A 113,732-nucleotide genomic window follows, 5' to 3' on the forward strand; every position below is an offset into this window, starting at 1 on the left:
TTGGCGGTCTCGACGCCGCTGCCGTCCGCCTTCACGCGGATCTTCACGTTGTAGTCGACGACCCGCTTCACGGGCACCAGGACCTTCATGACGTTTGCTCCTCTTCCTTCGGGCGTTTTCTTGTGTTTCGGATCAGGTGGGGATCAGGCGACGGCGGTCAAAGGCTGGCCGCGCCACGCGGCGACGGAGTCCGGCATCGGCGGCGAATCGCAGGCGGCGCCCACGGCGGCCAGCACCTCCGACGGCGGGATCACGCGCCCCCGCGCCACGAAGGCGCCCTGCACCACCGCCAGCGCGGCGGTGCCGGAATCGGTCTCCATGCGATGCTCGATGAAGATGTACTTGTCGTCCCAGCACAACACGCGGCTGACCAGGGTGAAGCGCTGGAACGGTTTCAGCGACCGGCGGAAGCGGATGTTGGCCGCGCCCAGCACCGGCTGCCAGCGGTTGCGCAGGATGGCGCGCCCCAGCCCGACCCGGACCATCAGATCGGTGCGTCCCAGATCCATCAGGCTGAAATAGCGGGCGTTGGTCATGTGCAGGTTGACGTCGAGGTCGGTCGGCCAGACCCGGAAGCGCAGCGAGCCTGAGTCGAGGAACCCGATCCGGCGCCCGCGCCACGCGGCAACCACGGCCATCACCGTGACGGCGATCAGGCGGAAGATCAGGTTCATGACGGTTTCCCTTCCAGCGGTCGGGCCGACGCCGGCCCGGTTCAGGACTCCTTGGCGGCCTTGCGTTGCGCCAGGAGGGTGGTGACCTGGTCCTCGATCTCTTTCAGCTCGCCGACGGTGGCTTCCAGGTCCTCGCGCTGCTGCGCCAGATCCTTGAGCCGCGTCTGAACCCGCTTCAGCAGGTTCTTCTGCTGCTCCACCCCGCCGTCGACGTTGTAGAGGTCGAGATACTCGCGGATTTCCGCCAGCGAGAAGCCCAACCGCTTGCCGCGCAGGATCAGCTTCAGCCGGGCGCGGTCGCGCTTGGTGTAGACACGGTTGTTGCCGACGCGGTTGGGCGCCAGCAGCCCCTTGACCTCGTAGAAGCGAAGCGCGCGCGGGGTGATTCCCAGCTCTTCCGCCAGTTGGTTCACCGTGTAGAGCTGTTCCATCCCCGTCATGACCTTATTGTTCGCGCGTCCGCTATCCGGCCCGTCGTTCCTAACACAGGCGTCGCGGCGTGATAAGGCTTCCCTTTACGTCCCGGTCAACACCCTGACTTGGCGTCAGGTCTCTGCCTTCGGGGCAGCCGCCGCCTCGGCGATCAGCTCCTTCTTGGACAGCTTGCCGACGGCGGTCTTGGGCAGCTCGTCGCGGAACTCCACGGCGGTCGGCATCTCGATGCGGGAGATCTTGTCGCGCAGGAAGTCCTTCAACTGCTCCACCGTCATCACGGCGCCGGGCTTCAACTGGACGAAGGCCTTTGGCGTCTGTCCGCGATACTCGTCGTTCAGCCCGATGACGCAGACGGCCACCACGTCGGGGTGCTGGTAGATGGCCTCCTCGATCACGCGCGGGTAGACGTTGTAGCCGCTGCAGATGATGAGGTCCTTCAGGCGGTCGAGCAGGAAGACGTAGCCGTCCTCGTCCATCGTCCCGACGTCGCCGGTGAACAGGAAGCCGTCGACGATGGTCCGGTCGGTCTCCTCCGCGCGGCCCCAATAGCCGGCCATCACGTTCGGTCCGGAGATCGCCACCTGCCCCTTCTCGCCGATGCCCAGCACGCGGGACGGATCGTCCAGCCCGCGGATCTCGATGGCGATGCCCGGCAGCGGCAGGCCGATGGAGCCCTCCTTGTTGACGCCGGTCAGGGGATTGGCGGCGCAGACCGGCGAGGCCTCCGACAGCCCGTAGCCCTCGATCAGCACGCAGCCGGTCGCCTGCTCGAACTGGCGCTTCAGCTCCATCGGCAGCGGCGCCCCGCCCGAGATGCAGTAGCGGATCGAGGTCAGCGCGTAGCGCCCGACCTGCGGGTGGCCCAGCAGCGCCTTGTACATGGTCGGCACGCCGGGAACGAGGGTCGGCTTGCGCTTGGCGATGGTCTTGAGCACCTGCTCGGTCTCGAAGCGCGGCAGCATGACCAGCTCGGCCCCCGACGCCAGCCCCATGTTGAGGATCACGGTCATGGCGAAGACGTGGAAGAAGGGCAGCACCGCCAGCATCCGCTCGCCGCCCAGCGCCATGCCGGGGAACCACGCCGCCACCTGCCGGGCGTTGGACAGCAGGTTGTGGTGGGTCAGCATGGCGCCCTTGGGCACGCCGGTCGTACCGCCGGTGTATTGCAGCACCGCAACGTCGCGCAACGCGTCGATCCGCACCGGGCGCAAGGCGCCGTCGTTGGCCAGCAGCGCGTCGAAATCGACGTGCCGGGAATCCCAGGCGATCTCCGCCACCTCGCTGCGCTTGAGCACACGGAACAGCACGCTCTTGACCGCCGGCAGGATGGTCGGCATGCGGCAGACGACAACGGTCTTCAGCCGGGTCCGCTCCAGCATCGCGGCGACGCGCGGGTAGATCTGCTTGAGGTCGAGCGTGACCATGATCTCGGTCTGCGAGTCCTCGATCTGGTGTTCCAGTTCGCGCTCCACGTAGAGCGGATTGTAGTTCACCACCGTGCCGCCGGCCTTCAGCACGGCGTAATAGGCGATCACGTAGGTCGGCGAGTTCGGCAGGCACAGCCCCACCCGCACCCCCGGCCCGACGCCCATGTCCTGGAAGCCGCGCGCGGCGCGGTTCACCAGATCCAGCACTTCGGCGTAGCGGTAGCGCCGCCCCAGGAAATCCAGGCAGGGCCGCTCGGCGTAGCGCTTGGCCGCGTCCTCGAACAGCTGGTGCAGCGGGATCGGCGCGAAGCTCTGGTCCCAGGCGATGTCGGCGGGGTAATGGGCCAGCCAGGGACGGAGCGGGCTGGAATCGGGCAATATGGAGTCGGCTTGCGCAAGCGGTTCGGACATCGGTTTCGCTCCCCTTCGCGACGGACGGGCTCCCGGATCGTCGCCGCGTCGGTTCGCCCGCCGGCCGCCTGGAACCTTTTCGTTATGACGTTGACGTAAACGTAATGCTTGCTTACTGTCAAGAGCAGTCACACGGACTGTTCCAGGAGTAAGCTTTCATGGTCGACGACATCCTCCGCGAGATGCGCACCCGTTCCACCACACTGCGCAGCCTGAACGCCTCGGTGCGCTTCGTCCTGGGCAAGGACGGGCAGATCATCCGGGTGGACGCCCGCGCCAACCCGGTCAGCATCAGCCAGGACGACGCCGAATCCGACTGCACCATCCGGATCTCGCCGGAAAACCTGGTGAAGTTGATGGACGGACGCCTCAACCCGATGCTGGCCTTCACCATGGGCAAGCTGAAGGTGGAGGGCTCGATGGGCATCGCCATGAAGCTGGCCCAGCTTCTCGACGAGTAAAGCGCAACCGGCCGCAAGAGCCGCTCTTTTCCAAATCCGGGAGGAAACGACGATCATGACGCACACGCTTCGTGCCACGCTGGCGGCTGCCCTGCTGCTTGCTCCCCTCTCCACGGCCGTGGCGGCCGGGACCGCCCGCACCCTGACTTACCAGATCCTGATGGGCGAGGATCCCATCGGGACCGAGACGGTGACGGTGGAGCCGCAGGGCGACCGCACCAAGGTGACGGTCGCCGCGACCACGTGGGTCAAGGTGCTGTTCATCAACTTCCGCTACGACCACAAGCGCGAGGAGACGTGGAAGGGCGCGACGCTCGAATCCATGCGCGCCACCACCGACGACGACGGCACGCCGCACAGCCTGGACCTGCTGCGCAAGGGCAACGGGCTGACGCTGACCGCCGACGGCAAGGCCTCGGAACTGCCGGGCGACGCCCTGCCGCTGACCCTGTGGACGCCCGAGGTGCTGAAGCGCCCGAACCTGATCTCGGTGATCGACGGCGCGCCCTACAAGGTCGCGGCGCGGGCGGTGGGAACGGAGACCGTCGAGGCCGGCGGGCGGAAGACCGAGGCCAAGCACCACCGCATCGAGGGCGACGTGGAGCGCGACCTGTGGTTCGACGCCGAGGGCACGCTGCTGAAGACGCGCTTCAAACGCAGCGGCTATGATATCACCTACGTCCTGAAGTGAGTTTCCCCATGAGGACGTGATGCCCATCTTCGTGTTCCCCGACGATCCGATCTGGAACGAGGAGGCCGACGCCGTCGAATTCGTGGTCGAGGTCGGGGAGTACCGGGGCCGCGTCTTCGTCACGCGCCGGGTGATGCAGGGGCTTGTCGGCCACCGCCCCCTGCCGGACGAGGCGGTCCAGCAGGTCTGCATGAACCGCCAAGTCTTCGACCGGGCGGTGGAGAACCGCATTCTCGACCGCGCGCTCGACCCCGACGCCAACATCCACCTGACCGCCCGCGACATCGCGCGGGCGGCGGGACGGCGCGGGAAGTTTTCAGAGGGGTGAATTTGTACCAGCAGCTTCATGCCTGAACTGCCACTCCGTCATCGCGTGTAGCCCTTCTCCCCTTGCGGGAGAAGGGTTGGGATGAGGGGTGTTCCGCCGCAGGCGGAAAGAAACATGGAGATTCCCGGCCGGCTGACGCCGGCACCCCCTCACCCCAACCCCTCTCCCACAAGGGGAGAGGGGCTTACCCCAGCGCTCTCGCGTGGGCGACAATTCAAAGCTGCTGAGCTTACGCCACCCGCCCGTACCGCCCCCGCACGTACAGCAACGGTGCGCCGTCCTCGCGCGAGGCCAGCCGACGGACGCGCCCGACGACGATCACATGGTCGCCGCCGTCGAACAGATGCGCGCGGTCGCATTCCAGCGAGGCCACGCAGCCCGACAGGATCGGCACCCCGGTGTCCCAGGTCTCGACCGCGACGCCGGCCCAGCGCTCCTGAAGGTCGCGGCGGGAGAAACGCGCCGACAGATCCTCCTGGTCGTCCGCCAGGATGTTCACCGCGAAGGACGGGGCCGTGGTGAAGGCCTCGAACGACATCGCCGCGCGCCCCAGGCAGAACTGCACCAGCGGCGGGTCGAGCGACACCGACGAGAAGGAGTTCACCGTCACCCCCAGCGGCAGGCCGTCCGGCGCGATGGTGGTGACGACGGCGATGCCGGTGGCGAAGCAGCCCAGAGCGCTGCGGAAGGCGCGGGGATCGAGCGGTGAAGCGGTGGTCATGGCGGCCTTTGTATGGCTCGGCAAAGCGGCGAACCTCGGGAATTAACCCAGCGGAGCGGTGGGCGCAAGCGGTTCCCCACTTCGTCGGGAGGCTTTAAGACGATTTTAAGGAAGGTGAGGCAGTTTCCATCTGCGGCAAGTGGCCGCGCGCCGGACCGACATTCACGGGCATCATGAGCGCGAACGCAGGCGGCGAACGCCCCATCATCATCAAGAAGAAGAAGGGTGGGCACGGCGGCCATCACGGCGGCGCGTGGAAGGTGGCCTACGCCGATTTCGTGACGGCGATGATGGCGTTCTTCCTGCTGCTCTGGCTGCTGAACGTCACCACGTCCGACCAGCGCAAGGGCATCGCCGATTACTTCTCGCCCGTCTCGGTCAGCCGGGAGCAGTCGGGCTCCGGCGGCATGCTGGGCGGCAAGACCATCACTGTGCCCGGCGCGCAGGTCTCGGCCAGTTCGCCGATGTCGGCCGACGTGCCGGTGTCGGGTCCCCCCGGCTATTCGTCGCAGGAGACCGAGGACGCCGACGATCCGACGGAGGCCGCCGCCGGTCCCGGCACCGGCACCGGTCCGGGCCGCCAGGGCGAGACCGGCTCCGCCGCCGACCAGAAGAGCAACGAGTCGCGCGCCGACTACCAGAAGCGCATGGAGGCGATGGCCAAGCAGCTGGGCATTCCCGGCCAGAAGCCCGGCGAGAAGCTGTCCGACTTCGGCGAGCGCGTGAAGGAGGCCGGCGAGCATCTCCAGGACGCCCAGCAGGAAGCCAAGCAGTTCCAGCAGGCCGCCACCGAGATCCGCCAAGCCATCCAGTCGGTCCCGGAGTTGGAGCCGCTGGCCCAGAACCTGATGATCGACCAGACCCCGGAGGGTCTGCGCATCCAGATCGTCGATCAGGACCGCGTCTCGATGTTCCCCGGGGGTTCCGGCCAGATGTACCCGCAGACCCGCCAACTGGTGCAGCAGGTCGCCAAGGCGCTCGCCAAGCTGCCCAACAAGCTGTCGATCAGCGGCCACACCGACGGCACCCCCTTCCCCGCCGGCTCGGGCCGCGACAACTGGGATCTGTCGAGCGAGCGGGCCAACGCCACGCGCCGCGCGCTGATCGCCGGCGGCATCGAAGAGACCCGAATCCAGGACGTGGTCGGCAAGGCGGACCGCGATCCGCTCGCCCCCGACCAGCCCGGCAGCCCGCGCAACCGCCGCGTCAGCATGGTTTTGCTGCGCGAAATGCAGGCGCCGCCCTCGGCCGGCAGCGCTTCCGCTGGGGCCGTCGCCCCCGCTGCGACCAAAGCACCAACCCCGGCAGCACCAAAGCGCTAAAATCTTTCGCGGTACGCACCGAATTCTTGCTTTGTGGCCGCACCGCACAACAGAGCGCGTTGTTTGCCCCTGTTCAAAGCGCGCGGCGATGCGTCATACTTGGCGGGCAAAGCGATGCTGCCGGAACAATGCCGTCCGGCAGTCGATGAAATGGTCCGATACAAAGCGCGGGGGAGTCTGTGAGCGTACCCGAGGGCAAACCGTCAGACCTTTTGTCATCCTATGATCCCGGCCTGTATTTCGACGAGCTGTTCGGCAGCATGGACTTGCCGGCCGAACACACGGCGCTGATACGGCAAAGATTGTCGGGTCTCGATTTCGACGAATTGCGTCGCCGAGCGCAGGATGTGGAGCGGGAACTCTACAATCTCGGCATCACCTTCATCGTCTATTCCGAAAAGGACGCGGTGGACCGGATTCTTCCGTTCGACATCATCCCCCGCGTGATCTCCTCCAAGGAATGGGCGCATCTGGAGGCAGGAGTCACCCAGCGCGTCGCCGCGCTGAACCTGTTCCTTCACGACATCTATCACGATCAGAAGATCCTGAAGGACGGGATCATTCCGCGCGATCTGGTGGAGGGGAACCACAATTTCCGCCCGCAGATGATCGGGCTGGACGTCCCCTTCAACACCTACATCCACATCATGGGCACCGATCTGGTGCGCGACCGCCAGGGCGTCTTCCGGGTGCTGGAGGACAACGGCCGGGTTCCGTCCGGCGTGTCCTACGTGGTCGAGAACCGCCACATGATGCAGCGGGTCTTCCCCGACCTGCTGCAGGACATCGGCATCCGCCCGGTGGACAATTACGGCCACAAGCTGCTGGACGCGATGATGGAGATCGCGCCGCAGGGGGTGGACGATCCACAGGTCGCGCTGCTGTCGCCGGGAACCTACAACTCGGCCTATTTCGAGCACATCTTCCTGGCGCGCGAGATGGGCGTGCCGCTGGTCGAGGGCCGCGATCTGGTGGTGGAGAACGACCGCGTCTACATGAAGACGACCAACGGTCTGGCCCCGCTCCATTCGATCTACCGGCGGCTGGACGACGCCTTCCTCGACCCGCGCGCCTTCAACCCGGACAGCCTGCTGGGCGTGCCGGGCATCCTGGAAGCCTACCGCAAGGGCAACGTCGCGCTGGCCAACGCCATCGGCACCGGCGTGGCGGACGACAAGGCGGTCTACTGCTACGTCCCACGGATGATCAAATACTACCTCGACCAGGACCCGATCATCCCCAACGTCGACACCCGCATCTGCCGCGAGCCGGACGCGCTGCAATACACGCTGGACCACCTCAGCGAGCTGGTGGTCAAGCCGGTCGGCGAGGCCGGCGGCTACGGCATCACCATCGGGCCGCGCGCCAGCAAGGCCGAGTTGGAGGATTGCCGCGCCAAGCTGCTGGCCGATCCGTCCAACTACATCAGCCAGCCGGTGGTCGACCTGTCGGTCTGCCCGACCGTCACCGAGGACGGCATCGAGCCGCGCCACGTCGATCTCCGCCCCTTCGCCATCACCGGCAAGAGCACCTGGGTCCTGCCCGGCGGGCTGTCGCGCGTGGCGCTGAAGAAGGGAACGCTGATCGTCAACTCGTCCCAGGGCGGCGGCTCGAAGGACACCTGGGTTTTGGAAGGTGCGGCATGAACCTGCTCGCCCGCTACGCCGAGAGCATTTTCTGGATGGCCCGCTACATGGAGCGGGCCGAGAATCTCGCCCGCATCCTCGACGTGCACGAAAGCTTCTCCCGCGACACGCGCGGGGCGACGAACTGGTTCTCCATCGTCCAGCTGAACGCGGACGAGAAGGACTTCTTCAGCCGCCACGACCGCCCGACGGCCGAGGCGGTGATCCACTACTACATGTTCGACGCGCAGAACTCGAACTCGCTGCTGTCGATGCTGCGGATCGCCCGTGAGAACGCGCGCGCGCTGCGCCCCTGGATCTCGACCGAGATGTGGACGCAGATCAACGTGTTCCACAACAAGCTGCTGGAGATGTCGGTCAAGGACGTGGCGACGCAGAACCTGTCCAAGGTCTGCACCTGGATCAAGGAGGAGTGCCAGACCCACACCGGGATCACCGAGGGCACCTTCTACCGCGACCAAGGCTGGTATTTCTACCAGATGGGCAAGTACATCGAACGGGCGGACCAGACCACGCGCCTGCTCGACATCAAGTACCACACCCTGCTGCCCTCCCCGGCCGATGTCGGCTCGACGCTGGACGCCAGCCAATGGACGACGGTCCTGCGCTCGACCGCCGGCTACCACGCCTTCCGCCGCGTCTACCCGCGCGGCATGTCGCCGACCACGGTCGCCGGCTTCATGCTGTACAACGAGGGCTTCCCGCGCTCGGTCGTCATGTGCGTCCGCCAGATCGACGGCGTGCTGACCCGGATGCGCTCGCGCTACGAAATGCGCGGTGGCTCCAACGCGATGGAGCGGGTGGACGAGTTGCTGGCCGCCCTGCTGTCCCGCCCGATCGAGGCGGTGCTGCGCGACGGTCTGCACCAGTATCTCGACTGGGTCCAGTTGCAGCTCAGCGGAATCACCACCGAGATCGCCCAGGCGTTCTTCGGCGTGGACGCGCCGCTGGCTGTTCAGAGCCAGTCGCAGTAAGCTGACCCGGCGGGGGCTTCCGGCCCCCGCCCTTCCCTTCCGTTGTGACGAGGCATCGTCGGTCAGCATGTCGGTCATCCAGCCGCCGCAGCGCCCGTTGCAGCAATTCTTCCGGTCGGGGCCGATGCCCTGCCCCTACCTGCCGGGCCGGGTCGAGCGCAAGCTGTTCACCCGCTTGGTCGGTCCCTACGCGACCGAGGTGAACTCCACGTTGTCGCGCGCCGGTTTCCGGCGCAGCCACGACATCGTCTATCGTCCGGTCTGCCCGAACTGCCAAGCCTGCGTCCCGGTCCGCGTCCCGGTCGCCGAGTTCGTGCCCACCCGCTCGCAGAGGCGGGTGATCAAGCTGAACCAGGACGTCCGCCTTATCGAGCGCCCGGCCTACGCAACGTCGGAGCAATACCGGCTGTTCGCACAGTACCAGAATTCCCGCCATGGCGAATCCGACATGGCGCGGATGGCGATGGGCGACTTCGCCGCGATGGTGGACGAAGGCCGCGCCGACACCAACCTGCTGGAAGCCCGCGATTCGGAGAACCGGCTGATAGGCTGCATGCTGACCGACCGGCTGAGCGACGGGTTCTCCGCCGTCTACAGCTTCTACGACGCCAACCAGGAGCGCCGCAGCCTGGGCACCCACATGATCCTCGGCCTGATCGAACGGGCGCGGATGGCCGGAATGCCGCATGTCTATCTCGGCTACTGGATCGCCGGCAGCCGCAAGATGGCCTACAAGACACGCTTCCAGCCGCTGGAAGCGCTCGGTCCCGACGGCTGGCACCGACCGGTGATCGCGTCCGAAGACTAGCGCGTTTGCCCTCTCCCGAGACGGGAGAGGGCAACAAGTCACGCGGCCTTGATGCGGGCGAGGAAGTCCTCGACATCGTGCCGCAGGGTTTCCGCCTGACGCGACAACTCTCCGGCGGCCCCCAGAACCTGGGTGGCGGCGCTGCCCGCCTCGCTTGCCGCCTGGGTCACGTGGATGATGCTGCCCGACACCTCCTGAGTGCCGCACGCGGCCTGCTGGACGCTGCGGGAGATCTCGTTGGTCGCCGCGCTCTGCTCCTCGATGGCGGCGGCGATGCCGGTGGTGATGTCGTTGATGCTGCCGATGGTGTCGCCGATCCCGGCGATGGCTTGGACCACGCCGTTGGTGGTCTGCTGGATCGCACCGATCTGCGCGGCGATCTCGTCGGTGGCCTTTGCCGTCTGCCCCGCGAGACTCTTGACCTCGCTCGCCACCACGGCGAAGCCCTTGCCCGCCTCGCCCGCGCGCGCCGCCTCGATGGTGGCGTTGAGCGCCAGCAGATTCGTCTGGCTGGCGATGTCGGTGATCAGCCCGACCACCTCGCCGATCTTCTGGGCCGCTTCCGACAGGCTGCGCACCGCCTCGCTGGTCCGCGCCGCCTCGTTCACCGCCTTGCCGGCGATGTCGGCCGAACGCGTCACCTGACCGCCGATCTCGCGGATCGAACTGGCCATCTCCTCGGTCGCGGTGGCGACGGTCTGGACGTTGGCGCTGGTCTGCTCGGCGGCGGACGCCACGACCGTTGCCTGGGTGTTGGTCTGTTGGGCCATCGCCGACATGCTCTGCGCGGTCGCGTCCAACTCGGACGCCGCCGAGGACACGGTGCGCAGCGCGGCGGCGGCGGAGCTTTCGAAACCGGCAACCAGACGGTCGACGGCCTCGACCCGCCGCTGCTTGGCCTCGCGGTCGGCGGCCTGGAGCCCCACCAGCCGGTCGGCCTCGATCAGCCCATCCTTGAACACCTGGACCGCGCGGGCCATGGCGCCGATCTCGTCCCGGCGCTCCGTCCCGGTGACGGCGACGGACAGGTCATGACCGGCCAGTCCGCCCATGATTCCCGTCATCTCCTGGATCGGGCGCACCACCGTGGCGATCATCATCCAGCCGGCGGCGGCGCAGACCAGCACGACCAGCAGGATCGCCGCGGCGATCAGACCGGTGCTGGTCTTGTAGATGGCCTCACCCTGGTTGGCCGCCCGCACGCCTTCCCGCTGGTTGAAGTCCATCAACTCCTGCAAAATTCCTTTGGCCATGCGGAACTGCTCCCGCGAGGCTCCGCGATACACCCCGCCGGCAGCCTGGGTTTCGCCGGTGCGCGACAGGGGCTGAAGCTGTTCGTTGCTGATCGCCAGGTAGGTTTCCCAGCTCGCCACGAACTTGCGGTAGGTCTCGGTTTCCCAGCCGGGGGTCAGGATCGCCTCGTAAGCCTTGCGGCGCTCCGCGATGGTCTTGACGATCTCGGCAAGGCTGCGCTCCTCCATGTTGAGGTCGGCAGCCGAGGTCGCCATGACGTGGGCGCCCTCGATAACCCGATAGAAATCGAACGCCGTGTACAGACCCGCCACCACCGTGACCGACGGCAGCCAGTTGTCGCGGATTTCGGCCGCCTCGCCGTTCACCGCCGACAGGCGGCTGACCGAAAATCCGCCAAGGCCGATGGCGCACACCAGAACGATCGCAAAAGCCGCGATGGCTTTGACCTTCACCGACACGTTCGACAACCCGGACATTGCTCGCTCCTTTTCCGTCAGCCCACCGCGCACCATACCGCCACGACCCCTGGCCCCCACGATGGGGTCAACCCGGATTTCGCATATTGGCGCATGACCGTACCGGTCACCCGAAACAGAGCAAGCGGCGTGCCGGGTTTCCGCAAGCGGGCCGTCGATCGACTGCCTCATGAGTTATCAAGCGGTTCGCGCGGCTCCCCACGGGGCTCCAGCGTCCGGAAAAGCACCCGAGAACGGAGCATGGCTTCAACGGTTCCGAGGTTGCGTTGCAAATTGCGATCCTACCGACGGAAGACGCGAAGAAACACACTGGACAACACCGGCTGGCCATCGCCGAACTACGTGGTTCTACTTAGCCCCTTGGTATCGCTTGCAAGTCGCTGAGCCGAAAGGAATATTCCTGCGTGATCCTATCTTTTGGTGTAATCTCTTCCCACGCCGCGCCGTCCTTTTGAACCGGTGGCGAGGCAGAAACAAAAGCAAAAGGGGGCCAACGCGCCCCGTGCAACAGGGAGGTTTCTCCATTGAGAGTCCTGCTCAAGATAAGCGGGCTGATCGATGCCTTGAACAATGGCATCGGCAAACTCGTCTATTGGCTGGTGCTGGTCGCCGTCATCGTCAGCGCGGGCAACGCGGTCATCCGCTACAGCCTGCACATCAGTTCCAACGCCTGGCTGGAACTGCAGTGGTATCTGTTCTCGGCGGTGTTCCTGCTGTGCGCGGGCTACACGTTCCAGCGCAACGAACACATCCGCATCGACATCTTCCTCGGCCGCTTCTCCAAGCGCGTGCAGGCGGCGGTGGACATCTTCGGGATCGTGGTCTTCCTGTTCCCGATGTCGATCCTGATCATGGTGCTGTCCTGGCCCATGTTCCTGGACAGCTACATGACCCACGAGATGTCGAGCGACGCCGGCGGCCTGCTACGCTGGCCCGCCAAAATCCTGGTTCCGGCCGGCTTCTTCCTGCTGACCGTGCAAGGTGTGTCCGAATTGATCAAACGCATCGCGTATCTGGCCGGCCTCATCGACGAGCCGGGCGAAAAGATGCACGGCCACTCGTAAGGACCGGGAGCGACACACATGGTCGAGTTCTTTACCGCCAACATGGCGCCGATGATGTTCGGCGCCCTGGTGCTTTTCCTGTTGATGGGCTTCCCGGTCGCCTTCGCGCTGGCCGCCAACGGTCTGGTCTTCGGCCTGATCGGCATGGAACTGGGCTTGCTGACCCCGGCGTTGATGCAGGCGCTGCCGGAACGCGTGTTCGGCATCATGCGCAACGACACGCTGCTGGCCATCCCCTTCTTCACCTTCATGGGTCTGATCCTCGAACGCTCCGGCATGGCCGAGGATCTGCTCGACACCATCGGGCAACTGTTCGGCCCGATCCGCGGTGGTCTGGCCTACGCGGTCATCTTCGTCGGCGCGTTGCTGGCGGCGACGACGGGCGTGGTTGCGGCCTCGGTCATCTCGATGGGGCTGATCTCGCTGCCAATCATGCTGCGCTACGGCTACGACCGGCGGGTCGCCAGCGGCGTCATCGCCGCGTCCGGCACGCTGGCCCAGATCATCCCGCCCTCGCTGGTGCTGATCGTGCTGGCCGACCAGCTCGGCCGGTCGGTCGGCGACATGTACGCCGGCGCGCTGATCCCCGGCCTCGTCTTGACCGGCCTCTACGCCCTCTACATCTTCGGGACCAGCATCATCCGCCCGCAAGCCGTCCCGGCGCTCCCGCTGGAGGCCCGGACCCTGCACGGCATGAAGCTGTTCATCCGCGTGATCACCACGCTGGTGCCGCCGCTGGTTCTGATCTTCCTGGTGCTGGGCACGATCTTCGTCGGCATCGCCACCCCGACGGAGGGCGGCGCGATGGGCGCCGCCGGCGCCATCCTGCTGGCTCTCGCCAAGAAACAGCTGGGTTGGGGACTCCTGCGGCAGGCGATGGACTCGACGGCAAAGCTGTCGTCCTTCGTGGTGTTCATCCTGATCGGTTCGACCGTGTTCGGTCTCGTCTTCCGCGCGGTCAACGGCGATCTTTGGGTCGAGCATCTGCTGATCGGCCTGCCCGGCGGCCAACTCGGCTTCCTGATCGTCTGCAACATCCTGATCTTCGTTCTCGCCTTCTTCCTCGACTTCTTCGAGCTGGCCTTCATCATCGTGCCGCTGCTGGGGCCGGTGGCGGACAAGCTGGGCATCGACCTGATCTGGTTCGGCGTGCTGCTGGGCGTCAACATGCAGACCAGCTTCATGCACCCGCCCTTCGGCTTCGCGCTGTTCTTCCTGCGCAGCGTGGCGCCCAAGGTCGATTACACCGACAAGATCACCGGCAAGCTGATCGCCAAGGTCACGACCGGCCAGATCTACTGGGGCGCCGTGCCCTTCGTCATCATCCAGCTGATCATGGTGGCGCTGGTCATCGCCTTCCCCAGCCTGGTCGATGCCGGCTTGGACCATGGTCCGGCAATCGATCTGGACAAGGTGAAGATCGAGATTCCGTCCTTCGAGGACGATGCCGCCCCGCCCTTCCCCGGACAGAGCGACGATTCGAACAACGACATCATGAAGCAGTTCCAGCAGAAGTAACGCTTCGAGCGCGCAGCGAAAGGGGCCAGGACTTTCTGGCCCCTTTTTCGTGCGGAAACGGCATGGTGCTCCTGTTTCAAGCGGACACGCAAAAAAGGCCTCGCTGCTGCGAGGCCTTTTCTTTTTTGATCTGCCGAACCGTTTTTACTTCTTCGACGCCAACGGCGGGGCCGCGTAGACGAAGCGGTCGAAGCTGTATTCCGCGACGCGGAACCACAAATATTCGTCCTCGCGGAACTTCCGCCACGCCTCGTAGACCTTGCGGAACTTCTCGTTCCGGGCGGCTTCCTCCTCGTAGGTCTCGATGGCGGCCTGATAGCAGGCCTGCATCACCTCGTTCGGGAAGGGACGCAGTTGCGTGCCGGCGGCGACCAGACGCTTGAGCGCCAGCATGTTCTGGACGTCGTATTTTCCCTGCATGTCGAGCGTCGCCTCGGCGCAGGCCGCTTCCAGGGCTGCCCGGTACTGCTTGGGCAGCGTGTCGAGCTGGGCCTTGTTGACGATCAGCGAGACCTGAGGGCCACCTTCCCACCAGCCCGGATAGTAGTAATATTTGGCGACCTTGTGGAAGCCGAGCTTCTCGTCGTCGTAGGGACCGACGAACTCGGCGCTGTCGATGGTGCCCTTTTCCAGCGCGGGGTAGATGTCGCCGCCACCGATCTGCTGCGGGACGACGCCCAGCTTGGCCATGATCGTGCCGGCGTAGCCGCCGATGCGGAACTTCAGGCCCTTCAGATCATCGACGGTCTTGATCTCCTTGCGGAACCAGCCGCCCATCTGGGTGCCGGTGTTGCCCGCCGCGAACTGGACGATGTTGTAGCCGGCGAAGAACTCACGCATCAGTTCCATGCCGCCGCCATGGGTCATCCAGGCGTTCTGCTGGCGGGCGTTCAGGCCGAAGGGCATCGCCGCGTCGAAGGCGAAGGTCGGATCCTTGCCCACATAGTAATAGGAGACGGTGTGGCCACACTCGATGGTGTTGTCCTTCACCGCGTCGAGAACCTGAAGCGCCGGAACGATCTCCCCACCGGCGAAGACGCGGATCTGGAACTTCCCGTCGGTCAGATCGGCGACGCGCTTGGAGACGTACTCCGCGCCGCCGTAAATTGTGTCCAGGCTCTTGGGGAAGCTGGAGGCGCAGCGCCACTTGATTTCGGGGGTGCTTTGCGCGATGGCCGGGGCCGCCAGCGTGCTGGCGGCGACGCCCACACCGGCCGAGGTCAGGAAAGCGCGACGTTTCATGAAGAAGCTCCCTAGTTCATTTTCTGTTATGGGTGTTTTTTAAAAAGAAGCACGCCTGGACCCGCCCGCACTCCCCGGAACCGGGCGTGCGCGTCGGGACGAGCTTGGAAAGGGAAAGACGGTAGGAGCCTGCCGACGGGAGGCCCGAAACAGGGCGCATCGCGGTTTCCACGCGTCCCGGCAGCCGTGCCGTTTTCCTTCCTCCGTCCGGGTTCGTCACCGGCCTGCCGACCGATCCGTCCCAGCTTTCTTCCGCTGAACGAACTATGCAGGAATCCAACGGTCCGGATCAAGGCCCAAGAAGAATTGCGTGTATTATTTCAGAGGTTTATCGGCGCGGATGGAATCCCGCGCCGATAAACACGCCGCTCAGGTGAAACGGTTCTGCTTGGGGAAGCCGTTGGGCGGCATCTTGCCCACGCCGGCCCGGTTGTCGAGCCAGGGCGTCAGATCGGTGACGCGGAACACCCGCTCGCCCTGCCGCCAGCTCAAGCCCTCGGCAATGGCGAAGGTCTTCACGTCGGCGATGCTGCCGTCCTTGTATTTCTGGAGCTGGACGCCCTTGCCCCGCGTCATCACCGGCACCTGCGCCAACGGGAAGATCACCAGCTTGCGATTGTTGCCGATGATGGCGAGATGATCGCCAACGACCGGATGGCAGATGCGGGCGGCCTTGCCGTCTTCCAGGTTCAGCACCTGCTTGCCGCTGCGCGTCTGGGCAAGCACCTCGGCCTCCTCGACTTGGAAGCCGCGCCCGTCCTCGCCGGCGACCAGCAGCGTGCGGCCCGGCTGGTGGCGGAACAGGTCGACGATCTCGGCGTCGTTGCCGAGGTCGATCATCAGCCGCACCGGCTCGCCGAAGCCACGGCCGCGCGGCAGCTTGTCCACCGCCAGCGTGAAGAACTTGCCGTTGCTGGCGAAGACCAGCAACTTGTCCGTCGTCTCGCAGGGGATGACGAACCCTTTTGAATCGCCGTCCTTGTACTTCACGTCCTCGTGGTCGGCCTCGGCCAAGTGGCCGCGCACCGTGCGGATCCAGCCCTTGGCGGAGCAGATCACCGTCACCGGCTCGCGCTCCACCGTCGCCTCCAGCGGCACCTCGATCAGCGCCGGGGCGTCGGCCACGTCGGTGCGCCGCTTGCCGAGCGCGCCGCCGCCGAACTTCTTCTTGATCTCGGCCACGCCCTCGGCGATTCGCTTCCAGCGCAGGGCCTCGTCGCCCAGCAGTTCGGTCAGCCCGGCCTTCTCGGCGGTGAGCGCGTCGTGCTCGCCCTGGATCTCCATCTCCTCCAGCTTGCGCAGATTGCGCAGGCGCATGTTGAGGATGGCGTCGGCCTGCACCTCGGTCAGCGAGAAGGCGGCCATCAGGTCGCGCTTGGGCTCGTCCTCCTCACGGATGATGCGGATGACCTCGTCGAGGTTCAGATAGGCCGCCAGATAGCCGCCCAGCACCTCCAACCGGTGGTCGATCCGCGCCATCCGGTGGTTGGAGCGGCGGATCAGCACCTCGTGCCGGTGGTCGAGGAAGGCTTGCAGAACCTCGCGCAGGTTCAGCACGCGCGGGACATGGTCGCCGTCCAGCACGTTCATGTTCAACGCGAAGCGGATCTCCAGATCCGTCGCCTGGAACAGCGAGGCCATCAGGACCTCGGGATCGACGTTGCGGTTCTTCGGCACCAGGATCAGGCGGATGTCCTCGGCCGATTCGTCGCGCACGTCCTCCAGCAGGATCAGCTTCTTGTTGGTCAGCAGCTCGGCGATCTTCTCGATCAGCCGGGCCTTCTGCACCTGGTAGGGAATCTCGGTGACGACGACCTGCCAAGTCCCCTGCCCCAGCCGCTCCACCGACCAGCGGGCGCGCAGCCGGAACGAGCCGCGCCCGGTGCGGTAGGATTCGACGATGCTCGCCCGCGATTCGACCAGCAGGCCGCCGGTCGGGAAATCCGGGCCGGGCATGAAGGTGACCAGCGTGTCGATCGGCGCGTCGCGGTGCTTGATGAGGTGGCGCAGCGCGTCGCAGATTTCGCCGACGTTGTGCGGCGGGATGTTGGTCGCCATGCCGACGGCGATGCCGCTCGACCCGTTGGCGAGAAGATTGGGAAAGTTGGCCGGCAGCACCGCCGGCTCGTCGCCGTCGCCGTCGTAGGTCGGGCGAAGGTCGACGGCGTCCTCGTCGATGCCGTCCAGCAGGGCCTTGGCGACCTCGGTCAGGCGCGCCTCGGTGTAGCGCATGGCCGCCGCGCTGTCGCCGTCGATGTTGCCGAAATTGCCCTGCCCGTCGATCAGCGGGTAGCGCACGGCGAAGCTCTGCGCCAGCCGCACCAGCGCGTCGTAGACCGAGGTGTCGCCGTGCGGGTGGAACTTGCCGATCACGTCGCCGACGACGCGGGCCGATTTCTTCGGCGGCGTGGTCGGTTCCAGCCGGAGCTGGCTCATGGCGTAGAGAAGGCGGCGGTGCACCGGCTTCAGCCCGTCGCGCACGTCGGGCAGCGAGCGGGACATGATGGTGGACAGCGCGTAGCTGAGATACCGCTCGCCGAGCGCGTCGGCCAGCGGCTTCTCCAGAATGTCGAGGGCGGGATCTTGCGGTTTCATACGCCTTTTCTACCAGCTCTAGCGCGGGTGCGCTACCGCGTTCGCGTAACGTTCTCTCAATCGCTCGCGCGCGGGCGGCAGTGGGCCGTTGAGCAGATGGCGCTCCAGGAAATGGCCGGTCAGGCGCAGGCCGCTCTGGACCTCCGCCGGTCCGCCGCCGCCGCGCCCGGCCAGGAAATCGGGCAGCGGCAGCAACCGGTTCCGGTAGGGCTCCCCCACCGACGCGGTGACGGCGCGCCCGGTGCGCGGGCTGACATAGGCGAGGTAGTCATTGGCGCCGGACACGGCGCAGCGGTCGAGATCCAGCCCGAATCCAAGCTCGGCCAGCAGCCCGATCTCCCAGCGCACATAAGCCTCCGCCCAGGCCGGCGTGCCGAGCAGGCCGAACAGCGCCAGCAGACCGTCGAACAATCCTGGATGCGCTTGGTGTTCTGGCGTCGCTGCCTCCACCAGGGCGCAGGCGCTGGTCAGCGCGGCCAGCGACGCCGGATCGTCGAAGAAATCGGCGGCGTAGCCCTTCACCGCCTCCAGCGTGAAATGGCCGAGGTGCTCGGCCAGCCGCCCGCGCCAGCGCACGGCGACCAGCGTTCCCGGCTCCAGCGCGCCGCGCAGCCGGGGGGAGCGCCCGCCCATGACCATGCCGGCGTGCCGCCCATGCTCGCGGGTCAGCAACGTGGCGACGGCCGATCCCTCACCCTGCGGGCGGGACGACAGAAGGATGCCCTGATCGGACCATTCCATGAACAAAGCTCTATCAGGACGGCGAAAACCTCGCCAGAGGGCTTTTGCCGCAACACCGCGTCGCGGCGTGATGAATTCATACACCGCATCGTGTTCATTGTTCCTTCACCAAGCCGCCGCTAGGATGGCGCACATTGCAATCGACGGTGGACCGCCCCGCCGAACATCGGGGGCCGACGAGGGGGTCTTGGGCAACAGCATCGACCGATATCTCCTGGCGGAAAAGGCCGGCTCCGAGGGCGTTTGGGATTGGGATCTGCGCAGCGACACGCTGTACCTCTCCCCCCGCTTCAAGGATTTCCTCGGCCTCGCGCAGGGCGACGTGAACCGGCCCAACGACTGGCTGTCCCTGGTGCACGCCGAGGACGTCGATTGGTTGCACGCCTCCTTCGAAGCGCAGATGGTCGGCCTCTCCGTGCCGTTCCAGATCGAGCACCGGGTTCGCCGCGCCGATTCCGCGAGCGTCGGCGACGCGCGCTGGCGCTGGCTGGTCTGCCGGGGCATGGCAGTGATGGACGACCGGGGCGAACCGATCCGGCTGGTCGGCTCCGTCTCCGACATCACCGACCGCAAGATCGCCGAGCAGGAGCTGCGCAAAAGCGAGGAGCGCTACGCGTTGGCCGCCGCCGCCAGCAACGACGGCCTCTACGACTGGGACCTCGTCACCGACCGCGTCTATTACTCGCCGCGCTGGGCGTCGCTGCTGGGGCTTTCGGCCAGCGACCTGACCGACAGCCCGCAGGAGTGGCTGGGCCGAGTCCACCACGAAGACCATCCCACCCTGATCGACGCCTTGGCCGCGCTGAGCTGGCAAGACGCGGAAGGCTTCAAGCTCGAATACCGCATCCGCAACGCCGAGGGCGCCATCCGCTGGATGGCCTGCCGCGGCATCGCCGTGCTCGACCCCGCCGGGAAACCGATCCGGCTGGTCGGCAGCCAGGCCGACGTGACCGACCGCAAGACCGCCGAGCAGCGCCTGCGCCAGAGCGAGGAGCGCTACGCGCTCGCCGCCGCCGGGGCCGCCGACGGGCTGTGGGACTGGAACGTCGACAGCGGCGACGTCTATTACTCGCCGCGCTGGAAATCGATGCTCGGCTACGGCGAGCCGGAGATCTCCAGCACCATCGCCGAATGGTTCGACCGCGTCGTGGCAAGCGACCTGGACGGCCTGCGCACCGCCGTCAACCTGCACCTCACCGGCGAGCGCAACCACCTCCAGCACGAGTTCCGCATCCGCCGCGCCGACGGCGACGAATCCTGGATGCTGGTGCGCGGTCTGGCCGTGCGCAACGACAAGGGCTGCGCCGTCCGCATGGCCGGCTCGATGACCGACATCACCGCGCGCAAGAAGGCCGAACAGCAGTTGCTGTTCGACGCCTTCCACGACGCGATGACCGGCCTGCCCAACCGCACCCTGCTGCTCGACCGCATCGGTCAGGCGCTGGACCGCAACCGGCGGGCGGGCGGCGGACGACAATTCGCGACGATCCTGATCGACCTCGACCGCTTCAAGTCGATCAACGACGCGCTCGGCACCACCACCGGCGACCGCCTGCTGCGGATCATCGCCAAGCGGCTGGATAACACCCGGCGGGTCGGCGACACGCTGGCCCGGCTGTCGGCCGACGAGTTCGCCATTCTGCTGGACGACATCGGCGACGTCGGCGACGGGCTGGGCGCGGCCGAGCGCATGGCTCAGGCGATCTCCCGTCCGGTCACGCTGGACGGCCACGACATCGTGCTGACCGCCTCCATCGGCATCGCGTTGAGCGCCACCGGCTACGAGCACGCCGAGGACATGCTGCGCGACGCCAGCCTCGCCATGTACCGCGCCAAATCGGGCGGGCGGGCGCGGATCGACGTGTTCGACGGCAATCTGCGCCGGCAGGCGATGACCACCATGCGGACCGAGGCCGATCTCCGCGCCGCGCTGGAACTGGGGCAGCTCTGCCTCTACTACCAGCCCATCGTGTCGCTGCGCCACGGCGGCATCGCCGGGTTCGAGGCGCTGATGCGCTGGAACCATCCGGAGCGCGGCCTCGTCCCGCCCAACGACTTCATCCCGCTGGCCGAGGAGTCCGGCCTGATCGTGCCGATGGGCCGCTGGGCGTTGCAGGAGGCGACCCGGCAACTCGTGGCGTGGCAATTGCTGTTCCCCCGCCCGACCCCGCTGTTCATGAGCGTCAACGTCTCTTCCCGCCAGTTCCGCGACGACGATCTGGTGAGCGTGGTGCGCGACCTGCTGAACGAGACCGGCATCCCGCCGTCGAGCCTGAAGCTGGAACTGACCGAAAGCCTGCTGATGGAGAACCCGGCCAAATGCCGGGCGCTGATGCAGAGCATCCGCGACATGGACGTCCGGCTGTCGATCGACGATTTCGGGACCGGCTATTCCTCGCTGGCCTATCTGCACAGCTTCCCGGTCGACACGCTGAAGATCGACCGCACCTTCGTCCAGGCGGTCTCGACGGGCGAGGGCAACGCCGCCATCGTCCACGTCATCTCCACGCTGGCCACCATCCTGAACATGGACGCGGTGGCCGAGGGCGTCGAAACCGAACAGGAAGCCGAATACCTGCGCGACATCATGTGTCAATACGCGCAAGGTTATCACTTCGCCCGCCCGGCGCCGGCCGAAACCGTCGAGCGCCTGCTGGTGGCCGAAACCGAACGCGCGCTGGCCTCCTAGGCAACCCGCACTACCCAAGGAGTTTTCCCGCATGTCCGACCGCAGTTGCGGCGAATGCACCCTATGCTGCAAGCTGATGGGGGTGCCCGAACTGAAGAAGCCCTCCGCCAAATGGTGCGCGTCCTGCGACCAGGGCACGGGCTGCACGATCTATGAGGAACGTCCGCAATCCTGCCGGAACTTCCAGTGCTTCTGGCTGATGGACGAGAATTTCCCGGACGAGTTCCGCCCGGACCGCATCCACGCGCTGGCCGCCTTCAACGACGTGAAGAACAGCTGCGTCCTGCACGTCGATCCGGCCAAGCCGCGCGCCATGGGCAGCCCGGAAGTCCAGGCGCTGACCGACGCGCTGCTGAAGGTCTACGAGAAGGTGTTCTTCCTGTGCGGGAAGGAAAGCGCGATGATGCAGCGGTGACAACATCTCGGCCGCGAGACGAAAAGGGCCTCACGGGGAAGAGCTTCCCCGTGAGGCCTTCTTTTTTCCTTTACGACGCCCCGAAATCCAGCCCCCAGGCCGAATAGCGTTCGGGATCGTCGACCCAGCCCTCGCGCACCTTGACGAACAGGATCAGGTGGACGCGGCGTTCCAGCATCTTCTGCAACTCGCCGCGCGCCGACTGCCCCAGCGACTTGATGCGCTGGCCGCCCTTGCCCAGCACGATGGCCTTCTGGCTCTCCCGCTGCACGAAGATGACCTGCGAGATCTTCACCGACCCGTCGTCGAACTCCTCCCAGATCTCGGTCTCGACCGTGGCCGAGTAGGGAAGCTCCTGGTGAAGCTGGAGGAACAGCTTCTCGCGCGTGATCTCCGCCGCCAGCAGCCGCATCGGCATGTCGGAGATCTGGTCCTCCGGGAAATGCCACGGCCCCTCGGGCAGACGCTCGGCCAGAAAGGTCTTCAGATGGGCGACGCCGTCCGCGGTCTGGGCCGACACCATGAAGATGTCGGTGAACACGCCTTCCTGTTGGAATTTGTCGGCGATGCCCAGCAGCACGTCGCGCTTGACCAGATCGATCTTGTTCAGGATCAGGATGGCCTTGCGACCCTGCTCCTTCAGCCGGGCGACGATGCTCAGCGTGTCGTCGTCGATGCCGCGCCGCGACACGTCGTATAGAACGCCGATCACGTCGGCATCCTCCGCCCCCTGCCACGCCGCCGCGACCATGGCGCGATCCAGCCGGCGCTTGGGCTTGAAGATGCCCGGCGTGTCCACGAAGATCAGCTGGCTGTCGCCGGTGATGGTGATACCCAGCACGCGGGTCCGCGTCGTCTGCACCTTCGGGCTGACGATGGACACCTTGCTGCCGATCATCGCGTTCAGCAGCGTGGACTTCCCGGCGTTGGGCGCGCCGACCAGGGCCACGAAGCCGCAGCGCGGGTGCTCGGGCATGGCGCCCAGCGGCGGCAGCTCGATGGGAACCCCGACCACGGCGTCGTCCCCGTCCTCCTCGTCCTCGGACTCGTCGCCCTCGAACGGGCCGTCCTCGAAATCATCGTCTTCGAACGAATTGTCGATGTCGTCGCGACCGTCAGTCATCGACTTGCACTCCCACCTGGCTCAACAACGCGTTGGCCGCCTTCTTTTCCGCGATGCGCTTGGACGGTCCGGCTCCGGTGACCGGCTCCATCCCCTCGACGCGCACCGCAACCACGAACACCGGCTCATGCGCCGGGCCGCTGCGTTCGATCAATTCGTAGCTGGGGAGCGGCTTGCCGCGCCCCTGTGCCCATTCCTGCAACGCCGTCTTGGAATCGAGCGGCGGCGGCGACGCCTTCTCGATCGACTCCGCGAGCGCGCGGCGGACGAAGCGGGTCACCGCCTCCAGCCCACCATCCAGATAGAGGGCGCCCAGCACCGCCTCGCAGGCGTCGCCCAGGATGGTGCGGTTGGCGCGGCCGCCGCTCTGCACCTCGGAGGGCGACATCCGCAGATAGGCGCCCAGACCGATGGTGTCGGCGACGCGCCCCAGCGATTCGCGGCGGACCAGCGAGGCGTGACGCTTCGCCAAGGCCCCTTCCCGCTCGTTCGGGTAGCGCTCCAGCAGCCATTCTGCGACGACGAGACCGACGACGCGGTCGCCCAGGAACTCCAGGCGCTCGTAAGCGAGGCCCGGCCCGCCGGGCTTACGCGCGCCCCGCTCCAGCCCGGCGAGGCTGGGATGGGTCACCGCGTCCTGCAACAGGTCGAGGTTCACGAACGCATGGCCGAGCGCACGGGCGAGTTCCGCCACGTCGGCCGCGTCCTCCACGATCCTGTGACCGGCGTCCGCCTCGATTGCGGCAGGCGCCTCCTTGTCCAAACTCAATTACCGGACTCCGCTGAACAGGCGGCTGAACCGGAGATCGACCGGCCACCGCCACACCTCGAAGAAGCGTGTGCCTTCGTCGAGCGAGAAGAAAAGGAATTCGGCGCGACCCACCAGATTTTCCACCGGCACGAAGCCGACCTGCGCCGGCACGCGGCTGTCCAACGAGTTGTCGCGGTTGTCGCCCATCATGAACAGATGGTCGGCCGGCACCTTGTAGGCCGGGGTGTTGTCGAGCGGGCCGTTGTCCGACTCCTCGATGATGCGGTGGGTGCGGCCCTCCGGCAGCGTCTCGACGTACTGGGCGGTGCGCACGGTGCGGCCGAGACCGTCCTGCGCCACGTAATCCTCGATCCGTTCGCGCTTCACCGGTTGGCCGTTGATGTGCAGCACGCCGCCGATCATCTGGATGGTGTCGCCGGGCAGGCCGATCACGCGCTTGATGTAGTCGGTCTTGTTGTCGCGCGGCAGCTTGAACACCGCCACGTCGCCGCGCTCCGGCAGCCCGCCCAGGATGCGCCCCTCGAACAGCGGCAGGCCGAAGCCCACGGTGTGCTTGCTGTAGCCGTAGGAGAATTTCGAGACGAACAGGTAGTCGCCGATCAACAGCGTCGGGATCATCGACCCCGACGGGATGTTGAACGGCTCGAACGCGAAGGTGCGCACGCCGAAGGCGATGATCACGGCGTAAAGCACCGTCTTCACCGTCTCGGCGAAGCCGGACTCCTTCTTGGCGTCGGAAGCCGTCTGCTTCTGGAAGGTCATTCTGGTTTCGCCGTGTCGGTGGGAAGGGGCGCCGACCCGGCTTCGACGTCCGGTTCGGCGCTGATGATGACGAAGGCTTCCGCCATCGGGTATTCGTCGGTCAGGGTCACGTGGATGCGTGCGCGCATGCCAAGCGGTGTCATCGCCTGGAGCCGTTCCAGCGCGCCGCCGGTCAGCCGCATGGTCGGCTGGCCGGACGGCAAGTTGACCACGCCCATGTCGCGCCAGAACACCCCGTCGCGAAAGCCGGTGCCGAGCGCCTTCGAGCACGCCTCCTTGGCGGCGAAGCGCTTGGCGTAGCTCGACGCCCGCGCGCTGTGGCGCCCGGCCGACCCGGCGCGGCGCTCCGACTTGGCCTTCTCCACCTCGGTGAAGATGCGGTCGATGAAGCGCGCGCCGAAGCGTTCGAGCGATTGCTCGACGCGGCGGATGTCGATGAGGTCGTTGCCGATTCCCAGGATCATGCCGACGCCGATCATCGCCGGGCCGCGTTCATCGCCGCGCGCATGCGGGCGATGGCGTTGGTCAGGCCGACGAAGATCGCCTCGCCGATCAGAAAATGGCCGATGTTCAGCTCGACGATGGTGGGGATTGCGGCCACCGGCCCGACCGTGGCGTAGCTCAGGCCGTGGCCGGCGTGGCATTCCAGCCCGATGGCCTCGGCGTGGGCGGCGGCGCGGACAATGCGCTCCAGCTCGTGGGCGCGGGTCTCCGGGGTCTCGGCGTCGCAATAGGCGCCGGTGTGCAGTTCCACCACCGGGGCGCCCAGCGCCTTGGCGGCGTCGAGTTGCGCCGGCTCGGGGTCGATGAACAGCGACACGCGGATTCCGGCGGCGCCGAGCTCTCCGATCGGACGCGCCAATGAGCCGGCGTTGCCGATCGCGTCCAGCCCGCCCTCGGTCGTCACCTCGGTGCGCTTTTCGGGAACCAAGCAGGCGGCGTGCGGCTTGTGGCGCAGCGCGATGGCCAGCATCTCGTCCGTCGCCGCCATCTCGAAGTTGAGCGGACGGTCGATGCCGGCCATCAGCTTCTCGATGTCCCGGTCGGTGATGTGGCGCCGGTCCTCGCGCAGATGGGCGGTGATCCCGTCGGCACCGGCCTCGATGGCGAGCATCGCCGCGCGCAGCGGATCGGGGTTGGTGCCCCCGCGCGCGTTGCGGACGGTCGCCACATGGTCGATGTTCACGCCGAGGCGCAGGGTACGGGACATCAAAGCACTCCAAACGGCCGCCGGACCGATGCGGGGAAGCCGGGCGATTCCGTCTATATAGCGGTGCGGGGGCGTCGCGTCACGCCCGATGCGGAGCTTTCACCCATCGCATCCCCATCACCCGTTGGGAAGCGGGCGCGGGACCGGCCGATGCGGGGGCGTCAGCGCCCCCGCGCCCGCTCCACCGAATGGATGACGGGGGTCGCGCGCAAGGCCGCCATGATGTTGGTCAGGTGCTTGGCGTCCTTGACCTCGATATCGATCAGCAGCTCGAAGTAATCGGTGCTTCGGTTGGTGATCTTCTGGTGGATGATGTTCCCCTGGTTCTTGCCGATCACGGTGAACAGCGTGCCGAGCGAGCCCTGCTCGTTGCCGATCAGAACGGTGATGCGGCCGACATGCTCCTCGGGACTGTCCTGCCCGCTTTCCCAGGAGACGTCGATCCAGCGCTCCGGCGATTCGTGGAAGCTCTCCAGGGTCTCGCAGTCGATGGTGTGGATCGTCACGCCCTTGCCGGTGGTGACGATGCCGACGATGCGGTCGCCCGGCAGCGGGTGGCAGCAGCGGGCGTAATGCACCGCCATGCCGGGAATCAGCCCCCGGATCGGCAGCGGCGATTCCTTGCCGCGCGCCTTGGCCTTGGCCTTCGGGGTCTGGGCCGCCTTGTCGTCGAGCTCGCGCAGCGCCGTCTGGGCGGCCTGCGCCTTGTGGCCGGGGAAGACTCCGTGGAAGACCTCGCGCACCGAATGCAGGCCGGACCCGACTCCGGCCATCAGGTCGTCCACACTCGGCTGCTGGAAGATCTTGAGAACGTTCTCCAGCGCCTTTTCGGAGAACTCGTAGCCCTCCGCCTTGAACTGGCGCATCAGCATGCCGCGCCCGAGCTCGACGTACTGGGCGCGCTGCTGGGTGCGCAGGAACTTGCGGATCCGCGCCCGCGCCTTGCCGGTGACGACGAAGCGCTCCCAGCCCGGAACGGGGGTCTGCGCCTTGGAGGTGACGATGTCGACCTGGTCGCCGTTCTGCAACTGGGTGCGCAGCGGCAGCATGCGGCCGTTGATCTTGGCGCCGACGCAATGGTCGCCGACCTGCGAGTGGACCGCGTAGGCGAAATCCACCGGCGTGGCGCCGCGCGGCAGCGCGATCAGGTCGCCCTTCGGCGTGAAGCAGAAGACCTGGTCCTGGAACAGTTCCAGCTTGGTGTGTTCGAGGAACTCCTCTGGCTTCTGCGCGTGCTCCAGGATGTCGAGCAGTTCGCGCAGCCAGCGGTATTCACCGCCGGACGTGCGCGGCTGATGATCCTGCTTGTAAGCCCAGTGGGCGGCGACGCCCAACTCAGCGATCTCGTGCATGTCGCCGGTGCGGATCTGCACCTCGATCCGGTTGCGGCCGGGGCCGATGACACCGGTGTGCAGGCTGCGGTAGCCGTTGGGCTTGGGCGTCGAGATGTAGTCCTTGAAGCGCCCCGGCACGACCGGGTAATGCGCGTGGACGACGCCCAGCGCCTGATAGCATTCCGCCACCGTGCCGACGGTGATGCGGAAGGCCATGATGTCGGACAGCTGCTCGAAACTGACGTTCTTGCGCTGGAGCTTGCGCCAGATCGAATAGGCGGATTTCTCGCGGCCCGACACCGGAACGTCGGGCAGCCCCTCTTCCGCCAGCACGTCGCGCAGCTCGGTGATGATGGTCTGGACGCGGCTCTCGCCCTCGCTGCGCAAGCGGGCAAGCTGGGCCAGGATGCTGTCGCGGGCGTCGGGGTTCAGTTCGGCGAAGGCCAGATCGTCCAGTTCGTCCTTGATCTTGTGCATGCCGATGCGTTCGGCCAAGGGCGAGTAGATCTCGATGGTCTCGCGGGCGATGCGCTTGCGCTTTTCCGGCTTCTTCAGGTGGAAGAGCGTGCGCATGTTGTGGAGTCGGTCGGCCAGCTTCACCAGGAGGACGCGGATGTCCTCCGACATGGCGATGACCAGCTTGCGGAAGTTCTCCGCCTGCTTGGCCTGCTCGCTGTTCAGTTCCAGGCGGGACAGCTTGGTGACGCCATCGACCAGCCGGGCGATTTCCTTGCCGAACACCCGCTCGATGTCCTCGAGCGTGGCGACGGTGTCCTCGACGGTGTCGTGAAGCAGCGCCGTGGCGATGGTGCCGGCGTCCAGCTTCATCTGCGTGAGGATGCCGGCGACTTCCAGGGGGTGCAGGAAGTAGGGGTCGCCGGAAGCGCGGGTCTGCGACCCGTGCGCCTTCATCGAGAAGACGTAGGCGCGGTTCAGAAGATCCTCGTCGGCCGAGGGATCATACGCCTTGACGCGCTCGACAAGCTCGTATTGCCGGATCATGCGGCCCGACCCGACGCGCGCGGCGTCCTCTGGTGAGAATCGAAGGGGGGCCGAATGCCCCCCGTGCTGTCACAAGCCCGATGGTCGTTCAGAATCAGATGTCTCCGTCGCCATCCTCGGTCATGGAGAAACCGGCGCCCGGCTCGGCGTCCATATCGGCGGCGACGTCGTCCTCTTCGGTCAACTCCTCGCCGTCGCTCTCGCTCATGCCGTCCTCGTCGCCCAGCGAGTTGTTGCCGCGCGCCGCCCAATCGTTCTCGCCGGCCATCAGCTCGACGATCTCTTCCTCGGGCTCGTCCGGCTCGACGTGCTTCTGGTGGCCCTTGATCAGGGCGTTCTTCAAATAATCCAGCGACACCGTCTCGTCCGCGATCTCGCGGAGCGCCACGACCGGGTTCTTGTCGTTGTCGCGGTCGATCGACAGCGGAGCGCCGGACGCCACCTCACGGGCGCGCTGGGCGGCCATCATCACCAGCTCGAAACGGTTCGGAACCTTCAGGACGCAATCTTCAACGGTAACGCGGGCCATGCCAAGCAAACTCCGGATTCAAAGGAGGCCCTTGACTATATGGACGCGGCCCGATTGACGCAAGCGCGAACAGGACCTTTCGCAGCGCGATGCGCAGGGAAAACCCCAACCGAGCGTATAATAAGTAGTCCGCTCTTGTTTAACAGGCCCTCATGCCCTAATTTCAGAATTGGAACACGGGCCATTACGCATGTTCCAGTCATATGCATCAAGCTATCGTGGAAGGATTAAGGCATTGGATCGCAGCACGACTTTGCCGCGTGACGTCAGCAAATTGTTTTACAAGGAAGAGCGTCTCGCATTGTTCATCGATGGCGCCAACCTCTACGCCGCAGCACGATCCCTCGGGTTCGATATCGATTACAAACGGTTGCGCGACGGATTCGCCGGCGAAGGCCGGTTGATGAGGGCCTTCTATTACACCGCATTGGTTGAGGATCAGGAATACTCGCCGATCCGACCGCTGGTCGATTGGCTGGACTACAACGGCTACACCATGGTCACCAAGCCGACCAAGGAGTTCACCGACGCGTCCGGCCGCCGCAAGATCAAGGGCAACATGGACATCGAGCTGGCCATCGACGTGATGGAGATGGCCGACCATGTCGATCACATCCTGCTCTTCTCGGGCGACGGCGACTTCCGCCGGCTGGTCGAGGCGGTGCAGCGCAAGGGCGTGCGCGTCAGCGTCGTCAGCACCGTCCGCTCGCAGCCGCCGATGGTGGCTGACGAACTTCGTCGCCAAGCGGACAACTTCATCGAGCTGCAGGATCTGGCGCCCTTCATCGCCCGCCAGCACCATCACCGGGAGCCGAGCGGCGGCGGTTACCACGAGCATCCGGGCCAGCAGAGCGGCCCGACGCTGTACGACCCCGACGACCGGGGCTGAGCGTTCGAACCAACGAAGCGTGATGTGAAAAAAAGGGGGCGAGGTTCGCCCTCCTTTTTTATGCCCCGGCGCCGCGCCGGTTGTTCGCCATCCGGTCGGCGGTGGCGAGCGCGGCCAACAGGCTTACGGCGCTCGCTCTGCCGGTGCCCGCGATGTCCAGCGCCGTGCCGTGGTCCGGCGATGTGCGAACGAAGGGCAGCCCCAGCGTGATGTTCACGCCGCTGTCGAAATCGACCGTCTTCAGCGGGATCAGCGCCTGATCATGGTACATGCACAGCGCCGCGTCGAAGCCCGCGCGCGCCGCCGCGTGGAAGAGCGTGTCGGACGGGCGCGGCCCGAACGCGTCGATCCCCTCGGCGCGCAGCGCGGCGACGGCGGGTTCGATGATGTCGATCTCCTCGCGGCCCATCGCCCCGCCCTCCCCCGCGTGCGGATTCAGCGCGGCGACCGCCAAACGCGGGCGGGCGATGCCGAAATCGCGGGTCAGGGCCGCCGCCGTCACGCGCCCGGCGTGAACGATGGCGGCCGTCGTCAACCGATCAACCGCGTCGCGCAACGACACATGGATGGTCACCGGCACCACCCGAAGATCCGCCGCCGCCAGCATCATGATCGGCTCGTCCGCCAAACCGGCGAGGTGGGCCAGATACTCGGTGTGGCCGGGATGACGGAAACCGGCGGCATAGAGCGACGATTTCTGGATGGGGTTGGTGACGACCGCCGATGCCTCGCCGGCTTGCACCAGGGCGACCGCCCGGTCGATGCTGGCGATCACCGCCGCGCCGTTCGCCGGGTCGGGCCGACCGGCCACCACCGGCGCGGCGAGAGCCACCGGCAGGACCGGCAGCGCCTCATGGAACAGACCGGTCGCCTCGCCGGCCGAGGCCACGGCGCGCACCGGGACGTCCATGCCCAGCCGTGCCGCCAGCGCCGCCAGACGGTCCGGATCGTCGAGCAGGACGAAGGGGGCGACCCCGGCCTCGCGCCGCACCGCCCAAGCTTTCAGGATGATGTCCCCGCCGACGCCCGCCGGCTCGCCCATGGTGACGGCCAGCGGCGGACGGCTCGGCGGGGCGGCCATCAGGTCCGCACCTCGATGAAGGCGGAGCGCCGCAGATCGCGCAGGTAGCGGCGCGACAGCAGGTCGGCGCGCTCGCCGATCAGATCGCGCTCGACCTCCTCGCGGCCCGGCAGCTTGGCCTCCTTGACCGGGGTGGTCTGAGGTTGCGGCGGGGCGGCGGCGGGCTTGGGCTGGGCTTCCGGCGGCGGCTGGATCATCGGCACGTCGCGCTTGCAGACGATCAGGATCACGGCGGCGCCGGGGCTCATCAGAACCGGGCTGGCCTGCCCGAGCGGGATGCCGACGGCGAGCTGCTGCAGACCGGGCGGCAGATCCTTCACGCGCAGGGTGCCCATGTCGCCGGATTCCGGAATGCCCGTGGCCTTGGCCTTGGACTCGAAATCGGCGCAGCTCTTGATCGACTTGCGCAGCTTCTCGGCGCTGTCCTTCACCGCCTTCGCCTCTTCCTTGGAGGCGATGGGGATGATGATCTGCTTCATGTTGACCGACGCGCGGGCGATGTCGGGGCGCGGCTGCGGGCGCGGGGCGACCGGCTGCGGGGGCGGCATCACCACCTCGCCGCCGCTGCTGCCGAAGGCGCGCTGCCCGCGCACCAGCAGGATGTGGTAGCCGGTCGAGGTCCGCACCGGCGGCGACAGCTGCCCGGCGCGCATGGTCGCCAGCGCGCGGTCCACCTCGCCGGCCATCTCGCCGCTGCGCACCCAGCCGAGGTCGCCGCCGGAGGCGGCGCCCGCCGACTGCGAGAACTGGCGGGCCAGCGCCGCGAAGTTGCCGCCGCGCCGAACCTCGTCGACCAGACGGTCGGCGGTGCGGCGCACATCGTCGTCCTGTTCGGGACTGTCCACGGCCAGGAAGATCTCGGCGACCAGATACTCCGGCTTGCCGATGTTGGCCTTCAGCCGCTCCATCGCCGCGTCGATCTCCTCCTCGCCGATCACCACCTCCTGGCGGATGCGGCGCTGCATGACGCGCTGCCACGCCATCAGCGCGCGGACCTGCTCGTGCAGGGCGGAGATCGGAACCCCCTGATTCTTCAGCAGCGTTTCCAGCTGCGGACGGCCCATGCGGTTCTGTTCGGCGATGCGCTTGACCGACTCGTCGATCTCGGCCTGGGCGATGCTGATGCCCGACCGCTTAGCCTCCTGGAGCTGGAGCCGTTCGTCCACCAATTGGCGCAGCACCTGCGGGGCCAGCCGCTGGCGCGTCTCCTGACTTTCCTGGGTGCCGGTGTTGAGCAGGGCCAACCGGATGCGCGCGTTGACGTCGGAGATCGAGATGACGTCGTCGTTCACCACGGCGGCGATCCGTTCGGAATCGGGCGTGGCGGGCGCGCCGCCCTGCGCCTTCGCGACGGGCGGCTTGGTCGTCTGGGCCATGGCGGGAAGGGCCAGGACGGCACAGGCGGTCGCCACGGCAAAGGCCGAACGGACGGCTCGCAAACTCGGCATGGTGCTCAAGCTCCAAAAACAGGTTGCCCGTTAATACGGCCGGGTTAGGCCCTCTGTAAACGGAATCCTATGCCCCGTTTCCGGGGCGGAATTGTGGCGTCCGGTCCGGACGCCAGGAGGCCCCACCGGGCCAAGGCCGTTCAGCCGTCCTCCAGATGAAGGAGCGCCGCCGTGCCCAGCAGCAGGCTGATGCCCGCCGGGCTCCACGCCGCCATCAGGATCGGAATGGTTTCCGACATGCCGAAGGTGCGGACCACGTCGGTGGTGACGAACAGCACGAAGCCGGTCAGCACCCCGCCGGTCACCATCGCCATCGTGCCGCCGCGCCGGGGCATCCGCAGCGAGAAGGCGGCGGCGAACAGCACCATCGCCAGGAACAGGAAGGGCTGCGCCAGCAGGGACTGGTAGTGCAGCCGGTGCCGGACCGCCGGGAAGCCCGTGGTTTCCAGCGTGTGGATGAAGCGCGGCAGGTCCCAGAAGGAGATCGTCTCCGGCGGGGCGAAGCTCTCCTCGATGGTCGCCATGTCCAGCTCGGTGGGGATGGTGTAGGTCGCCAGCGGCTCCGGATCCTTCTTGGCCCGGTTCAGCACGGCGTCGTGCAGCTCCCACTTCTTGTCCTTCAGGACGGCGCCCGGCGCGTCGACCCGGCCCAGATAGGTCTGGTCGGCGTCGAACTGGAAGACGATGACGTTGGTCAGCTCGAAGGTCAGCGGGTTGACCAGTTCCGAATGGATGAAGAACTGATCCTTCTCGCTGGTCTGCCGCAGCCACAGCCCGGATCGCGAGATGTTCAGCGTGTTGGACTTCATCTTCAGGAAGCGGTCCTGAAGCTGGTCGTACTTGGCGATGAACACGGCGCCGACCGGGTTGATGACCGTCACCTTGACCACCCCGATGGCGGCCGCCGCGATCAGCACCGGCATCAGGAACTGCCACGCCGACACGCCGACCGCGCGCGCCACCACCAGCTCGGCGCTGCGGGTCAGGCGCCAGAAGGTGAACATGCCGGCGAACAGGATGACGAAGGGGAAGATCTGCTGACCGATCTCCGGCAACTTCAGCAGCGCCATCCGCAAGACCAGACCGAAGGTGACGTTCGGCTTGGTGCCCGCGCGGCGCAGCAACTCGACGACGTCGAGCAGCAGCACGATCGACAGCAGGATCACCATCAGCAGGCAGAACCACAGAATGAACTGGCGGCCGATGTAACGGGACAGCGTGGGCGAGGAATACATGCGATCCGGTCTCCGGAACCGTCCGGGCCTGGCCCATCGCGGTTTGTCCGGGCTGTGTACCGCCGTTGCGCCGGGATGACAACCTCGGCGCAACGGCGGAGTCTTCCGCGCCATCCCGCCTTTTCCATCTGGACTTCCCGCCCGCCTCATCCAAACTGAAGAGGGATGGATCACGATGGGGAGGGACGGCTGATGACGGACACCGCAATCACCATTCGGGAGGCGCAGGCCGCCGACGCCGACGGCATGGCCGCCGTGCACGTGCAGAGCTGGCGCTCGACCTACCCCGGCCTGATCCCGACCCCCTTCCTGGTCAACCTGTCGGAACCCGCCGCCGCCTCCCGCTGGCGCTCGGTCGCGGAAGCGCGCGGTCCGGGCCAGGGCGCCTTCGTCGCCGTGGACACCGGCGGCCTCGTGGCGCCGGCCGGCACCATCGTCGGGATCGCCTCCTACGGGGCGCGGCGCGCGACGGTGGACGGCTATGGCGGGGAGGTCCACGCGCTCTACCTGCTGGACGAAGCCAAGGGGCTGGGCGTCGGACGCCGGCTGATGGCGGCGATGGCCGAGCGGCTGATGGCCGACGGCGTGCGCTCCGCCGGGCTGTGGTGCCTGCGCGACAACCCGTCGCGCTGGTTCTACGAAAGGCTAGGGGGTAGCCGCGTCGCCGAGCGGCCGATCCGCTTCGCCGGGGCGCAATTGATGGAGATCGCCTATGGCTGGCGCGACCTGGCCCCGCTTGCACGCTTGTCGGCGGGACCGGAGGTGCGGTAGACACGGGACTTGAGTCCCCCGCATCAGGATTCGTCGATGTCGACCGCTGCCGCCTCTTCCGCTCACGCCCTGTCCAACGAGCGCGTCCTTATTCTCGATTTCGGGTCGCAGGTGACCCAGCTGATCGCGCGCCGGGTGCGCGAGAGCGGCGTCTACTGCGAAATCCACCCCTTCGGCATGAGCGAGGAGCGCATCCGCGCCTACGCGCCGAAGGCGGTAATCCTGTCCGGCAGCCCGGCCTCCGTCACCGAGGAGAACGGCCCGCGCGCTCCGCAGGCGGTCTTCGAACTGGGCGTTCCGGTTCTGGGCATCTGCTACGGCCAGCAGACCATGTGTCACCAGTTGGGCGGCGCCGTCTCCGGCTCCGACCACCGCGAGTTCGGCCGCGCCTTCATCGAGATCAAGGAGCCCTGCGCGCTCTTCGACGGTCTGTGGGATCTGGGCTCGCGCGAGCAGGTGTGGATGAGCCACGGCGACCGCGTCACGGCGATTCCCCCCGGCTTCCGCGCGGTGGCGGTCAGCGACGGCGCGCCCTTCGCCGTCATCGCCGACGACACCCGCCACTTCTACGGCGTGCAGTTCCACCCGGAGGTCGTCCACACCCCGCACGGCGCGCAGCTGCTGGCGAACTTCGTCCACGGCGTCGCCGGCATCAAGGGCGACTGGACGATGGCCGCGTTCAAGCAACAGGCCATCGAGAAGATCCGCGCCCAGGTCGGCAAGGGCAAGGTGATCTGCGGGTTGTCGGGTGGCGTCGATTCCTCGGTCGCGGCGGTGCTGATCCACGAGGCGATCGGCGACCAGCTGACCTGCATCTTCGTGGACACCGGCCTGATGCGGGCCGGCGAGGCGGACGAGGTCGTGACCCTGTTCCGCGACCACTACAACATTCCGCTGATCCACCGCGAGGCGTCGGACCTGTTCCTCGGCAAGCTGGCCGGGGTCAGCGACCCAGAGCAGAAGCGCAAGATCATCGGCGGCCTGTTCATCGAGGTCTTCGACGAGGAGAGCCACAAGATCGGTGGCGCCGAGTTCCTGGCCCAAGGCACCCTCTATCCCGACGTGATCGAGAGCGTCTCCTTCACCGGCGGCCCGTCGGTGACGATCAAGTCGCACCACAACGTCGGCGGCCTGCCCGACCGCATGAAGCTGAAGCTGGTCGAGCCGCTGCGCGAGCTGTTCAAGGACGAGGTCCGGGCGCTCGGCCGTGAGCTTGGCCTGCCCGCCGCCTTCATCGGCCGCCATCCCTTCCCCGGTCCGGGGCTGGCCATCCGCATCCCCGGCGATATCACCCCGGAAAAGCTGGAGATTCTGCGCAAGGCCGACACGGTCTATCTGGAGGAGATCCGCAACGCCGGCCTCTACGACGCCATCTGGCAGGCCTTCGCGGTGCTGCTGCCGGTGCGCACGGTGGGCGTGATGGGCGACGGCCGCACCTATGACCATGTGCTGGCGCTGCGCGCGGTGACCTCGACCGACGGCATGACCGCCGACTGGTTCCAGTTCCCGCACGAGTTCCTGGCGCGGGTGTCGAACCGCATCGTCAACGAGGTGCGCGGCGTCAACCGTGTGGTCTACGACATCACCAGCAAGCCGCCCGGCACGATCGAGTGGGAGTGATTCACGCCGCTTCGAGCGGTATCCGAAACCAGACTGAGAGACGCCGTAACTCACTGATAAAAAACTTTCCGCCATCACCTATCGATGGGCAGTGATCGTGTCTGACGATCCCCGCCCATATTGACGATCGCGAAAATCAAAAGCACCGTCAGGAACCGTGTCTCCTGACGGTGTTTTTTTGATGCAAGCCTTTGATTAAGCGCCGATTTTCCTGATACAAGTCTCTAAAAAAGCCGCCGGGCGGTACTTTTTGAGCGGCGGGATGGAACGCTGACCGATGCGGCGATCAAGGCACTAACGAGGCCTCCAGGAAATCTGGGGCGGTTCAGCTTATTTTTGCAGCCAACCTGTCCAGCCAAACCGGATCACCTCGGCTCAGACGCGCGTGAGGACATCCGCCAGCGTCAGCGCCATCAGGATCGTCAGCCAGAACAGCCCGGCTCCCGCCGCCAGCCGCACCAGTGGCTGCGACGCGCCCAGCCGCATGAAGACCGTCACGATCAGCGCCGCCTTGGCCGCCGCGATCCCCAGGCTGGCGGCGTTGCCCCACGCCCCCCAGGGCAGGAAGGACAGCCCGAAGGTGGCGCCCAGCAGCGCCAGCAGCAGGAGCCAAACCGTCAGAAGCCCCTTAAGTCTGCGATCCATTGTCGTGTCATCCCGGTACGAGGTAAAGGGCCGGGTAGAGGAACACCCAGACCAGATCGACGAAATGCCAATAGAGCCCGGCCGCCTCCACCGTACTCGGCTGGGGGCGGACCAGGGCCAACCCCGCCAGCAGAGCCACGCCGATGGTCAGATGCACGGCGTGCAGCGCCGTCGCGACGTAGTAGAGGTTGACGAACAGATCCGGCCCCGGCACCAGCCCCTTGGCGAAATCCGCGCGGTACTCCACCGCCTTCACCGCCAGGAAGGCCACCCCCAGCGCCGCCGCTCCCACCAGCGGAAGCCGGGCACGACCTGGCCCGGAACATGGTCCCGAACGCTCCACCGCCACGGCGACCAGCAGCGAACTGGTCAGCAAGATCGCCGTGTTGGCCGCCCCCAGCCCCTTGTCGAAGGGCGCGGCCCCGCTCCGCCCCAGCCGGGCGAGCGTGATGGCGAGAAGCAGCGCGCCGAACATCATGACCTCGGTGGACAGGAACAGCCACAGGCCCAGCTGGCCGGGCGATGCCGTCGTCCCCGGCCCGGCGCCGGTGCGGCCGGTCATGGCGGCGTGTCCTTGGTTTCGGCCGTCGCCTCGGGGGTGTAGGCCTCCCAGGTCACGGTCGGGATGCGATCAAAGTTGTGGGTGGGCGGCGGCGAGGGCACGCGCCATTCCAGCCCGGTGGCGCCCCATGGGTTGGGGCCGGCCCGTTGGCCCCAGCGCAGCGACCAGGGCAGATAGACCAGCGGCAGCAGATAGGCGAAGGCCAGCAGCCCGGCCCCGGCGGTGGACAGCAGGTGCCAGACCTGGAACTCCGCCGGATATTCGTGATAGCGGCGCGGCATGCCGAGCCAGCCCAGGATGTATTGCGGAAAGAAGGTCAGGTTGAAGCCGACGTAGAGGAGAAGGACGGACAGCTTCGCCAAGGCGTCGGGGTAGAGCCGCCCGGTGATCTTCGGCCACCAGAAATGCATGGCGCCGAGATAGGCGGTCACGGCGCCGCCGACCATGATATAGTGGAAATGCGCGACGACGAAGGTGGTGTCGTGGGCGTGGACGTCGAGGGCGAGGCTGGCCAGGATCAGCCCGGTCAACCCGCCGAACACGAACAGCCCGATGAAGCTCAGGCCGTAGAGCAGCGGCGCGGTGAACCGGATCTCGGCCCGGTAGAGCGTCGCCGCCCAGTTGTAGACCTTCACCGCCGAGGGAACCGCCACTAGGAAGCTGAGAAAGGAGAAGACGACGCTGGCGTACATCGACTGGCCGGACACGAACATGTGGTGCCCCCAGACGAGGAAGCCCAGCGCCGCGATGGCGAGCGAGGCGTAGGCGACGAAGCGGTAGCCGAACACCGCCCGCCCGGCGAAGGTGGAGATCAGCTCCGTCACCACCCCCATGGCCGGCAGCACCATGATGTAGACGGCGGGGTGGCTGTAGAACCAGAACAGGTGCTGGAACAGCAGCGGGTCGCCGCCCAGACGGGGGTCGAAAATTCCGACGCCGAAGCCGCGCTCGGCGACGATCAGGATCAGCGCCATCGCCAGCACCGGCGTCGCCAGCACCAGCAGGATCGAGGTGGCGTAATGCGACCAGACGAAGATCGGCAGGCGGAACCACGTCATCCCCGGCGCCCGCATCGTGTGGATGGTGACGATGAAATTCAATCCGGTCAGGATCGACGAGAAGCCGGCGGTGAACACCCCCGCCGCCGCCAGCAGGACATGCCCGTTGGCGAACTGCGTGCTGAGCGGAGTGTAGAAGGTCCAGCCGGTGTCCACCCCGCCCTTGACCAGCGTGACGATGGTGAACAGCCCCGCCAGCACATAGATGTACCAGGACAGCAGGTTGAGCCGGGGAAAGGCGAGGTCCCGCGCGCCGATCATCAGCGGGATCAGGAAATTGCCGAAGACGTTGGGGATCGACGGGATCAGGAAGAACCACACCATGACGATGCCGTGCATGGTGAAGGCGCGGTTGTAGGTCTCGGCGCTCAGCAGGTCCGGCCGCGGCGTCGCCAGTTCCAGCCGCACCAGCACGGCGCCGACGGCGCCCAGCGCGAAGAAGCCGGTGATGGCGATCAGGTAGAGGATGGCGACGCGCTTGTGGTCGGTGGTGGTCAGCCAGGACCGCAGCGTGTGCCCGGCGGCGGTGTAGGGGCGCGGGTCGAAGGCGGCGCGCGCGGCGCCCGTGCCGGTGCCCGGATCGGTGCTGGTTGCGGTCATGGCGTCGTTCCGGACGGGGGTTTCAGCGAGGCGATGTAGGCGACGAGGCGCATCAGGTCGGCCTCCTCCAGCTTGCCGGCGAAGGACGGCATCACCGGCTCGTAGCCTGCGACGACCTGGGCGACCGGATCGAGGATGCTGTCGCGGAGGTAGCGCTCGTCGGCGATCACGGTGCCGCCGTCCGCCAGCGGCTGCGGCAGCCGGTAGATGCCGCCCAGATCGGGCGCCCGCACGGCGGAGCCGCCGCCCCCACCGGCGCCGCCCCCTCCGGAGCTGCCATGGCAGCCCGAACAGCCGAGGCGGCGGAACAGCGCCGCCCCCTCCTGCGCCAGGGTCGGCTCGACGGCGCTGGTGGACAGCCAATCCGCGTAGCCGGTCGGCGGCAGCACCACCAGCTCGCCGCCCATGGTGGCGTGGTCGGTGCCGCAGAACTGGGTGCAGCGCAGCGCGTAGGTCCCCGGCCGGTCGGCCTGGAACCACAGCTCGGTCGTCCGGCCGGGCAGCACGTCCTGCTTCAGCCGCAGCTCGGGCAGGAACAGGCTGTGGATGACGTCCTGCGAGGTCATCCGCAGCCGCACCGGCTGCCCGGCCGGGACGTGCAGCGTGTCGATCTCGCTCTGCCCACCGGGGTGCTGCGCCTTCCACATCCATTGCTTGCCGACGACCGTGATGTCGAGCGTGCCCGGCGGCGGGGTGGAGCGGACGAAGAACAACTCCGCCGCCCAGAACCAGAAGCCCAGGCTCAGCAGGAAGGGGATCGCCATCCAGGCGGCTTCGATGCCGGCCTCGCGCTTGACCGGCCCGCCGCGCTCGGCCGGCGAACCGCGCCGGTACTTGACGGCGAACCACAGGATCGCGACGAACACCGGAACCGCCAGGCACAGCAGCAGGGCGCTGAAGCTGACGACCAGCAGGTCGATCCGGTCGGCGTAGAAGGAGGCCGCGCGGGGCCACAGCGGAATGCTCATGCGCGCCGCCTCCTTTCCCGCAGGAGCGCGCCGCCGACCCCCGCCGCCAGCAGCAGCGCCGCCCCGCCGCCGGCCCAGCGCAAGGCGCCGACGACCAGCCCGTCGTAGCGTCCCCGGACCGGGTCGTAATGGGCGCAGAGCAGCAGCAGGCGGTCGGTCAGCGTGCCGACCCTGCCCTCCCCCGCCTCGACCAGGGCCAGACGGAGGTCGCGCGGCTCGAACCCGGCGCCGCCGATCCAGCGCGACACCCGGCCGTCCGGCGTCAGCACGAACAGGCCGGCGGGGTGGACGAACTGCCCCAGCGTCTCCTCCCAGCGGTAGGGAAACCCCACCGCCTGCGCCACGGCGGCCGGATCGCCGCCGGTCAGCGTGTGGACCGCCGCCGGGTCGAGGCCGCGCGTGGCGGCGGCCGCGCGGACGGGAGCGGTGTCGGCGTCCCGCTCCGCCGGATCGAGGCCGACGACCGCCACGCGGTACGCCGCGCCGCCGCGCAAGCCGGTGTCGGCCAGCGCCGCGAAGGCGCCGTCGAGCGTCACGCCGCACAGGTTGGGGCAGCGGTAGGCGGCCAGCGCCAGCACGACCGGCGGCCCGCCGAGCAGCGCCGACAGTTGGAGCGGGGCGCCGCCCTCCTGGAACCACGCCCCGGCCGGCACCCGCGCGTCCTGCGGCACTTCGACCGCGAAGTCGGCGGGGATGGGCGGGGCGGCATCCACCGATCCGGCCAGGGCGAGCAGAATGGGCAGGGCAAGACAAGGAGCCGCCCTCATGGCCAGCCGTCCCGTGCCAGCAGGTCCATGGCGTCCTCGATGGGGATGCGGGCGAGGCCGGCCTTGCGGTCGACCCAGGCCAGCCGATGCAGCTCCGCGTCCTCCGCCGCGCGCAGGCGGGCGAGGTCGGCGGCCTCGTCGGTTTGCAGGCGGGGCTCCGGCGCCTCCAGCGTCTGCCGGGCCAGGGGGGAAGAGGCGGGACGGACGTCCCAGCGGTCCAACAGGCGGAGCGTCCCCCAGGACAGCAGCAGCACCGCCGCCACCACGCCCAGCAGAAGCGCGCCGATCCGCGCGATCCGTCCGGCGGGGACCTCCGCCGTCTCCGGCGCGGTATCGTCAGGCGCGGTATCAGGCGCGGCCATGACGCACCACCCTCCCCGGCACCGGGCCGCCCAGAACCATCCAGCCCAGCCCGAACGTGAACACGAACGCCAGCGGAAGCGCCGCCTTCCACATCTCCTGGAACGCCGGCAGCACCAGCCACGCGGTGTCGAGGGCGTGACCGGCCAGGATCAGTCCGGCCAGCGCGACCAGGGGCCGGCGCGCCGAGCGGACCGGCGGAAACAGCAGCGCCAGGAAGGGCAGCGCCGCCTGCGCCGCCACCGCACCAACGAGAAGCCAGAGCCACGGCCCCTCGCCGCGCAGGAGGTACCAGCCCGCGAGCGCCGGCCGATTCCCCGACCACGCCACCAGATACTGCATGAAGGCGAGGTAGGCCCACACCATCGCCAGGGCCAGCAGCAACGCCCCCAGCGCTCCCCGCGACCGCTCCGGAGCGTCCGGCGACGCCCGCAAGGCGGGAGGCAGCGCCGCCGCGCAGGCCGCCAGCAGGCCGCCACTCAGCAGCAGCAGACCGTAGGCGGCGGAGACGAATCCCGGCTCCAGCGACATCATCCAGTCGATGGCGGCCACCGTGGCGGAGAGGGCGAGCAGGATCAGCGCGAAGGCCACGGCGCCCCGGTTCCGGGGCCGCCCCACCGTGGCGAAACGCCCCAGCCCGGCCCACGCTCCCCACACCAGCACCGCCCGAGCCACGAACCAACCGGGCGCCAGCCAGCCGGACGGGCCGCCGCCCCGGACCCAGGGATAGAGCAGGGCCATGCCCGCCAGCACCGGCAGGAAGCCGAGCGCCAACCAGGGAAGAAGCCGCGTCAGCCGGGACAGGGCGTCGCGGAAGGCGGCGTTCCACCCGGTGGCGAACAGGCCGTCGATCAGCAGCAGGGCCAGCGCGCCGACCGCCGGCCAGACCCAGACCATCAGCGCCGCCAGCCACGCCGCCAGCGCCGCGCGCGGAGCCAGCAGGGCGCCGGCCAAGGCCGCCACCAGCAGCAGGGCCGGGCCGGTCCACCGCGCGGCGGTCATGGCACCGCCTCCAGCCGGGCGCGCGGGGCGTCGGGCAGCCGGGCCACGGCGACGCTCCGGCTGGTCTGCAAGGCGCGGATGTAGGCCAGGATGGCCCAGCGGTCGGCGGCGGCCACCCGGTCGCCGTAGCCGTACATGGCGCCGTAGCCGTCGGCGATGACGTCGAGGAAATGCCGGTCCGGCGCCGCGCGCAGCCGCTCGTCGAAGTAGCTGGGCGGGCTGGGGAAGCCGCGCTGGACGATCATCCCCCGGCCGGCCCCATCGGTGCCGTGGCAGGGAGAGCAGTAGATGTCGAAGCGCTCGCGCCCGCGCGCCAGCAGGGCCGCGCTCATCGGCGGCCGCGTGGCGAGGACGGCGCGTTCCGGCGCCTCGTCGCGGGCGACGCTGTGCTCGGGCGGCGGCTGCATGGCGCGCTCGTCCGGGAAGCCGGGGGCCGCGTCGTAGGGGCGGTGGTTGGGCTGCTCGACCATGCGCTGGTCGCAGGCGCCGAGCAGCAGCGCCAGGAGAAGGAACGGAGCCCTCATGCCGCCGGCACCTCGCTCACCCGCGCGGCCCCGCAGCCGGCCAGGAAGGCGGCGCAGCCCTCCGGATCGAACAGCGGGTCGGCCGCCTCGATGCACAAGAAGAAGCAGTCCACCTGGGCCAGGGCGAAGCGCGGCACCTCGAACACCGGGTGGTGCAGGCGCGGCAGCCCGTTCAGCGCCAGCATGCCGAGGGCGGCGGACAGGCAGGCGCCGAGTACCGACAGCTCGAAGGCGGGCAGCGCGAAGGCCGGCCACGCCGCCAGCGCCCGCCCGCCGATGTCGAGCCGGTAGCTTTCCACGTTGGCGTACCACTCCATGAACAGCCCGCCCCCGCCGCCGAGGGCGCCGCCCGCCAGCGCCAGCCACGCGACCGGGGCCGTGCGGGCACCGACCGCCTCCCCCAGCCCGTCGATGGGCATCGGGCTGTAGGCGTCGAAGCGGCGGTAGCCGGCGGCGCGCGCCCGGCGCGCGGCGGCCAGCAGGGCGTCGGCGTCGTCGAACTCCGCCATCAGGCCGTACAGGGTGTCGGTCATGCCGGCGGCGCTCCCCGGTCGGCGGCTCCGGCGTCGGCGGTCCGGTCGGCGGCGGTCCGGTCCTCGCGCAGCACCTCCTTGACCTCGGCGATGGGGATCGCCGGGAAGAAGCGGACGAACAGGCAGAAGGCGAACAGGAAGAAGCCGATCAGCCCGGCGAACAGCGTCCATTCCCAGACGCTGGGGGTGTATTCGCCCCAGGCGCTCGGCAGGTCGCTCTTGGACAGCGTGCCGGTCACCAGCATGAAGCGCTCGAACCACATGCCGACGACCACCGACGCCGCGACCGTCGCCAGCAGCGGCATCGACGCCCGCGCGCGCGGCCACCACAGCAGTTGCAGCGGCAGGAAGTTCAGCAACACCGCCGCCCAATAGCTGACCCGGTAATCGCCGGACAGCCGGTCGAGCAAGGTCCCGACCTCGAAGGGATCGCCGCCGTACCACGCCGAGAAGGCGTCCATCAGATAGCCGTAGCCGGTCATCAGCCCGGTGGCGAGCAGCCATTGCCCCAGCAGATCCATGTGGCGCGCCGTCACCAGATCGCCGAAGCCGAAGGCGGCGCGCAGGACGATGGCCAGCAGGATGACCACGGCGAAGCCGGAGAACACCGCGCCCAGCACGAAATAGGGCGGGAAGATCGTGTTGTTCCAGCCCGCCACCGGCCCGCCGGCGAACAGCATCGCCACGCCCGAATGCACCGACACCACCAGCGGCACGGCGATGGCCGCCAGCAGGACATAGGCCCGGCGCCAGCGCGCCCAATGCACCGCCGACCCGCGCCAGCCCAGCGCCAGCAGCCCGTAGAAGACCCGCCGGCCGGGTCCCCGGGTGGTGTCGCGCAGCGCCGCCATGTCGGGGATCATGCCGACGTACCAGAACACCAGCGACACCGTCAGATAGGTGGAGAAGGCGAACATGTCCCATTCCAGCGGGCTGCGGAACTGGGGCCAAAGATGCATCACGTTGGGATAGGGAAAGACCCAGTAGAAGTAGAAGGGACGCCCCAGATGCAGCAGCGGGTACAGGGCGGCGCAGCTCGCGGCGAACAGGGTCATCGCCTCGGCGAAGCGGTTCAGCGAGTTGCGCCAGGGCTGCCCGGTCACCAGCAGCACCGCCGAGATGAAGGTCCCGGCGTGGCCGATGCCGATCCACCAGACCGTGTTGACGATGGCGAGGCCCCAGTTGACCGGGATGTTGATACCCCAGATGCCGACCCCCTGATAAAACAGCCAGAACACCGACACCGCCAGCAGCGCCACCCCCGCCCCGCCGACCGCCAGCAGGGCGAGCCACGCGCGCGGCATTGGCGGGCGGCGGATCGGGGCCGTGATCTCCGCCGTCACCGAGCGGTCGGTCAGGCCGGGCGGCAAGGTGCGGTGCGGGGTCGAGGGCGTGTCGGCGCTCATCGCCTCAGCCCTCCCCGGCGCCGGGCCGGCGCTTGGCGAGGTAGGTGGTGCGCGGGCGGGTGCCGACCTCCTCCAGCAGGGCGTAGGCGCGGGGATCGCGGCGGGCCTGCGCGACGGCGCTGGCCGGGTCGTTCTTGTCGCCGAAGGCGATGGCCTGGGTCGGGCAGGCGGCCTGACAGGCCGTGGTCACGGCGAGAGCGGCCGGATCCCGCCCGTCGCGCTTGGCGTCCTGGCGGGCGCGGGCGATGCGCTGGATGCAGTAGTTGCACTTCTCCATCACGCCACGGGCGCGCACCGTGACCTCCGGGTTGTACTGCGCGGCGGTCAGCGGATCGCGCGGCTTGGCGTATTCGAAGAAATTGAAGCGCCGCACCTTGTAGGGGCAGTAGCTGGAGCAGGTCCGCGTGCCGATGCAGCGGTTGTAGACCTGTTCGTTGATGCCGTCGGGGCTGTGGACGGTGGCGTTGACCGGGCAGCCGATTTCGCAGGGCGCCTTCTCGCACTGCATGCAGGGGACCGGCAGGGCATGGATGGCCGGGTCCTCCGCCGGCCCCTCGTAGTAGGAATCGACGCGCAGCCAGTGCATGACCCGGCCCATCTCGGCCTGTTCGCGCCCGACCGGCGGCGTGTTGTTCTCGGCCTGGCAGGCGGTGACGCAGGCGTTGCAGCCGATGCACAAATCGGTGTCGATGGCCATCGCCCAGGCGTTGGCGGGGGCGATGCCGGGGGACGGCCTGTCGGGGTGCAGGCTCGGCGGGGCCTCGTCGATGGGCGGGAGCGCGGGGCGGTCCGGCGTGACGAAGCGGATCGGCTCCGCCTCGCCCATCCCGTGGTGGCGCTGGGTGGTGACGATGGCGGAGCGCCCGCCGGTGCGGGTCAGCGTGGCCCCGGTCCGCGTCCAGAGGGAGGGGGCTTTGCGCAACGGCCCCACATCCACCCCAACCCCGTCGCCGACCCGCCCGGCGCGGCGGCGCCCGTGACCGAGCGTCAGCGCGACGCTGTCCGCCGCCTGTCCGGGCTGCACCAGGACCGGCAGGCGCAGGCGGCGTTCGCCCACGGCCAGTTCCACCTCGTCGCCGTCGGCCAGCCCCTGGGCGCGGGCCAGCGCCGGGGCGATGGCGGCGTGGTTGCCCCAGACGGTCTTGGCGACGGGGGTGGGAAGTTCCTGGAGCCACGCGCAGTTCGCCGCCGCCCCGGCGCGCAGGTTGGGGTCGGGCCGGATCGTCACCTCCAGGGCGGAGGTCTCCGCCACCGGCGGCGGCAAGGCGGTGTCGAGTGGCGTCGACGCGACCTCCGCCTCGGCGGTGCCGGCGATGAAGCCACGGTCCAGCGCCTCCCGCCACGCCGCGTCGTCCAGCCCGTCCCAGGTCGCGCGGACGAGGGCGAAGGGGTCGGCGAAGGGGTCGGCGGACGGCTCGCCGGTCAGCAGGGCCAGCACCGCGTGGACGGACTTTCCGCCAAAGAGCGGACGGATGGCCGGCTGGACGACACTGGCGGTGCCGTCGACGGCGCGGCCGTCGCTCCAGCTTTCCAACGGGTGGGCGAGCGGGGCGTGCCAATGGCAGAGCGTCGCCGTCTCGTCGGCGTGCGAGCCCGCGTGCAGGCGGAACGGCACCCGCTCCAGCGCGGCGGCGAAGGTCCCGGCCTCGGGCGCGTCGTAGGCCGGGTTGGTGTCGAGCAGGATCAGGCCGCCGACCACGCCGCGCTCCATGTCCGCGACCAGATCGGCCAAGGACTCGCCCCGTGCCAGGATCGGGGCGGTGTGAATGATGGCGCCGGTCCCCAGCGCGTGGTTGATGCGGTGGGCCAAGGCCTGCGTCGCGACCGGCAGGAACGGCCCGGCCGTGACCAGCCCGCGCGGTCCGGCGGTGCGCAAGCCTTCGGCGGCGGCGTGCACCCACTCCCGTTCGGCCTCGCCCAGCACCGCGTCGCCCTCCACCCCCGCCACGCCCAGCGCGCGGCCCAGCGCCCAGGCCAGCAGCGGGACGCGCGCGGAGGCGACCGCCAGCCGCCGGTCCGCCTGGGCGCCCGTCATGGTCGGCGCGCTTTCCGCGATGAGCAGGCGTTGCCTCCCCTCGCCGCCCCGGCGCCGGGCCGCCCAGCCACCGGCGTCGCGAAGCTGCGCCGGGCCGGGTCCGAGCCAATCGTCCTCCAGGCTGACCACCAGACCGGCCCGCTCCACCCGGCGGTGGACCGTGAGCGGACGGCCGAAGGCCAGCACCGATGCGGCCTCGACCCCGTCGCTCCCCAGCGGGTCGTGGCTGTGCCAGCGCAAGCCCGGAAACTTTGCGCGCAGCCCCGCGATCTGACGCCGGAGGGTGGGCGAGGACAGCGGGCCGGTCAGCAGCCGCACCCCGCGCCCGCCATCGGCGGCCCAGGAGGCGCAGCGTTCCTCCACCGCGCGGACCAGCGCATCCCAGCCGGCCGGGCGGTCGCGGTAGCGCGGCGTCGGGGAGCGGTCGGGGTCGTAGAGTTGCAGCACCGCCGCCTGGGTGATCGGGTCGAGCGCCGCCGGGTTGGCCATGCCCCGCCACAGCGGGTGGTCGGGGTTGCCGTCCAGGCGGGTCGGCCGCCCCTCCTGCGTCTGCGCCAGCACCGGCTGGACGTGGCCCTCGAAGGGGATGGCGGTGGCGTAGAATCGCGGGCGTCCCGGCACGGCGCCATCGGGCTGGACGACGTAGGGCACCGCCTCCTCCGGGCCGCAGCCGCCCAGCCCGGCGAGCAGCACCGACGCCGCCATCGCCCGCAGCACCCCGCGCCGTCCGGTCTCCGGCAGGGCGAAGCCGGGAAACTCCGCCGCCAGATAGCGCTGGAAGGGCGCGCTGTCGGCGGCCTCCTCCAGCACGCGCCAGAAGCGCCGTCCGTCGGCTTGGCCGAGACGCTCGGACAGGGCGGCGAGGTCGGGCGGCAGGGAGGGGGAACGGGACGTCATCGGTGGCACAGCCCGCAGTCGTCGAGGCGTTCGGGGTGGATTCCCAGCGTCCGCATGCGCGCCTCCCCGCGCGCCCGCTGATCGGGCGGCGGCGTCCAGTCCATGGCGAACACGTCGGAACGGTCGCGCAGCGCCGGGGCCGGGTCGCGGTGGCAGTCCAGGCACCAGCCCATGGTCAGGCTGTGCGCCTTCTCGACCAGCGGCATGCGGTCCACCGCCCCGTGGCAGGTCGAGCAGCCGACACCGCGCGCGACATGGACCGAATGGTTGAAATAGACGAAGTCCGGCAGGTCGTTGACCCGCCGCCAGCGCAGCGCCCTGCCCTCGGCCAGGCTGCGCCGCACCGGCTCCAGCATGGCGGCGCCGGTCCAGATCTGGGAATGGCAGGTCATGCAGGTGTGGGTGGGCGGAAAGCCGGCGCTGGCCGCCGTCTCGACGCTCGTGTGGCAATAACGGCAATCCAGGCCGAGGCCGCCGACATGGTGCCGGTGGCTGAACGGCACCGGCTGGGCGACGGACGGCATGCCCAGCCCGGTGACCCAATCGGAGTTCATGAGCTCCCCGGCCCCCAGGAACAGCCCGAGAATCCCCAGCGCCATCAGGACCAGGAACAGCCTCAGCCGAAGATCGGCGGCGGGTGAGAACAGTTGGGCCATGCCGGCTGGTTCCCGGTCTCTCGTGGCGGCCGCGCCGACCGCCCCTCCCAAACGCCGCGGGGCGGGGGAAGGTTCCACGGCCAAGCCCCCGCTTTTTCGGTACGGGCGCCTATTTGAGTTTCACCCTCCTCAGGATCAGCGCCAGCGGCACCGCCGAGGCCGAGATCAGCATCAGCGCGAAGAACACGTCGATGTAGGCCCAATAGGCGGTCTGCGCCTGGATCTGCTGCCCGACATAGCCGATGGCCCGCCCCTGCGCCGCCACGGCGCCGCCGCCGGCCCCGGCGAAGTGGGTGGTGGCCTGCTCCATCAGGCGCTGAAAGCCGGGGTTGGAGGGAACGACGTGCTCGACCAGCCGGCTCTGATGGAACTGCTCGCGATAGGCCAGGACGTTCTGCGCGACCGACACGCCGATGGAGCCGCCGACGTTGCGCGCCACGTTGATGAGGGCGGAGGCCTGGTCGGTCTTCTCGCGCGGAATGCCGTCGTAGGACGCGGTGGTGATGGGAATGAAGATCAGCGGCAGCCCGAAACCGATGTAGATGCGCGACCACGCGAAGAACCAGAAGGTGGAGTCGCCGTACAGGTTGGTCAGGTCGTACATGGCCATCGCCACGATGGCCGCCCCGGCGGCGATCAGGTATTTCGGCTGGACGAGGCTCGACAGCCGGCCGACCACCAGCATCATGCCCATCGTCACCACGCCCCCCGGCGACAGTGCCAGCCCGGCCCAGGTGGCGGTGTAGCCGTAATAGCGCTGGAGCAGTTCGGGAAGGAACTGGGTTGTCGCGATCAGGATGGCGCCGGTCGCCATCATCACCACGAAGCAGGAGCCGAACTGCCGCGTCGCCACCATGCGGAGGTCGAGGATCGGGTTCTCGCGCGTCAGTTCCCACGGGATCATCAGGCAGAAGGCCAACACGCAGAGCGCCGCGAACAGGATGATGAAGCCCGAGCCGAACCAGTCCTCGGTCTGGCCGCGATCCAGCACCACCTCCAGCGAGCCGAGGAAGGTCGCCACCAGCAGGAACCCCACCAGATCCAGCCGGACGCCCCGGCGCTTCAGCGCCGCGCGCTCCTCGACCGCCGATTTCGGCTCCTGCACCAGCAGGGCGACCAGCGCGAAGGCGAGCACCCCGACCGGGCCGTTGATCAGGAAGCACCAGTGCCAGGACACGTTGTCGGACAGCCAGCCGCCCAGCGTCGGACCGACCACCGGCGCCACCACCACCGCGATGCCGAAGATGGCGAAAGCCTGCCCGCGCTTCTGGGGCGGAAAGGAATCGGCCAGGATCGACTGGGAGACCGGCACCATCCCGCCGCCGGCGAAGCCCTGGAGCACCCGGAAGAACAGCAGCGATTGCAGGTTCCAGGCGAAACCGCACATCAGCGAGCTGACGGTGAACAGCCCCAGGCAGGCGAGGTAGAAGCGCTTGCGCCCATAGCGCTTGGCGATGAAGCTGCTGGCGGTCAGCACGATGGCGTTGGCGACGAGGTAGGAGGTCACCACCCAGGACGCCTCGTCGGCGCTGACCGCCAGGGTGCCGGAGATGTAGCGCAGGGCGACGTTGGCGATGGTGGTGTCCAGCACCTCCATGAAGGTGGCGATCGACACCACGATGGCGATCAGCCACGGGTTGCGCCCCCCGGCGGCGCTCTGGGCCGGGTCGAACCCGCCCCGTGCCCCGCCCCCTGCCCCGGCCGCTTCCGCCGCCGCGCTCATCGCACGGTCACCTTGGGCACGACCGACATGCCGGGGCCGATGGCCAGCCCGTCGGGCCAGCGGTCCACCGTGATCTTGACCGGGATGCGCTGGACCACCTTGATGTAGTTGCCGGTGGCGTTCTCGGCGGGCAGTAGGGAGAAGGCGGTGCCGGAGCCGGGCTGGACGCTGTCGATCCGGCCGGTGATCGTCTCGGCCGGATAGGCGTCGATGCGGATCGCCACCGGCTGGCCCGGCCGCATGTCGGTGATCTGGGTCTCCTTGAAGTTGGCGGTGACCCAGACGTCGTCGGGCACGAACATGGCGAGGCTCTGCCCGGCCTGGGCGTATTGGCCGACCGCCCCGGAAAGCTGCACGATCCGGCCCGGCTGGGCGGCGGTCACCGTGGCGTAGGACAGGTTCAACTGCGCCTGCGCCAGCTGCGCCTGGGCGCGGACGCGGTCGGCGACGGCGCTGGCGCGCTGGGCGTCGAGCGCGCCGACCTGCCGCTGCGCCGCGATGACGGCGGCGTTGGCGCGGGCGAGGCCGGCCTCCTGCTGTTGCAGGTTGGAGGTCGATTGCTGGGATTGCTGGACGGTGCCGGACCCGCGCTGCTGAAGGTCGCGGTAGCGCGCCGCGTCCTCCTTGGCGAAGGTGACGGCGGCTTCGGCCTGTGACACCTCGGCCTTGGCCTCGTCGATCTGGGCGCGCTGGGCGGCGGTCTGGGCGTCGATGCCGTTGATCGCGGCCTGCGCCGCTTCGATCTGCGCCTGGGCCTGCTCCACCGCGTTCTGGTAATCGCGCGGGTCGATGCGGAACAGCACGGCGCCGGCCTCGACGTGGCGGTTGTCGCCGACCGCCACCTCCGTCACGTAGCCCGCCACCTTCGGCGCGACCGAGAATTGGCGGGAATCGATGAAGGCGTCGTCGGTCGTCTCGTAGGGGTGGATGCTGCGCAGCCAGTAGACGTAGCCGGCCACCGCCAGCAGCGCGACCGCCACGAGGCCGGCGACGATGGCCAGAGGATGCCGCCGGAGGAAGCCGGGCTTCCTGGGCTCGGGCTCCTTGCGGCTGGCCTGCCCGCCGCCGTCCTGAACCTCGCTGTGACGGATCTCCTGGTTGTGAGGGGCGGCAGCGCTGTCGTTGCGCTGCTGGTCGTCGGGCATGGTGTGACGCTCCTGGGCGATGTTTCCGGACCGTCGCCACGGGGGCGGCGCTGTTTTCGGGCGGCAAGAACCACCGCCCCCAGCGCGAAACACCGCATCTCCCCCTTGCGTTGCACCATGCGGTTCAAAAGACTGGAAAGCCGGCGGCCGGCCTGGAGGGCCGTGGCCGGCGCAACGGGGCGCAGGATCAGTCGGTTCAAGCCCGGCCAGCACCGCCGGGGGTCTCTGCCGGCGCCTCCTGGACCATGTCGGCCACAGCCTTATCGGGCATGCGTCGGCGGAGGATGGCGGCTTTCCACTTCCAGCATCGCTTGAACACACGGGCGGGGGCGGAACGAACGAGCCCGTCGGTGTCTGGCCGGGCTTCTGGCTTGGCTGAAGTGGAAGAACGGCTGGCATCCAGCCGAAGCGGACGGCGACGCCAGTCCCGACCAGCGATTCTCAACACCGACATCCACTTTGAGCATTTTCAGACCACCGCTTGACGATCCGGGCACACGGAACACACATATGCCCAGATCGAACGCGCCAAAGCCGCGCGGGCACCGTTGGTGCAGGCCCGAGGCCGGGCTTGTCGGCGCTCGGACAATCTGGCGGCACTCGGCCTTGGAACCTGGGGAAGCGAACGCATGTCGGCCTTGGGGCGCTGGGCGATGGTGGGCGGCCTCCTGACTCTGTTGGTTGGGATGGGCGGTTACCTCCTGACCGAAACCGACACGCCGCCGACCGACGCTGAGGTCCGCTCCAACCTCCTCGCCACGATCCGCGCGGCGGCTCCCCGTGAGCGGCTGGAGCGTGAGATCGCCTCGGCCCTCGACCGCGACGCGCCGGAGGAGGCGGAGGAGTACCTGGAGGTCGCCGACCTGATCGGCGTTCCGGTCGATCCGGCCCTGCGCCGGCGCTGGACGGAGGAGACCTCCGGCTGGAACGCGACGATGCGCGCGGCAAAGCGGGCCGCGCTCGGCTTCGCGACCGGCGAGGGGGAGGACCCGGTCGGGGTCGCCGCCGCCCTGGCGTCCGACCTGACGGTCGTCGGCGACGTGCGGGATCTGGCCGGCGAGGCGTCGAAGATGGCGAAGGGCGAAGCCATCGACGAGTTGACCGTGGGCCTGTCCATCGCCGGAGTCGCCCTGACCGCCGGAACCGTGGCGACGATGGGAAGCGCCCTGCCCGCCAAGGCCGGCCTTTCGCTGACGAAATTGGCGCGGCGGACCGGAAAGCTGACCGCGAAGTTCCAGGCGGAAATGGGCGGAATCGTGCTGCGCGCCGTGGACATCCCCGCCTTCCGGCGCGCGGTGGCCGGCATCCCCTGGTACCGCATGGACGAGCTGGCGGCGGCGGCGGGCCGTCACGCCGCCCGGGTGGACGGCGCGGCGATCCGGCGGACGATGGCGTCGCTGGGCGAGATCGGCGCGGCCACCTCGCCGGCCCGGACGCTGTCCATCCTGCGGCACGTCGACGGCGTGACCGACCTGCGCAACGCCGAACGCGCCGCGAAGCTGCTGGGAAAGCCGGTGAGCGGAGCCTTGCGCCTCACCGGCCGGGCTCTGCTCGGCGTGGCGGCGGGCGCGGTGACTTTGTCGATGGCGGCGGTCGGCGCCATCGTCGCGGCGGTCGCCGGAACGCTCTCGTTCCTGATCGGGGCCTTGATGGCCCTGTCCATCCTCCGGCGCACGGCGCGGGCCGTCCGCTGGCTGTTCCGCAACAGCGTCGGACGGTTGTTCCGCTCCCACCCGACACCGGCTAGGTGAGGCGCCGACCTACATGCCGGCCCCGGCGGCCAGGGTCATGCAGGCGTTGCTCCCCTTCAGGCTGCCGCAGCCGTTGGCGCCCTGCGACACGAAGCGGATGACCACCCGCTGGCCGCTCGCGGCGGGCGGCGGCGACAGCAGCGCCTCGGCGACCTGCGTCTCCACCGAACGGGGCTTCGCCGGGGCCGTGCGCGCCGTGGCGACCGGCTTGGCGGGTTCGGAACGCGGGGCCGGCGCGGCGCTGGCGAGAACCACCGGGGCGGGAGCGGGAGCCGACTTCGGGTCCATGCGCCTGGGCTCGACGACGACCGCCGTCGTGACGGGGACGATAGCAGGGACCGGAGCCGGCGGCGCGACGGCCACCACCGGGGGCGCCACGGGGACCGCCGCCGGAGCGGCGGGCGGCGGTTCCACCGCCAAGGCGACCACGACCTCGCCGGACGACTTCGCCGACCTCGGCGCGTCGGCGGGCACCACCGCAACTTCGATGGCGGACGCGCCGACCGACTGCGACGGTTCGCGCGGGGCCGAGCCGCGCAACACCGGGGTCAGCGCCGCGATGTATTGACGAGTCTCGCGCGGCAGTTTCTGCTTGCCGGCCAGATGTCCGGCGTAGCAGGCCGGGCCGCAATTGTAGGCGGCCAGGAAGCCCGGCGCGCCGAACAAATCGTACATCTCGCGCAGATAGGCGGTGCCGGCCATGATGTTGTCGCGCGGGTCGGCCGGGTTCGGTCCCAGCCCGTATTGCCAGCGCATCAGCTCGTAGGTGCCGGGCATCACCTGCATCAGCCCGATGGCCCCGGCGGAGCTGGTCAGCGGCTTGCCGCTCGCCACCGTCGCGCGTCCGTTGCTCTCCCGCATCATGACCGCGCGGATCCACTTCTCCGGCATGTCGTAGCGTTCCGACGCCTCGCGGATTAGGGGAACCCAGCGGCCGAGCGGATCCTTGGGATCGGGGACGTAGGAGGCCTCCGCCACGGGGGCGCTGGCCACTTGCGGCGCCTCGCCAGCACAGCCGGCCAGCCCGAGGGCAAGGCACAGCAAGGCACCGGCGGCGGGGATCGTCGCGAGATGTCGTTTGACCACGTCGGGATTTCCGTGCTGTTGGCGCGGGGATCGAAAGTGTTGCTTCGCTTTTTCGATGTAGAGCCCGGCCCTGTCAAGCGACAACACGGCCGTTGCTTAGGACGGCATCAAAAGCCAGCTTTACTCGGGCTTGGCAATATGGATTTTCGGCAAATCCCCAGCGATTTTTTCTTATCCGGTAAGTCCAGCTTGATGAGAACCTTGACGGAACATCGATCCCCCTCCTACTTGAGGGGATCATAGCAGGACCTTGGCTCTTCATGACCGCGCCCACCCTGACCGACACCCCCGCCCCCACCCGCCGTTTCCGCTGGCTGTGGCTGCTCCTGCTGGTGGCGGCGCTGGCCGGCGCGGGCGCCGTCTGGCGCGCCCGCAGCGCCGGCGAGGCCACGGCGGTGCAAGCCCCCCCGCCCCCGGCCGAACGGCCGGTCGAGTTGTCGGCGGTGGAGGTCACGCGCATGCTGCCCCGCCGGCTGGCGGAGACGGTGCGGCTCAGCGGATCGGTCGCGCCGATGGAGCAGTCGGCGATCAAGGCCGAGGTCGCCGCCAAGCTGGTCGAGGTCGCGGTGCGCGAGGGGCAGCCCGTCGCTAAGGGCCAGCTTCTCGCCCGCTTCGACACCGCCGACCTGACCGCCCGGCTGAACGAGAAACTCAGCAATCTGGAGGGCGCGCGGGCGCAGCTGGTGCTGGCCGAGAAGACCCGCTCCAACAGCGTCACCCTGCACCAGAAGAACATCGTCTCCGACACCAACCTCGATCAGGCGCAGAGCAGTTTCCAGTTCCAGCAGGCCCAGGTCGCGGCGCTGGCCGCCCAGGTCGAGCTGGCACGCAAGGCACTGCGCGACGCGGTGGTGCTCAGCCCCATCGACGGGATGGTGGCGGCGCGCTCGGTCAATCCGGGGGAGAATCTGGCGGTCAACGCCGCGCTGTTCACCGTCGTCGACCTCTCCCGCGTCGAGGTGGAGGCCACGGTCCCCGCCGACGAGGTCGCCCGGCTGCGCACCGGCCAGACCGTGCGGCTGCGGGTGGAAGGCTTCGGCGAGCGCGACTTCGCCGGCCGTATCGACCGCATCAACCCGGTGGCACGGGCCGGCTCGCGGGCCATCCCGGTCTATGTCGGGCTGGACAACGCCGACGGTTCCTTGCGCGGCGGCATGTTCGCCAGCGGCGAGGCGCTGGTGGCCGAGGCGGACGGCGCCTTCGCCCTGCCCCCGGTCGCCGTCCGCCACGACGCCCAAGGCGACCACGCTCTGGTGATCGCCAACGGCAAGACCGAGCGCCGCCCCGTCACAAAGCGGGCCGTGTGGTCGCGCGGCGATCTGGTCCAGGTCGACGGCTTGGCCGAGGGTGACCGCGTCGTCACCGGCAACCTGCCGGGCCTGACCGCCGGCCGGCCCGCTACCGTGGTCGGCGCCGACTCCGGGGGGACCTGACCCCATGCCGATCACCCGCATCAGCGTCGACAACCCGGTCTTCGCCACCATGATGATGGTGGCGCTGATGGTGCTGGGCCTGTTCTCCTACAACCGGCTGGGCGTGGACCAGTTTCCCGACGTGGATTTCCCCATCGTCGTCGTCTCCACCCAATACCCCGGCGCCAGCCCCGAGACGGTGGAGACCGACGTCACCCGCCCGGTCGAGGACGCGGTCAACACCATCGCCGGCATCAAGACGCTGACCTCGCGCTCCTACGAGAGCCAATCGGTCGTCATCGCCGAGTTCGACCTGAAGACCGCCTCCGCCCAGGCCCTGCAGGACGTGCGCGAGAAGGTCTCGGCGATCCGCGCCGGCTTCCGGGACGAGGTGAAGGACCCGCAGATCACCCGCTTCAACCCGGACGACCAGCCGATCCTGTCGCTGGCGGTCAAGTCGGCGATCCGCCCCCTGCGCGACCTGACGACGCTGACCGACCAGATCGTGCTGAAGCGCCTCCAGAACGTGCGCGGCGTCGGCAAGGCGACCATCGCCGGCGGGGTGAAGCGCCAGATCCAGATCCGCCTGAAACCGGAAAAGCTGGAGGCGCTCAGCGTCGGCGTGGACGAGGTGATCCGCGCCGTCACCAACGAGAACCAGGACCGCCCGGCCGGCACCGTCTCCGGCCGCGGGGCCGAGCGCGTCGTCCAGGTGGACGGGCGGGTGGTCGAGCCGCGCCAACTGCTCGACCTGATTGTCGCCCGGCGCGGCGCCGCCCCGGTCCGCCTGGGGCAGGTCGCCGAGGTGATCGACGGCCAGGAGGAGCGCGACTCCCTGGCGCTGTTCAACGGCGAGCCGGCGCTGGCGGTGGACGTCGTCAAGGTCCAGGGCGCCAACACGGTGGAGGTGGCGCGCGGCCTCTACCGCGCCATCGAGGAACTGAAGCAGTCCGGCGCCCTGCCCTCCGACGTGGTGATGGAGGTGGTGCGCGACAGCTCGCGCGGGATCACCAACTCGCTGACCAACGTCCAGCGCACGCTGGTGGAGGGCGGCGCGCTGACCGTGCTGATCGTCATGCTGTTCCTGGGATCCTGGCGCAGCACGGTCATCACGGCGTTGACGCTGCCGGTGGCGGTGCTCGGCACCTTCGGGGTGCTGGCGGCGCTGGGCTACACGCTGAACGTGATGACGATGATGGCGCTGTCGCTCGCCATCGGCATCCTGATCGACGACGCCATCGTGGTGCGCGAGAACATCATGCGCCATCTGGGCAAGGGTCAGGGCCACCGGCAGGCGGCGCTCGACGGCACGTCGGAGATCGGGCTGGCGGTGCTGGCGACGACGCTGACCATCGTCGCGGTCTTCCTGCCCGTCGCCTTCATGGGCGGCATCATCGGCCGCTTCTTCCTGCAATTCGGCGTCACCGTCTCGGCCGCCGTGCTGATCTCTCTGTTCGTGTCCTTCACGCTGGACCCGATGCTGTCGAGCGTCTGGTACGACCCGGCGGCGCATGGCCGGCACGGGCGCGGGGTCTTCGGCCGCTTCGCCCGTGGTTTCGAGCGCGGTTTCGACCGCGTCGCGCGCGGCTATGGCCGCGTGCTGGGCTGGGCGCTGCGGCGACGCTGGTTGGTGCTGCTGGTGGCGCTGGTCATCTTCCTCGGCAGCTTCCTGCTGGTCCCGCGCATCGGCGTCGAATTCGTCCCCGCCGCCGACCTCGGCGAGCAGATCGTCGAGATGGAGTCGCCGGTCGGCTCCTCGCTCGACTACACGGCGGCGAAGATCCGGCAGGTCGAGGCGGCGATCCGCGAGTTTCCCGAGGTCGCCTACACCTACGCCACGGTCAACACCGGCGTGTCGGTCGGGCGCAACCGGGGCAGCGTCTACATCCGCTACGCGCCCATCGAGACGCGCAAGCGTTCGCCCAACGACCTCGCCCCGCTGCTGCGCGAGCGGCTGTCGGCGATCCCCGGCGTCACCGTCGGCATCGCCATTCCCGGCGTCGGCGGCGTGCAGAAGCAGATCCAGGTGTCGGTTCAGGGCCGCGACATCGCCGAACTCGACCGCATCGCCCGCCGGGTCGCCGAGGCCATGCAGGGCATTCCCGGCTTCGTCGACGTGGACAGCAGCCTGAAGGCCGCCAAACCGACCCTGTCGGTGCGGCTGAACCGCGATCTGGCGAGCGACCTCGGGATCGGCACCGCCCAAGTCGCCGACACCCTGCGCCCGCTCTTCGCCGGCGACACGGTGTCGAGCTGGAAGGCGCCGGACGGCGAGAGCTACGACGTGCTGGTCCGCCTGCGCGAGGGCGACCGGTTGGGCCGCGCCGACCTCGACCGCATTTATCTGGCCGGCGGGCTCGACGCCAACGGCACGCCGCGCATGGTGCCGCTATCACAGGTCAGCGCGGTCAGCACCACGCTCGGCGCCTCGCAGATCAACCGCCGCGACCTCCAACGCGAGGTGAACGTCGCCGCCAACGTCCAGGGCCGGGCGGCGGGCGACGCCGGCAAGGACTTGCAGTCGGCCATCGCCAAGATGGAGCTTCCGCCCGGTTACCGCATCGTCTTCGGCGGCTCGACCAAGGACATCGCCGAGACCAGCGGCTACGCGGCGCAGGCGCTCGCGCTGGCGGTGATCCTGATCTACCTGATCCTCGCCTCGCAGTTCGGCAGTTTCCTGCAACCGCTGGCGATCATGGTGTCGCTGCCGCTGTCGCTGGTCGGCGTGTTCCTGGGGCTGCTGGTGGCGGGATCGACGCTGAACATCTTCAGCGCCATCGGCTTCATCATGCTGATGGGTCTGGTGACCAAGAACGCCATCCTGCTGGTGGATTTCGCCAACCAAGCCCGCGCCAAGGGGGCGGACCTGCACGCCGCCGTGATCGAGGCCGGCACCGTCCGCCTGCGCCCCATCGTGATGACCACCATGGCGATGATCTTCGGCATGATCCCGCTGGCGCTCGGCCTCGGCGAGGGGGCGCAGCAGCGGGCGCCGATGGCGCACGCCGTGATCGGCGGGCTGATCTCCTCGACGATCCTGACGCTGCTGGTGGTGCCGGTGATCCTGACCTATCTCGACGGGCTGTCGCGCCGCTTCAAGCGCCGCTTCGCCCACAAGGATCCGGACGCGGAGGGGTTGCCGGCGGAGTGATTTCCCTGCAAGGACGCCGACATTGCCCTCTCCCGTCCCGGGAGAGGGAAACGATCACCCGAGGTAGCGCGTCTCCAGGTGACGCTTGAACACCGAGGCGTCGAGCGGCCGCCCCGTCGCCGCCGTCAGCAGTTCGTCGCCCGACGCGTGGAAACAGCCCGTCCCGTGGACGTTCTGCCGCAGCCACGCCACCAGCGGCGCGAACGCGCCGCGCGACAGGGCGGGCACGATCTCCGGATCGGCCTTTCGCGCGGCGTCGAACAGCTGCGCCGCCGTCATGGCGCCCAGCGTGTAGCTGGGGAAATAGCCCCAACCGCCGCCCGGCCAGTGGATGTCTTGGAGACAGCCCTGGCGGTCGTCGGGCGGCACCACGCCGACCAACTCGGCCATGCCGTCGTTCCAGGCGCCCGGCAGGTCGGCCAGGGCGAGATCGCCCGCCACCATCGCCTTCTCCAGCCGGTAGCGCAGGATGACGTGCGCCGGGTAGGTCACCTCGTCGGCGTTCACCCGGATCAGGCCGCGCTCGACCCGGCTGTAGAGACGGCGCAGGTTGGCGGCCTCCCAGGCCGGTCCCTCGCCGCCGAACGCCTCGCGCGCCACCGGCGCCAGCCACGTCAGGAATTCGGCGGAGCGGCTGGCCTGCATCTCCATGATCAGCGACTGGCTCTCGTGCACCGCCATGCCGCGCGCTTGCCCGACCGGCTGGCCCAGCCACGCGCGCGGGCGGCCCTGCTCGTAGAGCGCGTGGCCGGTCTCGTGCAGCACGCCCATCAGGGCGTTGGCGAAGTTGTCCTCCTCGTAGCGCGTGGTGATGCGCACGTCGTCGGTGGCGCCGCCGCAGAAGGGATGCAGAGACACGTCCAGCCGACCACGGCTGAAATCGAAGCCCATCCGCTCCATCATCCGCACGCCGAGCGCCTTCTGGGCCTCGACCGGGAACGGCCCTTGCGGCCGGACCGGCGCCGGCTCCCCGGCCTGCTTGTCGAGGACACGGCCGATCAGGCCGGGCAGGAACTCCGCCAGATCGGCGAAGACCACGTCGATCCGCTCGGCCCGCGCGCCGGGGTCGTGCTCGTCCAGCAGCGCGTCGTAGGGCGACAGGTCCAGCGCCGCGCCCTTGGCCTCGGCGCCTTCGCGGACGCGCGCCAGCACCTCGGTCAGCGAGGGCAGCAGCGCGGCGAAGTCGTTGTTCGCCCGCGCGCTGCGCCACACCATCTCGCAGACGGAAACGGCCTTGCTGGTCGCCTCGACCAGATCGGCGGGCACGGCGGTGGCGTGGACGTAGTCGCGGCGCATCTCGCGCAGGTTGGCGCGCTGCCACGCGTCGAGGCTGGCGTCGTTTTCGGCCTCGGCGAGCAGGTCGCCGACGCGGGGGTCGGTCGCCAACTCGTGCGCCAGGACCGAAAGGGTCGCCGTCTGCTCGGCGCGGGCGTCGTTGGAGCCCTCCGGCATGATCGTCTGCGTGTCCCAGCCGAGGATGCCCAGCGCGTCGCCGATGGCGGCGATGCGGGCGGTGCGGCGTTCGAGGTCCCGGTAAGCGGTCATGCGGTCGGCCCGTTCCTTCCTGTGTCGGCGCTTCTGCGCTGCGACAGCACGTAGATCGCCGCCAGCGTCGCCGCAAGCCCGTACCACGTCAACGCGTATTGCAGATGGTTGTTGGGCAGTTCGACGCGCGGTTCGATCCCGGCGGGCAGTCCGCCGGGGGATTGGCCCGGCAGCGCCTCGACCAGGAAAGAGGCGACCGCGTCCAGCTTGAGTGTCGCGGCCATGGCCGGCGGATCGGCGCGCAGCCAAGTCTCGGCGCCGGGGCGGTTGTCGGGCTGGAACATCCCCGCCATCTGCGGAAGGCGGACGATTCCCCGCAGGGTGATGTCGCCGTCGATGCGGGTGCCCGCTCGGCTGGCCGGATCGCGCCGGTCCATCGGCACGAAGCCGCGGTTGACCAACACCACGCCACCGCCGTCGGCGCGCGCAAAGGGGGTCATGACCTCGTAGCCCGCCTGTCCTTGGCGGGGACGGGCGATCAGCAGCAGTTCCTGGTCGTTCAGGAAACGCCCGGTCAGCGTGACGGGGCGAAACTCCCAGGCGGCGGGGTCGTCCAACACCGCCGGGAGAGGAACGGGGGCGGCGGTCACACGCTGCTCCACCCGTTCCATCAACTCGGCCTTCCAGCCCATGCGCTGGATCTGCCACGTCCCCAGCCCCAGCATGATGGCGACGGCGGGAACGGTCATCAGCGTCGCGGTCAGCGACGGTCGGAAACGGCGCGGGCCGGTCATACCCTACTCGAGTTCGTTGCGGCGGTATCGGTACTGCAAGGCGATAACATAAGCCTTGGCCGGACGCAGCATGCCGAGCGTGAGGCCGATCACCACGACGCTCCAGACGATGGCATGGAGCCACAGCGGCCAGTCCACGGTCATCGACACCCAGAGCGCCACCGGCACCACGAGGAACCCGAGGATGAAGATCAGGAAGACGGCGGGGCCGTCGCCGCTGTCGACCTTCGACAGATCGAGGCCGCAGGTGCCGCAGCGCTCCGCGACGTCGAGATAGCCCTTGAACAGCTTGCCCTGTCCGCAGCGCGGGCACGCGCACCGCATGCCCGCCGCGAAGGGAGAAACGTTCGGGTGGTAACCGCTCACCCGCGCGGCCCTCAGTGGGCCGCCACGATGCCGCCGTGACCGCCCCACCAGTAGACCGACACGAACAGGAACAGCCAGACGACGTCCACGAAGTGCCAGTACCAAGCCGCCGCTTCGAAGCCGAAATGGCTTTCCGGGGTGAAATGGCCCTTGTTCGTGCGGATCCAGCAGACCAGCAGGAAGATGGTGCCGACCAGCACGTGGAAACCGTGGAAGCCGGTCGCCATGAAGAAGGTGGACGGGAAGATGCCGTCGGTGAACTTGAACGGCGAATGGATGTATTCGTAGAGCTGGAAGAAGGTGAACAGCACGCCCAGCAGCACGGTCAGGCCGAGAGCCTTGGAGGTCTCCTTGGTGCGGCCCTCCAGCAGGGCGTGGTGCGCCCAGGTGACGGTGACGCCCGACAGCAGCAGCGTCAGCGTCATCATCAGCGGCATGTCGAAAGGCGAGATCACATGGATGCCCACCGGCGGCCAATGGGCGTCCGGGTTGGTCGGCGAGGCCTTCGGGAACAGCGAGGCGTCGAAGAAGGCCCAGAAGAAGGCCGCGAAGAACATCACCTCCGACGCGATGAACAGCGCCATGCCGTAGCGCAGGCCGATCTTCACCACCGGCGTGTGGGCCTTCTCGACCACCGCCTCGTGGATCACGGCGCGCCACCAGCCGAACATCACGCCCAGGATCGCCAGGATGCCCAGGATCATCAGCAGCTTGCCGCCGCCGTGCATGTACACGACCAGCCCGCTCGCCAGCAGGCCGCCGGCAAAGGCGCCGAGCAGGGGCCAGGGGCTGGGCTTCAGCAGGTGGTAGGGGTGCGGAATCCCGTCGCCCGGTGCCTGGGCGGATGGTTCGGCGTGCGGCATTTGCCCGTGGGTGATGTCGGCCATCGTCTCTCAACCCCAATGGTTCAGTTTGTGGCGGTCGCGCTGGGCGCCGCCTTTTGATTGCTTCCCTGCTGCGCCAGGACGGCGTCGCTGTCCTTGGCGCGGAAGAAGGTGTAGGACAGCGTGATGGTGGTCACGTCCTGCATGTTCGGGTCGTCGTTCATCGCCGGATCGACGAAGAAGGCGACCGGCATGTCCACCGCCTGCCCCGGTTGGAGAACCTGCTCGGTGAAGCAGAAGCACTCGATCTTGTTGAAATACTGCCCGACCTTGTCGGGGGTGACGTTGTACACCGCCGTGCCGACGGTGGGCTTGGCCGACTTGTTCTCCGCCCGGTAGGCGGCGAGCCCGGTCTCGCCCAGCTTCAGCACCATGTCCTTCTGCTCGGGCTTGAAGGCCCAGGGCAGCCCCATGTTGGTGTCGGCGTTGAAGCGGATCGTCACCTTGCGGTCGACGGTGTGCGACGCCGCCTCCTGCGCGCGCTGGGTCGTGCCGCCGAAGCCGGTGACCGAGCAGAACAGCGAGTAAAGCGGCACCGACGCGTAGGCCAGCCCGATCATCCCGAACACCAGCCCGAACAGCGACGACAGGATGACGAGGTTGCGGCGGCGGAGGTCCTGCTTCATGGCGTCGGTTCCCCTTGCGGCGTCAGTGCCCGGCGCTCATGCGGACGATGGTGATGGCGTAGAACAGCGCGACCAGCGCCAGCAGCGCCAGCAGCACGGCGTAGTTGCGCCCGCGCAGCCGCTTGGCACGCTCGGCCGCCTGCTTGCCGGGAATCTCGCGTTCCATGACGGTCATGCCCCACCTCCAACGACAAGCCGCTCGCCGATCATCAGGGCGAACAGCAGGAACAGATACAGGATCGAAAAGGCGAACATCTTCTTGGCCGGCCCGTCGTCGGTCGCGCGCAGGACACGCACGGCGCAGCCGACGAACATCAGGCCCAGCAGGCTCGACGCCGCCAGATAGACCGGCCCGGCGATCCCGACGAAATACGGCGCCGCCGCGACCGGCAGCAGCACCAGCGTGTAGAGCAGCATCTGCCGCTTGGTCGATTCCGGCCCGGCGACCACCGGCATCATCGGCACCCCGGCGCGCGTGTAATCGGCGTTGCGGAACAGCGCCAGCGCCCAGAAATGCGGCGGCGTCCACAGGAAGATCAGCCCGAACAGCAGGATCGACGGCAGTTCCACCCCGCCCGTCACCGCCGCCCAGCCGATCATCGGCGGAAAGGCACCGGCAGCGCCGCCGATGACGATGTTCTGCGGGGTCCGCCGCTTCAGCCCCATGGTGTAGACGAAGACGTAGAAGACGATGGTCATCGCCAGCAGCGCGGCCGCCGTCCAGTTCACCGCGATGCCCATCACCAGCGTGGACAGCACCGACAGGGTGACGCCGAAGCCCAGAGCCTCGTCGGCGCCGACGCGGCCGGACGGGATCGGGCGCTTGGCGGTGCGGGTCATCACCGCGTCGATGTCGCGGTCGTACCACATGTTGATGGCGCCCGACGCCCCGGCCCCGACCGCGATGCACAGCACGGCGACCGCGCCGATCAGCGGATGGATGTGCCCCGGCGCCAGCACCAGCCCGGCCAGCCCGGTGAACACCACCAGGGACATGACCCTCGGCTTCAGCAACTCGATGAAGTCGCCGGCCGAGGCTCCGGGCGCGCGTTGCCCCAGCGCGATGTCGTTCGTCATATCGGTCATGGGCAACCCTCCCACGCTGTCTTGTTGGCTCGGACCGGGCGCATCCTTTTCGGGGAGGCGCCCGGTCCCGGCTTAGTCGGTCACTTGACGGCTATCACTTGACCTGCGGCAGGGTCTCGAAGGCGTGGAACGGCGGGGGCGAGCTGACCGTCCATTCCAGCGTCCCGGCCTGCGGTCCCCAATAGGCGCCCGGCACCTTCTCGCCGCTGCGCAGCGTCTTGAAAGCGATCCAGACGAACAGCAGGGTCGAGGCGAAGGACAGGTAGGCGCCGAAGGAGGAGATCATGTTCCACCCCCAGAAGGCGTCCGGATAGTCGGGGATGCGGCGCGGCATGCCGGCCAGACCCAGGAAGTGCTGCGGGAAGAACAGCAGGTTGACGCCGACGAAGGTCGTGTAGAAATGGACCTTGCCCCAGAACTCCGGATACTGGCGGCCCGACATCTTGCCGATCCAGTAGTACCAGCCGGCGAAGATCGAGAACACCGCGCCCAGAGACAGCACGTAGTGGAAGTGAGCGACGACGTAGTAGGTGTCGTGCATGACGTTGTCGAGACCGCCGTTGGCCAGCACCACGCCGGTCACGCCGCCGACGGTGAACAGGAAGATGAAGCCGATGGCCCAGAGCATCGGGACCTTGAAGTCGATGGAGCCGCCCCACATCGTGGCGATCCAGGAGAAGATCTTCACGCCGGTCGGCACCGCGATGATCATGGTCGCGGCGGTGAAATAGGCCTTGGTGTTGACGTCGAGGCCCACCGTGTACATGTGGTGCGCCCACACGACGAAGCCGACGACGCCGATGGCGACCATGGCGTAGGCCATGCCGAGGTAGCCGAAGATCGGCTTCTTGGCGAAGGTCGAGATGATGTGGCTGATGATGCCGAAGGCCGGCAGGATCATGATGTACACTTCGGGGTGGCCGAAGAACCAGAACAGGTGCTGGAACAGGATCGGGTCGCCGCCGCCTTCGGGATTGAAGAAGGTGGTGCCGAAGTTGCGGTCGGTCAGCAGCATCGTGATGGCGCCGCCCAGAACCGGCACGGCCAGCAGCAGCAGGAAGGCCGTCACCAGCATCGCCCAGACGAACAGCGGCATCTTGTGCAGCGTCATGCCCGGCGCGCGCATGTTGAAGATGGTGGTGATGAAGTTCACCGCGCCCAGGATCGAGCTGGCGCCCGCCAGATGCAACGCGAAGATCGCCATGTCCACCGACGGCCCGCCATGGCCGAGCTGCGAGGACAGCGGCGGGTAGATCGTCCAGCCGGTGCCGGCGCCGGGGCCGACGAAGGCCGAGCCCAGCAGCAGCAGGAAGGCCGGCACGATCAGCCAGAAGCTGATGTTGTTCATGCGCGGGAAGGCCATGTCGGGCGAGCCGATCATGAGCGGCACGAACCAGTTGCCGAAGCCGCCGATCAGCGCCGGCATGACCACGAAGAACACCATGATCAGGCCGTGGGCGGTGATCAGCATGTTCCACATCTGGCCATCGGCGACGATCTGCAGGCCGGGGGACTGCAGCTCCATGCGCATGATGACCGAGAACAGCCCGCCGATCAGCCCGGCGATCACCGAGAAGATCAGGTAGAGCGTCCCGATGTCCTTGTGGTTGGTCGAATAGAACCAGCGATGCACGAAGCCCGGAATGTGGTGGTCGTCGTGCCCGTGGTCATGCCCGTGGGCCTGTCCCGGATTGGCGTTTGCCATGTCTCTACCCTTTGTCGCTGCCCCCCGGACCGGCCCTGGACGTTCCGTCTTCGGAAACCCTGGCTCTGGCTGGGGTTGGTTCTTCTTTGGCGTTCGTTCGATGCGGCGTTCGGCCCGGCGTTTACTGGACCGCGCCGGCGGCCGGGGCCGGGGCCTGCGCGACGTCGCGGCTGCGGTCGCCGATCCCCTGCGCGGTCTTGGTCTTGGCGACCCAGGCGTCGAAGTTCGGCTTGGACATCACCTCGACCGCGATCGGCATGTAGCCATGGTTGACGCCGCAGATTTCCGAGCACTGGCCGTAATAGACGCCCTCGCGCTCGGCCTTGAACCAGGTCTCGTTGATGCGGCCCGGCACGCCGTCCTTCTTCACGCCGAAGGACGGGATGGCCCAGGAGTGGATCACGTCGCCGGCCGTGACCAGCAGGCGCACGGTGGCGTTGACCGGAACCACGACGCGGTTGTCGACCTCCAGAAGCCGGCGCTGGCCGGGCTTCAGGTCGGATTCCTGGATGAGGTTGCTGGAAAAGGCGATGTTGTCGTGGTCGGGGTATTCGTAATCCCAGTACCACTGGCGGCCGGTGACCTTGATGGTCATGTCGGCCTGCGGCACCCGCTCCGCGACGTAGAGCAGCTTGAAGGACGGCACGGCGACCACGATCAGGATGATCACCGGCAGGACGGTCCAGGCCACCTCGAGCAGCGTGTGGTGCGAGGTCTTGGACGGAACCGGGTTCTTCTTGGCGTTGAAGCGCACGACGCAATAGGCCAGCAACGCCGCCACGAAGATCACGATCAGCGTGATGATGACGGTCAGCAGGCTGTGGAACGAGTCCATCAGGTGCTTGACGGGCGACGCCGGTTCCTGGAGGCCGATCTGCCACGGATGCGGCTCGTTCGCGAGGGCCGTGCCGGCGCCCGCCGTTGACATGACCACCGCCAGCCCGGCGGCCCACAGGCTCTGCCTCTTCATCCCCAACCCTCTCTTAGCCGCGACGTTCGTCATAGGCCGCGGTCGTCTCTTCCCGCCGGCCTCGCCTCCGCCCATATTTTTCACCGCGCCCCCGCTCGCTGGCAGGGAAAACAGCTGGGCTTATCAGCGAAAACCGGATCATGCAGGGATCGCGCCATTTTAGGCGCGACATTTCCCCGCGGCCGGAGCTTATCCCCTCATCACGCTTGGTTACAAGCGATTCCTCTTTCCGGCTGTGGGCTTGGATCGACCTCGGTTTTCGGTTCTGCATGGTGGTAAAGGTTGAGCTTTGGCAGGGGTTAAGCCATGCGGCATCCTGTCGCAGTCCGTTGGATCAGCGAATTTTTTCCGGCAGGCGGGATGGAAAGGGTGTTTTTCGGAGTAACCCGTTCGGGAATGAATTGTTGCGCTGCGGGGTCGCGGGTGTTGCGGCGCGGAGTCGGGGGTGCGCGGCCCCCTCCCTAACCCTCCCCCGCTTTCGCCGGAGAGGGAGACAGGAGCTTTGCAAGCATAAGGCGGAGTTCCCTCTCCCGCGAAAGCGGGGGAGGGTTAAGGAGGGGGCAGCCCCTCAGCGATGCTCAACGCAACGGAAAGCGCCCCGACTCAATGCCCGCCGGTGATGACCTTGCGGATCCGCCGCACGCCCGACCACACGAAGGCGATCACCACCGGGATCATCAGCCCGACCAGCATGTCGGGGTCGACCTTCAGCCCGAAGCCCTTCAGCCCCTTGGCCGCGTAGCCGACGATCCCGACGAGGTAGTAGCTGATCGCAACCACCGACAGCCCCTCGACGGTCTCCTGGAGCCGCAGTTGCAGATGCGCCCGCCGGTCCATCGACTGGAGCAGCTCGGCGTTCTGCCCCTCCACCGCGATCTCGACGCGGGTGCGCAGCAGGTTGCTGGCCCGCGCCACCCGCTGCGACAGCGAGTTCAGACGCTGTTCCACCGCCTCGCAGGTGCGGATGGCCGGGGTCAGGCGGCGGTCCATGAACTCGCGCACCGTCTGGATGCCCTCGATGCGGATTTCCCGCAGTTCCTCGATGCGCTTCTCGACCAACTCGTGGTAGGCCCGCGCCGCGCCGAAGCGGTAGCTGGTCTCGGCGGCGATCTGCTCGGTCTGCGCCGCCAGCAGCGACAGGCGGTCGAGCAGGTCGCGCTCGTCCTGCAAGCCGCCCAGCGTGGCGATCCGCGTCGTCAGATCGGCCAGATCAGCCTCGATGGGGTTGATCCGGGGCAGCACGCCGCGCGCCATCGGCAGGGCCAGCAGCGCCATCACCCGGTAGGTCTCGATCTCCAACAGGCGCTGCACGACGCGGCCGGTCTGGCGCGGCGTCATCGAATGGTCGGACACCAGCACGCGCGAGAAGCCGTCGCCGTGGATCCGGAAATCCGTCCAGGCCGTCGCCGAGCGGCCGGCGATCCGCGACCCGACGTAGCTTTCCGACCCGAACATCGCCGCCATCATGTTTGGCGACGGCTCTGGCGTGTCGGCGTCGAGCACGGCGACGTGGACGCCGACCATCAGCTCGCCCGGCAGCCCGTGCAGCCACTCGCGCGGCAGGGCGTTCACCGCCGGCTCGACGAAGGGGTCGACCAACGCGCCGGCCGGCATGGCGCTCGGCCGGAAGACGGTCCAAGTCGAGAACTCCGTGTGCCGCTCCCATTTCAGCCGGAAGCTGCCGAAGGAGGCGCTGTGGTGGGTGGCGCCCTGCGGCGGGCGGGCGACCCCGGCCCAGTCGCACAGCGCCTCCAGATGGCGGCGGTCGGTGTCGGCCGCCCCCTCGCCCGACAGCATCGCCAGCATGGTGGCGCGGACCGGTGCGCTCAGCGACTCCGGTGGACGGGCGTGGACCTCGTTGGTCAGCGCCAGCCGCAGCGCGTGGTCCTTCAGGGGGCGGGAACCGGCGACCGGCGCCTCGCGGGTCAGGGTTGCCATCGTCGCGGTCGCGTCACGCTCGGTCATGCTCGGTTCCCCCGTCTTTTTCCGGCTCCGTCCGCCGCCCCAAGGCGTCCAAGCCTTGCCGGACGGCGTCCGCGTCGCCACACTATATCCCCTGTCGTTAGAGCATATCACCGGCACCGGTGCGAGAGCGCCGACGGCCGTACAACCCAGTACGATCGTTCAATCTCCCCCGACCGATCGCCCAGCCCCGAGCCCCCGGAGTGTCCATGAGCGCGCTTGCCATCACCGACGATCTCTTCTTCAACCGGGCCGGCATGGACCGCGCCCGCGTCGAAGGCGTGGTGCAAGAAGCCCTGCACAACGCCGACGACGGCGAACTCTATCTGGAATACGCCCAGAGCGAATCTCTGGGCTGGGACGACGGAAAGCTGAAGTCGGCCAGCTTCGACACCACGCAGGGCTTCGGCCTGCGCGCCATCGCCGGCGAGGCGACCGGCTACGCCCACGCCTCCAACCTGTCGGAGGACGCCATCCGCCGCGCGGCGGCCACCGTGCGCGCCGTGCAGAGTGGCCACACCGGCACGCTGGCCGAGGCGCCGGGCGGCACCAACCGCGCGCTCTACATGCCCGACAACCCGCTGCACCTCGTCCCCTTTGAGGAGAAGGTGAAGCTGCTGGCCGACATCGACGCCTACGCGCGCGGCAAGGACGAGCGCGTCCGCCAGGTCAGCTGCTCGATCAGCGGCGAGTGGCAGGCAGTGCAGATCGTGCGCGCCGACGGCGTGCGGGTGGCCGACCTGCGGCCGCTGGTGCGCCTCAACGTCTCGGTCGTGGTGGCCGAGGGCGACCGCATGGAGACCGGCGGCTACGGCGGCGGCGGCCGCGTCACCTACGAGCACTACATCCAGCCCGAGACGTGGCGCGGCTTCGTGGACGAGGCGCTGCGGCAGGCGCTGGTCAACCTCGCCTCGGTCCCGGCCCCGGCCGGCGAGATGACCGTGGTTCTGGGCAGCGGCTGGCCCGGCATCCTGCTGCACGAGGCCATCGGCCACGGGCTGGAGGGTGACTTCAACCGCAAGAAGACCTCGGCCTTCGCCGGGTTGATGGGTCAGCGCATCGCCGCCCCCGGCGTCACCATCGTCGACGACGGCACCATCGAGAACTCGCGCGGCTCGATCTCGGTCGACGACGAGGGCACACCCGGCCAGTGCACGACGCTGATCGAGGACGGCATCCTCGTCGGCTTCATGCAGGACCGCATGAACGCCCGCCTGATGGGCATGCGCCCGACCGGCAACGGCCGGCGCCAGAGCTTCGCCTACAACCCGATGCCGCGCATGACCAACACGGTGATGCGCAACGGCAACCACAGCCCGGACGAGATCATCGCCTCGGTGAAGAAAGGCATCTACGCCAAGAACTTCGGCGGCGGTCAGGTCGACATCACCAACGGCAAGTTCGTGTTCTCGGCCAGCGAGGCCTACCTGATCGAGGACGGCAAGCTCGGCCCCGCCGTGAAGGGCGCCACCCTGATCGGCAACGGGCCGGACAGCCTGACCCGCGTGTCGATGATCGGCAACGACAGCCGGCTCGACCCCGGCGTCGGCACCTGCGGCAAGGACGGCCAGGGCGTGCCGGTCGGCGTCGGCCAGCCGACGCTGCGGCTCGACGGGCTGACGGTGGGCGGCACGGCGGCCTGACCGTCGCGGCCGGAACCGAGCCTCCTGTGAACAGGGATGGAAAGGGGCAAGCCCCCTTTTCATCCTTTTTTCTGTTATGAGGGGCGGCGACGCGACGATGGCGTCCAGGAGTTCGCATGCCGACCTTTTCCATTATTCTCCCGACGCTCCGGCAACCTTTGGCCGAGGTGGCGGTCCGCGCCATTCTCGACGCCAGCGCCGGGCAGTCGATCGAGATCGTCCTGGTCGCTCCGTTCGCGCTGGAGCATCCCTGCGTCCGCAACGTGCTGGAAACGGAGCGACGCGGCAACTGCAGCGCCCACGCCACCGGTTACGAAGCCTCCACCGGCGACATCATCGTCGCGATGAGCGACGACCATCTGCCGCTCCCCGGCTGGCTCGACGGGTTGGCCAAGCGGATCGAGGAGAGGGAAAAGCTCGACTTTCCTTTCCTTGGCGGGATGAACCGGCCGGATTGCCCGTTCTTCGGGACCGTGTACGGGCTCTATTACCCCTATTTCCCCGTTCTGTCGCGCCGCAGCGCCGAAGACGTCGGCGGCTGGTTCTCCCGCGATTACCGCGCGCATTTCGGCGACCCCGATCTGGCGATGCGGGTCTGGGCGATGGGCGGGCGCTGCGAGTTGCTGCCCGGCGACCATCTCCTGGTCAACCGCGACGAGGATCCCGACAGCCAGTCGGACCACAAGACCGGATCGCTGGAAACGGATTACGCCACGTTCCTGGGGAAATACCATCGCGCCTTCGGCGGCAGGTTTCCACAGCAGTTTCGGCAGATCAATTTCGACTATCATCTCAGCGAGTTGCGAGACGGGTCGTTCACGGTGCGCCTTCCACCGTCGGTGCATGGCGGGCGCCCGCACGATTGGCGCGGTTGAGACAAAGCAAGAGCAGGGAGGATTCCATGACGGATTTGGCGCTGGTATCGACCTTTTGCCCCGACCGGGTCGGGCTGGTGTCCGGGATCACCGGGCATCTGTTCGAGTTGGGGATCAACCTGCGCGACGCGACCTTCGCCGCGCTGGGCACCGGGGCGGAGTTCTCGGCCGTCTGCGAGCTGCCCGAATCGCTGACGGTCGCCGAGGTCGAGGCCAGCCTGACCGCCCTGCCCGTGCTGGCGCGCGCGCAGGTGAAGGTGACGCCCTTCACCTTCGATCCCATTCCCGGTCCCCATGCGCTCGTCACCCACCGGATCGAGGTGTCGGGCGGCGACCAGCCCGGTCTGGTCGCAAGGCTGTCGGAGATCTTCACCCAGTTCGAGGCGAACATCGTCCGGCTCGACGCCCAGACCCTGCCCGACCGGGCCGGCGAGCGCTACAGCCTGCGCTTCTCCGTCTCGATCCCGGCCGAGCACGCCGCGACCTGCCTTGCCGCCGTCGCCAACACGGCGGAGATGCTGGCCTTGAATTGCAAAACCGAATCGCTCTGACACGATTGCGGTTGCATTCCTTCGTATGATTCGCAAAAGATCGGTGGATAATCTCCGTTCTTTTGCGATCATTGCGTGAACTGGTTCATCGCCCTCCTGCTGCTGCTGCTCTCCGTTCCCACCGTACGGGCGGACGAAAACCCGGCGAGCCTGTCGGATTGGGGCAGCGTCGGGCTGTTGCAGACCCCCACCGCCCGCATGGCCCCCGACGGCACCATGAGTGGCGGGCTTACCGTGCTGGGCGATCTGCACCGTCACGTTGCCATCGCCGCCCAGTTGCTTCCCTGGCTGGAGGTCACCGCGCGAGAGACCGTCTATCCAGGCTATTTCGGCCTCAGCGAACCCGGCCTGGACGTCAAGCTGCGCCTGCGCGAGGAGGACGAGGACGGCCCGGCGCTGGTGGTCGGCGGACGCGACGTCACCGGATCGGGGCTGGACCTGCCGGGCAAGGGGCGCTTCGCCGGGGAGTACATCGCGCTGTCGCGTCGCTGGTGGGACCTCGATCTGTCCCTCGGACTCGGCTGGGGAACGTTGGGCGAGGCCGGGCATTTCCGCAACCCGCTGCGCTTCCTCGGCGGGCGGTTCCGGCGCGACCGCGATCCGTCCTGGTGGCCCTCGGTGCGCGGGCCGCGCGCGTGGTTCGGCGGCGAGCGGGTCGCCCTGTTCGGCGGCGCCGAGTGGCACACGCCGATCCCCGACCTCAGCCTGAAGATCGAGACGACCGGCGACACCTTCCGGGCGCAACGGCAGGACGAGCCGGGCTTCGTGCCGGGAAGCCGCTACAATCTGGGCCTGTCCTACCGGCCCTTCTCCTGGATCGATGTCGGCGCCGGGTTCGAGCAGGGGCGGCGCGCGATGGTCCGTCTGTCCCTGCGCTTCGACCCGGCGCAGAACGCCGACCGCGACGAACGCCCTCCTCCGCCGGTCGGCCCACGCCCCACGCCGGAGACCGCGCTCTCCCCCGAGGAGATCGCCGTCGTGGCGCGCACCCACGGCCTCCCCGCCCGCGCGGCGCGCGTCGAGGGCGACACGGCGACGCTGTGGCTCGACCCGGCGGACAGCGGCCCGCTTCCGGCGGCGCGCGAGGTTGGGCACGCGGCCCGGCTGCTGGCGGACCTGACGGCGCCGGAGGTCGAACGGCTGCGGGTCGTCACCGGCACCGCCGGGCTGGACGCCACGTCCCTCACCCTGCTGCGCCGCGACATGGAACGCGCCGTCCGCCACCGTGGCAGCGCCGAGGAGTTGTGGCGGACCGCCACCGTGGAGCCGTCCGCCGGCCCGCCACCCTCTTGGCACCCCAGGCTGGACATCTCCACGTGGGTCGTCGCCGCCTTCGATCTGGCCGAGTTGGGCACCCCGCTCGCCAGCCGTACCCACACCGATCTGCTCCTACGCGCCGAGCCGTTGCGTGGCTGGGTGATTGGAGGGGCCCTGCGGGTCAACACGGGTGAAAGCTTGGCCTTGCTCGACACCAACGCTCTGCCCGCCGCGCAGCCGGTGCGCAGCGATCTGCCCAGCTACACGCTCAGCCCCCTGTCGGTCGATCATCTGCACGCCACATGGCTGGCGCAGCCGGCCGACGGGCTGACGACCCGCGTCACGGCCGGGGCGATGGAGGAGATGTTCAGCGGAATCGGGGCGGAGGCGCTGTATCAGCCGCTCTTCGCGCGCTGGGCCGCCGGGCTTGACCTGAACCGGGTTTGGAAGCGCAAGCCGGCGCGTCTGTTCGGCGTGCGGTCCGACAGCGCTCGCGTGACCGGCCATGCGAGCGTTTACTGGGAAAGCCCCGGTGCCGACACCACCACCGTGCTGCGGCTCGGGCGCTACCTGGGTGGCGACTGGGGCGGAACGGCGGAGTTGGTGCGGCGCTTCGAGGGCGGCATCGCGCTGTCGGCCCACGCCACCTGGACCGAGGGGCCGGACGGCGGGCAGAGCCGCTTCGGCGGACGGATGGACTGGGGAGTGTCGTTGGTGGTGCCGTTCGCGGCGTCGGGCTGGGTGCCACTCGGCGGCAGCGTGGAGACGGCGGTCCGTACCCTCGGACGCGACGCGGGGCAAAGGCTGCAACAGCCTCTGCCCCTGTATGACGCGCGCGTGCCGGGAGGCTTCGGACGCCTCGCCGGCACATGGTCGACGCTGATGGATTAGCGCGGAGTGATGGTGCTGGTGCGCGGATCCAGCTCCACGCTGGTCCAGCGGCCGTTCTTGTCCTGGGCCTGGGCCGTATAGCGATCGCCGTCCTTGCGGAAATCGCGGACCATGGTGTAGCCGGCGGCGCTGAACTGGTTCAGCAGCGAGGTCTGGCTCAGTTCCAGATCGTTCTGCCCGCGCCCGCGCCGGGTGGACATATCGCCGTTGTTCACGGTCGTGCTTCGCATCGACGAGCGGCTGGAGGAACCGGTGACGTCCCGGTCCATCGTGGCGCCGGTGCTGCCGGACATGGCGCGCTTTTGTGCCTTGTCGCGATGCATCCGGTCGTGATGGGTGCCGTCCTGGTTCATGGCGCTGCGGTCCATCGGCCGGTCGGTGGTGCGGGCCTGGTTGTTGTCCCGCCACGGTTCCGGATCGACGCCCGGCAGGCTCTTCACGACCGGGCTGTCGGTGCGGCCCGAAGAGGTGCTGGACGCCGACGGCGGCGCCTTCGAGGCGTCGTTCTCATAAGTCTGCTGCGCCATCGCCACGGGAGCGACGGCGAGCGAGGCGGCGATCACCGCCAGACAGAGCTTGGTGTTCATTGTGCTTCCTCTCCGTTCACGTTGGGGCGGCGCGCTGGACGCGCCTTGCTCCCTTCAAGACAGCCACAACAGGCGAAGCCGCCGCTTGTTGCCGACGTTCGACGCGAATCCGAAAAGAACTTGCGTTGTCAAGTCCCATGGAACATCGGTCCGTGAAGCTTGTTCTGATCAATGACTACCGCTTGTCGCTCCCCGTTGACGAAACGGAGACGACCGGTGGTTCCGCAACATCCATGGCGCGTCGTTTCGAAGTCTGCCGTGTCTTCGGCATTGTCTTCGGACGAGCGAGGGAGGGTATGATGCTCTATTGGGCACTTGTTTTCTTCGTGGTCGCGCTGATCGCCGGCGCGCTCGGCTTCGGTGGGATCGCGTCGGCTTCGTCCGGCATCGCGCAAATCCTGTTCTTCCTGTTCCTGATCCTCTTCGCGGCCAGCCTGATCATGGGTCTGGTGCGACGGCGCTAGGCAGGTTTGTGAAGGTTCTGCAACGCTTGCCCCCATCCTTACCTTCGCGAAGCGGAAGAGGGATGGGGGCAAGCGTGGCATAGCTTGAGCATCGGGTAAAACGACAAAGGCCCCTTTCCACAAGGAGGAGGGGCCTTTGTCTTTTCAGCATGAACTTTATAGCGGCTCGCACGGCGGGCCCGATATCGAGCCCGCCGTATCTCCATTTCGTATTTTTAGGCGTCGTCCTCATCGGAGGGGCTTCGGCCTTCCATCAGGTTCCGCAAGGCGCGACGGCCGCGAGACAGGCGTGACTTCACGGTGCCGATCGAGATGCCGAGGATGTCGGCGGCTTCACCGTAGGAGATCCCCTCCAGCCCGATCAGCAGCACCACCTCGCGCTGCTCGTTGGGCAGCAGTCCCAGGGCACGGCGCAAGTCGCGCAGTTCCAGCCGCACGAACTGCGATCCGGGAGCAGCACCGATGGCCGCCTGGGCTTCGGCGTCGATGTCGACCACCGGCTGGCGGCGGCGGACGCCGTTGATGTGGAGGTTGCGCAGGATGGTGAAAAGCCAAGCCCGGAGGTTGCTGCCCGGCCGCCACAGATGCAGCCGCGACAGGGCGCGTTCCAGGCATTCCTGCACCAGATCGTCGGCCAACGTCGCGTCGCGCACCATCGCGCGGGCAAAGCGGCGCAAACGGGGGATTTCGGCCTCGATCTGCGCGATAACCGCCGGATCGGACGGCGCGTTGGGATCCGGGATGAAGTCGCTCTCGCCGGTTTCCAGGCCGGTCGCTTCCAGGTCGTGATCGCCATCGGCGTCCCCGTGATTCCGGGTGGTCCGGCCGGAAGGCTCGGGACCGAACGCCGCCGGATCCAGCGGCGCCGGGATATGCGCCCGGTGGCTCAGGGTGGTTGCGACGTGGTTCGCCATCGGTGAAACGATGCCTCCTTGGCTGCTGTTGGTGCCGGCCACGCAGGCTGCGCGTCCGGGGCCTCCAGCCCGGCGATCCGGCGGCGCTTGGATGCGCCGCTCTGAAAGTCGCCGGAATTCAAACGTTGGTCTCTGGCCCGACCCTTACGTAATGACCGCCAAAGCCTCCTTCCAGTTGGGAAAAAGGCTAGTCACAGTCCCCATGTGGCGAGATTACCCCTTGTATCCCGGCCACTTCACCGTTCGGGTGTTGGCGCATGACTTGGTCCTTCGTGTATCCATCCAACAAGATTGGAGGACGCATGACCAGCTTGAAAAGGAAAAGACCAGCCGACGAACGCCGGCCGGTCTATGAATTTTTCTGCGGAAGCACCGAATTCAGCCGGTTTGGCGATGCTCGGCGCTCTTCCCTCCCTTCGACGGCCACGGACGCGGAATTATCGGCGGTTCGTCAGCGTTTCTTCCCATCGGGATATGGCCTTATCCTTAAGGATGCCTTCCCTTTTCTGGGAAGGACTATACCGGTTACCAGGACAGACAACCATCCCAGCAATGGCAGTACACCTTTCGTTCGACCCCGCAAGGCAATCGCAAGAGGAATTTTCGGCGCTGCGGCTCTCCTTTTCCTGGGTGCCGGCGCGATACCCGCCGCCGCCCAGACGGCTCCCTTCGTGGATCGGAACATCCGCGCTCTCGAAGCCCTGGCCGGCAAGGGCAGCCCCCGCGCCCAGTTCGAGTTGGCCGACCGCTATGAAAACGCCAACGGCGTGAAGCGGGACGAGCGGATGGCGCTGTCGCTCTATTGCCGGGCCGCGCGCCAGGACTACGCCGACGCGGCGTTCCGCGCGGGCCGCATGCACATGGCCGGGCGCGGCGGCGTCTCCAGGGACGAGGATCTGGGGCGCGCGTGGATGCGCAAGGCGGCGTCACTGGGCAGCGGCGAGGCCGAGCAGGTGACGAAGATTTCCACCGGAGCCAAGGTGAAAGGCCCCGACCGCTGCGAGCCGCCCAACGTCCGCTGGGGCGTGATTCGCAAGCCTCCGGCCGAGATCCGTGCCATGGTGACAAAAATGGCGCCGACCTACGGGCTCGACCCCGAATTGGTGTTGGCGGTCATTGCCGTGGAGTCCGGCTACCGCCTCGACGTCGTGTCGAACAAGAACGCCATGGGACTGATGCAGTTGATCCCGGAGACGGCGGAGCGCTTCGGCGTGACGAAACCTTTCGACGCGGAACAGAACCTGCGCGGCGGCATGAAGTATCTGCGCTGGCTGCTGGCCTATTTCGATGGAAACGTCACCTTCGCGCTGGCCGGTTACAACGCCGGCGAGGGGGCGGTCCTCCAGTACAAGGGTGTCCCGCCTTACCGGGAAACGCAGGATTACGTGGTGAAGATCCGCAGCGTCTACGCCAACAGTCGGCATCCCTTCGACAGCAAGGTGGTGCAGTCCGCCGGACTGGCCGCCGCCAAGCGCGAGGAAGTCGCCGAACTGTCGACGGTATCGACCAAGACTCGCGGAGGCGGCAAACGCTGAAGACAGGAGGGTGCGACTCGAAAGCGCGACTCGGGCTTATTGCCAAGCTGATGGTTAACAGTTTGGTTACAAAAAGGTGATTACCCTTAGGAACCGAACGCTTCTTCCCCAGCGTCTTCCCGAGGACCTCGCCCGATGACCATGGCCGCCGACGTCGACACCATCGAACGCACCTCCATCGTCGCCTACACGCTGCTGACCGAGTTGCACGAGGTCCTGGCCCTGCCAAAGGCGCCGGACGACGTGACGCTGGGCATCCTGATGGGCCTGTCCATGTTCCTCGACGACAAGGTCGGCCCGATCCGCGCCAAGCGCCTGATGGCGGAGGCGCCGACCATCGTCCTCAAGACCGACGCCCACGTCACCCCCGACCAGACCCAGCGCATCCTGCCGGTCCTGCGCGCCTTCGGCGACCACATGAAGGACATGCGGGTGAAAGCCGAACGCCCGGTCGAAGGCAAGGTCGCCTAAAAACACCCCACCGTTTCCCGATCGACGATTCAAGGACATCCCGGCACGGAAAGCGCCGGGGTGTCCTTCGTCTTTCTCGTCCTTGACCGCCGGGGGGATTCGGCGGAAGCTTCGGGTCATGGACTGGCTCACGGGGTTCAGCATCGTCGCGATCGCGGCCGGCGTGACCATCAGCGTCGTGGTGCTGGTGGCCGTCGGGTCGATCCGGCGTAGCCTGAACGAAGGCGCCACGCGCCATTCCCAGCAGATCAAGCGGCTGACCGAGACGGTCGCCACCCTGTCCGCCCAGCAATCGGCGGCGCAGACCCGCATCCAGCAACTGGCCGACGCCAACCGCAAGCTGACCGAGCAATTCAACGCCCTCGGCGAACGGTTGAGCGACGCCGACACGGTCCAGCGCGTGTCCAGCGGCGTGAAGCTCCTGCATTGATGCACACATTCGACAGCCAAACCGAACGCGACCGTTGGGCCGCCAGCGCCGGCGACTGGGACCGCTGGGCGGATTCCATGGCCGATCTGGCCGACAAGCTGAACCGCCCGCTGCTCGACGCCGCCGGGGTAACGGTAGGCGACCGGGTGCTGGACCTCGCCTCCGGGGCGGGAGAACCGGCGCTCGGCGCGGCGCGGCGGGTCGGCGCGCAGGGGCTGGTCGTCGGCAGCGATCTGGTGCCCGGCATGCTGGCCGGAGCGGTGCGCCGCGCCGGGAGCGAAGCCGCCAGAGGCGTCGAGGCCCCCGTCTTCACGGCAGCGGACATGACCGCCCTGCCCTTCGCCGACGGAAGCTTCGACCGGGTGACCTGCCGCTTCGGCATCATGTTCGTGCCGGACGCCGCCGGCGCGCTCCACGCGGTGCGCCGGGCGCTGCGTCCGGGCGGCACGGCCGCCTTCATGGTGTGGGGTCCGCTGTCCGGCAACGCGCTGTTCGCGGAGGTCGCCGCCGCCGTCGCCGAGCATCTGGGCGAGGACGGCAGCCTCGACCCGCTGTTCCGCTTCGCCGAACCGGGGCTCCTGTCGGGACTGATGCGCGACGCCGGTTTCGCGCGGGCCGAAGAGACCGACCTGACGCCGGTGCGCAAAGCCCCGGCGGACCAGCCTTTCTGGTGGGCGGCGCTCGACATGAGCTTCGGTCACCGGCTGGGCGACCTGTCGGCGGACCGGCGCGGCGCCCTGGAGGCCAGCATCGCCGCGCGTTTCGCGGCGCGGGCTGCGGACGGGGTTGTGCCGGTGCCGGCCCATGTGCGGATCGTGACCGGCACCGTCGCCGGCTGAACCGGCTCAGTAGTCCCGTTCGAAGGTCAGGCCGAAGCGGGTTTCCGAATTGGCGCCGACGTCGGCCTGGGCCTTCAGGTTCTTGATGATGTCCACCTCGACCTTGGCGCGGGTCTGGTTGGCGCCGATGCCCTGCTCGACGCCGACATAGACCCGGTCGCTGACGTAGCGGCCGGCCTGCACCGCCCCGCCCTTGCCGTCGGAGCCCTGCGAGAACTCCAGCCGGTCGACCCCCAAGCCGCGCCGCACCCGGTCGAGCAACCCGCCGCCGCTGCCGCCGATCCCCGTCAGCGCCGCCGCCGACTGCGCAAGCTGCACCGCCTCGGCGGCCCCGAGATTGGCGACCGACTTGCCGAACAGCACCGCCGACAGCACCTCGTCCTGCGGCAGCCCCTGCGGGGAGGTGAGTTCGATCTTCGGCTGGCGGGCCGTGCCCGAGACCACCACCTGCGCGGTGACGCTGTTCGCCGTCGCCTCCGCCATCAGGTCGAGCCGGGGATCGAGCGAGCCGTCGAAATCGAAGTTGCCGCGCTTGAAGGTGAAGTTGCGGGCCAGCAGGTCCAACTGCCCCTTCAGCATGCTGAACCGTCCGGTCAACTCGGGCGCCGCCGCCGTCCCGCCGATGCGGAGTTGCCCGCTCAGTTCGGCGTCCAGCCCACGGCCCCGCACGAAGATCTGGTTCTGCGCCTCGACCGTCAGGGCGAGAGCCAGCACGAATGGCGCCGCCGGCGCCTCGGCCGGTGCCGCCGCCGGGGCCTGCCCCTTGCCACGGCTTTGGGTCTTCCCCTTTCCCTGGTTCTGCCGCACCGGGGCCTTGCGGGCCGTTTCCGCCTGGGCGCTCGCCTTGCGCGCGGCGGCGCTGCCTCGGGTTCGCCCGCCGCCGATTTCCTTGACCTTCAGGTCGATGACGCTGGCCGGCAGGCGGTCGGGGATTTGGATCTCGGCGCGCCGCACCCGGATCGGGCCGGCGAGCCGCGCGTTGGTAAAACCACCGGTGACGGTCAGGTCGGCGTTGGCCTCGGCGGTCAGCAGGTCGTTCTCCACCAGCCGGGCGTTGTCGGCCTGGATCACGAGGTCGAGTTGCCGGTCGGCCGGCGCCGCCGGGCGGATGACGCCCCGCACGCCGATTCCGCCGCCGTTGCGCGTCCGCCCCTGGAAGGACTGGATGGTGAAGACGTCGCCGTCGCCGACCAGACGCGCCTCGATGTCGCTGACGACGGCGCCCGACGCGCGGTTCTCGTAGCGGCCGCCGGTCAGCACCACCGTGCCGCCGAGGCGCGGCGCCTCGATGGTCCCCTCGGCCCGGACGTCCAGCTTCATGCTGCCGCGCGCGCGATCGCCCGACGAGGCCAGCAGGTCGTTCAGGATGGAGGCGTCAATGGTGCCGTTGACCGTCGCGCTGAGCGCCCCCTTGGGCGGCAGGCTGACGGCGTGGCTGTCCGGATCCATCACCAGCGGCACGGCGGCGTTGGCGGTCAGCCGGCCGGCGTTGTTGCGGGTCGCGGCGTCGGCGGTCACCGACAGGCGGCGGTCGCGCCATTGCGCGGTGAGCGTGGCGTCCACGCCGGGCACCCCGGCCCGCGTCGCTTCCTGGACGCGCAGCCCGGCGACTTTCACGGTGGCGTCGGCGCGCGGGTTGCGCAGCGTGCCGCCCAGCGTCGCCTGCGCGTTGGCGGTGCCGTCGAGCAGCAGGGTCGGGCTGGCCAGCTTGGCGAGCGCCAGCGGGACCTGCTCCGCGCTGATCTCGCCGCTCAGCCGGTCGCCGGTCAGACCGAGGTCGGCGGCCAGCCGGGCGTTGCCCGTCACGAGGCGCAGCCCGGCCACCTCGTAGCGCTTCTCGGCCAAGGTGATGGTCGCTGGGCCGGTCGTCCGCAGCGTCTCCCCGGCGTAGCGGCCTTGCAGGCGTTCCAGCCGGATGCGCGTCGTGTCGCCCTCGCGCGTCAGATTGCCGGCAAGATCAAGGCCGATGGGATCGGCACCGGTACCGTTCGCCACCGCCTGGAAGGTTGCCTTGTCCAGCGAGCCGTCGACGCTGGCGGTCAGGCTGGCAAGCTCGTTGCCGGCGGCGACTCCGTCGTTCAGTTCCACCTTGGCCTTGCCGGAGGCGGCGCCCAGCGCGTCGGCAACCTCCGCCGTCGCGGTCAGGCGACGAGCGGTCAGCAGCGGCCCGCCCTCCCCCTCCACCCGCAGGTTGGTGGCGTTGGCGGTGAGGGTCGCGCCCTGCTTGCCGCCCTTGGCGTCGAGGGCCAGCGTGAACCCCGCCCCGCCGTCGAGCGGCATGCCGGCCAGCTCCGACAAGGCCTTGAGGTTGGGCAGCGCTCCCTCAAGCCGGCCGGTTGCCAGCAGCGTGTCGAGCGCCACTTGGGCCTCGCCGCCGATTCGGTTGCCTCCCGTGGCGAGGGCCAGATCGGACAGCCGCAGCGTCTCGCCTTGCAGCGCGTAGGCGGCGTCGAACGTCAGCGGCGTCCCGTCGAGATGGGTGCGGATTCCGAGCGTGCCGTTCGGGGCGGCGGGCAAGCCGGCGGCGGTCGCCTGGACCTCCGTGGCGCCGAGCCGGCGATCCTGAACGACCAGATCGCGGGCGCGCAGCGTCGCCTGGGCCTCCAGCCGGTCGAGCGGCCCGCGCGCGGTCGCGTCCAGCGTCGCCGTCCCCGCCATCGGCGTGCCGAGCGCCTCGCCCAACGGCGCCAGCGCGGCCAGCTCCAGCCGAGTCTTCGCGTCGAGCTGGCCCGCCGTTAGCGTGGCCTCGCCGGTCAGCCGCCCGTTGCGGCCCTCCACGGCCAGATCGCGGACCCGGATCGCGCCATCCGGGGCCATGTTCAGCGCCGCCTTCAGCGTCGCCGAATCGCCCAGCACCGCGTCGGCCGGGGTACCGGTGACCAGCCGCTCCAAACGGCCGGACAGCGACGCCGTCAGCGCGCCGTCCGCCGTCCGCTTCACCGGCCCGGCGATGTCCACGGCCCCGCCCAGCGGGCGCCCGGCCAAAGCGGACAACGGCTCCAAATCGGCGGCGGCGAGCGACAGCGCGAGATCCGCCACCCGCCCCCAGCCCTCGACGTTCCCCTGCACGCTCGCCTTCGCGGCGGCGGCGGTCACGGTCAGCGCCTCCAGCCCGACTCGCCCGGTGCCCGTGTCGATCCGCGCGCGGGTGTCCAAGACCAAATCAGGACCGGCGAGGCGTCTCAGCGCCGGATCGTTGGCGGCCACGTCACGAATCGTCGCGGTGGTCGCGACCAGCAGGGCGTCCAGCGTCCCTTCGGCGGAACCGTTCACCACACCCTCGCGCCAGGACAGCGCCGGAACGAGCGTGTGCAACGCCGAATCGGGACCGGCCGTCACCGACCAGCGCAGGTTGACGCGGCGGCGGTCGGCGGCGACCTCGCCGCTCAGCGTGGCGGAGCCGGCGGCGGCGGTCACGCTCAGCGGCCGCACCGTCAGCGCCCCGTTCGGCGCGACGAGGAGCGAGGCGTTCACCGACGGGTGCGGCCCGACCAGCGGCGCCACCGCCGGGCCGAGCAGCGTCGCCACATCGCCCCCAGCGGCCAGCGTCACCGCGTGTCCCTCGGCCGTGGCCTGGATGGCAGCGTCGGCGGTCAGGTCGGCGGCGTTCTCGGCGCGAGCGACCAGCTTGCCTTTCCAGTCGTCGAGCGATCCCGTGCCGTCCATCGACAGCGTGACCGGGGGCAGGCCGGGAATCGCCAATGCGCGGGCCAGGACACCGCCCTGCGGTTCGGCCGCCTTGACGTTGAGGTCCAGTTGCTTGCGCGCCGGGTCGAAGGCGACGGTGAGGTCGGCCTGCCCCGGCTTGTCGTCGGTCCGCGCGACGGACAAGCGGCTGTCCAGCGCCGACCCGCCGGCGCCCAACGCCGCCGAGCCCTCCACGCGCAAGGTCGCGGCCTCGCCCAGCAGCGCCTCGCCGAGCCGGACCTCGGTCACCGCCAGCCGGTTCAGCGCGATGGCAACCGGCAGGTTGGGCAGCAGCGAGGCTTTCGGATCCGAAACGGGTTCTGGCGGGGCCGGCGGCTGGGTGGAGACCGGCGCGCGGACGACCTCGACCTTGGTTGCCTCCAGCGCGTCGATCTGGACGCGCCGCCCCAGCAGGGCCGACGGCGACAGCACGACGTGCAGGCGGTCCACCGTCAGCCACGCGCCTTGGGTGTCGGCCACCTGGACCTGGGCGATGGTGAAGTCGAAGGGCAGCCGTCCCTCGATGGGGCCGAGCGTAAGGGTCATGTCGGGCGAGGCGACGGCGTTCTGTATCGTGGCGGTCAGCCAGCGCCGGCCGGAATCCCCTTGCAGCCACAGGGCGCCCGCGCCGACCGCCACGACCACCAGCAGGACAAGCACCACCAGACCGACCAACGCAACCCGCAACGCCTTCACACGCACATCCCTTCCCGATATCGGCGCGGTGACCGCGCCGCACTCTCTTCAACCGCTGGAACCGCCAACCATTCCCAGGGAATGGGGCGAAACTGCGGTCAGAACGCCTGTCCCAGGCTGAGATAAAGCTGCCAGCGCGCGTCCCCGCTGGGGGCGTTCAGGGGAATGCCGACATCCACCCGCAGCGGGCCGAAATCGGTGTAATAGCGCAGCCCAAGACCGGCGCCGATGCGCAGAGGCTCCGAGAAATCGGGATAGGCGCTGTCGTAGACGGTGCCGGCGTCGACGAAGGGCACGACGCCGATGCTGTCCGTCACCTTGATGCGGACCTCGGCCCCCAGTTCCAGCAGCGAGCGCCCGCCCGACGGGTCGTCGAAGCGGTCACGCGGCCCCGCCTTCTGAAAGCCGTAGCCGCGCACCGACCCGCCGCCGCCCGCGTAGAAGCGGTGGTCGGGCGAAATCTCCGACAGCGACGCGCCGACGATGCTGCCGACCCCGACCCGCGCCGCCGCGACGTAGCGGCCGTCCTTGGCGAGGTCGTAATAATAGGATGCGTTGAGCTGGATCGCCGTAAAGGGCGACCGGCTGTCGCCGCCAGCCGGGAACCAGGGCGTCACCTGAAGCGACGCGCGCTCCCCCTTGGTCGGGTTCAGCAGGTCGTCGGTGCCGTTCCACGCCGCCCCCAGCGGCACGCCGACGTAGGAGGTCTGGTAGGTGCGGTCCTCCGTCTTCACCCGGCCGCGCTCGCCGGACACCCCATAGCTGACGGTCAACTGGTCGTTGATCTGGCGCTCCAGCTTGCCGGTCAGCTCGGTGGCGACACGGCTGTAGGCCGGCGGCTGGTCGTTCACGACCTGGAAGCTCATCACCAACGACTGCTTGACCGCCAGGAAGTCGGGCTTGCGGAAGTTCACGCTGAAGCGGAGATCCGGCAGGTTGTTGCTCTTGCTCGACGTGCCGCCGGACGATCCGGCAACCCGTCCGACCTCCACCCCGACGCGCAGTTGCTCCGCCCCGCCGAACAGGTTGCGGTGACCCCAATAGGCCGTCGCCCCGACGCCGTCCTGGGTGGAGTAGTTGACGCCCGCCCCGATGAAGCGGCGCTTGCGCTCGGCCACCGTGACGATCACCGGGGTGACACCGTCCGGCCCCGGCTCCTCGGCCAGACGGACACGGACGGTGTCGAAGGCCTCTAACTTGGCGACGTCCTGCCGCGCGCGGTCGAGCACCGCCGGGTCGTGGACGCCGCCTTCGCGCCAGCCCAGCCGCCCGCGCACCAGCTCCTCGTCGACCCGGTCCAGCCCCTCGATCCGCGTCGCGCCGTAGCGCACCAGCGGCCCGACCGTGATGGCGTAGCTCACGTCCATGGTCCGGTCGGAATGGTCCACCACCACCTGCCGGTCCGCGACCTTGGCGAAGGCGTAGCCTTTGCGCCCAAGCCGGTCGAGCATCGCGCTCTCGCCGTCCAGCACCTTCTGCGCCAGCGCCGTCTCACCCGCGACGAGTCCCAGCCCGTCCGTCGAGACGTCGGACGGCAGGGCGGCGCCGTTCGCCCCCGTCACCCGGATGGTCTTGAAATGGTAAAGCGGCCCCGGCGTCACCGCGACGGCAACCTTGGCCGGCTGCACCCCGCCGTCGACCCGGATGTCGAGCCGCGAATCGTAATAGCCGGCCGAGCGCAGCGCCGCTTGGAGGCGCTCGCGGTCGCTCTCGGCCCGGCGCTCCAGCCCGATGATCGAGGGCGGCGGATCGCCCTTCAGTTCGACCAGGGTGGACGCGGCGTTCAGCGTGTCGCGCAGGGCCTCGTCCTCGACGCCGGTCAGCTCCACCTCGTAGGGGATCTTCGCCTCGGGCGGCTCCTCCACGGGCGGCGGGGCGACGGGGGCGGCGGCGTCCGCGCCGGAAGGCGTGGCGGCCGGGCCGGCCTCCTGCGCGCGGCCGTCGTCGGCCCGTCCCAGCAGGAGCAGGGCGGCGAGCAACAGCGGCGGCAGGGGCAAAGCGAAAGCGAGGCGGTTCATCACCGCCAATGTAGGATCCGAGAACGCATGGCTCCATCCCGGAATTTCGCGCTAGGCCGAAGGGCACGGCACTTGCCTTTTTGCCGCAGACGTCTATATTGCGCCGCAACAGTTTCCCCGACAGCGCCCACCGAAGACTTTCGGCGGGCCTTTTTGTTTGTTTGCGGTGTTGTGCCGCGTGTCGGGGGTGCCATTGCGAGACCAAGGCTCCATGAATCTCCGTAACGTCGCTATCATCGCCCACGTCGACCACGGCAAGACCACGCTCGTCGACCAGCTCCTGAAGCAAGCCGGTTCCTTCCGCGAGAACCAGCAGGTTGCGGAGCGCGCCATGGACTCCAACGATCTGGAGCGCGAGCGCGGCATCACCATCCTGGCCAAGTGCACGTCGGTCCTCTGGAACGACCTGCGCATCAACATCGTCGACACCCCCGGCCACGCCGATTTCGGCGGCGAGGTCGAGCGCATCCTGTCGATGGTGGACGGCGTGGTGCTGCTCTGCGACGCGGCCGAAGGCCCGCTGCCGCAGACCAAGTTCGTGCTCGGCAAGGCCCTCAAGCTCGGCCTGCGCCCGATCGTCGTCATCAACAAGGTGGACCGTCCCGACGGCCGTCCGCACGAGGTGCACGACGAGGTCTTCGACCTCTTCGCCTCGCTCGACGCATCGAACGAGCAGCTCGACTTCCCGACCCTGTTCGCCTCGGGCCGCAACGGCTGGGCGACCACGGACCTGGAGAACGGCGCCCGCGAGACGCTGACCCCCCTGTTCGAGCTGATCCGCGACCACGTCCCCGCCCCTAAGGTGGAAGAGGACGCGCCCTTCACGATGCTGGCGACCACGCTGGAAGCCAACCCGTATCTGGGCCGCATCCTGACCGGCCGCATCCAGACCGGCACCGTCAAGGTCAACATGGCCGTCAAGTCCATGAGCCGCGACGGCAAGCTGGTCGAGAACGCCCGCATCAGCAAGGTGCTGGCCTTCCGTGGCCTGGAGCGCGTTCCGGTGGAGGAGGCCCACGCCGGCGACATCGTCGCCCTGGCCGGCCTGACCAACACCACCGTCGCCGACACCATCTGCGCCCCGGAAGTCGCCGAGGCGATCCACGCCCAGCCGATCGACCCGCCCACCCTGGCGATGACCTTCTCGGTCAACGACAGCCCGCTGGCCGGTCGCGAGGGCGACAAGGTCACCAGCCGCATGATCCGCGACCGCCTGTTCCGCGAAGCGGAAGGCAACGTGGCGCTGCGCATCTCCGACACCGAGGGCGGCGACGCCTTCGAGGTCGCGGGCCGCGGCGAACTGCAGCTGGGCATCCTGATCGAGACGATGCGCCGCGAGGGCTACGAGCTGGCGATCAGCCGTCCGCGCGTGCTCTTCAAGACCGATCCGCTGAACGGCCAGCGCCTGGAGCCGATCGAGGAAGTCGTCGTCGACGTGGACGAGGAGTTCTCGGGCACCGTCGTGCAGAAGATGGCCGAGCGTAAGGCCGATCTGGTCGAGATGCGGCCTTCGGGCGGCGGCAAGACCCGCATCGTCTTCCACGCGCCGTCGCGCGGCCTGATCGGCTATCAGGGCGAGTTCCTGACCGACACGCGCGGCACCGGCATCATGAACCGCCTGTTCCACGGCTACGCCGCCTTCAAGGGGGCCATCGCCGCCCGCCGGACCGGCGTGCTGATCGCCAACAGCGACGGCACCGCCGTCGCCTACGCGCTGTGGAACCTGGAAGACCGTGGTCCGATGCTGATCGATCCGGGCGTTCCGGTCTATCAGGGCATGATCATCGGCGAGCACACCCGTGGCAACGACCTCGAGGTCAACGTCATCAAGGGCAAGCAGCTGACGAACATCCGCACCACCAGCAAGGACGAGGCGGTCCGCCTGACCCCGCCGATTCAGATGACGCTGGAGCGCGCGCTGTCCTACATCTCCGACGACGAACTGGTGGAAGTGACGCCGAAGTCGATCCGCCTGCGCAAGCGCTACCTCGACCCGAACGAGCGCAAGCGCCACTCGCGCGCGGCCGAGGCGAGCTGATCGTCTGAGGTTTTGAGTTGTTGAGCGAAAGCCCTTCTTCCTCACGGGAGAAGGGCTTTCGCGTGTCTGGCCGAAGGTCCAAGCCCCTTTCCCTCAAACCAATTGGGGGTTAGGTTTGCTTCCTGATTCGACGGGGCATCAGGGAAAGCCCCTCTCCCCTTGCGGGAGAGGGGTTGGGGTGAGGGGACGCAAACCTCTCTATCTTCGCCTTCGGCGAATACCCCTCATCCCAACCCTTCTCCCGCAAGGGGAGAAGGGCTCTTTCCGGGCGCAGAAGCCCTTCTCACGACGCGAGGATTCACCCACATGGCGATGGCGACCGACGCGAAGTCACCCGGCTCCCCGTCCTTCTCCCCCCGCCGCACCCTGTCGCGCATCGGCCCCACCGGCTTTCTCGCCTTTTTGCTGGCGATCCTGATCGCCGTCCCCATCCTCGCCGTCTTCGTGCAGTCCTTCGCCTCCACCGGCGATCTCTGGCGCCACATGGCGCAGACCGTGCTGTCCGACTACGTCGCCAACACGCTGATCCTGTTGGGCATCGTCGGTGCGGTCACGCTGGTCACCGGCACCGCCTGCGCCTGGACCGTGACGATGCACGACTTCCGGGGCCGCAAAACCCTGCAATGGCTGCTGCTGCTGCCGCTCGCCATGCCGGCTTACGTGATGGCCTACACCTACACCGACTTCCTGCAATTCGCCGGGCCGGTGCAGACCTGGCTGCGCTCGGTCACCGGCTGGCGCCACGGGCAGTACTGGTTCCCGGAGATCCGCAGCGCCTGGGGCGCCGGGCTGGTGCTGTCCTCGGTGCTCTACCCCTACGTCTACGTCCTGGCCCGCGCCGCCTTCCTGGAGCAGTCGGTCTGCGTGCTGGAGGCCAGCCGCACGTTGGGCTGCACCGCCTCCGGCGCCTTCCGCCGCGTCGCCCTGCCGCTGGCCCGCCCCGCCCTGGTCGCGGGGGTCGGCTACGCGCTGATGGAGACGCTGGCCGATTTCGGTGCCGTCAACTATTTCGGCATCAACACCTTCACGGTCGGCATCTACCGGACGTGGTTCGCGCTGCACAGCCCGACCGCCGCCGCCCAGTTGGCCGCCGTCCTGCTGCTGTTCGTGCTGGCCCTGGTCGTGCTGGAGCGGGTGTCGCGCGGCAAGATGCGCTTCCATCAGACCACCAGCCGCTACCGCGCCCTGCCCGCCCCGCGCCTGTCGCCGCACGGCACCGCCGTCGCCTGGGCGGTCTGCCTGACCCCGATCTTCTTCGGCTTCCTGCTGCCCGGCGGGGTGCTGATCCGCATGGTGATGCGCGGCGGCACCGAGCTGAGCCTGGAGCGCTTCCTCGATCTGGTGCGCAACACCATGATCCTCGGCGGCAGCGGCGCCTTGTTGGTGGTGGGGGTCGCGCTGCTGGTGATCCATGGCGTCCGCCACGACCGCACCAGGCTCGCCGCCAGCGCGGTGCGTCTCGCCTCGCTGGGCTACGCCACGCCGGGCACGGTGATCGCCGTCGGCATCCTGATCGCCGTCGGGTTGCTGCACGAGTGGGTCGGGCTGTCGGTCGGCATGATCCTGGGCAGCACCATCGTCGGCGTGCTGTACGGCTATCTGATCCGTTTCTTCGTCGTCGCCTACGGCCCGCTCGAATCAGGCTTCGCCAAGATCGGCCCCAATCTGGAGGGCGCGGCCCGCTCGCTCGGCCACAGCCCGTTCCAGGTGCTGCGTCGGGTGCACCTGCCGCTGCTGCGCCCCAGCCTGCTGAGCGCCGCCATGCTGGTCTTCGTGGACATCGGCAAGGAGCTGCCGGCAACCATGATCCTGCGCCCCTTCAATTTCGACACGTTGGCCATCGAGGCTTTCCGCATGGCGTCGACCGAGCGGCTGGACGACGCCGCCCTTCCGGCGTTGGTCATCGTGCTGGTCGGGCTGCTGCCGGTGGTCTATCTCAGCCGCACCATCGCCTCCTCGCGCCCCGGCCATGCCGGTTGAGATCATTCCGGTCGAAACTGGCCGGCAGCAATAAAGTTATACTCCGTTCTCGACGGACAGCCTTGCAACTGATAAACAGTCGCACCAGATGCAAGGCCGTTTCGCAGTCCGGGAGTAACGCATGCTCGCCCACAAGATCGCCGGCTTGACCGTGGCCTTCGGCGCCTTCGCCGCCGCTTCGGTCCAGGCCCAGGAAGTCAACGTCTACAACTCGCGCCACTACAACACCGACCGCGCGATCTATGAGACGTTCACGAAGGCGACCGGCATCAAGGTCAACATCATCGAGGGCAACCACGACGAGCTGATCCAGCGCATGAAGTCGGAAGGCGCCAGCAGCCCGGCCGACCTGTTCATCACGGTGGACGCCGGACGTCTCGCCGCCGCCGCGCAGGAAGGGCTGCTCGCCCCGGTCTCCTCCCCGGTGCTCGACGCGATCAAGGTTCCGGCGAACCTGAAGGACCCGAACAACGCCTGGTGGGGCCTGTCCAGCCGCGCGCGCATCGTCGTCTACGCCAAGGACCGCGTCGATCCCGCCAAGATCAAGACCTATGAGGATCTCGCCAAGCCCGAATGGAAGGGGCAGGTGCTGACCCGCAGCGGCACCCACTCCTACAGCCTCGCGCTGACCGCCTCGATGATCGACGCCGAGGGGGAGGCGAAGACGGAGGCCTGGGCCAAGGGCCTCGTCGCCAACTTTGCCCGCCCGCCGCAGGGCGGCGACACCGACCAGATCAAGGCGGTGGCCGTCGGCGAGGGCGATCTGGCGCTCGCAAACACCTATTACGTCGGCAAGCTGATCACCTCGGCCAAGCAGGAAGACCGCGCCGTCGCCGAGAAGATCGGCGTGATCTTCCCGAACCAGGACGGCCGGGGCACCCACGTCAACCTGTCGGGCGCTGGCGTGGTCAAGACCGCCCCGCACGCCGAGAACGCCCGCAAGCTGCTGGAACACCTGCTGAGCCCCGAGGCACAGCGCATGTTCGCCGACGGCAACATGGAGTACCCGGTCAACCCCTCGGTGCCGCCCCACCCCGAGCTGACCAAGCTGGGCAGCTTCAAGCAAGCCGACGTGAACGCGGCGGCCTTTGCCGAGCACACCCCGGCGGCGCTTCGCATCATGGACCGCGCCGGCTGGAAATGACCGTGTCCCGGCCCTGCGGCGCCCCTGCCGCGGGGCTGTTCCGTTTTCCGCTTTCGGAGCCTCGTCCCGTCCGATGACCGAATTCTCCGCCCCCACCGTCGTCCTGTCCGGCATCACGCACCATTACGGCCGCCACCGCGCGGCCGACAACGTGTCGCTCGGTGTCTCCCCGCGCGAAGTGGTCTGCATCGTCGGCCCCTCGGGCTGCGGCAAGTCCACATTGCTGCGGCTGATCAGCGGGCTGGAGACGGTGCAGGCCGGGACGATCACGGTGGGTGGGGTGACGCTGGCCACGCCGGAGCGCTCGCTGCCGCCGGAAAAGCGGCCGGTCGGCATGATGTTCCAGGATTTCGCGCTGTTCCCGCATCTGACGGTGGCCGGCAACATCGCCTTCGGCCAGACCGACCGCCCCCGCGCCGAGCGCAACCGACGCGTCGCCGAGCTGCTGGAGTTGATGGGGCTGGCGCGCTACGCCGACGCCTACCCGCACACGCTGTCGGGCGGCCAGCAGCAACGCGTGGCGCTGGCCCGCGCCATGGCCCGCGACCCGCAGGTGCTGCTGCTCGACGAGCCTTTCTCGGCGTTGGACGAGCAACTGCGCCGCTCGGTTCGCGAGGAGGTCGTCCGCCTGATCCGGGCGAGCGGCATCGCCACGCTGGTTGTCACCCACGACCCGGCCGAGGCGATGGAGATCGGCAACCGCGTGGTGGTGATGGAGGCCGGGCGCATCGTCCAGGCCGATACCCCGCTGGAACTCTACCGCAACCCGTCCAACAGCTTCGTCGCCCGCCTGTTCGGCGAGGTCAACCGCTTCGAAGCGACGGTCCGCGACGGGCATCTGACGACCCCGCTCGGGCGTTTCGCCACCCCCGCGCTGGAAAGCGGAACCCGTGTCGAGGTCGCCTGCCGGATCGAGGACATGGAATTGGCCCCCATCGGCCAACGCCCCGGCGCCATGCCGGTGCGGGTCCGGCATTCAAGCTTCCTCGGCGCCTCGACCCGCATCTGCCTCGGCCTACCCGGCGGAGGCGAGAACGCGGAGGTCCACGCCCGTCTGCCCGGCCATGTGGACGTCAAGCCCGGCGAGGAGCTGACCGCCGTGGTGGACGCGAAGCGGGTGATGCTGTTCCCGGCGGCTTGAACGATGGTTTGAAGAGTAGGCTCTGGTCAGTCCCCTCCGCATCCCTCCCCCGCCTTTGGCGGGAGAGGGGGTTGGATGCTTGTCGACGTTCGGCGGCAGTTCCCTCTCCCGCGTAGCGGGGAAGGGTTTGGGGAGGGGGAAAAACAGAAGCCTCGGCGATCAAACCTCGCCTCAGGGACCAGGAACCCCGGCGACACGGGACCCGCCCTCATTCACGTCCCCTTTGATCTCCGGCTTCTCGCCCATCTCGTCCCACTTGCGTTCGACCGGCTTGTCAGGGTTGCCCGACGCCTTGCCGGTTCCCTCGACGAGCTTGTCCTCGATCCTCTGCGCGGCGTCGGACGGAGCGTCCTGCTTGCGGTCGGCCATGGCGAATCCTCCTTCGGTTCGTTGACGAAGGAAACAACAGCGCCGCCCGCCTTCCCTCACGCATCCGGCTCGCGGAACGCGTCGGCCAGCCGGGCCATCAGCGCGTCGCGGTGCGCCGGCTCGTAGGGCGCGGCGTGGCCCGATCCCCAGACCGGCCCCGGCCAGGCCGGATCGCCGCGCGTCCGGCCGATGACGTGGACGTGCAACTGCGGCACCATGTTGCCCAGCGCCCCGACGTTCAGCTTGTCGGGCGCGAACAGACGCTCCACCACGCGGGAGGCGAGCGCGATCTCCTCCATAAGGGTCGCGCGGTCCTCGGCGGACAGGCGGTGGATCTCCACCGCGCCCTCGCGCAGCGGCACCAGGATCAGCCAGGGCCAGACCCGGTTGTCCATCAGCAGGACCCGGCTCAGCGCCAGATCGAGGACCGGAACCGTATCGGCCTGAAGCCGTTCGTGAAGCGACACCATGGATTGTCTCTTTCGCGTAGCGGGCAAAAACGGAATAAAGCGGATGTCTGTCTGTTCAAGCCGGCAGTGGCAGCCGAACCGTGAAGCCTGTATAGAGTGCAGCGTGGTCTTTAGCCCAACCGCCTCCGGCATCAAACGCCGAAACGGGCCGGTGGGACGAAGACGCGCGAGAGAGCATTCCGCGGACGTGGTTCGGTTGTGGGAAAACGGGTTCGGTCCGAGGCGATGGTCGGGGCGGCAAGGCTGCCCCTGCGCCATTTCCGGCGGGCCTTTTCGGTTTTCCAGGGTGGATGCGGCGGTTCGGCCGCCGCGTCCGGATGAAACTTGGTGTGGCGAGCGAGAACGATACCCATGCGCAAATCGGCGTTGGCGGTTCTGATCCTGGTGATTCTCGGCAATGTCGGGGTCTGGGCCTTGTGGAACCGCCCGGTCTCCGAACGCTCCTGGGCGGGCGCCATCGCGGGCGCCGGCTACACCCCGTTCCACCCGAACAAGAGCCCGTCCAAGGGCGACAAGGCCGTCGCCGAGGACATTGAGAAGGACATGGCGGCGCTGGACGGCGCCGTGCGCGGCGTGCGCACCTACTCCGCCACCGACGGGTCGGAGCTGGTGGCGCCCATCGCCAAGAAGCACGGCCTGTCGGTGACGGCCGGCGCCTGGGTCGCCGGCAAGCCGGAGATCGACGAACCGGAAATTGCCGGCCTGATCAAGCTGGCGCGCGCCAACAACAACGTGCGCCGCGTGCTGGTCGGCAACGAGGCGGTGCTGCGCGCCGACGTGACGGTCCCGCAGATCATCGACTACATCAAGCGGGTCAAGAAGAAGGTCAACGTCCCGGTCTCCACCGCCGAACCGTGGCACGTCTGGCTCAAGCACCCCGAATTGGTCGAGGCGGTGGACTTCATCGCCGTCCACCTGCTTCCCTACTGGGAAGGCGTCCCGGCCGAGCAGTCGGTCGACTACGCCATGGTCCGCTACAACGAGCTGAAGACCAAGTATCCCAACAAGCACATCCTGATCGGCGAGATCGGCTGGCCGGCCGACGGCCCGTGGCGCCGCGGCGCGGAGGCCAGCCAAGTCAACCAGGCGAAGTTCATCCGCAACTTCCTGAACGTCGCGGCGCAGAACAAGCTCGACTACTTCATCATGGAGGCCTTCGACCAGCCCTGGAAGCGGGAGATCGAGGGCACCGCCGGCACCAGCTGGGGCCTCTGGGACGCCTACCGCAACCCGAAGTTCCCGATGATCGGCGGGGTGCAGGAGGTCCGCAACTGGCAGGCCAAATGCGCCACCGCCGTCGCGCTGGGCTTCCTGCCGCTGGTGTTCTTCCTGTGGCGCCGGGGCGGCGACCTGAAGATCGGCGGGCAGATCTTCTACGGCGCGCTGATCCAGGCCGTCGCCTCCGTGCTGGTCTTCACGGTCAGCGCGGCGTCGGCCGCCGGCCTCGCCGTCACCACGGAGATCGCCTGGGCGCTGCTGATCTTCTGCCAGCTCGTGCTGTTCGCGGTCATGCTGATCGACGGCATGGAGCTGACAGAGGTCGTCTGGCAGGACAAGTTCAAGCGCAAGTTCATACCCAACGCGGCGGCCCCCCTGCCCGACGCGCCCAAGGTCTCGATCCACGTGCCCTGCTACAACGAGCCGCCGCACATGGTCATCCAGACGCTGGACGCGCTGGCCCGGATGGACTACCCGAACTTCGAGGTGCTGCTGCTCGACAACAACACCAAGGACCCGGCGGTGTGGCGCCCGGTCGAGGAGTACTGCAAGCAGCTCGGCCCGCGTTTCCGCTTCTTCCACCTGGACAACTGGCCGGGCTTCAAGGCCGGCGCGCTGAACTTCGGCCTCGCCCAGACCGCGCCCGACGCCGAGCACATCGCCGTCATCGACAGCGACTATCAGGTCCATCCCGACTGGCTGAAGGCGACCATCCCGCATTTCAGCCGGCCCGAGGTGGGATTCGTGCAGTCGCCGCAGGACTACCGCGAGTGGGAAGGCGACCTTTTCCAGCGCATGATCAACTGGGAATACGCCGGCTTCTTCCACATCGGCATGATCCAGCGCAACGAGCGCAACGCGATCATCCAGCACGGCACGATGACCATCATCCGCAAGTCGGCGCTGGAAGGCGTGGGGCGCTGGGGCGAATGGTGCATCACCGAGGACGCCGACCTCGGCCTGCGCCTCTTCGAGCACAAGTACGAAGCCGTCTACATGCCGGAGAGCTACGGCAAGGGCCTCGTCCCCGACAGCTTCTCGGCCTACAAGACCCAGCGTTTCCGTTGGGCCTACGGCGCCGTGCAGATCCTCAAGCACCATTGGCGGCAGCTCTCGCCGCGCGGAAAAGAACTGACCGCCGGGCAGAAGTACCATTTCATCACCGGCTGGCTGCCCTGGTTCGCCGACGCCGCCCACATGATCTTCGGCATCGCCGGCATCGTCTGGTCGGTCGGGCTGATGGCCTTCCCGAAGTATTTCGAGTTCCCGCCCAACGTCTTCATGATCCCGACGCTCAGCGTCTTCGCCTTCAAGGTCGGCGCCTCGCTCTGGCTCTACGAGGCGCGGGTGAAGTGCGGCTTCTGGGACAAGGTCGGCGCCGCCATTGCCGGCATGGCCCTGACCCACACGGTCGGCCGCGCCATGTGGCTGGGCATGTTCACCTCGGGCCGCCCCTTCGTCCGCACGCCCAAATGCGAAAACCAGCCGGCGCTGTGGCAGGCCTTCCTGATGGCCCGCGAGGAGCTGGTGCTGCTGGTGTCGCTGTGGGGCGCGGCGCTGGCCATCGTGCTGGTGTTCGGGCACGAGAACCGCGACGCCTTCATGTGGTCGGGCCTGCTGGTGGTGCAGTCGCTGCCCTATCTGGCAGCCTTCGTCACCGCGTTGATCAACGTGTTCCCGAACCTGAAGCTGGGCAAGCGCGACCCGGAGCCGGTCAAGGACGCGCTGGGGAGCGGGGCGGCCGACTGAGGCAAGTTGCGTGAAGGCGGGTCGGCGGTGACTACGGAGAGGCCGCGGCCCGTCTTGACGATAGCCTGAACTCTGCCAGACTTGTTTCCCTATGGGACGTGGTCCCCGATGGGAGACACACCATGAGCGGCAGCGGTTTCGGATCCTCGGAGTTCACCATCCGCTCGACGGGCGCCATCGAGCGGACCGGAAGCGCCACCGAGCGCCATCGCCAGGGAAATCCCCGCCAGGAGCGGCGCGACCGCAATCCGCCCAACCCGCAGCGGCGGCGCATCTACGATCTTCTGTTCGACGAGGTTGATCGGTTCGACGACCTTGACGAGCGGCAACGGGAAAAGCTGAAAGCAAACCTGCGCGGCCATCTCACCGCGCGGGTTCCGCTATCCCCCTCCGCGTTGCCGTCCGAGCCGGACGAGGGATCACTGCCCGGCCGCCTGCTGGACGATTCGTTCGCCAGCGTCCCTGTCGACGCCGACCACATCGTTGCGGCAGCGGCCGGTTCAGGACCGGTCACTCCGGAGGAGGAGGCCGACAACGCGCTGTTGGCGTCCCAACTGCGCGACTGTTTGGACCGGCACACCGACCGGGCGCGCAAGGTTGCGGTCTATCTGCATCTGCTGCTGAGCATCGACGGGGCGGAGCGACCGCACACGATCATGGATGTGTAAGCGTTTGCCCTCACCTCATTCCTCCCCCACTGGACGGGGGAGGAGGTAGGACCTTCGCAAAAATCCAGCGACAGTCCCCTCCCCTGCCCAGCGGGGGAGGGGTTAGGGTGGAGGCAAAACTTCCCCACTCTATCCCTTGCGCCGCCGCCCCTGCTTCTTCGGCGCGCCTTCCGGAATGCCGCGCCCCTGCCGGGCGCTGCTGATGCCGATGCTGCCCGGCGTCTCCAGCCCCAGATCCATCGCCTCCAACCGGCGCAGCTCGTCGCGCAGCCGGGCGGCCTCCTCGAACTCCAAATCGGCCGCCGCAGCCCGCATGCGCTTCTCGATGTCGGTGATGACGGCCTTGAGGTTGTGCCCGACCAGTTCCCCGGCGCCCGCCCCGGTCTTCACCGTCACATGGTCGCCGCGCTCGTAGACGCTCTCCATGATGTCGCCGATGGCCTTCTTGACCGATTCCGGCGTGATCCCGTGCTCCAGATTGTAGGCCTGCTGCTTCTCGCGACGCCGCGCCGTCTCGTCGATAGCGTATTTCATGCTGTCGGTGATCTTGTCGGCGTAGAGCAACGCCCGCCCCTCGACGTTGCGCGCCGCGCGGCCGATGGTCTGGATCAGCGAGGTCTTGGAACGCAGGTAACCCTCCTTGTCCGCGTCCAAGATCGCCACCAACGCGCATTCCGGGATGTCCAGCCCCTCGCGCAGCAGGTTGATGCCGACCAGCACGTCGTAGGCGCCCAGCCGCAGGTCGCGGATGATCTCAATGCGCTCCAGCGTCTCGACGTCGGAGTGGATGTAGCGGACCCGCAGCCCCGCCTCGTGCATGTATTCGGTCAGCGCCTCGGCCATCTTCTTGGTCAGGGTGGTGACCAGGATGCGATAGCCCTTGGCGACGACCTCCTTGCACTCGCCGATCAAATCGTCGACCTGGGTCTCGGTCGGGCGGACGATCACCGGCGGATCGATCAGGCCGGTCGGGCGGACCAGCTGTTCGGTGAAGACGCCGCCGGTGCGCTCCATCTCCCACGGGCCGGGGGTGGCGGAGACGAAGACCGTCTGCGGCCGCATGCCCTCCCACTCCTCGAACTTCAGCGGGCGGTTGTCCTTGCAACTCGGCAGCCGGAACCCGTAATCGGACAGGATCGTCTTGCGCGCCAAGTCGCCCCGGTACATGCCGCCGATCTGCGGCACCATGACGTGGCTCTCGTCGACGATCAGCAGGGCGTCCTTGGGCAGATACTCGAACAGCGTCGGCGGCGGCTCGCCGGGCGCCCGGCCGGTCAGGTAGCGCGAATAGTTCTCGATCCCGGCGCAGGCGCCGGTGGCCGCCATCATCTCCAGGTCGAAGGTCACGCGCTGTTCCAGCCTCTGGGCCTCCAGCAGCTTGCCCTCGGCGTTGAACTCCTCCAGCCGGATCTTCAGGTCCTTCTTGATCTGGCCCAGCGCTTGGTTGAGCGTCGGCTTGGGGATGACGTGGTGGCTGTTGGGGTAGACGCGCACGGCCTCCAGCGAGGCCAGCTTCTCGCCGGTCAGCGGATCGACCTCGTGGATCGCCTCGATCTCGTCGCCGAACAGGGAGATGCGCCACGCGCGGTCCTCCATGTGGGCGGGGAAGAGTTCCACCGTGTCGCCGCGCACCCGGAACAGACCGCGCCCGAAAGAGGCGTCGTTGCGCTTGTATTGCAGCTCGGTCAGCTTGCGCAGCAGTTCGGGCTGGGAGATCACCTCGCCCTTGCGCAGGTCGACGGTCATCTCCGAATAGGTCTCGACCGAACCGATGCCGTAGATGCAGGACACCGACGCCACGATGATGACGTCGTCGCGCTCCAGCAGGGACCGGGTCGCCGCGTGGCGCATCCGGTCGATCTGCTCGTTGATCGAGGATTCCTTCTCGATGTAGGTGTCGGTCCGCGCGACGTAGGCTTCCGGCTGGTAATAGTCGTAGTAGGAGACGAAGTACTCCACCGCGTTGTTCGGGAAGAAGGACTTCATCTCGCCGTAGAGCTGCGCCGCCAGCGTCTTGTTGGGCGCCAGCACCAGCGTCGGCCGCTGCACCGTCTGTATGACATGGGCGATGGTGAAGGTCTTGCCCGAGCCGGTGACGCCCAGCAGGACCTGATCCTTCTCACCGTTTCCCAAGCCCCCGGTCAGTTCGGCGATGGCCGTCGGCTGGTCGCCCGCCGGAATGTAGTCCGACACGATTTCGAAGCGTTTTCCGGATTCCAGCTTCGCAAGCGGCTTGGCGGGAAGGACGGACAGGACGGGGCTGGCCATGGGGCGGATCGGTCCGGAGCGGTGGGTACGGAACAGGAACCGATTATATGGCGGCGACGGGGTCCCATGTCGAGCGCTGGCTTCGCCGCTACGCCCCCTGCCCCGCCGCCTTCGGGTTGGCGATGACGAGCCGCGCCCGGACGATGGCCTCCAGCGCATCCATCAGCACGTCCTGCCCGTCGTGATCGAAGTCGCCGGCGGCGATCTCGATGCACAAGCGGTGCTGCAGGGCGGAAACCCGCGTGTCCAACTCCTCGCCGGCCAGCGCGTCGTCGGCGTCCTCGCCGTAGAGCGGGGCCAGCGCCACCACCATCGCGTGGCCGGAGGCGTCGAATCCGCGCAGTTCCCGCCCGGCGATGTCCAGCGCGTTGGCGACCATCAGCGCCGCGTAGCGGGCCTCGGGCGCCACATGGGGCAGGACCGCGCCGCGCAGGGTCGTCAGCGCGATGTCGAGCAGGGCGTAGGCGTCAGGGCCGGTCCGCATCAGGCCACCTGTTCCACGGGGGGATCCTCGGCGGGGGGCGTGGCGAGGGCGGCTTCCGCTCGGGCGGTCGCGGCCAGGGCGGCCTGGGCGCGCAGATGGCGCAGCAAATCCATCTCGATCTCCGGCAGCATGCGCCCGGTCAGCGCCAGTTCCAGCGACGGTTCGGCGCCCGTGCTGTGGCGCTCGCCCTGCTGCAGGGCGATGGCGGCCCAGCGCAGATAGGCGGCGGTTTCCCAATAGGCGACGCGCTTGGGATCGACGCGGCGGCCGGAGGTCTCCTCATAGCCGGCGTAGAGATCGGCGCGGTCGGCGATGCCGCCGGCCTCGCGGTTGACCCGGCGGAACCGCCAGGACCGGGCGCAGAACCAGCCCAGATCCTCCATGGGGTCGCCGAAGCCGGCGAACTCCCAATCGAGGATGGCGGTCAGCCGCCCATCCTTGACCAGATAGTTGCCGGTGCGGAAATCGCGGTGGCACAGCACCAGGGGGCCGGGAGGCGGCGCGTTGACCTCCAGCCAGCGCAGTCCCCAGGCCAGCACCGGATCGCGCCGCGCCAGATCGCCGATCCAGGCGCGCAGATGGCCGAGCAGTTCCTGCGCCGGGCAGAGCGGCGGCTCGGGCAGCCGCTCCAGCCCCGGCGCGTCGGGCGTGACCCGGTGCAGCAGGCCGAGCTGGCGGCCAAGCTCGCGCGCCAGATCGGGCTGCGGGGCATCGCCCTTGACCACGGCGAAGCCCGCCCCGACGCCCTCGGCGCGGCGCATGATGAAGAAATCCGGTCCCAGCACGCCGGGGTCGTCGCAATCGAACAGCGGCTCCGGCGCCGCCACCCCCGCCGTGAAGGCGGCGGACAGCACGGCGAACTCCCGCCGCTTGCCGATGCTGGCGGCGATGCGGCCGGCGGATTCGGCGCGCAGCACGCAAGCGTGGCGTCCGGCGCGGGAACCGCCATGGATGTCCAGCGTCAGCGCGTGGTTGACCGAGATCGCGCCGCCGCCGAGCCGTCCGTCGTCGGTCACCGTGACGCGGGAGGCACCGGCCCGCTCGGTCAGCCAGCCTTCCAGGCGGCTGCGGCTCTCGTCGTTCAGAACGGCGCCCATCGGCGCCCGGGGAGACAGAGACGGGTTCGCGGCATGCACGGCAGCCCCCTGTTGTCACGCTTCTCGGCCAGGATGGTAGGCACGAAGCGCGAAGCCCGACAAGTTTCACCTTGGTGAGAGAAGGGGGATCGCTGCAACCCTCCCCCTTTTCGCCATTCTGCAGGCAGAAAAAATCCCCCGCCCTTGCGGACGGGGGATCGGAAGCGGATGCTTTTCGACAGCGATCAGGCGGCGACGGCCTGCGAGGCGTTGCTGGCCTGCTCGGCCTGGGCCGGAACCGGGGCCGGACGGGCCTCGCGGACCGGCAGCATGTCGCCGACGGCGAAACCGACCGCCATCAGATTGGGCACCGCCATGGCGGCGAGCAGGATCGACCACAGCTCCAAGGCCAGGGTGCCCAGCGGATTGACCAGCGCGGCGGTGGCCGAGGCGGCGACCAGGGCGACCGACAGGATCGCTTCGGGCTTGGCGCAGAAGCGGCCCTTGGCGCGCTTGCCACCCTTGGCGGTCACCCGGAAGGCGTCCGTGCTGCGGACCAGACCGCGCAGGGCGGCCAGCGCCACCGTGGTGGACAGCGCCATGCCGACGGCGCAGGCGCCCAGGCTGTGCGTCCAGGAATTGCCCGAGGCGTAGCGCGAGGCCAGCAGGCTCGACCCGGCGCGGAGAACCAGGGCGCCCAGCACGGCGGCGGTGGCGGCGACCGGCGGCAGGTGCAGCGGCAGGACCAGCGAGGCGAAGGTCCAGACCACGGCGGCGGCGGCGGCGAAGACGCCGACCGCGTCGGACCACCAGCGGATCCAATTGGTGACGTAGCCCAGCTTCTGGCCGGCGGTCAGGCTGCGGTTGCCCGGCAGGAACTTCGCCCAATGCGCCCGGACGATCTGCGTGGAACCGAACACCCAGCGGTCGCGCTGCTTGCGGAATTGCATGAAGTTGTCCGGCGCCAGCCCCTCGCCCAGACGCTCGTCGGTGTAGGCGGCGCAGTAGCCGGCCGACAAGATGCGCAGGCCGAGTTCGGTGTCCTCGCAGATGCCGGCCTCCGACCAGCCGCCGACCTGGTCCATGGCGGAACGGCGCAGCATGATCATGGTGCCGTGGCAGATGAAGGCCTGGCTCGACAGCCCTTCCTGCATGCCGACGTCGAAGAAGGGGCGGTACTCGGCGGTCATCGCCGCCTTCAGCGCCGTCTCATGGCCGTCGCGGTGCTCCTGCGGGGCCTGGACGATGCCGACCGAGGGATCGGCGAAGACCGGGGCCAGCTTCGACAGCCAGTCACGCGACACGGTGTAGTCGGCATCCAGCACGGCGACGATCTCGGCGGCCGGGTCGGTGTGGCGCAGCGCGGCGTTCAGCGCGCCGGCCTTGAAGCCGGAGATCTTCTTGTACCAGTGGAACTTGAACTTGGGGCCCAGCGCTTGGCACAGCTCCTCCACCGGGCGGACGAGATGCTCCTCCTCGGTGTTGTTGACCAGCACGACGACCTCGTAGTTCGGGTAGTCGAGACGCGACAGCGAGGCCAGCGTGGCGCCCAGCACGTCGGGCTGCTCGCGGCAGGCGGCGACGTGGATGGAGACCATGGGCTTGTGATCCGTTTCCGGCACGGCGCGCGGCAGCAGGGCCGGGGCGCGGCCGGTGAACAGGCGGCGGGCGACGTCGACCAGATCGGCGAAGGCGACGCTCATCATCAGGGCGCCCAGAGCGAAGGCGGATCCCCAGGTCGTCAGCGCGCCGAAGGTCAGGTACTCGGCGTAGGCGCCGGCCACCGCCGACCCGACGCCGAAGCCGATGACGTTGGCGCCGAGCGAGGCGGCCAGCGCGAAGCCGGTGTTGCTGCGGCGGCGGAAGGCGACGAACAGCGACAGCGCGAAACCGACCGCCAGCGCCACCCCGGCGCCGACCTTCTCGCCGTGCGAGGCGCCGACCGGACCGGCCAGCGGCCATTTCGGCGCGCGGTCGGCGTCGAGCACGCCCCAACTCGGGCCCGGCGAGCCCTCGATGGTGGATTTCCAGACGCCGTCGAAAGCCTCGACCACATTGTAGTGAATGCCGAGCGCGCCCGCTTCCGCCGCGAAGCCGCGCACGACGGCGGCCTGGGCCTCCGGCGTCGGGTAGGCGTCGTGGAAGTTCTCGCCGCCCGACGGCCAGCCGACCTCGCCGACGAACAGCGGCTTGCCGGGGTGGGACTTGCGCACGGTGTCGAGCCGGTCGCGGATCCAGGTCAGCGCGTTCTCGACCGGCACGCCTTCCCAGTAGGGCAGCACGTGGACGCCCATGAAGTCGGACGCCTTCACGGTGGCGTTGGCCTTGACCATCTCCGACCACACGTCGGCGGTGCCCACCTTGATCGAGGCCGGGACGGCGACCCGCACCCGCTGGATGTAGCGGGCCAGCTCGGCGTCGGTCAACTCGGCGCGCAGCAGCGTCTCGTTGCCGACGACGATGCGCTTGATGCCCCGGACAGTCTTGGCGAGCGCGATGGCCTGGACGACCTCCTGCTCATTGCGGGCCTTGTCCTTGCTCAGCCAGACGCCGAGCGTGACGTCCAGCCCCTTCGACACCGCGATTTCGGGCACCTGCCCTTGCGAGCCCAGCGTGGAATAGGTGCGCACCCCGTCGGCGAAGCCGGCAATGGCGGTCATGTCCTTTTCCAGTTCCGCCCGCGGGACGACCGGCGAATGATTTGGGTCGTAATCCCGGCCCGAGGGCGAATAGGACACGGATTCGATGCGTCCGGGCTCCGCCTCCACCGGCGTCGGCGCGTTGCGCCAGGACCAGAAGGACGCGTGGCCGGCGGTCACGGCCAGCATGGCGGCGGCAATGGCAGCGGACCGCATCGGGTTCTTCGGGTTGCTCATGGGAGTTCGCGATGCCCTATTTGAGGTGGCCGTGCGCCACCGGACACCCGCATCAACGCGACGGCCCTTCCGACTATTCCCACGCTCTTTCAAATTTTTGTGCGTTGCCGCATCGGGGAACCGTCCGGCGCTCCTCCTGTTGGTTCAAGCGACCCGCAAGATCGGGACAGCAGGATGGGAGATTCCCGTGAACGGCCAGAAAAACGACGACCGCGTCGACGTCGAGGCGTTGGAAGACACGATGGACGAGGTTCTCGAGACCCTCGCCGTCGCCGAGCAGGCGGCGGCCTTCGTGGAAGCCAACAGCACGGGCGAAGCCGACCGCAGCCGGGCCGGCGCTGTCCGGCGCCAGGCCGAAGCCATGCTCGACGCCGCCGACGAGGCGGTGTCGGACGAGGGCCTGTTCGGCGAGGATCTGTTGGGTGAGGACCGGGATCCGAGCTTCGAGGACCCGTCCGCCGCCTCCGCCCGGCCGACCGGACTGCTGCACTGACGGCGAAACAACGAAACCAATCCAGGAGAGTTCACCATGGCCACCGAACACGAACGCTCGCCGGAGCACAAGAAGGCCCATGACCTCGCCGAGCAGGCGCTGGACCAGGCCGCCGAAGGCAACGCCGGCAAGGCACGCGACCTGATCGAGGAAGCCAAGAGCATCGACCCGCGCATCGGCGAGGAGATGTCCCGCGAAGCCAAGGAGGACCAGCGTCAGGCCGACAAGGCGCTGCGGGACTCGTCGGACCGGTAAGTTCGGCGACGTTTGCCCCCACCCTGCCTCCCCCGCTGGGCGGGGGAGGGCCGGGGTGGGGGCAACCACATGCCGAACCCTTTACATCACCCGCCGCAGCACCACCACGGCCGCGACACCAACCGCGACGGCGACCGCCATCGGCACGCGCCGGGCGATCAGGCAGACCAGCGCCGCCGCCAGCGCGTCGGATGGCCGCGACAACGCCGCCGGCGCCACCAAGGCGACCAGCACAGCGCCGGGCGTCGCCTCCAGCGCGGCGCTTGCCGCCGGCCCCAGACGGATACGCGCGATCAGCCACGGCCCGCCGACGCGGGTCAGCCACGTCGCCAGCGCGCCGGCCAGGATCACCGCCAGCACCGCCCCGTCGAGCATCCCATCGTCGCCCGTCATGACAACGCCCTCCCCCGCCAAGCCGCCACGGTGCCGCCCGCCACGGCCCCGGCCAGGATGTGCCAGGGGCCGCCCGGCATCAGCGCGTGGACGCTCAGCGCCGCAACGGCGCTGGCGAGCCAGGGCGGCAGCGCCCCCGCCCCGCTCCAGAAGCCGGCCAACAGGCACAGGAACACCGCAATGAAGGTGAAATCCAGCCCCCAGGCGGCGGGGTCGGCGATCAGCGCGCCGGCCAGCGTCCCGGCCACCGTGCTCGCCAGCCACGCCACGTAGAGCGTCAGCCCAACCCCGAACCAGTAGCCGAAGGTCAGCGCCTCGCCCCGGCGGAGCGCCAGGGCCCAGACCTCGTCGGCCATCAGGAACAGCGCCGCCCCGACCCGCAACGGCGGCTTGCCCTCCAGGCGCGGGGCGAGCGTCGCCCCCATCAGAAGATGCCGCAGATTGACCAGCAGGATGCTCCCCACCACGGCGAAACCGGCGGCGTCGCGGCTCCACAGCTCGACCGCGACGAACTGCGAACTGCCGGCGAAGACCAGGGCGCTCATCAGCCCCATCTCCAGTGGCGACAGCCCGGCCTTGGCGGCAAGGCTGCCCAGCAGGAACCCGAACGGAACGGCCCCCGCCACAATGGGCAGGGCATGGACGGCGCCGAGCGCGAACTCGCGCCGAACGGTCGCCGGGGGCGATGAGGAGGACAAGGTCATGGCCCCCCTTCTACGCGGCGACGGAGGCCCCGTCTTGGACGGGATTGCTGCCGAGCCCCCCGTTCCGGCGCCGGTCCGGGTTCAATTGCTGATCCGGTCGGACTGCGCCGGCATGGCGGCGAGCATTTCCAGAATATCGCCGGTGGTCCGGCCATGAGCGCAGGCGCCGGTCGCGGCTTCCCCGAAATCCACCAGATTGTGGAAACGCGGAGCGGGCGCGCGCTCCAGCGGAACCAGCCAAGCCGCGTGACCGTGCGCCTTCAGCGCCTTGGCATAGAGCGCCTGGGTTTCGAAGGGGACGTTGGTTTCCCGTGGATCGCCGATCACGAACACCCGGCGCTCCGGATCCGCCGGAATTTTCCCGACCGAGTCATAGGGATCGTACCAGCGCTCCGGCGAGGCCAGCAGATGGGTCAAACGCCGAGCCTGCAGATAGGCGCGGTAGGCGACCGGTCCGGACGACAGGACGGCGCAACGGACGTCGTCGCGTCGCGCCAGGAACTCCGCCACCAGTTGTCCGCCGGCGCTGTGCCCCCCGAGCGCCCAATGGGCGATCCTATACCGCGCCTTCACGGCGTCCAAAGCCGCGTTCATCAACGCCGCCTCGATCGGCCGGTGGCGTGTCGTCCAGGCCAGTCCGGCGCTGCCGTAGCTGCCGGGACGCCCGAAGAAGACGAAGGGCACCGCATGACGTTCGGCCAGCCGGTTGCTCTGCCCGATCATGGCGGTGACGCCGAGCCCTTCCTGATGGCCGATGCTCGTCGGTTTCGTTCCCAGTATGTCGCCGTGAAACCAGCCGGCAGCGACCGGGTTCGGTCCGCCGCGCGTCAGGCCGGCGGCGTAATAACGCAGGCAGGCGCCTTTCCCTTCCACCTCGACCCAGACGGCGGTCTCCTGCCGTTCGAGGACGGCGCAGCCGGAGCGGCCGATCGTGATGCCCTTCGCAACCGCCGCGTTCGTGAACATCTCGTCGCTTGCCTGCGATTGGGCGGATGCCGGCGCGCGCGCCAGCGCGATGAAAACAAGAAGCAACCAAAGGGCACGCATGTTTCCTCCGACGCATCCGGACCGGCGATCCCTTCCTGCCCTACGGGGATTTTCCCGTCAATGCGCGGCCGTTTGGACAGACGGCGTTCCACTGCCGCGCCGGTAATGGCCGGGAGCGACGCCGACCCGCGCCTTGAACACCCGGTTGAGATGAGCCTGATCGCAGAAGCCGCAGGCGGCGGCGATCTCGGCCAGTGGCAGGGGGCCGCCGAGCATCTCCTTCGCTCGCCCGACCCGGCGGTCGGTCAGGTAGCCGTGCGGCGTCGTGCCCACCGCCGCGCGGAAGACCCGCAGCAGATGGAAGCGGCTCAAGCCCACGGCCTCCGCCAGATCGGCCAGTTCGACGGGTCCCTCCAGATGGGCGTCCAGATACTCGCGGGCGCGCCGCACCGCCACAGGCTCCCGGCCAAGCGGGCGCGGGCGGGCGTTCAGGTCGCCATGGCGCAGCGCGGCGGCGGTGAAGGCCCGCAGCGCGACCGACTCCAGGTGCAGGGCGTCACGCTCCGGCCGCTCCAGGTCCCGGTGCAGCGCCCGGATGGCTTGGAACAGCTCCGGATCCTTCAAGACGGTGTCGCCGAAGCTGGGCAGCGCCGGGCGGTCGAGCGCGTCGGCCAGGGTCTGCCCGATCAACGCGACCGGCGGGTAGAAGATGCGGTAGGCGTAGCCCTCCCCCGCCGGACGCCCGTCGTGCAGTTCCTCGGGATTGAGCAGGACCACGTCCCCGGCGCTGGCCGCGTGGGTCACGCCACGGTAGCGGTAGAGTTCGGTGCCGGCGGTGATCACGCCGATGACATAGGTCTCGTGGGTGTGCGGGGCGTAGACGTGGCGCTGAAAACGCGCGTTCAGGCATTCCATGCGGTCGAAGCGTGGCTCGCGCCACAGCCGCGCGAAGTCGCCGCGCGTGCCCTGGGTCGGGGTTTGGCTTTGGGTGAGCGCATCCAGTTGATCCATGCCTATATTCTAACAGCGAGGCGCACCGGCCGTCTTGGACAGGATTGCGGCCGGCTGGTCGATACGGAACGGATGGACATGACACGAGGTTACCGATGCTCGCGACCGTGACGCGCGGCGTCACCCATCTGGGCAGCAGCACCCTTCTGTTCCCGCTTTCCGCCCTCTACGCCACGCTTCTGTGGCGCCGCCATTCGGCGCCGCTGGCGTTGCGCTGGCTGGCCGCGGCGGCGCTCGGGCTGGGGGTGATGGGCGCCTTGAAGCTGTTCGGCCATGGTTGCGGCCTGCCGGCCTTTCCCTTCCTGCCGGAGGACCGCTTCGTCAGCCCCAGCGGGCACGCCGCCTTCGCCACGATCTTCTACGGATCGGTCGGCGCGCTGGCGGCGCGCGGCACCGGCTCCCCCGGCTGGCGGACCCTCATCCTTCTGGCGACCGTGGCCCTCGTCGCGGCGATCTCGATCTCCCGCGTTCTGGTCTCGGCCCATTCCACCGCCGAGGTGGTGGCCGGGCTGCTGGTCGGCGGGTCGGCGGTGGCGCTGTTCCTCTGGAGCGGCCGCTCCCTGCCCCCCGTCCGTGCCCGCGTGCCGCCGCTGCTGCTGGCGGCGGTGGCGCTGGGGGTGGTCGGGCTGGTGCGGGTCGGCGACCCCTCGTTCATCGAATCCGGCATCCGCGCCGTCGCCGTGCAGTTGCGAGCCGAAACCGGCCTCTGCCCCATTCCCCGCGTGGCCGTGTTCGATCATGGCGCTTATTCCCAACCACGGTGAGGACGTGCCGACTTTCCTGTGCTATCACCGTGCGTCGCGGTCCCGGCCTCCAAAAGGGGCGTCAGGCTTGCGATGACGGACGGGAGGGTCTATACCACCCGCCCGTTTTTGTTTCGTTCCGATTACCCGGCGTTTCTCGCGTATGTCCCTGTTCGATGCCCAGCCGCGCGGCCCTTCGGCCGGCGTTGCCGTCCCCTTCGCTCAGGAGGACCTGACTCGCGTCTTCGAAGCGAAGACCCTGCAGCGCGGCCGCACCCTGGTGATGAGCGGGGCGGTGGCCCTGGCGGATCCGGGAACCGGCCGCATCAAGGCCGAGGTCAACGACCTGGGCCGCCGGCTGGCGGTGACGGTGACCCCCGTGCAGGGCAAGCGCGGCATCGTGCTGGAACGCACCTGCACCTGCGGCCGCAACGCCTGCGCCCACATGGCGGCGGCGGCGATGATGGCGCTGGAGACCCGGCCGGAATGGCGCAAGGCATCGCTGTTCGATCTGGTCGACCGCCCCCCGGCCGCCCCGGCCCCATCCTCCCTTGAACCGCCGCCCCAGGCCCGCCCCCTGGCCCCGCCGGCGCCGAAGCCGCCCGCCGCGCCCCTGTCGCTGGTCCGTGCGTCGGCCGCCCCCTCCACACCACCCTCCCTCCCGAAGCCGGCCGCGCCGCAGAGCCTGCGCTGGACGCTGGAGCCCGGACAGGGCGAGATCGCCTGCCACATTTCCGTCGATTTCGTGACCGAAGGCCGGACCGAGACCGACCCGGCCTCGCCGCGCGACGTGCTCGCCAAGGCCCCGCGCGACATGGAGGGCGACGCCGACCGCGCCATCGCCCGGCTGCTGGGCGGCGGCGGTTCGACCCGCACCCCCGTCGCCAAGAACCGGGGCGAGGCGATCGACCGCTTGCTGCGCCGCCTGCTGGCGACCGGACGCCTGCACTGGCGCGACGGCACGCCACTCGCCGAGGGGCCGGGCCGCGTCGTCCGCGCCTTCCGCGACCCGGCGACCCGCAAGCTGCGCCCGACCGGCCTGCCCGAACGCAGCGTCCTGGTGAAGGGTCAATCCTATTGGTGCGTCGATTCGGCGACCGGCAGCGTCTTCCCCGTCGATCTGCAAGTCGTCGAGGTACCGACCGCCAAGCCGGTGCCGCCGGTTCCCGCCGCCGGCACCCAGCCGGTGTCGCGGCTGTTCGCGCCTTCGCGCAACGCCCCGGCCGCGCCCTCCCGGCCCGGCCCGGCCCTGCCCTCCTTCCGCGAGAACGCCATCCCCGGCGTTCGCAGCGGCGCCGCCGAGGCGGCGGACATCGTCGAGCGCTCCCCGCGCGTCGTCGCCCGGCTCGGCCGGGTGGTGACGCCGGCCGATGGGCTGGTCGATGTGTTGCGCCTGTCCTTCGACTATGGCGAGCTAGGCGAACCGGTGGAGATCGAACCCGACGACCAGCGCCAGTTCGCCCGTTTCGAGGACGAACGCGGCAACGTCACCTTCGTCCGCCGCGCCAAGGCGGAGGAGCAGGCGGCGCTCGACCGGCTGTCCGGTCTCGGTTTCGCCCAGGCCCGCATCGAACCGCCAAAGGGATCGCTGGACGCGCGCGGCACCCGCGTGCACTGGCTGACCGGCCGCGACGTGGAGGAGCGCTGGCGCTCCTTCCTGGCGACCGAGGTCCCGGCGCTGACCAAGACCGGCTGGACCGTCGAGGTCGGCACCGACTTCGGCACCAAGGTGATCGAGCCGGGCGCCGACATGGAGGTCGCGATCCGCGACGCCGGCGACGGCTGGTTCGACCTGGACGTCGGGGTGGAGATCGAGGGCGAACGCCGCCCGCTGCTGCCGATCCTGGCCCAGTTGGTCGAGCGCGGCGGGCTGTCGGCCACCCGCGTCATCGACGGGCGGGCGCACATCGTGCTGGAGGACGGCAACGTCCTGGCCCTGCCCGCCGAGCGGGTCGAACGGCTGATGAGCGTGCTGGAGGCCATGCTAGGCAGCGGACGTCCCAGCGGCGACCGCCTGAAGGTGCCGCTGGCCGAGGCCGACTCCCTGCTCGACATCGACGACCTGATCGCGCGGCGCACCGAAGAGACCGCGCAGATCGACGGCTACCTCAAGCGCCTGCGCGACAGCGAGATTCCGGGCGACATGGAGCCGCCCCCCGGCTTCCACGGCGAGCTGCGCGACTACCAGCGCGCCGGTCTGGCCTGGATGCAGAGCCTGCGGGCCAACGACGTGGCGGGCATCCTCGCCGACGACATGGGCCTGGGCAAGACCGCCCAGACGCTCGCCCACATCGCCATGGAGGAGCACGAGGGCCGGCTGACCGACCCCTGCCTCGTCGTGGTGCCGACCAGCCTCGTGCCGAACTGGGTGGCCGAGGCCGGGCGCTTCACCCCGAAGCTGCGGGTGGTGGTGCTGCACGGGCTGGACCGCCACGAGCGGCTGTCGGAGCTGGACCGCGCCCACATCGTGGTGACGACTTACGGCGTCGTCGCCCGCGACGTCGATCTGCTGAAGCGGCTGACGTGGCACATGCTGGTGCTGGACGAGGCCCAGGCGATCAAGAACCCCGACGGCAAGGCGACGCGCGCGGTCGCGGCCCTGCAGTCGCGGCACCGGCTCTGCCTGTCCGGCACGCCCGTGGAGAACAATCTGGGCGAGTTGTGGAGCCAGTTCGCCTTCCTGATGCCCGGCCTGCTGGGCGATCGGAAGGAGTTCGGCAAGCGCTACCGCGTGCCCATCGAGAAGCGTGCGGACAACACCCGCGCCAACCTGCTGATGCGCCGCATCCGCCCCTTCCTGTTGCGCCGCACCAAGGAGGCGGTGGCCAAGGAACTGCCGCCCAAGACCGAGGTGGTGGTCCGCATCGACCTCGACCGCGACCAGCGCGACCTCTACGAGACGATCCGCCTGTCGGTGAACGAGACGGTGCGGGCGGCATTGGCGGTCGGCGGACAGGGCGGCGCTGGAAGCGGGCTGGGTCGCAACGCCATCACGGTGATCGACGCGCTGCTCAAGCTGCGCCAAGTCTGCTGCGACCCGCGCCTGTTGAAGATCGCCACCGGCGGCAAGGTGCGTGAGAGCGCCAAGCTGGAGGCGCTGACCGAGATGGTGCGGGAGATGGTGCCGGAAGGCCGCCGCATCCTGATCTTCTCGCAGTTCACGACGATGCTCGACCTCATCAAGCTCGAACTGGAGAAGGCCGACATTTCCTATGTCGAGCTGACCGGCCGCACGCTGGACCGGGCCGAGCCGGTGAACCGGTTCCAGAACCGCGAGGTTCCGGTCTTCCTCATCAGCCTGAAGGCCGGTGGGCGCGGCCTGAACCTGACCGCCGCCGACACGGTGATCCATTACGACCCGTGGTGGAACCCGGCGGCCGAGGACCAAGCGACCGACCGCGCCTACCGCATCGGCCAGGACAAGCCGGTCTTCGTCTACAAGCTGATCGCCGCCAACACGGTGGAAGAGCGCATCATCGACCTGCAACGCCGCAAGGGCAGCCTGTCCGCCGCGACCATCGAGGGCAAGGGTCTGGTCGGCGCGCTCGACGGCGGCGACATCGATTATCTGCTGGGCGGGAACGAGGACGAGTAGGCTGGGGCGTTTGCTCTGACGGAGCCCTCTCCCACCGGGGAGAGGGTTATGGTCAAGCTTTGCCCACGAGAGGGCGAAAGTTCACCCCTCGATGTTCACCCGCGCATCGGCGATGACGCAGTTGCGCCCCGAGCGCTTGGCCTCGTAGAGGGCCTCGTCGGAGCGCCGGATCAGCCCCTCGGCCGTATCGCCCAGGCGGCCGCCGACCGAAATGCCGATCGACACCGTCACCCGAATCTCGCCCACGTCGGTGGACACCGTGAACGGCGTGTCGGCGATGCGCTGCCGCAGGCGTTCGGCGACGATCAGCGCCGCCTCCCCGTCGGTGTCGGGCAGGATGACGATGAACTCCTCGCCGCCCAGCCGGGCGATCAGGTCGAAGGTCCGCAGATTGCGGCTGGACCGCGCCGACACCTCGCGCAGCACCTCGTCGCCGATGGCGTGGCCGTAGCTGTCGTTCACGACCTTGAAATGGTCGATGTCGAACATCAGCACCGACACCGGCTTGTGGCTGTCGATGGCGCGCTCCAGCAGACGCGGCAGATGGGCGTTGACGTAGCGGCGGTTGAAGACGCCGGTCAGGCTGTCGGTCAACGCCATCGACAGGCTCTGCTCGTAGTTCGAGCGCAGCCGCTCCTGGTAGCGCTTGCGCCGGATCTGCGTGCGGGCGCGGGCCAGAAGCTCGTTGCGGTCGATCGGTTTGATGACGTAGTCGTTGGCGCCGAGTTCCAGCCCCTTGGCGACGTGGTTCAGGTCGCCCTCGTCCACCATCAGCAGGATCGGCACCTGCCGCGTCCGCTCATGCGAGCGCAGCTGCGAGCACAGCCGCAGCCCGTCCTCGTTCAGCAGGGTCAGGCTGATGACCACGAGGTCCAGCTCGTTGCTCAGCGCGCGCTCCAGCGCCTTGGCGCAGCTGTCCGCCGCCATCACGCTGTTGTGGTCGCGCTGGAGCGTCTCCAGAACCTTGTCGAGGTCGAGGACCGAATCCTCCAGCACCAGGACCTGCGCCCGCTCGAAGGATTCACTCAGCAGCGTGCCGCTGCGCTCGATGACGCCAAACTGGCCGGACGTGGTCTCGCGCAGGCGCCATTCGTCCATCATCATCTTGAGGCGGACGAGCGAGCGGACCCGCGCGAACAGCGCGATGTCGTTGACCGGCTTGGTCAGGAAGTCGTCGGCCCCGGCCTCCAGCCCGCGCACGCGGTCGGCCACGTCGGACAGCGCGGTGACCATCACGACCGGGATGTGCATGGTCGCCGGGTCGGAGCGGATCTTCTCGCACACCTCGAACCCGTCCATGCCCGGCATCATGACGTCGAGCAGGACGATGTCCGGCGATTCCTTGTGAACGAGCTCCAGCGCGTCCGGCCCGTTGAAAGCCGTGATGACGTTGAAGTACTCGCGCGTCAGCTTTGCCGCGAGCAGCTTCACATTGGGCAGGACATCGTCGACAACAAGGACACGCGCAGACATGGAGCGATGCAATCCTATCCGGATTCCGTCAAAACAAGGATCAGTTCAGGAACTTCTTGACCGTCTCTAGGAACTTCACCACCGATATGGGCTTCGCAATGTAATCCTCACAACCGCCCTGGCGGATTTTTTCCTCGTCACCCTTCATGGCGAAGGCGGTGACCGCAACCACCGGTATGGCTTTCAAATCCGCGTCCTCCTTGATCCAGCGCGTGACCTCCAGGCCCGAGACCTCGGGAAGCTGGATGTCCATCAGGATCAGGTCGGGACGGTGCAGGCGGGCCAGTTTCATCGCCTCCATGCCGTCGCGGGTCTGCAAGGTCTGGTAACCGTGCGCTTCGAGCAGGTCATGAAACAGCTTCATGTTCAGCTCGTTGTCCTCGACGATCAGAACGGTCTTTCCCGTCGTGTCGCCGACCGTTTCTGGGCCGCCCGGTTCCGCTGGCATGCTTCCTCCGCTTGGCCTCGGCACTCGCGTCGTCCCTGGACGACGGTGCTCCGGCGCGCCCTGGACCCGCGATGTTCAAGAGTCCGGTATACCCCTTTTTGAAATAGGTCGCGACGGTTAAATTATCGTTACCCGGGAACGGGATCGACCCGGATCGCACGCACCGTTGCGCAACCGGCACGATGATGCGGCAAGTCCGGGACGATTACGCGGGTATGAGAAAACGGCCCAGGGAGCCCTGGGCGGTTTTCACGTTTCCGATCCCCGGCACGGGATGCCCGGCAGAGGAGCCGCCACCTCACGCCGCCATCTTGGTCCGGCGCTTGGCATCCCGGCGGCGGGCGCTCTTGGCACCGTACATCATGCCGTCGGCGCGGCGCATCACCTCGTCCTCGCCGTCGTCGGCACCGTAAGGTTGCGTGCCCACCGAGAAGCGGACCGGCAGGGTCTTGCCACCCCATTCGGCGTGGTAGGAGTCGGCGATGGCCGCCAGTTGGCGGGCGCGGGCAAGGCCGTTGGCCGTGTCGGTGTTGGTCAGCAGGACCGCGAACTCGTCGCCGCCCAGCCGAGCGACCACGTCCTCCTCGCGGACGTTGGCGGAGAGCATCCGGGCCACCTGCCGCAGATAGCTGTCCCCGGCGACGTGGCCGTGGGTGTCGTTGATCGCCTTGAAGCCGTCGAGGTCGATCATGACCAGCAGCCCGCCGGCGACGCCGTGGCGACGGGCCGAGGCCAGCTCGCGGCGGAAATGGCTGTAGAAGCCGCGCCGGTTGAGCAGCCCGGTCAGCTCGTCCGTCATCGTCAGGCTTTCCAGATACGCGATGCGCTCCTGCTGCTGGGCGATGGTTTCCCTGGCCTCGGCCAGCAACGCCATGGTCTCGTCCAGCGCGTAGCGTTCGGTCCCCCGGAGAAGCCCGACCCGCGAGGCCAGCGCGCCCGGGTTCCAGGCCGTCCCGCTGTCGTAGCGGTCGGAGGAGTTGGACGTCAGGTCCAGGGCGGCGACAGTGGCGTTCATGGCTCGGCTCCTCGATGAAGGTCGAAACGCTTCGATCTTCCTCAGCAAACCGCGTGCCAATCTTGGAAATTCAGCCGTTTCCGTGACTTATCCGTCACGCTCGACGGCCGAATTTGCCGCTTTTTCCTCTCCACCCGGCAGAAGATGCCGGGTTCGGCAACCCCTGCCGATGGGGAAAACCCTGAAGAGGGGCCGCTTTTCAGCCTCGATTCGCCGCCCCTCGGCTCGGGCTGCCCGATTCAGACCACCCGGTCGGGCGCCTCCCGGCCGGCCAGCACCGCGTCGATGTTGTCCAGCGCCCGGAACCCCATGGCGTTGCGCGTCTCCACCGTGGCGCTGCCCAGATGCGGCAGCAGGAAGCTGTTCGGGAGGTCGCGGTAGCCGGGATTGAGTTTCGGCTCGTTCTCGAACACGTCGAGCCCAGCGGCGGCGAGCCGGCCACGGCGCAG

Annotated in this window: 97 protein-coding genes and 1 pseudogene (1 of these 98 running past the window's edge); 36 read left to right on the forward strand and 62 right to left on the reverse strand. The window is 68.6% G+C overall.

Annotated features, from left to right (window positions below; genetic code table 11):
- The 4 genes and pseudogenes from EJ913_RS32705 to EJ913_RS20630 all read right to left on the reverse strand — a co-directional run.
- Positions 1-89: pseudogene (locus tag EJ913_RS32705) on the reverse strand (electron transfer flavoprotein subunit beta/FixA family protein); the annotation flags it as partial.
- A 54-nt stretch (positions 90-143) separates the two neighbouring features.
- Positions 144-674: a thioesterase family protein gene (locus tag EJ913_RS20620; RefSeq protein ID WP_127001383.1), complete on the reverse strand. Its 531-nt coding sequence runs from the start codon at positions 672-674 to the stop codon at positions 144-146.
- A gap of 41 nt (positions 675-715) precedes the next feature.
- Entirely contained in the window at positions 716-1,105 is a 390-nt protein-coding gene (locus tag EJ913_RS20625; protein WP_127001626.1) for a MerR family transcriptional regulator, read from the reverse strand.
- 114 nt (positions 1,106-1,219) lie between these two features.
- Positions 1,220-2,947 (reverse strand): long-chain-fatty-acid--CoA ligase, encoded by a 1,728-nt coding sequence (locus EJ913_RS20630; RefSeq protein ID WP_127001385.1) that lies wholly within the window; start codon positions 2,945-2,947, stop codon positions 1,220-1,222.
- A gap of 158 nt (positions 2,948-3,105) precedes the next feature.
- Between EJ913_RS20630 and EJ913_RS20635 the strand changes: the two genes are divergently transcribed.
- The 3 genes from EJ913_RS20635 to EJ913_RS20645 are packed head-to-tail and all read left to right on the forward strand — an operon-like array spanning position 3,106 to position 4,427.
- Positions 3,106-3,408, forward strand: coding sequence for an SCP2 sterol-binding domain-containing protein (locus EJ913_RS20635; protein ID WP_127001387.1), 303 nt, complete (start codon positions 3,106-3,108; stop codon positions 3,406-3,408).
- A 55-nt stretch (positions 3,409-3,463) separates the two neighbouring features.
- Entirely contained in the window at positions 3,464-4,099 is a 636-nt protein-coding gene (locus EJ913_RS20640) for a DUF6134 family protein (protein WP_127001389.1), read from the forward strand.
- Between the two features lie 19 nt (positions 4,100-4,118).
- Entirely contained in the window at positions 4,119-4,427 is a 309-nt protein-coding gene (locus tag EJ913_RS20645) for a DUF1488 family protein (RefSeq protein WP_127001391.1), read from the forward strand.
- Between the two features lie 229 nt (positions 4,428-4,656).
- Here EJ913_RS20645 and EJ913_RS20650 read toward each other — a convergent pair whose 3' ends face one another.
- On the reverse strand, positions 4,657-5,148 hold the full coding sequence (locus EJ913_RS20650) for a flavin reductase family protein (protein ID WP_127001393.1): 492 nt from the start codon (positions 5,146-5,148) through the stop codon (positions 4,657-4,659).
- Positions 5,149-5,321: 173 nt separating this feature from the next.
- Between EJ913_RS20650 and EJ913_RS20655 the strand changes: the two genes are divergently transcribed.
- From EJ913_RS20655 to EJ913_RS20670, 4 genes are all read left to right on the forward strand, one after another.
- On the forward strand, positions 5,322-6,470 hold the full coding sequence (locus EJ913_RS20655) for a flagellar motor protein MotB (protein ID WP_127001395.1): 1,149 nt from the start codon (positions 5,322-5,324) through the stop codon (positions 6,468-6,470).
- Between the two features lie 260 nt (positions 6,471-6,730).
- A complete protein-coding gene (locus tag EJ913_RS20660; protein WP_238519817.1) occupies positions 6,731-8,116 on the forward strand; it encodes a circularly permuted type 2 ATP-grasp protein in 1,386 nt (461 codons plus the stop codon).
- A complete protein-coding gene (locus EJ913_RS20665; RefSeq protein ID WP_127001399.1) occupies positions 8,113-9,090 on the forward strand; it encodes an alpha-E domain-containing protein in 978 nt (325 codons plus the stop codon). Before EJ913_RS20660 ends, EJ913_RS20665 begins: the two co-directional genes overlap by 4 nt.
- Positions 9,091-9,157: 67 nt before the next feature.
- Complete coding sequence (locus EJ913_RS20670; protein WP_127001401.1) at positions 9,158-9,898, forward strand: arginyltransferase; 741 nt, start codon at positions 9,158-9,160, stop codon at positions 9,896-9,898.
- A 38-nt stretch (positions 9,899-9,936) separates the two neighbouring features.
- On the opposite strand, the gene EJ913_RS20675 is transcribed toward EJ913_RS20670, so the two are convergent.
- Positions 9,937-11,628, reverse strand: a complete 1,692-nt coding sequence (locus EJ913_RS20675) for a HAMP domain-containing methyl-accepting chemotaxis protein (RefSeq protein ID WP_127001403.1) — start codon at positions 11,626-11,628, stop codon at positions 9,937-9,939.
- 524 nt (positions 11,629-12,152) lie between these two features.
- On the opposite strand from EJ913_RS20675, the gene EJ913_RS20680 reads away from it, so the two are divergent.
- Both EJ913_RS20680 and EJ913_RS20685 read left to right on the forward strand, forming a co-directional pair.
- Complete coding sequence (locus EJ913_RS20680; protein ID WP_127001405.1) at positions 12,153-12,692, forward strand: TRAP transporter small permease subunit; 540 nt, start codon at positions 12,153-12,155, stop codon at positions 12,690-12,692.
- 18 nt (positions 12,693-12,710) lie between these two features.
- Positions 12,711-14,210: a TRAP transporter large permease gene (locus tag EJ913_RS20685; protein ID WP_127001407.1), complete on the forward strand. Its 1,500-nt coding sequence runs from the start codon at positions 12,711-12,713 to the stop codon at positions 14,208-14,210.
- A gap of 144 nt (positions 14,211-14,354) precedes the next feature.
- On the opposite strand, the gene EJ913_RS20690 is transcribed toward EJ913_RS20685, so the two are convergent.
- From EJ913_RS20690 to recO, 3 genes are all read right to left on the reverse strand, one after another.
- Positions 14,355-15,452 (reverse strand): TRAP transporter substrate-binding protein, encoded by a 1,098-nt coding sequence (locus EJ913_RS20690; protein ID WP_127001409.1) that lies wholly within the window; start codon positions 15,450-15,452, stop codon positions 14,355-14,357.
- Positions 15,453-15,821: 369 nt separating this feature from the next.
- Entirely contained in the window at positions 15,822-18,047 is a 2,226-nt protein-coding gene (gene parC, locus EJ913_RS20695) for a DNA topoisomerase IV subunit A (protein ID WP_127001411.1), read from the reverse strand.
- An 18-nt stretch (positions 18,048-18,065) separates the two neighbouring features.
- Positions 18,066-18,788: a DNA repair protein RecO gene (gene recO, locus EJ913_RS20700; protein ID WP_127001413.1), complete on the reverse strand. Its 723-nt coding sequence runs from the start codon at positions 18,786-18,788 to the stop codon at positions 18,066-18,068.
- A gap of 187 nt (positions 18,789-18,975) precedes the next feature.
- On the opposite strand from recO, the gene EJ913_RS20705 reads away from it, so the two are divergent.
- Both EJ913_RS20705 and EJ913_RS20710 read left to right on the forward strand, forming a co-directional pair.
- Positions 18,976-21,477: a sensor domain-containing protein gene (locus EJ913_RS20705; RefSeq protein ID WP_244939433.1), complete on the forward strand. Its 2,502-nt coding sequence runs from the start codon at positions 18,976-18,978 to the stop codon at positions 21,475-21,477.
- 31 nt (positions 21,478-21,508) lie between these two features.
- Positions 21,509-21,892, forward strand: coding sequence for a hypothetical protein (locus tag EJ913_RS20710; protein WP_127001417.1), 384 nt, complete (start codon positions 21,509-21,511; stop codon positions 21,890-21,892).
- 70 nt (positions 21,893-21,962) lie between these two features.
- Here the strand turns inward: EJ913_RS20710 and era are convergent, their stop codons facing one another.
- From era to rpoZ, 7 genes are all read right to left on the reverse strand, one after another.
- Positions 21,963-22,868, reverse strand: a complete 906-nt coding sequence (era, locus tag EJ913_RS20715) for a GTPase Era (protein ID WP_127001628.1) — start codon at positions 22,866-22,868, stop codon at positions 21,963-21,965.
- Between the two features lie 139 nt (positions 22,869-23,007).
- On the reverse strand, positions 23,008-23,778 hold the full coding sequence (gene rnc, locus EJ913_RS20720; protein ID WP_425321121.1) for a ribonuclease III: 771 nt from the start codon (positions 23,776-23,778) through the stop codon (positions 23,008-23,010).
- Between the two features lie 6 nt (positions 23,779-23,784).
- Positions 23,785-24,549 carry a signal peptidase I gene (gene lepB / locus EJ913_RS20725; RefSeq protein ID WP_127001421.1) on the reverse strand — a complete coding sequence of 255 codons (765 nt, stop codon included), beginning with the start codon at positions 24,547-24,549 and terminating at the stop codon, positions 23,785-23,787.
- Positions 24,546-25,028 carry a holo-ACP synthase gene (gene acpS / locus EJ913_RS20730; RefSeq protein WP_127001423.1) on the reverse strand — a complete coding sequence of 161 codons (483 nt, stop codon included), beginning with the start codon at positions 25,026-25,028 and terminating at the stop codon, positions 24,546-24,548. The genes lepB and acpS overlap by 4 nt, the downstream gene beginning before the upstream one ends.
- Positions 25,025-25,759 carry a pyridoxine 5'-phosphate synthase gene (locus EJ913_RS20735; RefSeq protein ID WP_127001425.1) on the reverse strand — a complete coding sequence of 245 codons (735 nt, stop codon included), beginning with the start codon at positions 25,757-25,759 and terminating at the stop codon, positions 25,025-25,027. Before EJ913_RS20735 ends, acpS begins: the two co-directional genes overlap by 4 nt.
- Before the next feature lie 161 nt (positions 25,760-25,920).
- Positions 25,921-28,095, reverse strand: coding sequence for a RelA/SpoT family protein (locus tag EJ913_RS20740; RefSeq protein ID WP_127001426.1), 2,175 nt, complete (start codon positions 28,093-28,095; stop codon positions 25,921-25,923).
- A 94-nt stretch (positions 28,096-28,189) separates the two neighbouring features.
- Positions 28,190-28,624, reverse strand: a complete 435-nt coding sequence (rpoZ, locus tag EJ913_RS20745; protein ID WP_127001427.1) for a DNA-directed RNA polymerase subunit omega — start codon at positions 28,622-28,624, stop codon at positions 28,190-28,192.
- A 274-nt stretch (positions 28,625-28,898) separates the two neighbouring features.
- Between rpoZ and EJ913_RS20750 the strand changes: the two genes are divergently transcribed.
- Positions 28,899-29,513 (forward strand): LabA-like NYN domain-containing protein, encoded by a 615-nt coding sequence (locus tag EJ913_RS20750; protein WP_127001630.1) that lies wholly within the window; start codon positions 28,899-28,901, stop codon positions 29,511-29,513.
- A 58-nt stretch (positions 29,514-29,571) separates the two neighbouring features.
- Here the strand turns inward: EJ913_RS20750 and pdxA are convergent, their stop codons facing one another.
- From pdxA to lptG, 3 genes are all read right to left on the reverse strand, one after another.
- Positions 29,572-30,594, reverse strand: coding sequence for a 4-hydroxythreonine-4-phosphate dehydrogenase PdxA (pdxA, locus tag EJ913_RS20755; RefSeq protein WP_127001429.1), 1,023 nt, complete (start codon positions 30,592-30,594; stop codon positions 29,572-29,574).
- On the reverse strand, positions 30,594-32,042 hold the full coding sequence (locus tag EJ913_RS20760) for a peptidylprolyl isomerase (protein ID WP_127001431.1): 1,449 nt from the start codon (positions 32,040-32,042) through the stop codon (positions 30,594-30,596). The genes pdxA and EJ913_RS20760 overlap by 1 nt, the downstream gene beginning before the upstream one ends.
- 140 nt (positions 32,043-32,182) lie before the next feature.
- Complete coding sequence (gene lptG / locus EJ913_RS20765) at positions 32,183-33,277, reverse strand: LPS export ABC transporter permease LptG (protein ID WP_127001433.1); 1,095 nt, start codon at positions 33,275-33,277, stop codon at positions 32,183-32,185.
- Positions 33,278-33,469: 192 nt separating this feature from the next.
- Between lptG and EJ913_RS20770 the strand changes: the two genes are divergently transcribed.
- Together EJ913_RS20770 and guaA are read left to right on the forward strand one after the other, a co-directional pair.
- Positions 33,470-34,048 carry a GNAT family N-acetyltransferase gene (locus EJ913_RS20770; protein WP_127001435.1) on the forward strand — a complete coding sequence of 193 codons (579 nt, stop codon included), beginning with the start codon at positions 33,470-33,472 and terminating at the stop codon, positions 34,046-34,048.
- Between the two features lie 36 nt (positions 34,049-34,084).
- Positions 34,085-35,668, forward strand: a complete 1,584-nt coding sequence (gene guaA / locus EJ913_RS20775; RefSeq protein ID WP_211099018.1) for a glutamine-hydrolyzing GMP synthase — start codon at positions 34,085-34,087, stop codon at positions 35,666-35,668.
- A gap of 375 nt (positions 35,669-36,043) precedes the next feature.
- Here the strand turns inward: guaA and EJ913_RS20780 are convergent, their stop codons facing one another.
- From EJ913_RS20780 to EJ913_RS20845, 14 genes are all read right to left on the reverse strand, one after another.
- Positions 36,044-36,313 carry a cytochrome C oxidase subunit IV family protein gene (locus EJ913_RS20780; RefSeq protein WP_127001439.1) on the reverse strand — a complete coding sequence of 90 codons (270 nt, stop codon included), beginning with the start codon at positions 36,311-36,313 and terminating at the stop codon, positions 36,044-36,046.
- 7 nt (positions 36,314-36,320) lie between these two features.
- Positions 36,321-36,875 carry a cytochrome c oxidase subunit 3 gene (locus EJ913_RS20785; protein WP_127001441.1) on the reverse strand — a complete coding sequence of 185 codons (555 nt, stop codon included), beginning with the start codon at positions 36,873-36,875 and terminating at the stop codon, positions 36,321-36,323.
- On the reverse strand, positions 36,872-38,533 hold the full coding sequence (locus tag EJ913_RS20790; protein WP_127001443.1) for a cytochrome c oxidase subunit I: 1,662 nt from the start codon (positions 38,531-38,533) through the stop codon (positions 36,872-36,874). Before EJ913_RS20790 ends, EJ913_RS20785 begins: the two co-directional genes overlap by 4 nt.
- Positions 38,530-39,501: a c-type cytochrome gene (locus tag EJ913_RS20795; protein ID WP_127001445.1), complete on the reverse strand. Its 972-nt coding sequence runs from the start codon at positions 39,499-39,501 to the stop codon at positions 38,530-38,532. Before EJ913_RS20795 ends, EJ913_RS20790 begins: the two co-directional genes overlap by 4 nt.
- Positions 39,498-40,268 (reverse strand): thioredoxin domain-containing protein, encoded by a 771-nt coding sequence (locus tag EJ913_RS20800; RefSeq protein WP_127001447.1) that lies wholly within the window; start codon positions 40,266-40,268, stop codon positions 39,498-39,500. Before EJ913_RS20800 ends, EJ913_RS20795 begins: the two co-directional genes overlap by 4 nt.
- Positions 40,265-40,630, reverse strand: a complete 366-nt coding sequence (locus EJ913_RS20805) for a hypothetical protein (RefSeq protein ID WP_127001449.1) — start codon at positions 40,628-40,630, stop codon at positions 40,265-40,267. The genes EJ913_RS20800 and EJ913_RS20805 overlap by 4 nt, the downstream gene beginning before the upstream one ends.
- A complete protein-coding gene (locus tag EJ913_RS20810; RefSeq protein WP_127001451.1) occupies positions 40,617-41,630 on the reverse strand; it encodes a hypothetical protein in 1,014 nt (337 codons plus the stop codon). The genes EJ913_RS20805 and EJ913_RS20810 overlap by 14 nt, the downstream gene beginning before the upstream one ends.
- Complete coding sequence (locus tag EJ913_RS20815; RefSeq protein ID WP_127001453.1) at positions 41,627-42,154, reverse strand: c-type cytochrome; 528 nt, start codon at positions 42,152-42,154, stop codon at positions 41,627-41,629. Before EJ913_RS20815 ends, EJ913_RS20810 begins: the two co-directional genes overlap by 4 nt.
- Positions 42,151-42,687 (reverse strand): DUF3341 domain-containing protein, encoded by a 537-nt coding sequence (locus EJ913_RS20820; protein ID WP_127001455.1) that lies wholly within the window; start codon positions 42,685-42,687, stop codon positions 42,151-42,153. The genes EJ913_RS20815 and EJ913_RS20820 overlap by 4 nt, the downstream gene beginning before the upstream one ends.
- The gene (nrfD, locus tag EJ913_RS20825) at positions 42,684-44,093 is read right to left on the reverse strand and encodes an NrfD/PsrC family molybdoenzyme membrane anchor subunit (RefSeq protein ID WP_127001457.1); all 1,410 of its coding nucleotides are present in this window, start codon (positions 44,091-44,093) and stop codon (positions 42,684-42,686) included. Before nrfD ends, EJ913_RS20820 begins: the two co-directional genes overlap by 4 nt.
- A gap of 4 nt (positions 44,094-44,097) precedes the next feature.
- Positions 44,098-47,025 carry a TAT-variant-translocated molybdopterin oxidoreductase gene (locus EJ913_RS20830; RefSeq protein ID WP_127001459.1) on the reverse strand — a complete coding sequence of 976 codons (2,928 nt, stop codon included), beginning with the start codon at positions 47,023-47,025 and terminating at the stop codon, positions 44,098-44,100.
- The gene (locus EJ913_RS20835; protein ID WP_127001461.1) at positions 47,022-47,681 is read right to left on the reverse strand and encodes a cytochrome c3 family protein; all 660 of its coding nucleotides are present in this window, start codon (positions 47,679-47,681) and stop codon (positions 47,022-47,024) included. The genes EJ913_RS20830 and EJ913_RS20835 overlap by 4 nt, the downstream gene beginning before the upstream one ends.
- Positions 47,682-47,790: 109 nt before the next feature.
- Entirely contained in the window at positions 47,791-49,404 is a 1,614-nt protein-coding gene (locus tag EJ913_RS20840; RefSeq protein ID WP_127001463.1) for a DHA2 family efflux MFS transporter permease subunit, read from the reverse strand.
- Positions 49,401-50,549 carry an HlyD family secretion protein gene (locus tag EJ913_RS20845; protein ID WP_127001465.1) on the reverse strand — a complete coding sequence of 383 codons (1,149 nt, stop codon included), beginning with the start codon at positions 50,547-50,549 and terminating at the stop codon, positions 49,401-49,403. The genes EJ913_RS20840 and EJ913_RS20845 overlap by 4 nt, the downstream gene beginning before the upstream one ends.
- A 629-nt stretch (positions 50,550-51,178) precedes the next feature.
- Here EJ913_RS20845 and EJ913_RS20850 point away from each other — a divergent pair.
- Positions 51,179-52,300 (forward strand): hypothetical protein, encoded by a 1,122-nt coding sequence (locus EJ913_RS20850; RefSeq protein ID WP_127001467.1) that lies wholly within the window; start codon positions 51,179-51,181, stop codon positions 52,298-52,300.
- Between the two features lie 9 nt (positions 52,301-52,309).
- On the opposite strand, the gene EJ913_RS20855 is transcribed toward EJ913_RS20850, so the two are convergent.
- Positions 52,310-53,386: a lytic transglycosylase domain-containing protein gene (locus tag EJ913_RS20855; RefSeq protein WP_238519773.1), complete on the reverse strand. Its 1,077-nt coding sequence runs from the start codon at positions 53,384-53,386 to the stop codon at positions 52,310-52,312.
- Positions 53,387-53,646: 260 nt separating this feature from the next.
- Here EJ913_RS20855 and EJ913_RS20860 point away from each other — a divergent pair, with 260 nt between their 5' ends.
- Positions 53,647-54,819: an efflux RND transporter periplasmic adaptor subunit gene (locus EJ913_RS20860; protein ID WP_127001469.1), complete on the forward strand. Its 1,173-nt coding sequence runs from the start codon at positions 53,647-53,649 to the stop codon at positions 54,817-54,819.
- 4 nt (positions 54,820-54,823) lie between these two features.
- Positions 54,824-57,949: an efflux RND transporter permease subunit gene (locus tag EJ913_RS20865; RefSeq protein WP_127001471.1), complete on the forward strand. Its 3,126-nt coding sequence runs from the start codon at positions 54,824-54,826 to the stop codon at positions 57,947-57,949.
- A 54-nt stretch (positions 57,950-58,003) separates the two neighbouring features.
- Here the strand turns inward: EJ913_RS20865 and EJ913_RS20870 are convergent, their stop codons facing one another.
- The 10 genes from EJ913_RS20870 to EJ913_RS20910 all read right to left on the reverse strand — a co-directional run bounded on the left by EJ913_RS20870 (position 58,004) and on the right by EJ913_RS20910 (position 67,830).
- On the reverse strand, positions 58,004-59,494 hold the full coding sequence (locus EJ913_RS20870; protein WP_127001473.1) for a carboxypeptidase M32: 1,491 nt from the start codon (positions 59,492-59,494) through the stop codon (positions 58,004-58,006).
- A complete protein-coding gene (locus EJ913_RS20875) occupies positions 59,491-60,228 on the reverse strand; it encodes an SURF1 family protein (protein WP_127001475.1) in 738 nt (245 codons plus the stop codon). The genes EJ913_RS20870 and EJ913_RS20875 overlap by 4 nt, the downstream gene beginning before the upstream one ends.
- Before the next feature lie 3 nt (positions 60,229-60,231).
- On the reverse strand, positions 60,232-60,552 hold the full coding sequence (locus EJ913_RS20880) for a DUF983 domain-containing protein (protein ID WP_127001634.1): 321 nt from the start codon (positions 60,550-60,552) through the stop codon (positions 60,232-60,234).
- 53 nt (positions 60,553-60,605) lie between these two features.
- Entirely contained in the window at positions 60,606-61,481 is an 876-nt protein-coding gene (locus EJ913_RS20885; RefSeq protein ID WP_127001477.1) for a cytochrome c oxidase subunit 3, read from the reverse strand.
- A gap of 20 nt (positions 61,482-61,501) precedes the next feature.
- The gene (locus tag EJ913_RS20890; RefSeq protein WP_127001479.1) at positions 61,502-62,104 is read right to left on the reverse strand and encodes a cytochrome c oxidase assembly protein; all 603 of its coding nucleotides are present in this window, start codon (positions 62,102-62,104) and stop codon (positions 61,502-61,504) included.
- 22 nt (positions 62,105-62,126) lie between these two features.
- Positions 62,127-62,279, reverse strand: coding sequence for a cytochrome c oxidase system small membrane protein (locus EJ913_RS31775; protein WP_185909872.1), 153 nt, complete (start codon positions 62,277-62,279; stop codon positions 62,127-62,129).
- Positions 62,276-63,190 (reverse strand): heme o synthase, encoded by a 915-nt coding sequence (cyoE, locus tag EJ913_RS20895; RefSeq protein ID WP_127001481.1) that lies wholly within the window; start codon positions 63,188-63,190, stop codon positions 62,276-62,278. The genes EJ913_RS31775 and cyoE overlap by 4 nt, the downstream gene beginning before the upstream one ends.
- Before the next feature lie 94 nt (positions 63,191-63,284).
- Complete coding sequence (ctaD, locus tag EJ913_RS20900; protein WP_127001483.1) at positions 63,285-64,895, reverse strand: cytochrome c oxidase subunit I; 1,611 nt, start codon at positions 64,893-64,895, stop codon at positions 63,285-63,287.
- A 121-nt stretch (positions 64,896-65,016) separates the two neighbouring features.
- Positions 65,017-65,865 (reverse strand): cytochrome c oxidase subunit II, encoded by an 849-nt coding sequence (gene coxB, locus EJ913_RS20905; RefSeq protein WP_127001485.1) that lies wholly within the window; start codon positions 65,863-65,865, stop codon positions 65,017-65,019.
- 603 nt (positions 65,866-66,468) lie between these two features.
- Entirely contained in the window at positions 66,469-67,830 is a 1,362-nt protein-coding gene (locus EJ913_RS20910; protein WP_127001487.1) for a DUF3422 family protein, read from the reverse strand.
- A gap of 206 nt (positions 67,831-68,036) precedes the next feature.
- Between EJ913_RS20910 and tldD the strand changes: the two genes are divergently transcribed.
- The 4 genes from tldD (at position 68,037) to EJ913_RS20930 (ending at position 73,044) form a co-directional block, all read left to right on the forward strand.
- Positions 68,037-69,470, forward strand: a complete 1,434-nt coding sequence (gene tldD / locus EJ913_RS20915) for a metalloprotease TldD (RefSeq protein WP_127001489.1) — start codon at positions 68,037-68,039, stop codon at positions 69,468-69,470.
- A gap of 116 nt (positions 69,471-69,586) precedes the next feature.
- A complete protein-coding gene (locus tag EJ913_RS20920) occupies positions 69,587-70,345 on the forward strand; it encodes a glycosyltransferase family 2 protein (RefSeq protein ID WP_127001491.1) in 759 nt (252 codons plus the stop codon).
- Positions 70,346-70,371: 26 nt separating this feature from the next.
- Entirely contained in the window at positions 70,372-70,896 is a 525-nt protein-coding gene (locus EJ913_RS20925) for a glycine cleavage system transcriptional repressor (RefSeq protein WP_127001493.1), read from the forward strand.
- Between the two features lie 75 nt (positions 70,897-70,971).
- Entirely contained in the window at positions 70,972-73,044 is a 2,073-nt protein-coding gene (locus tag EJ913_RS20930) for a YjbH domain-containing protein (protein WP_244939434.1), read from the forward strand.
- Here the strand turns inward: EJ913_RS20930 and EJ913_RS20935 are convergent.
- The gene (locus EJ913_RS20935; protein WP_127001495.1) at positions 73,041-73,631 is read right to left on the reverse strand and encodes a hypothetical protein; all 591 of its coding nucleotides are present in this window, start codon (positions 73,629-73,631) and stop codon (positions 73,041-73,043) included. The genes EJ913_RS20930 and EJ913_RS20935 overlap by 4 nt on opposite strands.
- A 299-nt stretch (positions 73,632-73,930) precedes the next feature.
- Here EJ913_RS20935 and EJ913_RS20940 point away from each other — a divergent pair, with 299 nt between their 5' ends.
- Positions 73,931-74,095, forward strand: a complete 165-nt coding sequence (locus tag EJ913_RS20940; protein ID WP_127001638.1) for a DUF1328 domain-containing protein — start codon at positions 73,931-73,933, stop codon at positions 74,093-74,095.
- A gap of 215 nt (positions 74,096-74,310) precedes the next feature.
- On the opposite strand, the gene EJ913_RS32710 is transcribed toward EJ913_RS20940, so the two are convergent.
- A complete protein-coding gene (locus EJ913_RS32710; protein ID WP_127001497.1) occupies positions 74,311-75,009 on the reverse strand; it encodes an RNA polymerase sigma factor in 699 nt (232 codons plus the stop codon).
- Positions 75,010-75,680: 671 nt separating this feature from the next.
- Here EJ913_RS32710 and EJ913_RS20950 point away from each other — a divergent pair.
- From EJ913_RS20950 to EJ913_RS20965, 4 genes are all read left to right on the forward strand, one after another.
- Complete coding sequence (locus EJ913_RS20950; RefSeq protein WP_238519782.1) at positions 75,681-76,544, forward strand: transglycosylase SLT domain-containing protein; 864 nt, start codon at positions 75,681-75,683, stop codon at positions 76,542-76,544.
- A 135-nt stretch (positions 76,545-76,679) separates the two neighbouring features.
- On the forward strand, positions 76,680-77,015 hold the full coding sequence (locus EJ913_RS20955) for a hypothetical protein (RefSeq protein WP_127001501.1): 336 nt from the start codon (positions 76,680-76,682) through the stop codon (positions 77,013-77,015).
- Positions 77,016-77,133: 118 nt separating this feature from the next.
- The gene (locus tag EJ913_RS20960; protein ID WP_127001503.1) at positions 77,134-77,445 is read left to right on the forward strand and encodes a hypothetical protein; all 312 of its coding nucleotides are present in this window, start codon (positions 77,134-77,136) and stop codon (positions 77,443-77,445) included.
- Positions 77,445-78,284: a class I SAM-dependent methyltransferase gene (locus EJ913_RS20965; protein WP_244939435.1), complete on the forward strand. Its 840-nt coding sequence runs from the start codon at positions 77,445-77,447 to the stop codon at positions 78,282-78,284. Before EJ913_RS20960 ends, EJ913_RS20965 begins: the two co-directional genes overlap by 1 nt.
- A 6-nt stretch (positions 78,285-78,290) precedes the next feature.
- Here EJ913_RS20965 and EJ913_RS33080 read toward each other — a convergent pair whose 3' ends face one another.
- Both EJ913_RS33080 and EJ913_RS20975 read right to left on the reverse strand, forming a co-directional pair.
- Positions 78,291-82,667: a translocation/assembly module TamB domain-containing protein gene (locus tag EJ913_RS33080; RefSeq protein WP_280531384.1), complete on the reverse strand. Its 4,377-nt coding sequence runs from the start codon at positions 82,665-82,667 to the stop codon at positions 78,291-78,293.
- A gap of 98 nt (positions 82,668-82,765) precedes the next feature.
- A complete protein-coding gene (locus EJ913_RS20975) occupies positions 82,766-84,685 on the reverse strand; it encodes an autotransporter assembly complex protein TamA (protein ID WP_127001507.1) in 1,920 nt (639 codons plus the stop codon).
- Positions 84,686-84,896: 211 nt separating this feature from the next.
- On the opposite strand from EJ913_RS20975, the gene typA reads away from it, so the two are divergent.
- From typA to EJ913_RS20995, 4 genes are all read left to right on the forward strand, one after another.
- Positions 84,897-86,723, forward strand: a complete 1,827-nt coding sequence (gene typA, locus EJ913_RS20980) for a translational GTPase TypA (protein ID WP_127001509.1) — start codon at positions 84,897-84,899, stop codon at positions 86,721-86,723.
- A 306-nt stretch (positions 86,724-87,029) separates the two neighbouring features.
- A complete protein-coding gene (locus EJ913_RS20985; protein WP_127001511.1) occupies positions 87,030-88,703 on the forward strand; it encodes an ABC transporter permease in 1,674 nt (557 codons plus the stop codon).
- A gap of 121 nt (positions 88,704-88,824) precedes the next feature.
- The gene (locus EJ913_RS20990; protein WP_127001513.1) at positions 88,825-89,847 is read left to right on the forward strand and encodes a Fe(3+) ABC transporter substrate-binding protein; all 1,023 of its coding nucleotides are present in this window, start codon (positions 88,825-88,827) and stop codon (positions 89,845-89,847) included.
- A gap of 73 nt (positions 89,848-89,920) precedes the next feature.
- Positions 89,921-90,988, forward strand: coding sequence for an ABC transporter ATP-binding protein (locus EJ913_RS20995; RefSeq protein WP_127001515.1), 1,068 nt, complete (start codon positions 89,921-89,923; stop codon positions 90,986-90,988).
- 171 nt (positions 90,989-91,159) lie between these two features.
- On the opposite strand, the gene EJ913_RS21000 is transcribed toward EJ913_RS20995, so the two are convergent.
- Entirely contained in the window at positions 91,160-91,357 is a 198-nt protein-coding gene (locus EJ913_RS21000) for a hypothetical protein (protein WP_127001517.1), read from the reverse strand.
- 56 nt (positions 91,358-91,413) lie between these two features.
- Positions 91,414-91,827, reverse strand: a complete 414-nt coding sequence (locus tag EJ913_RS21005; RefSeq protein WP_127001519.1) for an HIT domain-containing protein — start codon at positions 91,825-91,827, stop codon at positions 91,414-91,416.
- Between the two features lie 351 nt (positions 91,828-92,178).
- On the opposite strand from EJ913_RS21005, the gene EJ913_RS21010 reads away from it, so the two are divergent.
- Positions 92,179-94,794 (forward strand): glycosyltransferase, encoded by a 2,616-nt coding sequence (locus EJ913_RS21010; RefSeq protein ID WP_127001521.1) that lies wholly within the window; start codon positions 92,179-92,181, stop codon positions 94,792-94,794.
- A gap of 122 nt (positions 94,795-94,916) precedes the next feature.
- A complete protein-coding gene (locus EJ913_RS21015; protein ID WP_127001523.1) occupies positions 94,917-95,462 on the forward strand; it encodes a hypothetical protein in 546 nt (181 codons plus the stop codon).
- 129 nt (positions 95,463-95,591) lie between these two features.
- On the opposite strand, the gene uvrB is transcribed toward EJ913_RS21015, so the two are convergent.
- The 4 genes from uvrB to EJ913_RS21035 all read right to left on the reverse strand — a co-directional run bounded on the left by uvrB (position 95,592) and on the right by EJ913_RS21035 (position 102,166).
- On the reverse strand, positions 95,592-97,730 hold the full coding sequence (uvrB, locus tag EJ913_RS21020) for an excinuclease ABC subunit UvrB (RefSeq protein ID WP_127001525.1): 2,139 nt from the start codon (positions 97,728-97,730) through the stop codon (positions 95,592-95,594).
- A gap of 88 nt (positions 97,731-97,818) precedes the next feature.
- Positions 97,819-98,214, reverse strand: coding sequence for a DUF6285 domain-containing protein (locus EJ913_RS21025; RefSeq protein ID WP_127001527.1), 396 nt, complete (start codon positions 98,212-98,214; stop codon positions 97,819-97,821).
- A complete protein-coding gene (locus EJ913_RS21030; protein ID WP_127001529.1) occupies positions 98,214-99,311 on the reverse strand; it encodes a phosphotransferase family protein in 1,098 nt (365 codons plus the stop codon). Before EJ913_RS21030 ends, EJ913_RS21025 begins: the two co-directional genes overlap by 1 nt.
- 224 nt (positions 99,312-99,535) lie before the next feature.
- Positions 99,536-102,166, reverse strand: coding sequence for a glycosyltransferase (locus EJ913_RS21035; RefSeq protein WP_127001531.1), 2,631 nt, complete (start codon positions 102,164-102,166; stop codon positions 99,536-99,538).
- Between the two features lie 187 nt (positions 102,167-102,353).
- On the opposite strand from EJ913_RS21035, the gene EJ913_RS21040 reads away from it, so the two are divergent.
- Together EJ913_RS21040 and EJ913_RS21045 are read left to right on the forward strand one after the other, a co-directional pair.
- A complete protein-coding gene (locus EJ913_RS21040; RefSeq protein ID WP_127001533.1) occupies positions 102,354-102,659 on the forward strand; it encodes a hypothetical protein in 306 nt (101 codons plus the stop codon).
- Between the two features lie 36 nt (positions 102,660-102,695).
- On the forward strand, positions 102,696-102,914 hold the full coding sequence (locus tag EJ913_RS21045; RefSeq protein WP_127001535.1) for a hypothetical protein: 219 nt from the start codon (positions 102,696-102,698) through the stop codon (positions 102,912-102,914).
- 81 nt (positions 102,915-102,995) lie between these two features.
- Here the strand turns inward: EJ913_RS21045 and EJ913_RS21050 are convergent, their stop codons facing one another.
- The 4 genes from EJ913_RS21050 to EJ913_RS21065 form a co-directional block, all read right to left on the reverse strand.
- A complete protein-coding gene (locus EJ913_RS21050; RefSeq protein ID WP_238519790.1) occupies positions 102,996-103,307 on the reverse strand; it encodes an AzlD family protein in 312 nt (103 codons plus the stop codon).
- Entirely contained in the window at positions 103,304-104,011 is a 708-nt protein-coding gene (locus EJ913_RS21055; protein WP_127001537.1) for an AzlC family ABC transporter permease, read from the reverse strand. Before EJ913_RS21055 ends, EJ913_RS21050 begins: the two co-directional genes overlap by 4 nt.
- A gap of 81 nt (positions 104,012-104,092) precedes the next feature.
- A complete protein-coding gene (locus EJ913_RS21060; protein ID WP_238519791.1) occupies positions 104,093-104,977 on the reverse strand; it encodes an alpha/beta hydrolase family protein in 885 nt (294 codons plus the stop codon).
- Between the two features lie 138 nt (positions 104,978-105,115).
- On the reverse strand, positions 105,116-106,009 hold the full coding sequence (locus tag EJ913_RS21065; protein ID WP_127001541.1) for an AraC family transcriptional regulator: 894 nt from the start codon (positions 106,007-106,009) through the stop codon (positions 105,116-105,118).
- A gap of 95 nt (positions 106,010-106,104) precedes the next feature.
- Between EJ913_RS21065 and EJ913_RS21070 the strand changes: the two genes are divergently transcribed.
- Together EJ913_RS21070 and EJ913_RS21075 are read left to right on the forward strand one after the other, a co-directional pair.
- Positions 106,105-106,773 (forward strand): phosphatase PAP2 family protein, encoded by a 669-nt coding sequence (locus EJ913_RS21070; protein ID WP_127001543.1) that lies wholly within the window; start codon positions 106,105-106,107, stop codon positions 106,771-106,773.
- 142 nt (positions 106,774-106,915) lie between these two features.
- Positions 106,916-110,347, forward strand: a complete 3,432-nt coding sequence (locus EJ913_RS21075) for an SNF2-related protein (protein WP_127001545.1) — start codon at positions 106,916-106,918, stop codon at positions 110,345-110,347.
- A gap of 81 nt (positions 110,348-110,428) precedes the next feature.
- Here EJ913_RS21075 and EJ913_RS21080 read toward each other — a convergent pair whose 3' ends face one another.
- From EJ913_RS21080 to EJ913_RS21095, 4 genes are all read right to left on the reverse strand, one after another.
- The gene (locus tag EJ913_RS21080) at positions 110,429-111,820 is read right to left on the reverse strand and encodes a PleD family two-component system response regulator (RefSeq protein ID WP_127001547.1); all 1,392 of its coding nucleotides are present in this window, start codon (positions 111,818-111,820) and stop codon (positions 110,429-110,431) included.
- A gap of 40 nt (positions 111,821-111,860) precedes the next feature.
- Positions 111,861-112,268: a response regulator gene (locus EJ913_RS21085; RefSeq protein WP_127001549.1), complete on the reverse strand. Its 408-nt coding sequence runs from the start codon at positions 112,266-112,268 to the stop codon at positions 111,861-111,863.
- Between the two features lie 298 nt (positions 112,269-112,566).
- Complete coding sequence (locus EJ913_RS21090) at positions 112,567-113,283, reverse strand: GGDEF domain-containing protein (protein WP_127001551.1); 717 nt, start codon at positions 113,281-113,283, stop codon at positions 112,567-112,569.
- Between the two features lie 239 nt (positions 113,284-113,522).
- Positions 113,523-113,732: the 3' portion of a 2-hydroxyacid dehydrogenase gene (locus EJ913_RS21095; protein ID WP_127001553.1), read on the reverse strand. The gene runs 783 nt beyond the window's last position; the window shows 210 of its 993 coding nt (coding positions 784-993); its start codon lies off the right edge, out of view; it ends in the stop codon at positions 113,523-113,525.

The sequence above is a fragment of the Azospirillum doebereinerae genome, assembly GCF_003989665.1.
In the GTDB taxonomy this organism is placed as follows: Bacteria; Pseudomonadota; Alphaproteobacteria; order Azospirillales; family Azospirillaceae; genus Azospirillum; species Azospirillum doebereinerae.

Excerpts from the sequence above, each read along its gene's own strand:
- EJ913_RS21080 (WP_127001547.1), bottom strand. The coding sequence starts at position 111,820 with ATGTCTGCGCGTGTCCTTGTTGTCGACGATGTCCTGCCCAATGTGAAG.
- EJ913_RS20885 (WP_127001477.1), bottom strand. The coding sequence starts at position 61,481 with ATGGCCGACATCACCCACGGGCAAATGCCGCACGCCGAACCATCCGCC.
- EJ913_RS20810 (WP_127001451.1), bottom strand. The coding sequence starts at position 41,630 with ATGACCGCCGCGCGGTGGACCGGCCCGGCCCTGCTGCTGGTGGCGGCC.
- EJ913_RS20785 (WP_127001441.1), bottom strand. The coding sequence starts at position 36,875 with ATGACCGGCCGCACCGGCGCCGGGCCGGGGACGACGGCATCGCCCGGC.
- EJ913_RS21025 (WP_127001527.1), bottom strand. The coding sequence starts at position 98,214 with ATGCGGACCGGCCCTGACGCCTACGCCCTGCTCGACATCGCGCTGACG.
- EJ913_RS20780 (WP_127001439.1), bottom strand. The coding sequence starts at position 36,313 with ATGGATCGCAGACTTAAGGGGCTTCTGACGGTTTGGCTCCTGCTGCTG.
- EJ913_RS20935 (WP_127001495.1), bottom strand. The coding sequence starts at position 73,631 with ATGAACACCAAGCTCTGTCTGGCGGTGATCGCCGCCTCGCTCGCCGTC.
- EJ913_RS21015 (WP_127001523.1), top strand. The coding sequence starts at position 94,917 with ATGAGCGGCAGCGGTTTCGGATCCTCGGAGTTCACCATCCGCTCGACG.
- EJ913_RS20620 (WP_127001383.1), bottom strand. The coding sequence starts at position 674 with ATGAACCTGATCTTCCGCCTGATCGCCGTCACGGTGATGGCCGTGGTT.
- EJ913_RS21065 (WP_127001541.1), bottom strand. The coding sequence starts at position 106,009 with ATGGATCAACTGGATGCGCTCACCCAAAGCCAAACCCCGACCCAGGGC.
- EJ913_RS20690 (WP_127001409.1), bottom strand. The coding sequence starts at position 15,452 with ATGAAACGTCGCGCTTTCCTGACCTCGGCCGGTGTGGGCGTCGCCGCC.
- EJ913_RS20880 (WP_127001634.1), bottom strand. The coding sequence starts at position 60,552 with ATGCGGTGCGCGTGCCCGCGCTGCGGACAGGGCAAGCTGTTCAAGGGC.
- era (WP_127001628.1), bottom strand. The coding sequence starts at position 22,868 with ATGCCCGAGCACCCGCGCTGCGGCTTCGTGGCCCTGGTCGGCGCGCCC.
- EJ913_RS21085 (WP_127001549.1), bottom strand. The coding sequence starts at position 112,268 with ATGCCAGCGGAACCGGGCGGCCCAGAAACGGTCGGCGACACGACGGGA.
- EJ913_RS20625 (WP_127001626.1), bottom strand. The coding sequence starts at position 1,105 with ATGGAACAGCTCTACACGGTGAACCAACTGGCGGAAGAGCTGGGAATC.
- rpoZ (WP_127001427.1), bottom strand. The coding sequence starts at position 28,624 with ATGGCCCGCGTTACCGTTGAAGATTGCGTCCTGAAGGTTCCGAACCGT.
- EJ913_RS20630 (WP_127001385.1), bottom strand. The coding sequence starts at position 2,947 with ATGTCCGAACCGCTTGCGCAAGCCGACTCCATATTGCCCGATTCCAGC.
- EJ913_RS20735 (WP_127001425.1), bottom strand. The coding sequence starts at position 25,759 with ATGTCCCGTACCCTGCGCCTCGGCGTGAACATCGACCATGTGGCGACC.
- nrfD (WP_127001457.1), bottom strand. The coding sequence starts at position 44,093 with ATGAGCGCCGACACGCCCTCGACCCCGCACCGCACCTTGCCGCCCGGC.
- EJ913_RS21005 (WP_127001519.1), bottom strand. The coding sequence starts at position 91,827 with ATGGTGTCGCTTCACGAACGGCTTCAGGCCGATACGGTTCCGGTCCTC.
- EJ913_RS20925 (WP_127001493.1), top strand. The coding sequence starts at position 70,372 with ATGACGGATTTGGCGCTGGTATCGACCTTTTGCCCCGACCGGGTCGGG.
- EJ913_RS20675 (WP_127001403.1), bottom strand. The coding sequence starts at position 11,628 with ATGTCCGGGTTGTCGAACGTGTCGGTGAAGGTCAAAGCCATCGCGGCT.
- EJ913_RS32710 (WP_127001497.1), bottom strand. The coding sequence starts at position 75,009 with ATGGCGAACCACGTCGCAACCACCCTGAGCCACCGGGCGCATATCCCG.
- EJ913_RS20790 (WP_127001443.1), bottom strand. The coding sequence starts at position 38,533 with ATGACCGCAACCAGCACCGATCCGGGCACCGGCACGGGCGCCGCGCGC.
- EJ913_RS20875 (WP_127001475.1), bottom strand. The coding sequence starts at position 60,228 with ATGACCGGCCCGCGCCGTTTCCGACCGTCGCTGACCGCGACGCTGATG.
- EJ913_RS20665 (WP_127001399.1), top strand. The coding sequence starts at position 8,113 with ATGAACCTGCTCGCCCGCTACGCCGAGAGCATTTTCTGGATGGCCCGC.
- EJ913_RS20655 (WP_127001395.1), top strand. The coding sequence starts at position 5,322 with ATGAGCGCGAACGCAGGCGGCGAACGCCCCATCATCATCAAGAAGAAG.
- EJ913_RS20635 (WP_127001387.1), top strand. The coding sequence starts at position 3,106 with ATGGTCGACGACATCCTCCGCGAGATGCGCACCCGTTCCACCACACTG.
- EJ913_RS20795 (WP_127001445.1), bottom strand. The coding sequence starts at position 39,501 with ATGAGCATTCCGCTGTGGCCCCGCGCGGCCTCCTTCTACGCCGACCGG.
- EJ913_RS20870 (WP_127001473.1), bottom strand. The coding sequence starts at position 59,494 with ATGACCGCTTACCGGGACCTCGAACGCCGCACCGCCCGCATCGCCGCC.
- EJ913_RS20975 (WP_127001507.1), bottom strand. The coding sequence starts at position 84,685 with ATGAACCGCCTCGCTTTCGCTTTGCCCCTGCCGCCGCTGTTGCTCGCC.
- acpS (WP_127001423.1), bottom strand. The coding sequence starts at position 25,028 with ATGATCGGCGTCGGCATGATCCTGGGAATCGGCAACGACCTCATCGAC.
- EJ913_RS20770 (WP_127001435.1), top strand. The coding sequence starts at position 33,470 with ATGACGGACACCGCAATCACCATTCGGGAGGCGCAGGCCGCCGACGCC.
- EJ913_RS20960 (WP_127001503.1), top strand. The coding sequence starts at position 77,134 with ATGGACTGGCTCACGGGGTTCAGCATCGTCGCGATCGCGGCCGGCGTG.
- EJ913_RS20865 (WP_127001471.1), top strand. The coding sequence starts at position 54,824 with ATGCCGATCACCCGCATCAGCGTCGACAACCCGGTCTTCGCCACCATG.
- EJ913_RS20890 (WP_127001479.1), bottom strand. The coding sequence starts at position 62,104 with ATGAAGCAGGACCTCCGCCGCCGCAACCTCGTCATCCTGTCGTCGCTG.
- EJ913_RS20965 (WP_244939435.1), top strand. The coding sequence starts at position 77,445 with ATGCACACATTCGACAGCCAAACCGAACGCGACCGTTGGGCCGCCAGC.
- ctaD (WP_127001483.1), bottom strand. The coding sequence starts at position 64,895 with ATGGCAAACGCCAATCCGGGACAGGCCCACGGGCATGACCACGGGCAC.
- parC (WP_127001411.1), bottom strand. The coding sequence starts at position 18,047 with ATGAAACCGCAAGATCCCGCCCTCGACATTCTGGAGAAGCCGCTGGCC.
- EJ913_RS20940 (WP_127001638.1), top strand. The coding sequence starts at position 73,931 with ATGCTCTATTGGGCACTTGTTTTCTTCGTGGTCGCGCTGATCGCCGGC.
- EJ913_RS20955 (WP_127001501.1), top strand. The coding sequence starts at position 76,680 with ATGACCATGGCCGCCGACGTCGACACCATCGAACGCACCTCCATCGTC.
- EJ913_RS20985 (WP_127001511.1), top strand. The coding sequence starts at position 87,030 with ATGGCGATGGCGACCGACGCGAAGTCACCCGGCTCCCCGTCCTTCTCC.
- lptG (WP_127001433.1), bottom strand. The coding sequence starts at position 33,277 with ATGTATTCCTCGCCCACGCTGTCCCGTTACATCGGCCGCCAGTTCATT.
- uvrB (WP_127001525.1), bottom strand. The coding sequence starts at position 97,730 with ATGGCCAGCCCCGTCCTGTCCGTCCTTCCCGCCAAGCCGCTTGCGAAG.
- EJ913_RS21010 (WP_127001521.1), top strand. The coding sequence starts at position 92,179 with ATGCGCAAATCGGCGTTGGCGGTTCTGATCCTGGTGATTCTCGGCAAT.
- EJ913_RS20820 (WP_127001455.1), bottom strand. The coding sequence starts at position 42,687 with ATGACCGACACCCTGTACGGCCTGATGGCGGAGTTCGACGACGCCGAC.
- EJ913_RS20660 (WP_238519817.1), top strand. The coding sequence starts at position 6,731 with ATGGACTTGCCGGCCGAACACACGGCGCTGATACGGCAAAGATTGTCG.
- EJ913_RS20835 (WP_127001461.1), bottom strand. The coding sequence starts at position 47,681 with ATGGCCCAACTGTTCTCACCCGCCGCCGATCTTCGGCTGAGGCTGTTC.
- EJ913_RS20650 (WP_127001393.1), bottom strand. The coding sequence starts at position 5,148 with ATGACCACCGCTTCACCGCTCGATCCCCGCGCCTTCCGCAGCGCTCTG.
- EJ913_RS31775 (WP_185909872.1), bottom strand. The coding sequence starts at position 62,279 with ATGACCGTCATGGAACGCGAGATTCCCGGCAAGCAGGCGGCCGAGCGT.
- EJ913_RS20840 (WP_127001463.1), bottom strand. The coding sequence starts at position 49,404 with ATGAGCGCGGCGGCGGAAGCGGCCGGGGCAGGGGGCGGGGCACGGGGC.
- EJ913_RS21045 (WP_127001535.1), top strand. The coding sequence starts at position 102,696 with ATGGCCACCGAACACGAACGCTCGCCGGAGCACAAGAAGGCCCATGAC.
- EJ913_RS20800 (WP_127001447.1), bottom strand. The coding sequence starts at position 40,268 with ATGAGGGCGGCTCCTTGTCTTGCCCTGCCCATTCTGCTCGCCCTGGCC.
- EJ913_RS20860 (WP_127001469.1), top strand. The coding sequence starts at position 53,647 with ATGACCGCGCCCACCCTGACCGACACCCCCGCCCCCACCCGCCGTTTC.
- tldD (WP_127001489.1), top strand. The coding sequence starts at position 68,037 with ATGAGCGCGCTTGCCATCACCGACGATCTCTTCTTCAACCGGGCCGGC.
- EJ913_RS21035 (WP_127001531.1), bottom strand. The coding sequence starts at position 102,166 with ATGAGCAACCCGAAGAACCCGATGCGGTCCGCTGCCATTGCCGCCGCC.
- EJ913_RS20845 (WP_127001465.1), bottom strand. The coding sequence starts at position 50,549 with ATGCCCGACGACCAGCAGCGCAACGACAGCGCTGCCGCCCCTCACAAC.
- EJ913_RS21060 (WP_238519791.1), bottom strand. The coding sequence starts at position 104,977 with ATGTTCACGAACGCGGCGGTTGCGAAGGGCATCACGATCGGCCGCTCC.
- typA (WP_127001509.1), top strand. The coding sequence starts at position 84,897 with ATGAATCTCCGTAACGTCGCTATCATCGCCCACGTCGACCACGGCAAG.
- EJ913_RS20920 (WP_127001491.1), top strand. The coding sequence starts at position 69,587 with ATGCCGACCTTTTCCATTATTCTCCCGACGCTCCGGCAACCTTTGGCC.
- EJ913_RS20685 (WP_127001407.1), top strand. The coding sequence starts at position 12,711 with ATGGTCGAGTTCTTTACCGCCAACATGGCGCCGATGATGTTCGGCGCC.
- EJ913_RS20910 (WP_127001487.1), bottom strand. The coding sequence starts at position 67,830 with ATGACCGAGCGTGACGCGACCGCGACGATGGCAACCCTGACCCGCGAG.
- coxB (WP_127001485.1), bottom strand. The coding sequence starts at position 65,865 with ATGAAGAGGCAGAGCCTGTGGGCCGCCGGGCTGGCGGTGGTCATGTCA.
- lepB (WP_127001421.1), bottom strand. The coding sequence starts at position 24,549 with ATGACCTTCCAGAAGCAGACGGCTTCCGACGCCAAGAAGGAGTCCGGC.
- pdxA (WP_127001429.1), bottom strand. The coding sequence starts at position 30,594 with ATGGCCGCCCCGCCGAGCCGTCCGCCGCTGGCCGTCACCATGGGCGAG.
- cyoE (WP_127001481.1), bottom strand. The coding sequence starts at position 63,190 with ATGACCGATATGACGAACGACATCGCGCTGGGGCAACGCGCGCCCGGA.
- EJ913_RS20740 (WP_127001426.1), bottom strand. The coding sequence starts at position 28,095 with ATGATCCGGCAATACGAGCTTGTCGAGCGCGTCAAGGCGTATGATCCC.
- EJ913_RS20830 (WP_127001459.1), bottom strand. The coding sequence starts at position 47,025 with ATGACGTCCCGTTCCCCCTCCCTGCCGCCCGACCTCGCCGCCCTGTCC.
- EJ913_RS20710 (WP_127001417.1), top strand. The coding sequence starts at position 21,509 with ATGTCCGACCGCAGTTGCGGCGAATGCACCCTATGCTGCAAGCTGATG.
- EJ913_RS21000 (WP_127001517.1), bottom strand. The coding sequence starts at position 91,357 with ATGGCCGACCGCAAGCAGGACGCTCCGTCCGACGCCGCGCAGAGGATC.
- EJ913_RS21070 (WP_127001543.1), top strand. The coding sequence starts at position 106,105 with ATGCTCGCGACCGTGACGCGCGGCGTCACCCATCTGGGCAGCAGCACC.
- EJ913_RS21050 (WP_238519790.1), bottom strand. The coding sequence starts at position 103,307 with ATGACGGGCGACGATGGGATGCTCGACGGGGCGGTGCTGGCGGTGATC.
- EJ913_RS20645 (WP_127001391.1), top strand. The coding sequence starts at position 4,119 with ATGCCCATCTTCGTGTTCCCCGACGATCCGATCTGGAACGAGGAGGCC.
- EJ913_RS20815 (WP_127001453.1), bottom strand. The coding sequence starts at position 42,154 with ATGAGGGCTCCGTTCCTTCTCCTGGCGCTGCTGCTCGGCGCCTGCGAC.
- EJ913_RS20850 (WP_127001467.1), top strand. The coding sequence starts at position 51,179 with ATGTCGGCCTTGGGGCGCTGGGCGATGGTGGGCGGCCTCCTGACTCTG.
- EJ913_RS21090 (WP_127001551.1), bottom strand. The coding sequence starts at position 113,283 with ATGAACGCCACTGTCGCCGCCCTGGACCTGACGTCCAACTCCTCCGAC.
- guaA (WP_211099018.1), top strand. The coding sequence starts at position 34,085 with ATGTCGACCGCTGCCGCCTCTTCCGCTCACGCCCTGTCCAACGAGCGC.
- EJ913_RS20805 (WP_127001449.1), bottom strand. The coding sequence starts at position 40,630 with ATGGCCGCGCCTGATACCGCGCCTGACGATACCGCGCCGGAGACGGCG.
- EJ913_RS20990 (WP_127001513.1), top strand. The coding sequence starts at position 88,825 with ATGCTCGCCCACAAGATCGCCGGCTTGACCGTGGCCTTCGGCGCCTTC.
- EJ913_RS21055 (WP_127001537.1), bottom strand. The coding sequence starts at position 104,011 with ATGACCTTGTCCTCCTCATCGCCCCCGGCGACCGTTCGGCGCGAGTTC.
- EJ913_RS20760 (WP_127001431.1), bottom strand. The coding sequence starts at position 32,042 with ATGCCGAGTTTGCGAGCCGTCCGTTCGGCCTTTGCCGTGGCGACCGCC.
- EJ913_RS20995 (WP_127001515.1), top strand. The coding sequence starts at position 89,921 with ATGACCGAATTCTCCGCCCCCACCGTCGTCCTGTCCGGCATCACGCAC.
- EJ913_RS20640 (WP_127001389.1), top strand. The coding sequence starts at position 3,464 with ATGACGCACACGCTTCGTGCCACGCTGGCGGCTGCCCTGCTGCTTGCT.
- EJ913_RS20670 (WP_127001401.1), top strand. The coding sequence starts at position 9,158 with ATGTCGGTCATCCAGCCGCCGCAGCGCCCGTTGCAGCAATTCTTCCGG.
- recO (WP_127001413.1), bottom strand. The coding sequence starts at position 18,788 with ATGGAATGGTCCGATCAGGGCATCCTTCTGTCGTCCCGCCCGCAGGGT.
- EJ913_RS21030 (WP_127001529.1), bottom strand. The coding sequence starts at position 99,311 with ATGGGCGCCGTTCTGAACGACGAGAGCCGCAGCCGCCTGGAAGGCTGG.
- EJ913_RS21075 (WP_127001545.1), top strand. The coding sequence starts at position 106,916 with ATGTCCCTGTTCGATGCCCAGCCGCGCGGCCCTTCGGCCGGCGTTGCC.